Annotated in this window: 80 protein-coding genes and 1 riboswitch (1 of these 81 only partly in view); of the genes, 37 read left to right on the forward strand and 43 right to left on the reverse strand. The window is 44.6% G+C overall.

The features are described from left to right. The 5 genes from BCV39_RS09750 to glnA form a co-directional block, all read right to left on the reverse strand. Positions 1-1,278: the 5' portion of a GGDEF and EAL domain-containing protein gene (locus BCV39_RS09750; RefSeq protein WP_102432206.1), read on the reverse strand. Its footprint begins 1,305 nt before the window's first position; the window shows 1,278 of its 2,583 coding nt (coding positions 1-1,278); its start codon is at positions 1,276-1,278; the stop codon falls past the left edge of the window. A gap of 108 nt (positions 1,279-1,386) precedes the next feature. Next, complete coding sequence (gene glnG / locus BCV39_RS09755; RefSeq protein ID WP_048661285.1) at positions 1,387-2,790, reverse strand: nitrogen regulation protein NR(I); 1,404 nt, start codon at positions 2,788-2,790, stop codon at positions 1,387-1,389. 118 nt (positions 2,791-2,908) lie between these two features. After that, complete coding sequence (gene glnL / locus BCV39_RS09760; protein WP_048663049.1) at positions 2,909-3,985, reverse strand: nitrogen regulation protein NR(II); 1,077 nt, start codon at positions 3,983-3,985, stop codon at positions 2,909-2,911. 168 nt (positions 3,986-4,153) lie between these two features. Beyond that, positions 4,154-4,723, reverse strand: a complete 570-nt coding sequence (locus tag BCV39_RS09765) for a DUF4124 domain-containing protein (protein WP_102432205.1) — start codon at positions 4,721-4,723, stop codon at positions 4,154-4,156. Positions 4,724-4,938: 215 nt separating this feature from the next. Beyond that, entirely contained in the window at positions 4,939-6,348 is a 1,410-nt protein-coding gene (glnA, locus tag BCV39_RS09770; RefSeq protein ID WP_048661288.1) for a glutamate--ammonia ligase, read from the reverse strand. Positions 6,349-6,910: 562 nt separating this feature from the next. Between glnA and typA the strand changes: the two genes are divergently transcribed. After that, positions 6,911-8,746, forward strand: coding sequence for a translational GTPase TypA (gene typA / locus BCV39_RS09780; protein WP_017059220.1), 1,836 nt, complete (start codon positions 6,911-6,913; stop codon positions 8,744-8,746). 344 nt (positions 8,747-9,090) lie between these two features. Here typA and BCV39_RS09785 read toward each other — a convergent pair whose 3' ends face one another. Both BCV39_RS09785 and BCV39_RS09790 read right to left on the reverse strand, forming a co-directional pair. Continuing rightward, the gene (locus BCV39_RS09785) at positions 9,091-9,621 is read right to left on the reverse strand and encodes an AAA family ATPase (RefSeq protein WP_102432204.1); all 531 of its coding nucleotides are present in this window, start codon (positions 9,619-9,621) and stop codon (positions 9,091-9,093) included. Positions 9,622-9,652: 31 nt separating this feature from the next. Further along, on the reverse strand, positions 9,653-10,294 hold the full coding sequence (locus tag BCV39_RS09790) for a DUF2959 domain-containing protein (protein ID WP_048663052.1): 642 nt from the start codon (positions 10,292-10,294) through the stop codon (positions 9,653-9,655). A gap of 221 nt (positions 10,295-10,515) precedes the next feature. Here BCV39_RS09790 and BCV39_RS09795 point away from each other — a divergent pair, with 221 nt between their 5' ends. Genes BCV39_RS09795 through BCV39_RS09805 form a run of 3 tightly spaced genes read left to right on the forward strand, consistent with a single transcriptional unit; the run spans position 10,516 to position 12,815 of the window. Continuing rightward, positions 10,516-11,457 (forward strand): virulence factor BrkB family protein, encoded by a 942-nt coding sequence (locus BCV39_RS09795; protein WP_080967389.1) that lies wholly within the window; start codon positions 10,516-10,518, stop codon positions 11,455-11,457. Beyond that, complete coding sequence (gene dtd, locus BCV39_RS09800; protein WP_004735590.1) at positions 11,429-11,863, forward strand: D-aminoacyl-tRNA deacylase; 435 nt, start codon at positions 11,429-11,431, stop codon at positions 11,861-11,863. The genes BCV39_RS09795 and dtd overlap by 29 nt, the downstream gene beginning before the upstream one ends. Before the next feature lie 16 nt (positions 11,864-11,879). Then, a complete protein-coding gene (locus tag BCV39_RS09805) occupies positions 11,880-12,815 on the forward strand; it encodes a bifunctional GNAT family N-acetyltransferase/hotdog fold thioesterase (protein ID WP_048661291.1) in 936 nt (311 codons plus the stop codon). A gap of 44 nt (positions 12,816-12,859) precedes the next feature. On the opposite strand, the gene BCV39_RS09810 is transcribed toward BCV39_RS09805, so the two are convergent. From BCV39_RS09810 to hslR, 4 genes are all read right to left on the reverse strand, one after another. Next, on the reverse strand, positions 12,860-14,830 hold the full coding sequence (locus BCV39_RS09810; RefSeq protein ID WP_102432203.1) for an AsmA family protein: 1,971 nt from the start codon (positions 14,828-14,830) through the stop codon (positions 12,860-12,862). Positions 14,831-14,984: 154 nt separating this feature from the next. Continuing rightward, positions 14,985-16,610 (reverse strand): phosphoenolpyruvate carboxykinase (ATP), encoded by a 1,626-nt coding sequence (gene pckA / locus BCV39_RS09815; RefSeq protein ID WP_048661293.1) that lies wholly within the window; start codon positions 16,608-16,610, stop codon positions 14,985-14,987. Positions 16,611-16,947: 337 nt separating this feature from the next. After that, positions 16,948-17,841 (reverse strand): Hsp33 family molecular chaperone HslO, encoded by an 894-nt coding sequence (gene hslO, locus BCV39_RS09820; RefSeq protein WP_048669600.1) that lies wholly within the window; start codon positions 17,839-17,841, stop codon positions 16,948-16,950. Between the two features lie 18 nt (positions 17,842-17,859). Continuing rightward, entirely contained in the window at positions 17,860-18,246 is a 387-nt protein-coding gene (hslR, locus tag BCV39_RS09825; protein WP_048663055.1) for a ribosome-associated heat shock protein Hsp15, read from the reverse strand. A gap of 331 nt (positions 18,247-18,577) precedes the next feature. Between hslR and gspC the strand changes: the two genes are divergently transcribed. The 12 genes from gspC (at position 18,578) to BCV39_RS09885 (ending at position 30,109) form a co-directional block, all read left to right on the forward strand. Further along, complete coding sequence (gspC, locus tag BCV39_RS09830) at positions 18,578-19,459, forward strand: type II secretion system protein GspC (protein ID WP_102432202.1); 882 nt, start codon at positions 18,578-18,580, stop codon at positions 19,457-19,459. 41 nt (positions 19,460-19,500) lie between these two features. Beyond that, positions 19,501-21,525: a type II secretion system secretin GspD gene (gene gspD, locus BCV39_RS09835; protein WP_052880256.1), complete on the forward strand. Its 2,025-nt coding sequence runs from the start codon at positions 19,501-19,503 to the stop codon at positions 21,523-21,525. Further along, on the forward strand, positions 21,525-23,027 hold the full coding sequence (gene gspE / locus BCV39_RS09840; protein ID WP_048661298.1) for a type II secretion system ATPase GspE: 1,503 nt from the start codon (positions 21,525-21,527) through the stop codon (positions 23,025-23,027). The genes gspD and gspE overlap by 1 nt, the downstream gene beginning before the upstream one ends. A gap of 1 nt (position 23,028) precedes the next feature. Then, a complete protein-coding gene (gene gspF / locus BCV39_RS09845) occupies positions 23,029-24,249 on the forward strand; it encodes a type II secretion system inner membrane protein GspF (RefSeq protein WP_048661299.1) in 1,221 nt (406 codons plus the stop codon). Between the two features lie 88 nt (positions 24,250-24,337). Beyond that, positions 24,338-24,781 carry a type II secretion system major pseudopilin GspG gene (gene gspG, locus BCV39_RS09850; RefSeq protein WP_017062485.1) on the forward strand — a complete coding sequence of 148 codons (444 nt, stop codon included), beginning with the start codon at positions 24,338-24,340 and terminating at the stop codon, positions 24,779-24,781. 65 nt (positions 24,782-24,846) lie between these two features. Further along, positions 24,847-25,440, forward strand: a complete 594-nt coding sequence (gene gspH, locus BCV39_RS09855; RefSeq protein ID WP_061019412.1) for a type II secretion system minor pseudopilin GspH — start codon at positions 24,847-24,849, stop codon at positions 25,438-25,440. Continuing rightward, positions 25,427-25,816: a type II secretion system minor pseudopilin GspI gene (gene gspI, locus BCV39_RS09860; protein WP_102432201.1), complete on the forward strand. Its 390-nt coding sequence runs from the start codon at positions 25,427-25,429 to the stop codon at positions 25,814-25,816. Before gspH ends, gspI begins: the two co-directional genes overlap by 14 nt. Continuing rightward, entirely contained in the window at positions 25,803-26,570 is a 768-nt protein-coding gene (gspJ, locus tag BCV39_RS09865) for a type II secretion system minor pseudopilin GspJ (RefSeq protein WP_102432200.1), read from the forward strand. Before gspI ends, gspJ begins: the two co-directional genes overlap by 14 nt. Then, complete coding sequence (gspK, locus tag BCV39_RS09870) at positions 26,554-27,603, forward strand: type II secretion system minor pseudopilin GspK (RefSeq protein ID WP_102432199.1); 1,050 nt, start codon at positions 26,554-26,556, stop codon at positions 27,601-27,603. The genes gspJ and gspK overlap by 17 nt, the downstream gene beginning before the upstream one ends. Further along, positions 27,572-28,819 (forward strand): type II secretion system protein GspL, encoded by a 1,248-nt coding sequence (gene gspL, locus BCV39_RS09875; protein WP_102432198.1) that lies wholly within the window; start codon positions 27,572-27,574, stop codon positions 28,817-28,819. Before gspK ends, gspL begins: the two co-directional genes overlap by 32 nt. A gap of 20 nt (positions 28,820-28,839) precedes the next feature. Beyond that, entirely contained in the window at positions 28,840-29,328 is a 489-nt protein-coding gene (locus BCV39_RS09880; protein WP_055320004.1) for a type II secretion system protein M, read from the forward strand. Position 29,329: 1 nt separating this feature from the next. Then, complete coding sequence (locus tag BCV39_RS09885) at positions 29,330-30,109, forward strand: type II secretion system protein N (RefSeq protein ID WP_102432197.1); 780 nt, start codon at positions 29,330-29,332, stop codon at positions 30,107-30,109. Positions 30,110-30,211: 102 nt separating this feature from the next. On the opposite strand, the gene cysQ is transcribed toward BCV39_RS09885, so the two are convergent. From cysQ to BCV39_RS23150, 4 genes are all read right to left on the reverse strand, one after another. Further along, the gene (gene cysQ, locus BCV39_RS09890) at positions 30,212-31,039 is read right to left on the reverse strand and encodes a 3'(2'),5'-bisphosphate nucleotidase CysQ (RefSeq protein WP_048663063.1); all 828 of its coding nucleotides are present in this window, start codon (positions 31,037-31,039) and stop codon (positions 30,212-30,214) included. Between the two features lie 35 nt (positions 31,040-31,074). After that, complete coding sequence (gene nudE / locus BCV39_RS09895) at positions 31,075-31,626, reverse strand: ADP compounds hydrolase NudE (protein ID WP_102432196.1); 552 nt, start codon at positions 31,624-31,626, stop codon at positions 31,075-31,077. 298 nt (positions 31,627-31,924) lie between these two features. Beyond that, a complete protein-coding gene (gene nfuA / locus BCV39_RS09900; protein WP_048661415.1) occupies positions 31,925-32,509 on the reverse strand; it encodes a Fe-S biogenesis protein NfuA in 585 nt (194 codons plus the stop codon). Between the two features lie 109 nt (positions 32,510-32,618). Further along, a complete protein-coding gene (locus BCV39_RS23150) occupies positions 32,619-33,332 on the reverse strand; it encodes a ComF family protein (RefSeq protein WP_170960807.1) in 714 nt (237 codons plus the stop codon). 93 nt (positions 33,333-33,425) lie between these two features. On the opposite strand from BCV39_RS23150, the gene bioH reads away from it, so the two are divergent. Both bioH and BCV39_RS09915 read left to right on the forward strand, forming a co-directional pair. Then, positions 33,426-34,202 carry a pimeloyl-ACP methyl ester esterase BioH gene (gene bioH / locus BCV39_RS09910; RefSeq protein ID WP_048663065.1) on the forward strand — a complete coding sequence of 259 codons (777 nt, stop codon included), beginning with the start codon at positions 33,426-33,428 and terminating at the stop codon, positions 34,200-34,202. 341 nt (positions 34,203-34,543) lie between these two features. Next, entirely contained in the window at positions 34,544-35,017 is a 474-nt protein-coding gene (locus BCV39_RS09915; RefSeq protein WP_048661309.1) for a hypothetical protein, read from the forward strand. Positions 35,018-35,283: 266 nt separating this feature from the next. On the opposite strand, the gene BCV39_RS09920 is transcribed toward BCV39_RS09915, so the two are convergent. Both BCV39_RS09920 and greB read right to left on the reverse strand, forming a co-directional pair. After that, positions 35,284-37,614: a Tex family protein gene (locus BCV39_RS09920; protein WP_102432195.1), complete on the reverse strand. Its 2,331-nt coding sequence runs from the start codon at positions 37,612-37,614 to the stop codon at positions 35,284-35,286. Between the two features lie 664 nt (positions 37,615-38,278). Next, a complete protein-coding gene (gene greB, locus BCV39_RS09925; RefSeq protein ID WP_017062470.1) occupies positions 38,279-38,761 on the reverse strand; it encodes a transcription elongation factor GreB in 483 nt (160 codons plus the stop codon). Positions 38,762-38,938: 177 nt separating this feature from the next. On the opposite strand from greB, the gene ompR reads away from it, so the two are divergent. After that, a complete protein-coding gene (gene ompR, locus BCV39_RS09930; protein WP_008218409.1) occupies positions 38,939-39,658 on the forward strand; it encodes a two-component system response regulator OmpR in 720 nt (239 codons plus the stop codon). Positions 39,659-39,823: 165 nt separating this feature from the next. Then, entirely contained in the window at positions 39,824-41,122 is a 1,299-nt protein-coding gene (gene envZ, locus BCV39_RS09935; RefSeq protein WP_102432194.1) for a two-component system sensor histidine kinase EnvZ, read from the forward strand. 237 nt (positions 41,123-41,359) lie between these two features. Here the strand turns inward: envZ and recG are convergent, their stop codons facing one another. From recG to gmk, 4 genes are all read right to left on the reverse strand, one after another. After that, positions 41,360-43,438, reverse strand: a complete 2,079-nt coding sequence (gene recG / locus BCV39_RS09940) for an ATP-dependent DNA helicase RecG (RefSeq protein WP_102432193.1) — start codon at positions 43,436-43,438, stop codon at positions 41,360-41,362. A 383-nt stretch (positions 43,439-43,821) separates the two neighbouring features. Then, a complete protein-coding gene (spoT, locus tag BCV39_RS09945) occupies positions 43,822-45,948 on the reverse strand; it encodes a bifunctional GTP diphosphokinase/guanosine-3',5'-bis pyrophosphate 3'-pyrophosphohydrolase (RefSeq protein WP_048661313.1) in 2,127 nt (708 codons plus the stop codon). Positions 45,949-45,987: 39 nt separating this feature from the next. Next, positions 45,988-46,260 carry a DNA-directed RNA polymerase subunit omega gene (gene rpoZ, locus BCV39_RS09950; RefSeq protein WP_009848003.1) on the reverse strand — a complete coding sequence of 91 codons (273 nt, stop codon included), beginning with the start codon at positions 46,258-46,260 and terminating at the stop codon, positions 45,988-45,990. Positions 46,261-46,376: 116 nt separating this feature from the next. After that, positions 46,377-47,000 (reverse strand): guanylate kinase, encoded by a 624-nt coding sequence (gene gmk / locus BCV39_RS09955; protein ID WP_048661314.1) that lies wholly within the window; start codon positions 46,998-47,000, stop codon positions 46,377-46,379. Between the two features lie 324 nt (positions 47,001-47,324). Continuing rightward, positions 47,325-47,424, forward strand: a riboswitch (purine riboswitch). 58 nt (positions 47,425-47,482) lie between these two features. On the opposite strand from gmk, the gene BCV39_RS09960 reads away from it, so the two are divergent. The 3 genes from BCV39_RS09960 (at position 47,483) to BCV39_RS09970 (ending at position 49,991) form a co-directional block, all read left to right on the forward strand. Next, on the forward strand, positions 47,483-48,853 hold the full coding sequence (locus BCV39_RS09960) for an NCS2 family permease (protein ID WP_057621827.1): 1,371 nt from the start codon (positions 47,483-47,485) through the stop codon (positions 48,851-48,853). A gap of 189 nt (positions 48,854-49,042) precedes the next feature. Beyond that, a complete protein-coding gene (locus tag BCV39_RS09965) occupies positions 49,043-49,468 on the forward strand; it encodes a phosphate-starvation-inducible PsiE family protein (protein WP_050652097.1) in 426 nt (141 codons plus the stop codon). Between the two features lie 310 nt (positions 49,469-49,778). After that, complete coding sequence (locus BCV39_RS09970) at positions 49,779-49,991, forward strand: cold-shock protein (RefSeq protein ID WP_004735656.1); 213 nt, start codon at positions 49,779-49,781, stop codon at positions 49,989-49,991. Between the two features lie 347 nt (positions 49,992-50,338). Here the strand turns inward: BCV39_RS09970 and BCV39_RS09975 are convergent, their stop codons facing one another. Further along, entirely contained in the window at positions 50,339-51,205 is an 867-nt protein-coding gene (locus BCV39_RS09975; protein ID WP_048661316.1) for a YicC/YloC family endoribonuclease, read from the reverse strand. A gap of 248 nt (positions 51,206-51,453) precedes the next feature. On the opposite strand from BCV39_RS09975, the gene rph reads away from it, so the two are divergent. Both rph and pyrE read left to right on the forward strand, forming a co-directional pair. Further along, positions 51,454-52,170, forward strand: coding sequence for a ribonuclease PH (rph, locus tag BCV39_RS09980; protein WP_019826449.1), 717 nt, complete (start codon positions 51,454-51,456; stop codon positions 52,168-52,170). Between the two features lie 106 nt (positions 52,171-52,276). Beyond that, a complete protein-coding gene (gene pyrE / locus BCV39_RS09985) occupies positions 52,277-52,918 on the forward strand; it encodes an orotate phosphoribosyltransferase (RefSeq protein WP_017059267.1) in 642 nt (213 codons plus the stop codon). 157 nt (positions 52,919-53,075) lie between these two features. Here the strand turns inward: pyrE and lpxL are convergent, their stop codons facing one another. The 3 genes from lpxL to coaBC form a co-directional block, all read right to left on the reverse strand. Then, positions 53,076-54,056, reverse strand: coding sequence for an LpxL/LpxP family Kdo(2)-lipid IV(A) lauroyl/palmitoleoyl acyltransferase (gene lpxL, locus BCV39_RS09990; RefSeq protein WP_102432192.1), 981 nt, complete (start codon positions 54,054-54,056; stop codon positions 53,076-53,078). Between the two features lie 39 nt (positions 54,057-54,095). Then, positions 54,096-54,686 (reverse strand): nucleoid occlusion factor SlmA, encoded by a 591-nt coding sequence (gene slmA, locus BCV39_RS09995; RefSeq protein WP_017063086.1) that lies wholly within the window; start codon positions 54,684-54,686, stop codon positions 54,096-54,098. 139 nt (positions 54,687-54,825) lie between these two features. After that, on the reverse strand, positions 54,826-56,067 hold the full coding sequence (gene coaBC, locus BCV39_RS10000) for a bifunctional phosphopantothenoylcysteine decarboxylase/phosphopantothenate--cysteine ligase CoaBC (RefSeq protein WP_102432191.1): 1,242 nt from the start codon (positions 56,065-56,067) through the stop codon (positions 54,826-54,828). A gap of 224 nt (positions 56,068-56,291) precedes the next feature. On the opposite strand from coaBC, the gene radC reads away from it, so the two are divergent. The 6 genes from radC to BCV39_RS10030 all read left to right on the forward strand — a co-directional run bounded on the left by radC (position 56,292) and on the right by BCV39_RS10030 (position 60,361). Further along, entirely contained in the window at positions 56,292-56,966 is a 675-nt protein-coding gene (gene radC, locus BCV39_RS10005; protein ID WP_048666236.1) for a DNA repair protein RadC, read from the forward strand. Between the two features lie 291 nt (positions 56,967-57,257). Then, entirely contained in the window at positions 57,258-57,494 is a 237-nt protein-coding gene (gene rpmB, locus BCV39_RS10010; RefSeq protein WP_004728407.1) for a 50S ribosomal protein L28, read from the forward strand. A gap of 13 nt (positions 57,495-57,507) precedes the next feature. Then, on the forward strand, positions 57,508-57,675 hold the full coding sequence (gene rpmG / locus BCV39_RS10015; RefSeq protein WP_002535344.1) for a 50S ribosomal protein L33: 168 nt from the start codon (positions 57,508-57,510) through the stop codon (positions 57,673-57,675). 216 nt (positions 57,676-57,891) lie between these two features. Further along, positions 57,892-58,452, forward strand: a complete 561-nt coding sequence (locus BCV39_RS10020) for a hypothetical protein (protein ID WP_102432190.1) — start codon at positions 57,892-57,894, stop codon at positions 58,450-58,452. A gap of 3 nt (positions 58,453-58,455) precedes the next feature. Continuing rightward, entirely contained in the window at positions 58,456-59,265 is an 810-nt protein-coding gene (gene mutM, locus BCV39_RS10025) for a bifunctional DNA-formamidopyrimidine glycosylase/DNA-(apurinic or apyrimidinic site) lyase (protein ID WP_102432189.1), read from the forward strand. Between the two features lie 91 nt (positions 59,266-59,356). After that, the gene (locus BCV39_RS10030; protein WP_050644496.1) at positions 59,357-60,361 is read left to right on the forward strand and encodes an NAD-dependent epimerase; all 1,005 of its coding nucleotides are present in this window, start codon (positions 59,357-59,359) and stop codon (positions 60,359-60,361) included. 79 nt (positions 60,362-60,440) lie between these two features. Here the strand turns inward: BCV39_RS10030 and BCV39_RS10035 are convergent, their stop codons facing one another. The 3 genes from BCV39_RS10035 to BCV39_RS10045 form a co-directional block, all read right to left on the reverse strand. Further along, positions 60,441-61,193, reverse strand: coding sequence for a glycosyltransferase family 25 protein (locus BCV39_RS10035; RefSeq protein ID WP_102432188.1), 753 nt, complete (start codon positions 61,191-61,193; stop codon positions 60,441-60,443). 242 nt (positions 61,194-61,435) lie between these two features. Beyond that, positions 61,436-61,918 carry a pantetheine-phosphate adenylyltransferase gene (gene coaD / locus BCV39_RS10040; RefSeq protein ID WP_048663095.1) on the reverse strand — a complete coding sequence of 161 codons (483 nt, stop codon included), beginning with the start codon at positions 61,916-61,918 and terminating at the stop codon, positions 61,436-61,438. A gap of 1 nt (position 61,919) precedes the next feature. Continuing rightward, complete coding sequence (locus BCV39_RS10045) at positions 61,920-63,002, reverse strand: glycosyltransferase family 9 protein (RefSeq protein WP_050652090.1); 1,083 nt, start codon at positions 63,000-63,002, stop codon at positions 61,920-61,922. 96 nt (positions 63,003-63,098) lie between these two features. Between BCV39_RS10045 and BCV39_RS10050 the strand changes: the two genes are divergently transcribed. Continuing rightward, entirely contained in the window at positions 63,099-63,818 is a 720-nt protein-coding gene (locus BCV39_RS10050) for a 3-deoxy-D-manno-octulosonic acid kinase (protein ID WP_102432187.1), read from the forward strand. Between the two features lie 2 nt (positions 63,819-63,820). Here the strand turns inward: BCV39_RS10050 and BCV39_RS10055 are convergent, their stop codons facing one another. Beyond that, positions 63,821-64,300 (reverse strand): acyltransferase, encoded by a 480-nt coding sequence (locus tag BCV39_RS10055; RefSeq protein ID WP_240698005.1) that lies wholly within the window; start codon positions 64,298-64,300, stop codon positions 63,821-63,823. Between the two features lie 67 nt (positions 64,301-64,367). Further along, positions 64,368-65,642 (reverse strand): lipid IV(A) 3-deoxy-D-manno-octulosonic acid transferase, encoded by a 1,275-nt coding sequence (gene waaA, locus BCV39_RS10060; protein ID WP_102432185.1) that lies wholly within the window; start codon positions 65,640-65,642, stop codon positions 64,368-64,370. A gap of 108 nt (positions 65,643-65,750) precedes the next feature. On the opposite strand from waaA, the gene BCV39_RS10065 reads away from it, so the two are divergent. The 3 genes from BCV39_RS10065 to BCV39_RS10075 are packed head-to-tail and all read left to right on the forward strand — an operon-like array spanning position 65,751 to position 68,688. Then, positions 65,751-66,797, forward strand: a complete 1,047-nt coding sequence (locus BCV39_RS10065; protein WP_102432184.1) for a UDP-N-acetylglucosamine 2-epimerase — start codon at positions 65,751-65,753, stop codon at positions 66,795-66,797. A 9-nt stretch (positions 66,798-66,806) separates the two neighbouring features. After that, a complete protein-coding gene (locus BCV39_RS10070; RefSeq protein ID WP_102432183.1) occupies positions 66,807-67,598 on the forward strand; it encodes a glycosyltransferase family 2 protein in 792 nt (263 codons plus the stop codon). A gap of 10 nt (positions 67,599-67,608) precedes the next feature. Then, positions 67,609-68,688 (forward strand): glycosyltransferase family 4 protein, encoded by a 1,080-nt coding sequence (locus BCV39_RS10075; RefSeq protein WP_102432182.1) that lies wholly within the window; start codon positions 67,609-67,611, stop codon positions 68,686-68,688. 20 nt (positions 68,689-68,708) lie between these two features. On the opposite strand, the gene BCV39_RS10080 is transcribed toward BCV39_RS10075, so the two are convergent. From BCV39_RS10080 to rfaD, 13 genes are all read right to left on the reverse strand, one after another. Continuing rightward, the gene (locus BCV39_RS10080) at positions 68,709-69,401 is read right to left on the reverse strand and encodes an acylneuraminate cytidylyltransferase family protein (protein WP_102432181.1); all 693 of its coding nucleotides are present in this window, start codon (positions 69,399-69,401) and stop codon (positions 68,709-68,711) included. Then, positions 69,401-70,462 carry a nucleotidyltransferase family protein gene (locus BCV39_RS10085; RefSeq protein WP_102432180.1) on the reverse strand — a complete coding sequence of 354 codons (1,062 nt, stop codon included), beginning with the start codon at positions 70,460-70,462 and terminating at the stop codon, positions 69,401-69,403. The genes BCV39_RS10080 and BCV39_RS10085 overlap by 1 nt, the downstream gene beginning before the upstream one ends. Before the next feature lie 67 nt (positions 70,463-70,529). After that, on the reverse strand, positions 70,530-71,516 hold the full coding sequence (locus tag BCV39_RS10090) for a pyridoxal phosphate-dependent transferase (protein WP_102432179.1): 987 nt from the start codon (positions 71,514-71,516) through the stop codon (positions 70,530-70,532). Beyond that, positions 71,500-72,663, reverse strand: coding sequence for a UDP-N-acetylglucosamine 2-epimerase (gene neuC / locus BCV39_RS10095; RefSeq protein ID WP_102432178.1), 1,164 nt, complete (start codon positions 72,661-72,663; stop codon positions 71,500-71,502). Before neuC ends, BCV39_RS10090 begins: the two co-directional genes overlap by 17 nt. After that, complete coding sequence (gene neuB / locus BCV39_RS10100; RefSeq protein ID WP_102432177.1) at positions 72,663-73,664, reverse strand: N-acetylneuraminate synthase; 1,002 nt, start codon at positions 73,662-73,664, stop codon at positions 72,663-72,665. The genes neuC and neuB overlap by 1 nt, the downstream gene beginning before the upstream one ends. An 8-nt stretch (positions 73,665-73,672) precedes the next feature. Next, positions 73,673-74,665, reverse strand: coding sequence for a GNAT family N-acetyltransferase (locus BCV39_RS10105; protein ID WP_102432176.1), 993 nt, complete (start codon positions 74,663-74,665; stop codon positions 73,673-73,675). Further along, positions 74,665-75,816, reverse strand: a complete 1,152-nt coding sequence (locus BCV39_RS10110) for a LegC family aminotransferase (RefSeq protein WP_102432175.1) — start codon at positions 75,814-75,816, stop codon at positions 74,665-74,667. Before BCV39_RS10110 ends, BCV39_RS10105 begins: the two co-directional genes overlap by 1 nt. 12 nt (positions 75,817-75,828) lie before the next feature. After that, on the reverse strand, positions 75,829-77,019 hold the full coding sequence (locus BCV39_RS10115) for a UDP-N-acetylglucosamine 4,6-dehydratase (RefSeq protein WP_102460922.1): 1,191 nt from the start codon (positions 77,017-77,019) through the stop codon (positions 75,829-75,831). Between the two features lie 47 nt (positions 77,020-77,066). Continuing rightward, positions 77,067-78,170, reverse strand: a complete 1,104-nt coding sequence (locus BCV39_RS10120) for a polysialyltransferase family glycosyltransferase (RefSeq protein WP_102460930.1) — start codon at positions 78,168-78,170, stop codon at positions 77,067-77,069. 61 nt (positions 78,171-78,231) lie between these two features. After that, positions 78,232-78,984 carry a glycosyltransferase family 25 protein gene (locus tag BCV39_RS10125; protein WP_102431738.1) on the reverse strand — a complete coding sequence of 251 codons (753 nt, stop codon included), beginning with the start codon at positions 78,982-78,984 and terminating at the stop codon, positions 78,232-78,234. Beyond that, entirely contained in the window at positions 78,977-80,176 is a 1,200-nt protein-coding gene (locus tag BCV39_RS10130; RefSeq protein WP_102460923.1) for an O-antigen ligase family protein, read from the reverse strand. The genes BCV39_RS10125 and BCV39_RS10130 overlap by 8 nt, the downstream gene beginning before the upstream one ends. Before the next feature lies 1 nt (position 80,177). Then, on the reverse strand, positions 80,178-81,131 hold the full coding sequence (lpxM, locus tag BCV39_RS10135; protein WP_102432358.1) for a lauroyl-Kdo(2)-lipid IV(A) myristoyltransferase: 954 nt from the start codon (positions 81,129-81,131) through the stop codon (positions 80,178-80,180). A 140-nt stretch (positions 81,132-81,271) separates the two neighbouring features. Continuing rightward, positions 81,272-82,213, reverse strand: a complete 942-nt coding sequence (rfaD, locus tag BCV39_RS10140) for an ADP-glyceromanno-heptose 6-epimerase (RefSeq protein ID WP_102432359.1) — start codon at positions 82,211-82,213, stop codon at positions 81,272-81,274. A 151-nt stretch (positions 82,214-82,364) separates the two neighbouring features. Here rfaD and BCV39_RS10145 point away from each other — a divergent pair, with 151 nt between their 5' ends. Together BCV39_RS10145 and BCV39_RS10150 are read left to right on the forward strand one after the other, a co-directional pair. Further along, positions 82,365-83,528 (forward strand): nucleotide sugar dehydrogenase, encoded by a 1,164-nt coding sequence (locus tag BCV39_RS10145; protein ID WP_102432360.1) that lies wholly within the window; start codon positions 82,365-82,367, stop codon positions 83,526-83,528. A gap of 108 nt (positions 83,529-83,636) precedes the next feature. Next, positions 83,637-84,275 carry a TetR/AcrR family transcriptional regulator gene (locus BCV39_RS10150; protein ID WP_055320036.1) on the forward strand — a complete coding sequence of 213 codons (639 nt, stop codon included), beginning with the start codon at positions 83,637-83,639 and terminating at the stop codon, positions 84,273-84,275. The last annotated feature ends 489 nt before the right edge of the window (positions 84,276-84,764 follow it).

Genomic DNA, 84,764 nt, shown 5'->3' on the forward strand with positions numbered 1-84,764 from the left:
AACCTGAGACTGTAACGCGTGAAACGAGGCCTTTAAGTTGTTGGTCATTTCATTGAATGACTCCACCAACATGCTAGTTTCATAGATATGACCCATCTTTGGCATGCTCGTGTCCCAATCGCCCTTAGCAAGGCGTTTTGCTGCATCCGCTGTCGAGGTTATCGGTTGGGTTACACGATTAAAGGCAATTAATCCTGCAATGACCCCAAGGCAACTCAGTGCCAGCCCGAGCAACCAACTGTTTCTTTGATTTTCTGGCAATTCACCGAGCAGATTACTTTCAGGGATCGACACCCCAATAAACCACGTGAGGCCGTGCTCATCTTCGTAAGGGGTGATTTGGTTGAAGTAGCGTTCGTTGTCTAGGCGGAAGCTAAAGCGCTGCTCGCCCAAATTATCGATTAGGTGGAATTGGTCTACGTAACTGGCGCTTTCACGTATGACGGGGTTAGCACTCTCTGTTGCGAGGAGACGTTGGCCCTTGTGGGTTTTTCCTGTGCCCCATGAAACGACACTGCCTCCGCCTGAATGCGCGACTAAGCGTTGCTGTTTATCGATGATGTAAACAGAGGCATCCGTTCTATCTTTGAGCTTTCGGAGAAATGCATTGAAGGTATTGATCTTGATGTCGCTGACTACGACGGCTTTGAATTCGTTATCATCATAGATAGGCGCGAGAGCAGATAAGGTGATTTCTTGGCGCTCGTCAGCATTGGCATAAATTGGTGACCATAACGGTTTTTTCTGTGTCGCAACGGGTGTGTACCAAGGACGGATTCTTGGATCGTAACCTGAAATTACCGAGCGAATGTCTTCACTGATCTTACTGCCACGGTAAATGACCAACTGATCATTGGTGCGTTCGTCTTGCACCATCAAGGTGTAGCCTTTATTGGCTTCTTTGCGGAAACCGACGTAGTTACCATCTTCAGAACCAAAGCCGATAACATCGAGTTGAGGTACAGCAGTGTAATGGTCTGAAAACGTATAAAAAATATAGTCTTGGACCTTGCTGAGATTACCCGCTTGATAAAGGTGGTGGTAGCCGATGTTATGGCTGAGCGAGAGGTTCGCATGAAATGGCTTTTCTAAAAAATTAGACAGGCTTTGATGAACATTATCAGTCAGTGATGTTAGTTGGCGTGCACTAACATCACTCACCATCTCTTTGTAGCTTAGCTTTTGAGTGAAAACCATTACGCCCATAGTGAACAGAAAAATCATCACGAATGGCAGAACCACTGCGGTTCTCAAAGTAATTTGTGTTTTCAAAGACATCTTTAGCTACAACTTTGGTGAATAGTGTACTGTAATTGTACCGACACTATTCAAACCAAGCGACACTTTTTTGGTTAAAAAGTAGCTGCATCGAAAATAATATAAGGTCTAGTACAGTTCTTTGAGTTTACGAGTTAGGGTATTTCTTCCCCATCCCAAAACCTTAGCTGCATCCTGTTTATGACCATTAGTATGGTTGAGTGCAGCCTCTAGCAGTATACGTTCAAACTCTGGCAGAGCATAAGTCAGCAGCTCTTTTTCTCCTGAATCAAGCGCACACTTTGCCCAATTGGCGAGCAGTTGTTGCCAGTTATCTCCAGTTCCTGAGGTTGTCACCACTTTTTCTTCCAACAGCTCTGGTGGCAGGTCTGAAGGGAGAATTTCGCTGCCGCTCGCCATCACGGTGAGCCAACGACAAATATTCTCAAGCTGACGCACGTTACCCGGCCAATTGAGTTGGTTGAGTTTCAAAATGGTTTCAGGATGCAGTGTTTTCACTTCAACACCGAGCTCTTCGGCGGCAGATGCTAGGAAGTGGTGAGTCAGCTTTTCAATGTCTTGTTTACGTTCGCGCAGCGCTGGGATATGGATTCGGATAACGTTGAGGCGGTGGAAAAGGTCTTCACGGAAGTCACCTTCATGTACCAAGCGCTCAAGATCTTGGTGGGTTGCCGCAACGATACGCACGTCAACCTTAACCGCAGAGTGTCCACCTACGCGATAGAATTGGCCATCAGAAAGTACACGTAACAAGCGAGTCTGAATATCGAGTGGCATGTCGCCGATCTCATCAAGAAATAGTGTGCCGCCGTTGGCTTGTTCGAAACGTCCTTGGCGAACGCTGTTGGCTCCGGTAAAGGCGCCTTTCTCGTGGCCAAACAGTTCAGACTCGATCAGATCTTTGGGGATCGCTGCCATGTTCAAAGCAATGAAGGGTTTCTTGGCTCTTGGGCTATGACGATGCAGCGCGTGGGCAACCAGCTCTTTACCCGTACCCGATTCACCATTGATCAGCACGGATATCGATGAGCGAGACAAACGGCCAATAGCTCGGAAAACCTCCTGCATCGCAGGTGCTTCGCCGATGATTTCTGGCGCATTGGTGTCTTCAGCGACTTCACTGGCTTGCTCGCGTTTCTGTTCTTGGCTGTGCGCAATCGCTCGTTCTACGAGAGTCAATGTCTCATCAATGTCGAACGGCTTTGGTAGATACTCAAAGGCGCCTTTTTGATAAGCATTCACCGCAGCATCGAGGTCTGAGTGCGCGGTCATGATGATTACGGGCAGGTCGGGAGAGCGTTGATGAACCTGATGCAACAGCTCAATCCCGTCAATGCCGGGCATACGAATATCAGACACCAATACGTCAGGAGTCTCGCGTTCAAGCGCAAGTAATACGCTCTCAGCATCAGCAAATGTTTCACACTTTATATCCGCAGATGAAAGTGTTTTCTCTACTACCCAGCGGATAGAACTGTCGTCATCGACGACCCAAACGTATCCCTTACTCATAATTCAATTCCTTTGCAGCCAAATCTATTGTGATAATCATTGTTGTTTTTATGATGTCTTAATCTTTGTGTACCGAGCTAAGCATTTCATCTTGGTGTCCAGTCGCGAGATTTGCGACCTAAATCGGTAGGTAAATCGTGAATGTGGTGTTACCTGGCCAACTTTCAACATCAATTTTTCCGTTGTGCTGATCGATCAGGTTTTGAGATATCGATAACCCTAAGCCTGTGCCACCCTCTCGTCCGCTAACCATTGGGTAAAAAAGCGTGTCTTTTAAATCATCGGGGATGCCTGGGCCGTTATCGCTGATCTCAATGCGTGCAGCGAGTTTGTGTCGCTGACCATGAATGTTGGCTTGATGCACCGTTCTGGTGCGAATGGTAATTTTGCCCGAATCTTGTGCCTTTAAAATCTGCGCCGCATTGCTCACGATATTGAGCATCGCCTGTTCAACCTGCGCTGAGTCCATCACTATTGGTGGCAGGCTTGGATCGTAGTCTCGCTCAATCGCCAGTGTGGATCCGGATTCGAGCTCGACCAACTGCCTTACTTTTTCAAGTATCTGGTGAAGGTTCTCTTCTGACTTGGTTCCCGGCTTCTGTGGACCAAGCAGACGGTCGACCAAGGCTCTTAAGCGGTCGGCTTGTTCAATAATGATCTGGGTGTATTCATTCAAAGATTGATCAGGGAGCATCTTGCCAAGTAATTGCGCCGCTCCTCTTAAGCCGCCTAGTGGGTTCTTTATCTCATGAGCTAATCCACGCACCAGCAGCTTAGCCGCTTGCTGTTGTGCGTGTTGGTTAAGCTCTTGGCTGAGGCGTCTTTGCTGGTCTATTTTTCGCATCTCAACCAATAACAGCGTCTCTCGCTGCCAAGAGATTGGGCTAACTGTTACCTCAAGCATCAGTGGGCGGTTATCAACCACAAAGGTCACGTCACTGTCGGTAATGCTCTGGCCACTTTGTAGCGGTTGCGTTAGCAGTGCCAAATCCAATGAGGCGTGTTGGATAAGTTGGCTTAGTGGATGATCAACGATGCGTCGTGCGCTCTGCGAAAAGAGCTGTTCAGCTGCCGGATTGGCGTATCGCACATACAATTGCTCATCGAGCATCAATGTCGAAGTCACCATATTGTCGAGAATGGCGCTGGAAAGATGATGTGTATCTATGCTGTCGCTTTTGGCTGATCGATTCACTATTTCGTCCTTGAACTGGTGTTTTTCTCACTGCACCAAAATGGTGCGTAGCTAAGTTCAAGTATGGCGCATATCAACCAGAAGCTAAAGATAATTCATTAGAGTCGCTGAAAGCTGCTTCGATTAGGTGAAAAGTAGAGGTTATTTAGTCTCTTTTAACACATTGGCCTACTTGAGCGTCGCTCGATGTAAATACACGGTGACTGGACTAGTAGATGCAATAAGCTTGCCGCTTCTATGTGCTTGAATTGCAATGGTGTGAGTACCTCGATCGATACCTTTTAATTCCCAGTTAGGTTGGGTTTGAGGAGCGCCATAACGACGGCCATCGAGCATTAATTGCAGCTGCTCTCCAATACCAAGTTTTCGGTTGAGCTCTATCTGAACCGGGATTAACCCACGGTTGCTACGAATCGTTTGGTCATGAACTGGAGTCAACATAGCGAGTACTAATTGAGTGGGAACCTCGCGCTCAGTGGTTTCTGTTTCTGCCTGAGTTTTAGCTGCCGTTGCCGTTTTAGTTGTAGACGAAGCAGCGGCGTTAACCGGAGTCGAGGCCTCAAATTTAGGAGCGGGTGCTGCAGCTTGCACATCTGGCAGGCGAAGGGCCTCGGCATCTTGAGCGCTAGGGTTATCACTAAAGTGGAGCACGCCTTCTTCATCTACCCAGGTATACACTGTTTGAGCTGAGCATGAGAGTGCGACTGTTAACCCGATCAGGAACAGTATATTTTTCATATCTTTAGCCTCTTTTTCACCGTTAGATGATTTCACGTTTGGCGTTGGTTTTATTGTATTTCGCGCGACAGCCTCTGAGGGCTTTTGTCTAAGGTATGTTACGAGGAGGGGAGCGTCGAGAGAATATAAAAAAGGCCCGCCTGCGAGGCGAGCCTAATATTTAGTCAGCGATTCTTACAAGGTTGCAGTAAGAAATAGCTTATCTCTACTGGAGATTAAACTGAGTAGTACAGTTCAAACTCAAGTGGGTGTGTAGCCATGTTCACGCGTTGTACGTCGTCAGATTTCAGAGTGATGTAAGAATCGATGAAGTCGTCAGAGAATACGCCGCCAGCTGTTAGGAACTCACGGTCTTCGCTAAGCGCTGCTAGAGCTTCTTGTAGAGATTCTGCAACTGTTGGGATTTCAGCTGCTTCTTCTGCAGGAAGGTCGTATAGATCTTTATCCATAGCTTCGCCTGGGTGAATCTTGTTCTTGATGCCGTCAAGGCCAGCCATAAGCATTGCTGAGTAGCATAGGTATGGGTTAGCTGCTGGGTCACCAAAACGTAGTTCGATACGACGTGCTTTAGGGCTTGGTACTACTGGGATACGGATAGAAGCAGAACGGTTACGTGCTGAGTAAGCAAGCATTACAGGTGCTTCGAAACCAGGTACAAGACGCTTGTACGAGTTAGTTGATGGGTTAGCAAACGCGTTGATTGCACGAGCGTGCTTGATTACACCACCGATGTAGTAAAGAGCCATTTCAGATAGGCCGCCGTACTTATCACCAGCAAACAGGTTAACACCGTCTTTTGCTAGAGATTGGTGAACGTGCATACCAGAACCGTTATCACCAACTAGTGGCTTAGGCATGAATGTCGCTGTTTTACCAAATGCGTGAGCAACGTTGTGTACAACGTACTTGTAGATTTGAGTTTCATCAGCTTTCGCTGTTAGCGTGTTGAAGCGAGTAGCGATTTCGTTTTGACCCGCAGTTGCTACTTCGTGGTGGTGAGCTTCAACTACTAGGCCCATCTCTTCCATTACTAGACACATTGCTGAACGGATGTCTTGAGATGAATCTACAGGAGCTACTGGGAAGTAACCGCCTTTAACGCCAGGACGGTGACCTTTGTTACCACCTTCGAATTCAGTACCTGTGTTCCAAGCTGCTTCTACGTCGTCGATCTTGAAGAAAGAACCAGACATGTCGTTTGAGAACTTAACGTCATCAAATAGGAAGAACTCTGGCTCTGGACCAACTAGAACTGTGTCTGCGATACCTGTAGAACGTAGGTACTCTTCAGAACGTTTAGCGATAGAGCGTGGGTCACGGTCGTAGCCTTGCATTGTTGCAGGCTCAAGAATGTCACAACGGATGTTTAGTGTTGCGTCTTCTGTGAATGGGTCCAGTACAGCAGATGCTGCGTCTGGCATCATTACCATGTCAGATTCGTTAATGCCTTTCCAACCAGCTACTGAAGAGCCGTCAAACATTTTGCCTTCTTCGAAGAAGTCTGCATCAACTTGGTGAGAAGGAATAGAGATATGCTGCTCTTTACCTTTTGTATCAGTAAAACGTAAGTCGATAAATTTAACTTCGTTCTCTTGGATCAGGGATAGTACATTTTCTACTGACATCTTGGATAACCTCCAGTGTTATTAATTCGGTATTAGCTCGATTCGGTTGAAACTAGCATTGATTAATGTCTCTAAGTGCATTAATCGATGCTGATTTATCTATAGCCAAAAACGTGCCAAAAAAATTATTCCATTAATTTCAATGATTTACTTGTTTTTTGATTTTGCTTAATCTGGTTTTTGCACCAAAATGATCTTTAGTTGCACCTTGTTGGTGCAGTGGTTTATCTGTGCACCAATATGAGACATAAGCGAGCACCATTCAGCAATGAATTGCCTAAGTTGTCAATCCACTTTTTTTATTTTGCGGGAGATTTGGCTCGCCACTCGCAGGTGATGCTTTTTTAGAGTCCTACGAATTTGGCTGCTCAACACTGTACTGAATCAAAGTTAAGCGGATATGAATCGCTAATAAAGAAAAAAGCCCCGGTTCAGATCACATATTTCTGGGTTTTTGTCTAGAATCTGGTATATTATTGACCGTTTTTTAAATCAAGCTAGCGGTTATTATCCAAACTTTTGAGATAAGTGACGGCTACTTTTATGAGTGAATCGAGAATCCATGTCTACTCCACAGATTGATAAGTTAAGAAATATCGCGATCATCGCGCACGTTGACCACGGTAAAACGACTTTGGTTGATAAACTGCTACAACAGTCAGGCACTCTTGAGTCTCGTGGTGAAGCTGAAGAGCGTGTCATGGATTCGAATGACATCGAAAAAGAGCGTGGCATTACCATTCTTGCTAAGAACACAGCAATCAACTGGAATGATTACCGCATCAACATCGTAGATACTCCGGGACACGCGGACTTCGGTGGTGAAGTTGAGCGTATCATGTCTATGGTTGATTCTGTTCTGCTTATCGTTGACGCAGTTGACGGCCCAATGCCTCAAACTCGTTTCGTAACGCAAAAAGCATTCGCACACGGTCTTAAGCCAATCGTTGTAATCAACAAAATTGACCGCCCAGGCGCTCGTCCTGATTGGGTTATGGATCAAGTATTCGACCTTTTCGACAACCTAGGTGCTACTGATGAGCAACTAGACTTCACAGTTGTTTACGCTTCAGCTCTAAACGGTTGGGCAACAATGACTGAAGGCGAAACTGGCGAGAACATGGAACCATTGTTCCAAGCTGTTGTTGATACAGTAGACGCGCCTGCAGTTGACCTTGACGGTCCACTACAAATGCAAATTTCGCAACTTGATTACAGCTCTTACGTAGGTGTTATCGGTGTTGCTCGTGTTACTCGTGGTTCTGTTAAGCCAAACCAACAAGTAACTATCGTAAATGCAGAAGGCAAAAAACGTAACGGTAAAGTAGGTACAGTTCTTGGTTACCTAGGTCTTGACCGTCACGAAGTTGAGCAAGCTAACGCTGGCGACATCATTGCAATCACTGGTCTTGGTGAGCTGAAAATTTCAGACACTATCTGTGACGTAAACAATGTTGAAGCAATGACTCCGCTTTCTGTTGATGAACCAACAGTAACAATGACGTTCCAAGTAAACACTTCTCCGTTCGCGGGTAAAGAAGGTAAGTTCGTTACTTCACGTAACATCCTTGAGCGTCTAGAGAAAGAACTAGTACACAACGTTGCACTACGTGTTGAAGAAACTGATAACCCAGATCGTTTCCGTGTTTCAGGTCGTGGTGAACTTCACCTATCTATCCTGATCGAAAACATGCGTCGTGAAGGTTTCGAGCTAGCTGTATCTCGTCCAGAAGTTATCATCAAGAAAGACGAAGATGGCAACCTAACTGAACCGTTTGAAACTGTGACTATCGACGTGCTTGAAGAGCACCAAGGTGGCATCATGGAAAACATCGGTCTACGTAAAGGTGAGCTAACTGATATGTCTCCAGATGGCAAAGGCCGTGTTCGCATGGACTTCATGATGCCTTCTCGTGGTCTTATCGGTTTCCAAACTGAGTTCCTAACGCTAACGTCTGGTTCTGGTCTTCTTTACCACTCATTTGATCACTACGGTCCTCACAAAGGCGGCGTAATTGGTCAACGTAACAACGGTGTTCTAATCTCGAACGCTACTGGTAAAGCTCTGACTTACGCACTATTCAACCTACAAGAACGTGGTCGTCTATTTGCTGAGCACGCGGATGAAGTATACGAAGGTCAAATCATCGGTATTCATAACCGTTCAAACGACCTAACAGTAAACTGTCTGAAAGGTAAGCAGCTAACGAACGTTCGTGCATCAGGTACTGATGAAGCACAGGTTCTTTCGCCACCTATCCGTCACACTCTAGAGCAAGCTCTTGAGTTCATCGACGAAGACGAACTAGTAGAAGTAACGCCAGTAAGCATTCGTATCCGTAAGAAGCTTCTTACTGAAAACGAACGTAAGCGTGCAGCACGTCCAGCTAAGGCTTAATTGCCAGCTGACCAGCTTCTAGCTAATTAAGAAAGCCCTGAGTAGCCTAGCTGCTCGGGGCTTTTGTTTTATATGGCATTAGGATAGATACGGGTAAACGAGATGCGGGATACGAAGAGCGTGTTCCATACCTATTCATCGAATCGTCATTCCAGAATCGAGGGACGAGATATCTGGAATCTTTTTACGGCATGGAAGAGATTCCCTATCACGCTCGTTCCTCGCTGTAGGGAATGACGGTGGTTTGTTTAGTGCGAGTAGACGAGATGCGTGATACGAAGAGCGTGTTTTATATCTACTCATCGAATCGTCATTCCAGAATTGAGGGACGAGATATCTGGAATCTAGCTTTTGATTCCTAGGTGGCTTTCAACGAATTGAACTCGCTCAGCTACCGACATAAATGGCACTTCAACGATCTCATAACCTAGCTCTTGATAGACGTTGACCAGCGCGTAGTGAATCTCTAATGCTTCTTCAAAGGGGTAAGGGCGCACTTCATCTTGAACATAAATCGAAGCCTCTGGTCGGCAGAACAAGACTTGTGAGTGATAACCCTTGCTTGCTTCTCGGTAAGTCGCATCTATATCTAGTTTAGCCTGAGCCAAATAGCCACCGATATCTGGAATAGCGCGATCGAGAAATGCAGTTGGGTGCTGCCTCGCTTGCTCTTTCTGCTCGCTCATTACACCTAAACATAGCTGAGCAAAGCCCGGAAGGTCTAACCAAGGCAAGATACCGTTTTCAAGCTGACTTTGTTCTTCGATCAGCTGGCGAGAGGACTCTGCGAAGGTTGGGTAACCCATGTCACCCAAGGCATTAATCAGAGTTGTTTTTCCGGCTCCGGGACCGCCAGTAATAATGATTGGGTTCATACGGGCTTATCTTGATTCGTTTCTACTGATGTTATTTTTGGTTCAGCTGAGCTAGGAATTTATCTGATTCTGCGATGGCAGCATTCATCTGCTTAATCGCGTAGGCGATGTCTTTTTCTAAGCTCATGAACTCGCCTTGCAGTGAACCAACCGCACTCGCATTGAGGTTGTGCTTGAGATAAAGCGTGTTGTCGCGAAGAGTGTTCAGTACCGGATCCATTTTCTTCTCAGCTCTTTTCATTGCTGATAGCATGGTTTGGTAAGACGATTTGGTTTCACGCAGCTTTTTCTCACTTGAACGACGCAGTGAATCACTGGTGTAGAGATCTAACTCACCCTGCCACTCTTCAAATAGCGCATCGGACACATCTTCAATCGCAGCAATGCGGTCACTGACATTTTGTGCGGCTTTCTCGCTGTCTTGGTATTTATCATTAATCTTGTTGTACATGTCTTCAAGGTCGCCACCACTGAAGTTAGTCAGGCTACTCAAGGCTTCAAGTGCGCTGGTAAATTCTTCCTGAGCATCCTGCTGAGACTCTTTCGCGTCTTCTACTCTGTCGACCATAATGTCACGTTTGTGGTAACCCACTTGCTCCATTGCGGAGTAATAAGCGGATTGGCATCCAGTAAGAGTAAAAATAGAGAGGACTATAACTATTAAATAAGGCATCCTAGTTTCCTATAGTTAAATAATATCAATCGTAGTAAATAACTGCTCAATCTAGCTTGTTAAAATGCTCGATAACGGCGTTAGAATTTTTGATTGTAGAATGACTACTTATCGAAACTATTCTTTGCCGAGAAGGGCTTCCTTGTTCTCAAGCCTTTTTCCTACGCTATTTTTGAACATTTACTTACTGTGATTAATATAACGGAATAATAATTAGGACTATGAACGAGTTACCAGGGAGTTACAAGTTGAAGATAAAAAAGGTCGCCACACTCAGTATTCAGTTTTCTCGCTATCTTTTGGCGCGCATGACGCATGATAGAGTCAACGTGAATGCGGGGTACTTGGCGTACATTACCTTGCTCTCAATTGTGCCGATGTTGACGGTTTTGCTCTCTATCTTGTCGTCATTCTCAGTCTTTGCTGATGTTGGCGTGGTGATTCAAAATTTCGTCATTACCAACTTTGTTCCAGCATCAGGAGATGCGGTGCACGGTGCTTTGTTAGAGTTCGTTGCCAATACCGGCAAGATGACGGCGGTAGGTAGTGTGTTCTTATTCATTGCAGCGCTGATGCTGATCTCGAATATTGATAAGAACCTAAACTACATCTGGCGAGTAACGGAAAAGCGACGTGCGGTGCTGTCTTTTTCTATGTACTGGATGGTGCTCACGCTTGGACCTATCTTGGTCGGTGCGAGTATTGCTGCAACGTCTTACGTGACATCATTGAGCTTATTGCAAAATGAGGTGGTGTCTGGTGCCTTTAATACCGTGATTCGCAAACTTCCTTTGATTCTCTCTTTCTTTGCGTTCTTCGGTCTGTACCTGCTGGTTCCCAACAAAAAGATACACTTTTCTCATGCAGCAGCGGGCTCTCTGGTTGCGGCTCTGTTGTTCGAACTCAGTAAGAAAGGCTTTGCAGCCTACATTACGCAATTCCCTTCTTACCAGTTGATTTATGGCGCATTAGCGGCAATTCCTATTCTGTTTGTTTGGGTGTATTTGTGCTGGTTGATCGTGCTGGTGGGGGCTGAGGTGACGGCCGCATTGGGTGAGCAGGAACAGTGGAGTGACTCGAAAGAAATGGTACACTCGTCGGATAAAGACAAAATCACAGAGCAAGGAAACAACAGTGATAGCACTGATCCAGAGAGTAAGTGAAGCTGCCGTCCGTGTTGATGGCGAAGTAGTTGGTGAGATTGAGCAAGGCTTATTGGTTTTGTTAGGCGTAGAAAAAGGTGATGACGAAGCCAAAGCCAAGCGTTTGATGGAACGAGTAACTACTTATCGTGTCTTTGGAGATGAAGACGATAAAATGAACCTCAACGTGAAACAGGTAGAAGGTAAGGTATTAGTGGTGTCTCAATTCACTCTGCCAGCCGATACCAAGAAAGGGACACGAGCAGGGTTTTCTCGTGGTGCTCACCCAGAAGATGCAGAGCGTCTTTACAACTATTTCTCTGACCAATGTGAATCAGTGTTGCCAACGGAACGTGGCCGCTTCGCAGCCGACATGAAAGTGTCTTTGGTTAATGATGGCCCAGTAACATTCTGGCTGCAGGTTTAGGCTTAAAGGAATAAGCATGTTTAAACTCATAACACCGACCACCGAAAATCAGCTAAACAAGTATTACCATTTTCGTTGGCAGATGCTCCGTGAACCTTGGCGAATGCCGGTAGGTTCAGAGCGCGATGAATATGACCCAATGAGTCACCATCGTATGATTGTTGATGGCCGTGGTCGCCCGATGGCGATTGGTCGTCTGTATATCACCCCAGATCTAGAAGGTCAGATCCGCTACATGGCGGTGAAGAACTCTCGCCGAAGCAAAGGCATGGGCTCACTGATCTTGGTTGCGCTAGAGTCATTAGCGCGTCAAGAGGGCGCTAAGCGCTTGGTGTGTAATGCACGTGAAGATGCGATCTCATTCTATGAGAAGAATGAATTTGAACGTCGCGGTGAGATTAACGACCAACGTGGCCCAGTGCGTCACCAACAAATGGTTAAGCACCTTGACCCAATGGCGGATGTACTGCGCAAACCTGAATGGTGTAATGAGCTGCAGCAGCGCTGGGAACATCAGATCCCGATCAGTGACAAGATGGGCATCAAGATTAACCAATATACAGGTTACCAATTTGAGTGTAGTGCTCAACTGAATCCTAATTTGAACCCGCATAACACCATGTTTGCAGGCTCCGCCTTTACGCTTGCGACTTTAACGGGTTGGGGTATGACGTGGTTACTGATGAAAGAGCGTGGCCTGACCGGTGATATCGTATTGGCAGACAGTAATATTCGTTATCGTCATCCGGTTGAGCAAAATCCTGTTGCCTCTACTTCGTTAGACGGTATCAGTGGTGATTTAGACCGCCTCGCGTCAGGCAGAAAGGCACGTATCATCATTCACGTGACCATTCACAGCGGCGATGTGGAAGCGGTAGAGTTTACCGGTACCTATATGCTGATCCCTGATTATAAGAAAATACTATCGACGGATAGCAAGGCGAGTGAATAACTTCACGCTCGCTTGATGATAGATAGAATTATTGATTGAAAGCGCTACTCCTGAGGAGTGGCGCTTTTTTGTTGGCAGTCGTTAATCTCCGAATACTCCGCTTGGGTGAGCTTGCCTGAGATTTGATGGCATGTGTCCGATAGGGTAATCGATAGGGTGTGTTGCTCGGCTTTAAGCAAGTCGAGCTCTCCAGAAACCTCACCATTGAGCGTTTGAATCCTTTGTTCGCCTTGCTCTGCTGCCGATGCACCAATAATGTGCATCGGTTCGAGAGTGAAGCGTCCACGGTCAAAATTGGCATTGAGCTCTGGGATCTCGAATACGTTATCGGTTGAAGTTTCAGAAAGCCTGTCGTTAAAGGTCATCACGCCTTGGCGAACGCTACCAGTGAGTTGACCTGTGGTCGAATAGCCCAGCATCAGTGAGTCGCCATATAAACCTGAAGCTTGAAGTTCGAATTCGCCATAACCGGTTGCATCGAGTGGTAATTCGAGTCGCTGCAGCATAGGCGCAATAGGTAACCCATCGGCAGAAATATCTAAGCTCCATGGCTTGCTGATTTGGTTAAAGTCGAGTGTCGCATTGGCTTCAATGTAGCCATTTCTGAGAGGTGCAAACAGACGTGTCAGCGTCCATTTCCCTTGTTCGCTATTCATTTCCATCACTGGCTGAGCGCTTACAATGTTTTGGTAGCTGGCATCATTGGCGCTCGCCATTAGCTTTCCTTGCCACAAACCTAGTTTTCTATCTTGCAGCAATTGAACTTGATGCCCCTCAACATGTAACCCTGAGACCTGCCAGTAAGGTTTTTCTGCGAGTTGGATGAGTTGACTGCGTTCTATGTTAAGTCGGCTAACCTCGATGCTCTGGAGTTGTGTGAGCCAAGGGATTAGGCGAGTAGCAGGGAGGTTTTTATCTTGGCTTTCAGTAATCCATTTTATGCCTTGCAGGTCGAGTTGCGCTAATTCAATGCTGCTAGGTGTTATTTCGCCATTGAGTTGCACAGTGCCCTGCAGGAATTGAGTATAGAAATCCTCAATCAGAATCTGGTTTGCTTCTAGGTTGAGCTTGAGGCTTGGCCCGATGAACATGTCATCATCAATGGTCACTCCTTCAGCTTGCAGAGAGAAAATGGCTTTCTGTTGCTTCCACAGTTCAAAGGGTAGTTGGATATTTTCTAACGAGGCATCAAAGGCTGCGAGATGGCCACCTTTCCACTCTACATCGCTACGCAGAATATCTAGGCTGTTGATGTGGTTAATCTGAATACCTGCCACATCCCACTCTTTGCTTAGTAGGCTTTGGGTTTGCTGCTGATTGAGTCGTAAGCCATCGATGGTCACATTCACTAACGACCAATCTTGCTGATATTGCTCTGCTTGTCCGGAAATCTTAGCGCCACGCCAGTCAAACGAAGTACCATAAAGGGTGCTGTCACTCGGCTTGAGGTCCAGGTCAATCAACAGGTTATCGAATGCTTCACCTTGCCAATATAACTGCGAGGCTGAAAGTTGGGTTTTGCCATAAGGTAGCAGTGAGTTTTGGTTATCCCACACGGGGCCGGCGATCTGAAGGTTGATGCCTCGTGCATTAAAGTCTGGAGTCGAGAAATCTAGATTATTGATCGCTAGCTGACGGAGCTTGAGGTTTGGTTGGGTAAACACTGATGTGAATGTGTCTAGATCGTTGGCTTCTAACTGCAGTCCGCTGATCAATACAGAGTCCAAAACCAGCTTAGTTTCAAGAATAGAGTCTGGGCTGAACCAGATGTCGACCTTGTCGATATACAGGGGTGGTTGTTTTTCCGATTGGCTTTGGGTGATGCCCATCAAGGTGATGTGATAAGGCGCCTGATACTCAACATCTTCAATGAGCACAGGTTGTTCAATCGTATGCTTGATAAAAAAGTTAGCAACATCGGCGCGGTATTGGGTTTGTAGGCTTAACAGCAATGCTGCGATAAACGCAACGGCGATAGCCAACACAATGCCGAACACCATCAATACCTTTTTCATTCCCTGAAAGCCTTAAATCTCAATAGTCTTAAAACAGAGTGGAACAAAAAGGGTCAAGCATCAACAAAAAAGCCCCTCAAAAGAGGGGCTTGCTACAAAAATATCATTTTAAATAGGACGTTCGCTTTTGGCTAAGCCCGAGCAGATGGTTGGATTAGTCCAGTTGAGGACCAGCGGCAACAAGTGACTTACCTTCAGCGTTGTCTGTGTACTTGTCAAAGTTGTTGATGAAGCGTTCGGCTAGATCTTTCGCTTTGCTTTCCCATTGTAGTGGGTCAGTGTACGTGTCGCGTGGGTCAAGAATCGCTGGGTCAACATCGTGTAGCGCTAGTGGCACTTCTAGGTTGAACATAGGGATAACCTTAGTATCAGCCTTGTCGATAGAGCCATCTAGGATTGCGTCGATGATGCCACGAGTATCTTGAATAGAGATACGCTTGCCTGTGCCGTTCCAACCTGTGTTCACTAGGTAAGCTTCAGCGCCAGCTGCTTCCATACGTTTCACGAGCACTTCAGCGTACTGAGTTGGGTGAAGAGTAAGGAACGCCGCACCAAATGCCGCAGAGAATGTTGGTGTTGGCTCAGTAATACCACGCTCAGTACCTGCTAGTTTCGCAGTGAAGCCAGATAGGAAGTGGTACTTCGTTTGCTCTGGAGTCAGTTTAGAAACTGGTGGTAGTACACCGAATGCATCAGCAGTCAGGAAGATAACTTTTTGAGCATGGCCTGCTTTTGATACTGGTTTAACGATGTTATCGATGTGGTGAATCGGGTAAGAAACACGAGTGTTCTCAGTTTTTGAACCGTCATCAAAGTCGATAGAACCATCACCACGAACCGTTACGTTTTCTAGTAGTGCGTCGCGACGGATTGCATTGTAGATTTCTGGTTCTGCTTCTTTAGATAGGCGAATGGTTTTCGCGTAACAACCACCTTCGAAGTTGAAGATGCCATCATCGTCCCAACCGTGCTCATCATCACCGATTAGCTCACGTTTAGGATCGGTTGATAGAGTTGTTTTACCTGTACCAGATAGGCCGAAGAAGATGGCTACATCGCCTTTTTCGCCGACGTTTGCACTACAGTGCATTGAAGCAATGCCTTGCAGAGGAAGCAGGTAGTTCATCATTGCGAACATGCCTTTCTTCATCTCACCGCCGTACCAAGTACCACCGATGATTTGAACGCGCTCTGTTAGGTTGAAAGCAACGAAGTTTTCAGAGTTCAGACCCTGTTTTTCCCAATTAGGGTTGGTTGTTTTAGCACCGTTCATTACCACGAAATCTGGTTCGAACGTTGCTAGCTCTTCGTCTGTTGGACGAATGAACATGTTCTTAACGAAGTGCGCTTGCCACGCTACTTCAGTGATAATACGTACACTTAAGCGCGTATCAGGGTTAGCACCACAATAACCGTCGATGACAAACAGGCGCTTGCCAGATAGCTGAGTTGTCACAAGCTCTTTCAGCTCATTCCATACTTCAGTTGTAATCGGTTTGTTGTCATTTTTGCCTTGATCTGACCACCACATGGTATCGCGGGTCGTGTCATCTTTAACAATGTACTTATCTTTTGGTGAGCGGCCAGTAAAGATACCAGTGTCTACCGCAACAGAGCCTAGTTCCGTTACTACGCCTTTTTCGTAGCCTTCCAAACCTGGCAGTGTTTCTTCAACGAATAACTGCTCGTAGCTAGGATTACGAAGAACTTCAGTAACGCCAGTCAGTCCGTGCTTAGTTAGATCAATTTGTGCAGCCTTTGTATGTTCCATAACGGTCATAGGTGCTCCTTGTAGGATATTTTGTAGGGATTTTGTATTAATTTTTTATTGTTATCTGCTCACCATGCTAGCAACGAGACTCGGGGGAAACAGGGATACAGCTCAAAAAATACCCATATTAACCATAGGGTTTTAAGCGTCTCGTCACATATTGGCCCAACTAGTCTATCCTGTACGCAAACCTTTGCGCTAGGGGTGAGAACATTATTAATTGATTAAAATTAAGCGGTGATTTTATTACGAGATGTTACGGAGTTTGCGCTATTTTGATCACAAAAAAGGCCAGCTTAGTGCTGACCTTTTTGGGGTAAATTACGTGTTTTAGGTACGCCGTAAATTAATGAACCGTATTGCTGCCTTTATCTGCTGCTTCTGCGTACAGTGCGTCAACATCGTTCTTGTCGAACGAGTAGTTTGTGCCACAATAATCGCAGTGCAGACCAACGCTTCCTTCGGTACTTAGGATGTCGTAGATCTCTTCTTGAGCAACGGTAATGATTGCAGCTGCGCTTCGATCGCGTGAACAGCCGCAGAAGAACTCAACCGGTTGTGGTGTGAATAGCTGTACTTTCTCTTGGTTGTACAAACGGTAAAGCAGTTCGTTTGCTTCAAGAGAAAATAGCTCTTCGTTTTTCACTGTGTCTGTCAGTTGCTCTAGGTGCTCGAAGTCGTCTGGTGTGCCAGTGCCGTCAGGCATAACTTGCAGCAACATACCTGCAGCATGTGCTTTGCCTTCGTGCTCGCCAGTGCGTAACCATAGACGGGTCTTAAGCTGTTCAGAGTTTGCGAAGTAACCTTCAAGTACTTCAGCTAGTGTGTCGCCTTCAAGACCAACGATACCTTGGTAGCGCTCACCTTTCTTAGGATCGATAGTGATCACTAGGTGGCCTTTACCCATTAGGTCGTGTAGACCTGCGTCATCTGCGATATCGCCTTCAAAACGAGCAACACCACGGATCTTCTGATCGTGGTCGCCATTGATAACTGCTAGAGATACTGGGCCGTCACCTTGCAATTGCATCGTGATAGAACCTTCAAACTTTAAGGTCGCAGTTAATAGCGTTGTTGATACCAATAGCTCGCCCAGTAGTTTTTGCACTGGTGCTGGGTATTCCTTGCTAGAAATAATCTGTTGGTACGCTTCATCCATTTGTACCAATTCACCACGTACTGATAGGTCTTCAAATAGGTAGCGATTTAAAACATTACTTGTAGACATTGGGTCTGCCATTTGGCTATTCCTTCTAGCTTATTGAGTCTTGAACTTAATGATGTCACGACGTTGCTTCTTATCAGGGCGACGCTCTGGAGCTGGGTTATGAGCATTCAGTTTACGCTGTGTCGCAAACTCTTCTCTTTTTGCCAAGCTCTCGGTGGTTTCTTCATAGAGGGTTTGAGCGATTGGAGCTCCACCACGATGAGCAGAGATTTTCTCGATAGTCACCGTCTTTTCTTCATTACCTTGGCGCAGTGTAATCACAGCCCCAAGTTCGACAATTTTACTTGGCTTGCTGCGCTGACCATTATAGTGGACTTTGCCACCATCGACCATGTTACGAGCAATGGACCGAGTTTTGTAAAAGCGTGCTGCCCACAACCATTTATCGAGTCTGACAGCTTCATTAGCAGTTTTCATATAGGGCAGTGCCTTATTTAGTAAGAAATGAATGCGGTTTAACTGTAATGAACAGTGCGCAACATGTTTTTGATGATGCTTATCACATTAGGTAGAGGTTTTATGTGGAGGCGGTTGGCATTTTTTTCAAGTCATAATACAAAATAGCCATGTTATGCCGATTTATCGATTTGCTATGATATAGTTTAAGATCTTATTGCTTAAATAAGCTTGGTATCGAACGAATGAATAAAAAAGCTGAAAGTTTAATGATTTGCAGCGTTTGTCGTCATGAAAAGGGACAAGGAAAGTGAACTTTTTAGAGCTCAAAAGTCGCGTAGGTAATTCTCCTATGTTGAGCCGCTTATTAGAGAATGGGTTTGTACTTCAGCAGAAACTAAGCCTAGCGATCTGTTGTGTATTGATTGCTGCTTCCGCATGGATTTTAGGGCAGCTTGCATGGTTTATCGAACCTGCCGAGCACACCGTCGTGCCTTGGGCAGCATCGGCTTCATCGTCTTCAACGCCTCAATCGACCCTGGATATATCTTCTTTGCAGCAGAGCAACATGTTTGGAGCTTACAACCCAAGCACGCCCGCTGTAGTTGAACAGCAAGTTATTCAAGATGCGCCTAAGACAAGATTAAACCTCGTTTTAGTGGGTGCAGTCGCTAGTTCTAATCCAAAACTGAGCTTAGCAGTGATCGCGAATCGCGGCACGCAAGCGACCTACGGGATTAATGAAGAGATTGAAGGCACCCGAGCCAAGCTCAAAGCGGTATTAGTCGATCGCGTGATCATTGATAACTCAGGACGAGACGAAACCCTGATGCTTGAAGGTATTGAGTACAAGCGTTTGGCCGTATCAGCGCCTGCGTCACCTCGAGCCTCTTCTTCGGTTCGTGGTAATAACCCGGCTTCTGCAGAAGAGAAGCTTGATGAAATTAAAGCGAAGATAATGAAAGATCCGCAACAAATCTTCCAATATGTTCGACTGTCTCAGGTGAAGCGCGACGATAGTGTTATTGGTTATCGTGTGAGCCCTGGCAAAGATTCAGAACTTTTTAACTCAGTGGGGCTCCAAAACGGAGATATTGCTACTCAGTTAAATGGACAAGACCTGACAGACCCAGCCGCTATGGGCAACATATTCCGTTCTATCTCAGAGCTGACAGAGTTAAATCTCGTCGTCGAGAGAGATGGTCAACAACATGAAGTGTTTATTGAATTTTAAAACTTTGCGTCTAACGAAGGACGAAAGTGTAGGAGAAGTACGTGAAGCATTGGTTTAAGAAAAGTGCATGGTTATTGGCAGGAAGCTTGATCTGCACACCCGCAGCCATCGCGAGTGATTTTAGTGCCAGCTTTAAAGGCACTGATATCCAAGAGTTTATTAATATTGTTGGTCGTAATTTAGAGAAGACGATCATCGTTGATCCATCGGTGCGCGGAAAAATCGATGTACGCAGCTACGACGTATTGAATGAAGAGCAATATTACAGCTTCTTCTTAAACGTATTAGAGGTGTATGGCTACGCGGTCGTTGAAATGGACTCGGGTGTTCTTAAGATCATCAAAGCTAAAGACTCTAAAACGTCGGCAATTCCCGTTGTCGGTGACCGTGATTCGATCACTGGCGACAGCGTAGTCACGCGTGTTGTGACGGTACGTAATGTCTCGGTTCGTGAGCTTTCTCCTTTGCTTCGTCAATTGAACGACAATGCCGGTGCGGGTAACGTAGTGCACTACGATCCTGCCAACATCATTCTTATTACCGGCCGAGCGGCGGTGGTAAACCGTTTAGCGGAAATCATCAAGCGTGTTGACCAAGCAGGTGATAAAGAGATTGAAGTCGTTGAGCTAAAAAATGCCTCAGCAGCAGAGATGGTACGCATTGTTGATGCGCTGAATAAAACCACAGATGCGAAGAATACGCCTGCATTCCTACAGCCTAAGCTGGTTGCTGATGAGCGTACCAATGCGATTCTGATTTCTGGTGACCCTAAGGTTCGTAGCCGTCTAAGAAAGCTTATCGAGCAACTTGATGTCGAAATGGCAACCAAGGGTAACAACCAAGTTATCTACCTAAAGTATGCGAAAGCTGAAGATTTGGTCGATGTGTTGAAAGGTGTGTCGGATAATCTGCAATCAGAGAAGCAGTCATCAACCAAAGGCAGCTCATCGCAGCGTAACCAAGTGATGATCTCTGCACACAGTGATACTAACTCTCTAGTTATTACCGCGCAGCCTGACATAATGAACGCTCTGCAAGACGTGATCGCTCAGCTGGATATTCGTCGTGCTCAAGTATTGATTGAAGCCTTGATCGTTGAAATGGCTGAAGGCGATGGCGTTAACCTTGGTGTGCAATGGGGTAACCTAGAAACAGGTGCAATGATCCAGTACAGCAACACTGGTGCGTCAATTGGTGGCGTAATGGTCGGTCTAGAAGAAGCTAAAGATTCTACTACAACCACCGCTGTTTATGACTCTGATGGAAAATTCCTACGAAATGAAACCACCACTGAAGAAGGTGATTATTCAACATTAGCCTCTGCACTTTCAGGTGTTAATGGCGCGGCAATGAGTGTGGTGATGGGTGACTGGACTGCACTTATTAGTGCGGTAGCGACCGATTCAAACTCAAACATCCTATCTTCTCCAAGTATTACCGTGATGGACAACGGCGAAGCGTCATTCATTGTGGGTGAAGAGGTGCCTGTTTTAACAGGTTCAACAGCAGGTTCAAGCAACGATAATCCATTCCAAACGGTTGAACGTAAAGAAGTGGGCATCAAGCTGAAGGTTGTTCCACAAATCAACGAAGGCGATTCTGTTCAGCTGAATATTGAACAAGAAGTGTCGAACGTATTGGGCGCGAACGGCGCGGTAGATGTACGTTTTGCTAAGCGTCAACTGAACACCTCTGTGATTGTTCAAGATGGCCAAATGCTGGTGCTGGGTGGTTTGATTGATGAACGTGCGTTAGAGAGTGAATCTAAGGTGCCATTCTTGGGTGATATTCCTGTTCTTGGGCACCTGTTCAAGTCAACCAGTACTCAGGTTGAGAAAAAGAATCTAATGGTATTCATCAAACCGACCATCATCCGTGATGGTATGACGGCTGATGGTATCACTCAGCGTAAATACAACTTCATTCGAGCTGAGCAGCTGTACAAGGCAGAGCAAGGTTTGAAACTGATGGCTGACGATAATATTCCAGTACTGCCTAAATTTGGTGCAGACATGAATCACCCGGCTGAAATCCAAGCCTTCATTGATCAAATGGAAACAGAATAATGGCTGAATTGGTAGGGGCGGCACGTACTTATCAGCGCTTGCCGTTTAGCTTTGCGAATCGCTACAAGATGGTGTTGGAATATCAGCATCCAGAGCGTCCGCCGGCACTTTATTATGTAGAGCCTCTAAAATCGGCGGCGATCATTGAAGTAAGCCGTGTGGTGAAAAATGGCTTCACGCCACAAGCGATCAGCGCAGACGAATTTGATAAAAAATTGACCGATGCGTATCAGCGTGACTCGTCGGAAGCTCGTCAGCTAATGGAAGACATTGGTGCTGACAACGACGACTTCTTCTCGCTAGCAGAAGAGTTGCCACAAGATGAAGACTTACTTGAATCGGAAGACGATGCACCAATCATCAAGCTAATTAACGCGATGTTGGGTGAGGCGATCAAAGAGGGTGCTTCAGATATTCATATCGAAACCTTTGAGAAATCACTGTCTATCCGTTTCCGTATTGATGGTGTGTTGCGTGATGTTCTTGCGCCGAGCCGTAAACTGGCTCCGCTGTTGGTGTCACGTGTCAAGGTTATGGCTAAGCTAGATATTGCGGAAAAACGCGTGCCACAAGATGGTCGTATTTCTCTGCGTATCGGTGGTCGAGCGGTCGATGTTCGTGTGTCTACGATGCCTTCATCGCACGGTGAGCGCGTGGTAATGCGTCTGTTGGATAAGAACGCGACTCGTCTAGACCTGCACAGTTTAGGCATGACGGCCGAGAACCACGAAAACTTCCGTAAGCTTATTCAGCGCCCACACGGTATCATCTTGGTTACTGGTCCTACGGGTTCTGGTAAATCAACGACCTTGTACGCTGGCCTGCAAGAGCTCAACAGTAATGAGCGAAATATTCTAACCGTTGAAGACCCAATCGAATTCGATATCGATGGCATTGGCCAAACACAAGTGAACCCTAAGGTTGATATGACCTTTGCGCGTGGTTTACGTGCCATTCTTCGTCAAGACCCGGATGTGGTAATGATTGGTGAGATACGTGACTTAGAGACCGCTGAGATCGCTGTTCAAGCCTCTTTGACCGGTCACTTAGTAATGTCGACCCTTCACACCAATACGGCAATCGGTGCGATTACACGTCTACGTGATATGGGCATCGAACCCTTCTTGATCTCTTCTTCGCTGCTGGGTGTTTTGGCTCAGCGCTTGGTTCGTACCCTATGTAACGACTGTAAAGAACCTTACGAAGCGGATAAAGAGCAGAAGAAGCTGTTTGGGTTGAAGAAGAAAGACAGCCTTACGCTTTACCATGCCAAAGGGTGTGAAAACTGCAGTCACAAAGGCTATCGAGGCCGTACCGGTATTCATGAACTCCTGATGATTGACGACTCGGTGCAAGAGCTTATTCACAGTGAAGCTGGCGAACAGGCGATTGAGAAAGCAATTCGTGGCACAACCCCAAGTATTCGAGATGATGGCTTGAGCAAAGTTCTAAAAGGGGTAACGTCCTTAGAAGAAGTGATGCGTGTGACCAAGGAAGTCTAGTATGGCGGCATTTGAATACAAAGCACTGGATGCCAAAGGTAAGAGCAAAAAAGGCTCTATTGAAGCGGATAACGCTCGTCAGGCTCGCCAACGCTTGAAAGAACAAGGCTTGATGCCGGTTGAGATGACTGAAGCCAAGGCTAAAACTGCGAAAGGTGCTCAGCCCTCGACCAGCTTTAAGCGTGGTATCAGTACACCTGATCTTGCTTTAATTACTCGACAAATATCCACGCTCGTTCAGTCTGGCATGCCGCTAGAAGAGTGTCTGAAGGCCGTGGCGGAACAATCTGAAAAGCCACGCATTCGAACCATGCTACTGGCGGTTCGTTCGAAGGTAACGGAAGGTTATTCGCTAGCGGATAGCTTGGCTGATTACCCACACATCTTCGATGAACTGTTTAGAGCCATGGTTGCGGCTGGTGAGAAATCTGGTCACTTAGATGCGGTATTGGAGCGGTTAGCCGATTATGCAGAAAACCGCCAGAAGATGCGCTCTAAGCTGCTACAAGCGATGATCTACCCTGTGGTGCTGGTGGTGTTTGCGGTGACGATTGTTTCGTTCCTGTTGGCAACCGTGGTACCTAAGATTGTCGAGCCTATTATCCAAATGGGCCAAGAGCTTCCTCAATCGACACAATTTTTATTGGCATCAAGTGAATTTATCCAGAATTGGGGTATCCAATTACTGTTGTTGATCATTGGTGTGATTGTGTTGATTAAGACCGCGCTGAAAAAACCGGGCGTTCGCATGAGTTGGGATCGCAAGCTATTAAGCATTCCACTGATCGGCAAAATAGCAAAAGGGATTAATACCTCTCGTTTTGCTCGAACACTCTCTATCTGTACTTCGAGTGCGATTCCTATTCTTGAAGGGATGAAAGTGGCGGTTGATGTAATGTCGAATCACCATGTGAAGCAACAAGTATTACAGGCATCAGACAGTGTTAGAGAAGGGGCAAGCCTGCGTAAAGCGCTCGATCAAACCAAACTCTTCCCTCCAATGATGCTGCATATGATCGCCAGTGGTGAGCAGAGTGGTCAGTTAGAACAAATGCTGACAAGAGCGGCGGACAACCAAGACCAAAGCTTTGAATCGACCGTGAATATCGCGCTAGGTATTTTCACACCAGCACTTATCGCTTTGATGGCAGGCTTAGTGCTGTTCATTGTGATGGCGACCTTAATGCCGATGCTTGAAATGAATAATTTAATGAGCGGCTAAATGACTGCTCACAAGACGTTAGTTTTTGGATTATCGAGAAGAAGGACATTATTACCTTCAACTCGCTGTCTGTAATTTGGAGAAAATAATGAAAAACAGAATGAAGAAACAATCAGGCTTTACCCTATTAGAAGTGATGGTTGTTGTGGTTATCCTTGGCGTATTGGCGAGCTTTGTTGTACCTAACCTATTGGGTAACAAAGAGAAGGCTGACCAACAAAAAGCCATCACTGATATCGTGGCGCTAGAGAATGCGCTCGATATGTACAAACTGGATAACAGCGTTTACCCAACAACGGATCAAGGTCTTGATGCATTGGTTTCTAAACCAAGTAGCCCAGAGCCTCGTAACTACCGTGACGGTGGCTACATCAAGCGTCTACCTAACGACCCATGGGGCAATGAGTACCAATACCTAAGCCCTGGTGATAACGGCACTATCGATATCTTTACACTTGGCGCTGATGGCCAAGAAGGTGGTGAAGGTATTGCTGCGGATATCGGCAACTGGAACATGCAAGACTTTCAGTAAGCCTAGGCTTATTGTCACTTGATGCCGTTATTTGATGTTAGGACGTAAACAGATGGAGTCTAAAGGTGAAAACTAAGCAAACACAGCCAGGTTTCACCTTAATTGAGATTCTTTTGGTATTGGTATTACTGTCAGTAACGGCGGTCGCGGTGATCGCGACCATTCCTACCAATAGTAAAGATGTTGCTAAAAAATACGCTCAAAGTTTTTATCAACGAGTTCAGCTACTCAATGAAGAAGCTATTTTAAGTGGCTTGGATTTTGGTGTTCGGGTTGATGAAAAAAAATCGACCTATGTACTGATGGCGCTTAAGTCTGAAGGCTGGCAAGAAGTCGACTTTGAAAAAATCCCCTCTTCAACTGAATTGCCGGAAGAACTCGCATTGTCACTGACTCTAGGTGGTGGTGCATGGGAAGACGATGATCGGCTGTTCAATCCAGGAAGCTTGTTTGATGAAGATATGTTTGCGGATCTGGAAGAGGAAAAGAAGCCAAAGCCACCACAGATCTACATCTTGTCGAGTGCTGAAATGACGCCATTTGTATTGTCGTTTTATCCAAATACCGGAGACACCATACAAGATGGTTGGCGTATTCGAGTATTGGATAATGGTGTCATTCGATTACTAGAGCCGGGAGAAGAATATGAAGAGGAATAACCGTTCTCCTTCTCGTGGTATGACCCTTGGTTCTCGAGGAATGACTCTGCTTGAAGTATTGGTTGCGCTCGCTATTTTCGCAACGGCAGCGATCAGTGTGATTCGTGCTGTTACGCAGCACATCAATACTCTCAGTTATCTAGAAGAAAAAACCTTCGCTGCTATGGTCGTTGATAATCAAATGGCCTTGGTGATGCTGCATCCTGAGAAGCTTAAAAAAGCACAGGGTACACAAGAGTTGGCTGGAAGAGAGTGGTTCTGGAAAGTTACGCCAATCGATACTAGCGATGATTTATTAAAGGCGTTTGATGTGAGTGTGGCAACCAATAAAAAAGCTTCTCCAGTGGTCACGGTGCGCAGCTATGTGGTTAACTAAAAACGTGTGGTTAGCTAAGAGCAAGTCGCTAGGTAAGAGCATGTCGGCAAATAAGCGTACGCCACGTAAACAAGGTCTATCTTCAAAAGGGAGAGGCTTTACCTTAATTGAAGTTTTGGTCTCGATCGCTATCTTTGCCACGTTGAGCATGGCGGCTTATCAGGTAGTGAATCAGGTTCAGCGCAGCAATGAACTCTCAATCGAGCGCAGTGCCCGCTTGAATCAACTGCAACGTAGTTTAGTCATTTTAGATAATGACTTTCGCCAGATGGCGGTGCGAAAATTTCGTACCAACGGTGAAGAAGCATCATCTAAGCTGATACTAATGAAAGAGTATTTACTGGATTCCGACAGCGTTGGCATCATGTTTACTCGCCTTGGTTGGCATAACCCACAGCAGCAGTTTCCTCGCGGAGAGGTCACCAAAGTGGGCTACCGTATTAAAGAAGAAACACTTGAGCGTGTGTGGTGGCGTTACCCCGATACCCCTGCAGGCCAAGAAGGTGTGATTACGCCTTTGCTTGATGATGTTGAAAGCTTGGAATTCGAGTTTTATGACGGAAGCCGCTGGGGCAAAGAGTGGCAAACCGACAAATCACTACCGAAAGCGGTAAGGTTAAAGCTAACCTTGAAAGATTATGGTGAGATAGAGCGTGTTTATCTCACTCCCGGTGGCACGCTATATCAGGCCGATGATGCTTCAAACAGTGACTCTTCAGGCAGTAATGAGGGGAATAATGACTCATCGAACTAACAAGCTTGCACGGACAAGGTCAGCTATGGGTCGTAAGCAGCGTGGTGTCGCGCTGATCATTATCCTGATGCTATTGGCGATCATGGCAACTATCGCTGGCAGTATGTCGGAACGTCTGTTTACGCAATTCAAGCGCGTTGGTAATCAACTGAATTACCAACAGGCTTATTGGTACAGCATTGGCGTAGAAGCGCTGGTGCAAGACGGCATTAGGCAAAGCTACAAAGACAGTGATACCGTAAACTTAAGTCAACCATGGGCGCTAGAAGAGCAGGTATACCCATTGGATTACGGTCAAGTTAAGGGACGCATCGTTGATGCTCAGGCTTGCTTTAATCTCAATGCATTGGCGGGAGTGACGACCACTTCAAGTAACCAGACACCTTATTTGATCACGGTTTGGCAAACCTTATTAGAAAACCAAGACGTTGAGCCTTATCAGGCCGAGGTTATTGCAAACTCAACGTGGGAATTTGTTGACGCAGATACCCGAACCACCTCTTCAGCGGGGGTAGAAGACAGCACCTATGAAGCGATGAAGCCATCTTATTTGGCGGCGAATGGCTTAATGGCGGATGAATCTGAGCTAAGAGCGGTTTATCAGGTCACGGGTGAAGTGATGAATAAGGTTCGCCCGTTTGTTTGCGCTCTACCGAGCGACGATTTTCGCTTGAACGTGAATACACTCACGGAAAAGCAGGCGTCTTTATTGGAGGCGATGTTTGCACCTGGTTTAAGTGAGTCAGATGCTAAACAGCTAATAGACAAACGCCCATTTGATGGCTGGGATACGGTGGATGCTTTTATGGCTGAACCTGCCATTGTTGGCGTGAGTGCCGAAGTTAGCAAAAAAGCGAAAGCATATTTAACTGTAGATAGCGCCTATTTTGAGCTAGATGCAGAGGTATTAGTTGAGCAGTCACGTGTACGTATACGGACGCTTTTCTATAGTAGTAATCGAGAAACAGTGACGGTAGTACGCCGTCGTTTTGGAGGAATCAGTGAGCGAGTTTCTGACCGTTCGACTGAGTAGCGAACCACAAAGCCCTGTGCAGTGGTTAGTTTGGTCGACAAGCCAACAAGAAGTGATAGCAAGTGGCGAGTTGTCTAGCTGGGAGCAGTTGGATGAGTTAACGCCTTACGCTGAAAAGCGCAGCTGTATCGCTTTATTGCCGGGAAATGAATGCTTAATTAAGCGTGTTGAGATCCCGAAAGGTGCTGCTCGCCAGTTCGATTCTATGCTGCCGTTTTTATTAGAAGACGAAGTCGCACAAGATATCGAAGATTTACACCTGACGATTTTAGATAAAGACGCAACGCACGCTACCGTGTGTGGTGTCGACCGCGAATGGTTAAAGCAAGCTTTAGACCTGTTTCGTGAAGCCAATATTATCTTCCGTAAGGTGTTACCAGATACACTGGCCGTGCCTCTGGAAGAATCTGGCATCAGTGCATTGCAGATCGACCAGCATTGGTTATTGCGCCAAGGTAACTCTCAACGTCAAGGTAACTATCAAGCCGTGTCGATCAGCGAAGCATGGTTACCTATGTTTCTGCAAAGTGATTGGGTTGTTGCTGATGACGAAGAGCAAGCGACGACTATCTTTAGCTATACCGCGATGCCGAGCGAAGACGTTCAACAGCAGAGCGGTGCGAATTGGCAAGCAAAGCCTGCGGAATTGGTGATGTCTTTGCTGAGCCAACAAGCGATCACAAGCGGCGTAAATTTACTGACTGGCACCTTTAAAACCAAATCTTCATTCAGTAAATATTGGCGCGTATGGCAGAAAGTAGCGATTGCTGCTTGTTTGCTGGTGGCTGTGATTGTGACTCAACAAGTGTTGAAGGTTCAACAATACGAAGCTCAAGCACAAGCTTACCGCATGGAGAGTGAACGTATTTTCAGAGCAGTGCTCCCAGGTAAACAACGTATCCCAACAGTGAGCTATCTTAAGCGTCAGATGAACGATGAAGCCAAGAAATATGGCGGTTCAGGCGAGGGTGACTCCTTACTAGGCTGGCTAGCGTTATTGCCAGAAACGCTAGGGCAGGTGAAGTCAATCGAAGTCGAAAGTATTCGCTACGATGGCAACCGCTCTGAGGTTCGACTTCAGGCTAAAAGCTCTGATTTCCAACACTTTGAGACTGCGAGAGTTAAGCTCGAAGAGAAATTTACCGTTGAACAAGGTCCATTAAACCGTAATGGCGATGCTGTATTTGGCAGCTTTACTCTTAAACCCCATCAATAACCTGCGTAAGGAGATCAGTGATGAGAAATATGATTGAGCCACTCCAAGCGTGGTGGACTTCAATAAGTCAGAGAGAGCAACGATTAATGATTGGTTGCTCAATTCTATTGGTGGTCGGTGTTGTTTATTGGGGGCTAATCCAGCCACTCAGTCAGCGAGCTGAACTTGCGCAGAGCCGTATTCAAAGTGAGAAGCAACTTCTGGCTTGGGTAACCAATAAAGCCAATGAAGTGGTTGAGTTGCGAGGCAGTGGTGGCATAAGTGCCAGCCAGCCTTTAAACCAATCTGTGCCTGCTTCTATGCGCCGTTTTAACATCGAGCTGATACGCGTACAACCACGTGGTGAGATGCTGCAAGTGTGGATTAAGCCTGTGCCATTTAATAAGTTCGTTGACTGGCTAACATACCTGAAAGAAAAACAGGGTGTTGAGGTTGAGTTTATGGATATTGATCGCTCTGATAGCCCTGGGGTTATTGAGATCAACCGACTACAGTTTAAACGAGGTTAATGTGAAACGCGGTCTATCTTTCAAATATGGCCTGTTATTCAGCGTCATTTTTATCGTTTTTTTCTCAGTAAGCTTGTTGCTGCATTTGCCTGCCGCTTTTGCTCTCAAGCATGCGCCCGCTGTGCGTGGTTTAAGCATCGAAGGCGTTGAAGGCACCGTTTGGCAAGGTCGCGCTAACAATATTGCGTGGCAGCGTGTCAATTACGGCTCAGTGCAGTGGGACTTCCAGTTCTCTAAACTATTCCAAGCCAAAGCCGAGCTTGCGGTTCGCTTTGGTCGTAACAGCGACATGAATTTATCCGGTAAAGGTCGTGTTGGATATAGCATGAGCGGTGCTTATGCAGAAAACCTCGTGGCTTCAATGCCTGCTATGAACGTGATGAAATATGCGCCGGCTATCCCAGTCCCCGTTTCTATTGCAGGACAAGTTGAACTGACGATCAAACACGCAGTTCATGCTCAGCCTTGGTGTCAATCGGGCGAAGGTACGCTTGCTTGGTCTGGTGCAGCTGTCGACTCGCCAGTGGGTTCATTAGACCTCGGGCCCGTGATTGCGGATATTACCTGTGAAGACAACACCATTGCAGCTAAAGGCATCCAGAAGAGTGATCAAGTGGACAGTGAGTTCTCAGCGAGCGTAACGCCTAATCAAAGCTACACCTCGGCAGCATGGTTTAAACCGGGTGCTGAATTCCCATCAGCGATGCAGAGCCAGCTTAAGTGGTTGGGTAACCCTGACAGCCAAGGTAAATATCAGTTTACTTACCAAGGTCGTTTTTAGCTAAACAGCTAAGGGTCACTAAATTACGAGATATAAAAAACGGGCACCTCATTGAGGTGCCCGTTTTGTTTGAATATCCTATGGCTATAAAGACTGTTGGCTTTAGTCTTTGCCTTGTAAGATCTCTGCCCACGGTAAATCTGCATCACCGAGTACAATGAAGTTCGGGTTTTCTAGCGTTTCTCTTTCATTGTACGAAAGCGGCTCTAGTTGAGTACTTAAGATACGTCCGCCAGCTTCTTCAACAATGCACTGCGTTGCGGCGGTATCCCACTCTCCGGTTGGTCCAAGGCGTAGATAACAATCCACAGCACCTTCTGCTACTAAACATGCCTTAAGCGCTGCTGAGCCTAGAGGAACCAAATCATAATTCCATGCTGAGCTCATACGGCTGGTGATGCGATTGATGTCTTGGCGACGGCTGATCGCCATTGCAATAGACTGGTTTGGTAGTTCATGACGATGCGTTTTGATTTTAACACTGTCATTAAGGTCTGGAATTTTCCAAGCCCCTTTACCGCTGTATGCGTAATAGCTCACACCAGAAACCGGAGCATACACCACACCCATTACTGGCTTGTTATGTTCAATTAGGGCGATAATTGTCGCGAAATCACCACTTCTTGCGATGAACTCCTGCGTTCCATCTAATGGGTCAACCAACCAGTAGCGGTCCCACTGAGCGCGTTTTTCTAGGCTAATATCAGCGGCTTCTTCAGATAACACTGGAATATCAGGCGTGAGTTCACTGAGTTTTTTTGAGATTAGCTTGTGTGCTGCCAGATCGGCACTGGTGACAGGCGTGTCATCACTCTTGGTGAACTCTTCGTAATCTTTTTTCTCGTAGATCTCTAAGATGAGCTGCCCTGCAGAGCGAGCAACCTCAATGACAGAGGGTAGGAGGTGAGACAAATCTTTTGTTGTTGGCATAAATATTCTCTTACTCTTCGAGTGCGCTTATGGCTTTAGTTGTTATTTAGCGAGCGAAGGGTCAATAGTAGGGCGGTAATACTGCGAGCCTCACAGAAGTCGAGATGCGTTAATAGCTCTTCGGCTTGAGCAAGCGGCCAGCGCACAATGTCCAGTGGTTCAGGTTCATCACCTTCTAGCTTCTCTGGGTAGAGGTCTTCTGCGATAAACAGCGTCATTTTGCTAGAAAAATAAGAGGGAGCGAGGATCACTTCCTTGAGTGGAGTGAGTTTGTTAGCCCCAAAGCCAATCTCTTCTTTGAGTTCACGAACCGCGGCTTCGTTTGGCTGCTCACCAGGATCGATAAGTCCTTTCGGAAAGCCCAATTCATAGCGTTCTGTGCCCGCTGCGTACTCCCGTACCAACAGAATATCGCCTTGCTCAGTAATCGGAACCATCATTACTGCGTTGCGGCCGCTAGGCTTCATGCGTTCGTAAGTGCGCTCTTCACCGTTTGAAAAGCGTAAATCGAGAGACTCGATAGAGAATAGTTTTGATTGAGCGACAGTTTGCTGAGCCAAAATTTCTGGCTTGGTCCTTTTTGTCATTGCGCTCGCTCCTTAGCTCATTGGAATTCTTTCTTATAAAGTCATTCTAATATAGGGGAAATAGAGTTGAGTTCCTAGATCCGAGTTTTCATATCCGAAAATTATTGAAGCAGGAGTCGATTACGATCACTTGAATACCTTACTCAAGATGGTAACGAGGTGAGGTTTTTGATAATTAAGCTCATTAATACAAGAGCATAGGAAGCTAATATAGGGGCGTGTTTTCTTAGACCTAAAACAAAAAAGGTTGATGCTCACGCATCAACCTTTCAAATAACGACTAACACTAAATCAGTGATTAGTAGTAAGAGTGCTCACCACGATCGTGCTCAGTTGCATCACGAACAGCAGTCAGTTCACCTTCGAATTGTTGAAGAAGTTCTTTCTCGATGCCTTCTTTTAGAGTCACATCAACCATAGAACAACCGTTACAACCACCGCCGAATGCTACGATAGCAGCACCGTCTTCAGTGATTTCTACCAAGCTAACGTGACCACCGTGACCAGCAAGTTGTGGGTTAACTTGTGTTTGAATTGCGTATTCAACGCGTTCTAGAAGCGGTGCATCATCAGATACCTTACGCATTTTAGCATTTGGTGCTTTAAGCGTTAGTTGAGAGCCCATTTTGTCAGTCACGAAGTCAATCTCAGCTTCGTCTAGGAATGGTAGGCTTAACTCATCTACGTATGCAGAGAATGCTTCGAAAGAAAGTTTTGTATCAGACGCTTCGATAGCATCTGTTGGGCAGTAAGAAACACCACACTCAGCGTTTTGTGTGCCTGGATTTACCACGAACACACGAATGTTTGTACCTTCAGGCTGCTGTGACAGCAGATTGGCAAAGTGAGTTTGAGCTGTTTCTGTAATAGTAATATTTGACACGACGAATACCTGAGTAGATTTGTAGGTTATTAGCGCCATTCTACTCCTGTCAGATTTGTAATTCAGCCCTTTTTTGTTGGATTGCTGTACAAGTAGTGATTCACAGCTTTTATCCAGAGGGCTCAGGAGTGCGGCAGATGCAGTAAATATCAATCCTTTTAACGCCCACTTCAAGTAGTAATTGGCATAATTGATACACAGTACTGCCGGTGGTTACAACATCATCAATTATCGCGACGTGAGAGGGGATAGTTCCTTGAAAGTCTTGTTTTTGAAGCGCAAAAGCGCTCTTTAGATTGTGTAATCGTGCGGATTTAGTCAGCCCCTGCTGGGAAGCTGTTGAGCGAATTCGACGAAACAACACCTCATCTTTAACGCCAAGCTCTTGAGCCGTGTAATTGGCCAGTAGCTGACTTTGATTAAAGCCGCGATGGGTGTATCGGCGCCAATGCAGCGGTACGCTGGTGAGCAACGGAGCAGGTTGATCGATACGTGATGCCAATAGCTTAGACAGATCACGTGCAAACCAAAACTTATCAGCGTATTTCATTTGTTGGATATAGCCTGCTGTTGGGAAGGTGTAATCACCGACGCAATAGAGCCGATGCCAAAGCGGAGGATTAGCTAAGCACTCACCACATTGATCGACAGTGGTCAGTGTTTTTAAGCCACATCTTTGACAGCGTGGTACAGGTTCAAAGAGCTTGAGACAAGAATTGCACCATCGAGGATGTGCGTCTTCGGGAAGCTTATCGAGCTTACACAGGTGGCATTGAGGTGTGACCAGACGTGGTGTGTGTTTTTGTAGCCAATCGGATAACATAGCTTGCGATGCTTTTGGGTTATGGTGTTCCTTTTGCTAACCATACTGAAAAGCACGGATTATCGCTGACGGAAAAAGTAGGGAATATTGAGAATGAGTGACGCGTTATATTGGCATGTTTCTGGGCAAGGGCCTGATTTAGTACTGGTTCATGGCTGGGGAATGAACGGTGCGGTGTGGCAACAAACCGTTAATGCATTACAAGCTGATTTCCGAGTGCATGTTGTCGATTTACCAGGGTATGGACACAGCGCACACTGCCACGCTCAAGATCTTGAAGAGATTGCTCAGCAACTGTTGGCCGAAGCGCCTAAACAAGCGATCTGGGTGGGTTGGTCGCTCGGTGGTTTGGTCGCAACGCACATGGCTCTTCATCACTCAGATTACGTGAGCAAGCTTGTGACTGTCGCCAGTTCTCCTAAATTCGCTGCTGCTAAAGAGCCCGTATTATGGCGAGGTATTCAGCCAAACGTATTAAGCGCATTCACCGAACAGCTGGTGGAAGACTTCCAAACCACCATCGAACGCTTTATGGCATTGCAAGCCATGGGTAGCCCTTCAGCAAGACAAGATGTAAAACAGCTCAAGCAAGCGGTGCTGTCTCGCCCGTTGCCGAACCCTGAATCATTATTAGCAGGATTAAAGATGCTGTCGGACGTCGACCTGCGTGAACAATTGCCTGAGATTTCAGTGCCTATGTTGCGCTTGTATGGTCGATTAGATGGATTGGTGCCAATCAAGGTGGCCAAAGATTTGGGCAATGCTCTGCCTCATACTGAGCAATACATCTTCACGCAGTCTTCACATGCGCCGTTTATGACCGAAGCCGATGCCTTTTGCAGTGAACTGGTCAGCTTCGCCCAAAAATAATCGCTAAATTTATTGCCGGCTTGGTCGATATATAACCTAATACCAATCACAGTAAGTAAGTGTTCAAAAATAGTGTAGGAAAAAGGCTAGAGAACAAGGCAGAGCTTTTTGATAAGTAGTTATTCTACAATCAAAAGTTCTAACGCCGTTATCGAGCGTTTTAACAAGCTAGGTTGAGCAGTTATTTACCACGATTGGTATAACACCAATGTACAGCATGATACTCAGACCTAACTCTCTCCTGAGCTGATTGCGGTAAGTTGGGCTATGCCTGTTGTGCTGACTCACAGTACAACAGCGTTATAGCAATAACGATGGGCGATTCTTGAGGAGAGTTCGCGATGATTGTGTCACCTGCAACTGCAGTGAGTGTGCCACTAATCGCCCCGTCCGTTAATGTGCAAACAGAGCAAGTTGCGCGTGATAATAGAGTTCGAGAACCTGTCGCTCCCGCCGTAGCATTGGCGAAAACCAATGCAGAGCGAAAGGTAAAGTCGGACGATAAGCGAAGGCAGCAGTCGGCTTGGGATCCTTCAGACCATCCGGGTTATGAAATGGAGAACGAGTCAGAGGCCAATTCGATTAGCCAAGAAGAGCCACAAGATCCTTTTGATAGGCTGTTCAGCTTGTTGGCACTGAGAACTTACAGTGCTGACCAAGGAAAAGGCTATACCATGCGTTTTCGCCTGCCAAAGCATGTTTTAGATGCGGCGATTCAGGAGGGACAGATGGAGAAACGACGTAAGGTCATAAAATATCATTATGGTCATGCTGTTGCGCCTCATGCTCCATCAGAAATGCTGATTGTGTTGTAATTATACTCTTCATACTTGAAGCCGCAGCGTTGTTAACTGCGTAAGTTCACCCTAATTACATAGAACCCCTATGCTCATAGGGATGAACTTCATTCCTTTGTAAGGAAAAGGTTACCTAGCTGCAACCCCAATTATTTCGAGTATAAAATACGTAGAATACAGCTCAGCTTCGATGTCTTTTTTGAACACATAATAAAAACCTGCATACCCTAAGGGATGCAGGTTTTTTGTTTTAAGCACATCAGCTTTTTAGATGAGCTAATGGATTATTTTTTCGCTTTAGCAAAGGCTGCGGCAAAAGCACCGCCCATCGCCGCGTTTTGTTGCGGCTCCTCACGACGGCGTTGTCCACCTTGTGAATTCTGGTTCGGGCGGTTTTGCGTGCGAGGTGCACTTGAACGTTGAGCACGGTTATCTTGTCCCGGCTCGTCCTTCATACGCATGCTTAGCGCAATACGCTTACGCTGAACATCGACTTCCATTACCTTCACCTTGACGATGTCACCGGCTTTAACCACTTCACGGGGGTCAGAGACAAAGCGATCGGTGAGCGCTGAAATATGCACTAAGCCATCTTGGTGAACACCAATATCAACGAAGGCGCCAAAGTTAGCCACGTTCGATACCACGCCTTCTAGAATCATGCCCGGTTCTAAGTCTGAAACGCTGTTTACGCCATCAGCGAAGGTTGCTGTCTTAAATTCAGGGCGAGGGTCACGTCCCGGTTTATCCAGCTCCTTGATGATGTCGCTTACCGTTGGTACACCAAAGTTTTCATTGGTGTAATCAATGGCATGCAAGCCACGCAGGAAGTCTGTGTTACCCACCAGAGATTTGATGTCTTTGTGGTTTTTCTCAGCGATGCTTTTCACCACAGGGTAAGCTTCTGGGTGAACCGATGATGCATCGAGAGGGTTCTTGCCGTCCATAATTCGTAGGAAACCAGCACACTGTTCAAAGGCTTTTGGCCCCAAGCGAGCGACTTTCTTCAGCGTAGTACGCGCTTCAAAACGACCATTTTCATCACGGAAATCCACGATGTTCTGAGCGATGGTGCTAGAAAGGCCCGCTACGCGAGTAAGTAGTGCGGCAGACGCGGTATTCACATCAACACCTACGGCGTTTACACAGTCTTCGACAATCGCATCGAGGCGTTTAGCGAGCATAGTTTGGCTCACATCGTGTTGGTATTGGCCCACACCGATCGATTTAGGGTCAATCTTCACCAGCTCTGCCAATGGATCTTGCAGACGACGCGCGATAGACACTGCACCACGGATCGATACGTCCATGTTCGGGAACTCTTTTGCTGCTAACTCAGACGCAGAATAAACCGATGCGCCCGCTTCGCTAACAATGATCTTTTGTGCTTTTAGGTTGCCACGCTTAATCACATCAGCCACGAAGCTGTCGGTTTCGCGGGAAGCTGTGCCGTTACCAATCGCAATCAGGTCAACGTTGAACTGATGAACCATCTGCTCAACCACGTGTGCTGACTTGTCGTATTGCTTTTGCGGTGGGTGAGGGTAAATAGTCTCTGTCGCTAGAACTTTACCTGTTGAGTCCACAACAGCGATTTTCGAACCGGTACGTAAACCTGGATCCAAGCCCAATGTTGCTCGAGGGCCAGCAGGCGCAGCCATTAGCAGGTCTTTAAGGTTGGTGGCGAATACTTCAATTGCTTCGATCTCTGCTCGTTCTTTCATCGCGCCCATCAATTCGGTTTCCATGTGCATAGAAACCTTGATGCGCCATGCCCAGCTAATCACTTGCTTACGCCAAGCATCTGCAGGAGCGCTGCTTAGGGTAATGCCGTAGTGATCAGAGATGATGTTCTCGCAGTATGAACCACGTACACCTTCTTCTTGCTCTGGGTCTGCGTTCATTGCCAGTGTTAGGAAGCCTTCATTTCGGCCACGCAGCATTGCAAGGGCACGGTGAGACGGTATTTTGCTAAGCGCTTCGTTGTGCTCGAAGTAGTCTTTGAACTTCTCACCTTCGTTCTCTTTGCCAGCCACAACACGAGCACCAAGCTCTGCATTGCGGTTCAGGTGTTGGCGAATCTTTTCAAGCAGGTTTGCGTCTTCCGCAATGCGCTCCATGATGATCGCGCGTGCGCCATCCAGTGCAGCCTTGGTATCGGCAATGCCTTTATCGCTGCTGATGAAGTTAGCTGCTTCCGTTTCCGGATCGTGCTGTGGTTCATTCCATAACGTATCGGCAAGTGGCTCTAAGCCTGCTTCAATCGCGATCTGACCTTTGGTACGGCGCTTTGGTTTGTATGGAAGGTATAAATCTTCTAGACGAGTCTTGCTGTCTGCTTGAGTGATATCACGCTCGAGTTCTGGCGTGAGTTTTCCTTGGTCTTGAATCGACTTAAGAATCGTTTGGCGACGATCGTCTAGCTCGCGAAGATAAGAAAGGCGGCTATCAAGGTTACGTAGTTGGGTATCGTCTAAGCCACCCGTAACTTCTTTACGGTAGCGGGCAATAAAGGGAACGGTGTTACCGTCGTCAATTAGGTTTACTGCGGCAGTGACTTGCTCAGAACGGACATTCAGTTCTTCAGCGATCAGTCGACAGATAGCTTGGCTCATCCGATGAATCTCTTATTTAATATCATGACAAATACATGGGGGTGAGCGTACGCTTTTTCTAGCTTTGGCTGTGTAATTATCCTGTCAGAAGTCGAATTTCCGTTTCTGATACCTGCTTTGTGCGAGATCTCTTACAAGTGATGTGAGACTAAGTCGCTTTAAACCAATGAAATCGTCTTGTTTTTTATCTAAGCAATTGATTTTATTGGATTGTGTGTTTGTGGGCGTATTTCCCACCTGAAATGTTTTTTGCAACTATCTAGGAAACTCGCTCAATTACCGTAATATTTAACTTGTCGACAGGGAGTTGGCAGGAACAGGAAAAAGCCTAATGGACTAGGTATCTTCAGGATGAAGATTTGATTACTTAGGATGAGTGGTCAGCAAGGAAGTAATAATCTCTGGATGAGATTCGCCAGTCAGGATGACAGGCTAGTATGGACACCGCTAGGATGGCGATGAACAAAAAGGAAATTGGTTAAAGGATTTAGCCACTATCAAGGAAAGATGCAGGGAGCACCTTATCTCGAAGAGATAAACAGTAGCCGGATTGCTGCGATAGAGACTTAACCCCGTCAGGCGAAAGCCTAGCGGGGTTTTCTTTTATCTGGAGTTTGAGTTTGCTTGAATACTCAGCTCATCGCTAAGTATTTATTAAGTTTGGTTATTCGTTGTCTGCGTAGCGAATCGAGTTAATGAACCACTCTTTGTCGCCTTCCGGTGTTTTTACCGTAAACTCATCATCCACTTCTTTCTTGAGCAGAGCGCGTGCCATTGGTGAGTCGATAGAGATATAGCCTTTAGCATCGCCGTAGATCTCTTCAGGGCCGACAATTCGAAACTTCTTAATTTCCCCATCATCATTCTCAATTTCGACCCAAGCCCCGAAAAAGACCTTACCTTCTTGTTGTGGCGAGTAATCAACGATCGTGACATCAGGTAGGAACTTTCTTAAGAAACGCACTCGGCGATCAATCTGACGTAGCAAACGCTTATTGAAGGTGTAATCTGCGTTTTCTGAACGATCTCCAAGGCTTGCAGCCCAAGTGACTATCTTAGTGATCTCTGGACGCTTCTCGTGCCATAAGTGGTCATGTTCTGCTTTAAGCTTGTTATAACCTTCTCGAGTTATAAGTTTGGTTTTCATAAATCTGACTTAATGAAATGATGATCTAAGATAGAATATATAGAAAGGCAACATACGTTAACAATTATTTAGGCGACTTTTTCTCCAATAATGTTACATTTTTAATGTCTTATACCAATACACATTTACCAAGAATGCTTAACCTTAGGTTTAAGCTTTAATAGGTGGAACCATTACATGCAAGAAAACTACAAAATTTTAGTGGTCGATGACGATGCTCGTTTACGTGCACTGTTAGAGCGCTATCTGTCAGAGCAGGGCTTTCAAGTGCGTAGCGTGGCAAACAGTGAGCAGATGGACCGCCTGTTAACCCGTGAAAACTTTCACTTGATGGTATTGGACTTAATGTTGCCGGGCGAAGATGGTCTTTCGATCTGTCGTCGTCTAAGAAACGCAAACAACTCGCTACCTATCCTGATGCTGACTGCAAAGGGTGACGAAGTGGATCGTATTGTGGGTTTGGAAGTGGGTGCCGATGATTACCTGCCAAAACCATTTAACCCGCGTGAACTGCTTGCTCGCATTAAAGCGGTACTGCGCCGCCAAGTGATTGAAGCACCGGGCGCACCAAGCACAGAAGAGTCTGTGGTTGAGTTTGGTGAGTTCCGTTTGAACTTAGGTACGCGTGAAATGTTCCGCGGTGAAGAGCCTATGCCGCTTACTTCGGGTGAATTTGCGGTACTTAAGTCGCTAGTCACTAACGCGCGTGAGCCAATGTCTCGCGATAAGCTGATGAACATGGCGCGTGGTCGTGAGTATTCAGCAATGGAACGTTCTATCGATGTTCAGATTTCACGTCTGCGTCGTCTTGTTGAAGAAGATCCAAGCAAACCCCGTTATATCCAAACGGTGTGGGGCTTGGGTTATGTATTCGTTCCAGATGGCAAAGCTGTGTAATCTAGCTTTATAAGCTCAAAAGCCGCTTTATCGATTCTGTGAATCAGAATTCTTTATTTACGGGTCATCTCATTAATATGTGATGACCCGTTTTGTATTCAGCACAATGGTTTACAGCTATAGTTCCCACTATATCCCTTTATCATCCCTCACTTTAGGTCTCCTATGCGCATACGTAGCTCCTTTACTCAGTCGATAGTGCTCTTCTTAACCCTGTTGGTTGCTAGCCAAATCTTTTCATATTACGCCGTGTTTAACTACGCATTGATGCCGAGCTTGCAGCAGTTTAATAAGATTTTGGCTCACGAGTTAAACCTGGTATTGGATCAAGGCAGTAGTGATATCGAGATTGACGCACCATTGCGTCAGCGTGTGCTTGAGCAACTCGGAGTGACGGTTCACGCCAAGGATAGCGAGGCTGCGGGTGAGTATTATCATGCTGTCGCAATTGACCTGATGAGTGAGGAGATGACCAAAGAGCTGGGCTCTGAAACCGAAGTGCGATTGATTCTAGGTAAAGAGAGCTATGTGCTGTGGATGGACATTGCTCAGCTGCCTAACTCTTTGATTCGTATACCACTCTCTGAGTTGCAAGAAGAAGATTTTGCACCACTATTTCGTAACAGCTTGATCATGGCGATGTTGATCGTCGCAGGTGGTTGGCTGTTTATCCGATTGCAAAACCGCCCGCTCATTGCGCTAGAGAAAGCCGCACAAGGTGTTGGGCGCGGTGACATTCCACCGCCATTACCAGTGCAAGGTGCGCAAGAAATTCGTTCGGTAACTCGTGCATTCAATCAGATGTCGAAAGGCATACAAGAACTGGAAGAAGATAGGGCTCTCTTGATGGCCGGTATCAGTCATGATTTGCGTACTCCGTTAACGCGTATTCGCTTAGCGACTGAGATGATGTCCCCAGAGGATGCCTACTTAGCCGAAGGGATCATCAGTGATACTGAAGAGTGTAACGAGATCATCAGTCAGTTCATGGATTACTTAAAGCCAGTCGATCGTGATTCATTCCAAGCGGTGTTTGTCGATGATATTGCACGCGAAGTATCGAGCTCTGAGGGTGGCTACGAGGTTCAGATTGAAACCGATATTCCAGAAACCATGAAACCTGCGTTGGGCAACCCGATCGCGATGAAGCGTGCAGTGAGTAACTTGGTGGTGAACGCGCTGCGCTATGGTAATGGTTGGGTCAAGGTATCGACCGGTATGACTGCAGATAATAAGTTGGCTTGGGTGACGGTAGAAGATAATGGTCCGGGCATCCCACAAGACCAAGTCGGTAAGTTGTTTGAACCGTTCACTCGCGGTGATACGGCTCGAGGCAGTGAGGGTACGGGCTTAGGCTTGGCAATTGTGAAGCGCATTGTCAGCCAACATCAAGGTGCGGTAGTGGTGAATAACCGTAGTGAAGGTGGCTTGAAGGCTCAGATCAGTTTCCCAGTGAAGCCTTAGGTTTTATTGAGTGGTTGGGGGCTGAACATAGATCCCCGACTCGGCCATTCTTCCCTCTCGAGGATGACGCATTGCTAACCATGGACTTTGACGATGACAGTTTACTTTGATCGTCATTCTCTATCGTGAGGAACGAGCGAATAGGGAATCTCGTTCTTGATTGATGGAAGTAACACACACGAAAAAGGCTTCCTTGAGGGAAGCCTTTTGCGTTTTGGATTACGTTAGTTTTGCTAGTTACGCCTTAGAATAAACATCACGCTCACCCAACCAGCGATTGATGATCGCCTTAGCATTGTCTGGGTAGCTATCGTGAATATGACGTGCGATACGCTGTACTTCAGGGATTAAACGTTGGTCTCGTACCAAGTCAGCAATCTTAAAATCGGCTAGGCCAGTTTGCTTAGTACCAAGTAGCTCGCCGGGGCCACGGATCTCTAAGTCTCGTTGAGCAATCACAAAGCCATCGTTACTTTCACGCAGTACACCTAAACGTTTCTGAGCGGTTTTAGATAGCGGCGAGTGATACAGCAGTACACAATGACTTGCGACCGAACCACGACCAACACGGCCACGTAATTGGTGCAGTTGTGCTAGACCAAGACGTTCTGGGTTCTCGATGATCATTAAGCTCGAGTTAGGTACATCCACACCCACTTCAATCACCGTAGTCGCAACCAATAGGTGCAGTTTGTTCTCTTTGAATTCTTGCATCACCGCTTGTTTCTCGGCGGGTTTCATTCGGCCGTGTACCAGACCAATTTTCACATCTGGCAATTTACGTTGCAGCTCTTCTGCGGTATCAGCAGCGGCTTGCGCTTCCAATACTTCGGATTCATCAATCAGCGTACATACCCAGTAGGCCTGTTTTCCTTCATTAAGACACGCATTACGCACCCGCTCAACGATATCATCCCGTTTGGTATCAGGAATCGCCACGGTTTGAATCGGTGTACGACCCGGTGGCAGTTCATCGATAATCGAGGTTTCGAGATCGGCATAGGCCGTCATGGCGAGCGTTCGTGGAATTGGGGTTGCTGTCATCACTAGCTGGTGCGGGTAATAGCCTTGTTTTGCCCCTTTTTCACGTAGCTCTAAACGCTGATGGACACCAAATCGGTGCTGCTCATCAATGATCACTAAGCCAAGGTTTTTGAATTCGACATGTTCTTGGAACAAGGCATGAGTTCCGACAACCATTTGCGCTTCGCCGCTAGCAATGCGTGCCAGTTCGGTTTCACGGGCTTTGCCTTTGAGTTTACCTGCCAGCCAACCGACTTGAATGCCCATTGCTTCAAACCAGTTAGCAAAATTAATCGCGTGTTGTTCGGCCAATAGTTCGGTTGGTGCCATCAGTGCCACTTGCTGACCGTGTTCCAGTGCGCGAACTGCAGCCAGTGCAGCGACTAAGGTTTTACCTGAACCCACATCACCTTGCACTAAACGCATCATAGGGTGCGGCTTTTCAAGGTCAGCTTCGATCTCTTTGGTTACTCGTGCTTGTGCGTTGGTTGGCGAGAATGGCAGCTGAGCTAACAGTTTATCTTTGAGGGTGTTCACCGGAGGAAAAGGCATTGCCTTGTCTTGCTGCCCTTTGCTACGAACAGACAACATAGACAGGTTTTGAGCCAGTAACTCTTCCATAATTAGGCGCAGTTGCGCAGGGTGCTTGCCTTCATCAAACAGCTCTAGGTCAATCTCTGGAGGTGGCCTGTGAATGGTATGCAGTGCTTGTGCGAGGGTAATTTGGTGATCGTATAAACCTGATGGTAGCAGCTCATTCACCGCGGCCTTGTCGATTAACTCTAAGGCTTGATCGGTAAGGTTACGTAGCGTGACTTGTCTTAGTCCTTCAGTGGTTGGATACACCGGAGTTAGGTTGGCTTCAACATCTGGCTGTTGCCTTGGTGCAAAGAATTTGTAATCCGGATGGACGATCTCAAGCCCCATATTACCGCGCTTGATCTCACCATAGGCATGGACTTGTTTACCTTCGGCAAAGTTATTCTTCATACCTGCGGTGAAGTTGAAAAAGCGTAGGGTAATGGTGCCGTTCCCATCACTGATTTTTACCGCCAACATCTTACGTTTACCAAAAATGGTATCGACGTGCATTACCTTGCCTTGCACTGCAGCCCAAAGGCCTGCGTGCAGCTTTACGATTGGATAGATTCGAGTTCGATCTTCATAGCGCAAAGGCAGGTGAAACAGCAGGTCTTGTACATTGTTAAGCCCAACCTTTTCCAGTTTCTCTGCGACTTTTGCGCCGACTCCAGATAAAGAGTTGAGAGGGATAGCAGATAAAAGCTGTGACATAACAAGGCTCATAAACGTAAGAGGGATAATCTATTCAAGCATTTTACTGGATTTTTGTACAGGATAAAGCTTAGAAGCAGATGCGGGATACGAGTAAACGAGATGCGAAGGGATGAAGAGCAGATGCGGGATGCGAGTAAACGAGATGCGAAGGGATGAAGAGCAGATACGGGATGCGGGTAAACGAGATTCGAAAAGATTAAGAGCAGATATTGGGTGTGAGTGAACGGGATATGGAAAGATTAAAGCAATACATAAAATTAAAGCAGACTCAAAATACGAAAGGTTGAGAGATTAAAAGCAGATGTGGAGCCAAGATGGTGAGTCACGAAGTCTTTTGCTCTTCGCATCCCGCCATCTCGAATCCCTCATCTTTATTTTGATCAGTTCTTACGACGTCTTACTTTCAGCGCGTGTGGCATCACACGTAGCTTCTTCATAATGCTCGCAAGGTGAACACGATCTTTGGTGGTCAGCAAGATTGTCACTGTGTACAAGCGTCCATCACGTTCTTCGGTTGAAATACCGTGAATGTTAGAGCCTGTTTTCGAGATAACATTGGTTAGCTCAGCCAGTGCACCTTGATGGTTCTGCAGATCAACCTGAAGCTCAGCAGTGAACTCTTGGTTGTAATCGTCAGACCATTCAACCGCCATGTATTTATCTGGTTCTTTCTGGTAACCACGAACGTTTGGACACGTTTCGCGGTGAACCACAAGGCCACGACCTGGAGATACATGAGCAATGATGTGATCGTCTGGAATCGGGTGACAACAGTTAGCGAACGTCAGTAGCAGGCCTTCAGCACCACGAATAGGCAGTTTCTTCCTAGGCGCATCGCTGTTGTTTTTCACTTCCGTCAGTTCGTCAGCATCACCCAGTAGACGACGAGCAATAACGATACTCATCAGCTCACCAAGACCAATCGATGCGAGCAAGTCTTCAACGCTTTCTAGGCGCAAGTCAGACAATACATGTTCGAGATTCTCTTGGCCGATATCGGTAATAGAGTGCTCGCCAAGTGCGTGGTTCAGTAGACGACGACCAAGGGTAATCGACTCTTCACGACGCATGGTTTTCAGAACCTGACGGATCTTAGTACGTGCACGTGATGTCACCACGTAGTTGAGCCATGCTGCATTTGGACGTGCGCCCGGAGCACTGATGATCTCAATGGTTTGGCCATTCTTCAGCGATTTGCTGAGTGGGTAAGGGTTCATGTCTACACGAGCACCTACACACATGTTGCCGACGTCGGTATGCACCGCGTAAGCAAAATCGACCGCTGTTGCACCTGCCGGAAGTTCGACAATGCGACCTTTCGGCGTGAATACGAAGATCTCATCTGGGAACAGATCAGATTTAACGTTTTCAATGAATTCGAATGAGTTACCTGCGCTTTGTTGTAGCTCAAGTAAGCTCTGCATCCAACGTTGTGCTTTAACCTGTGCGGTTGTCCCGTTACTGCTGCGCGAGCCATTACCTTTGTAAGACCAGTGCGCCGCGACACCTTTATCTGCCATTTGCTCCATATCTTCAGTACGGATCTGGACCTCAACTGGCACCCCGTGAGGGCCGATCATTGACGTGTGCAGAGATTGGTAGCCGTTGGCTTTTGGTACCGCAATATAGTCTTTCATGCGGCCAGGACGAGGCTTGTACAGGCTGTGAGCCTGACCAAGTACGCGATAACAAGTATCTGGGGTATCAACCACTACGCGGAAAGCGTAGATGTCCATAATGGTGTGGAAGCGCTGCTCTTTGGTTTTCATCTTGTTATAGATGGAGAACAGATTCTTCTCACGACCAAGTACGCGAGCAGGCAAACCGACTTCTTCAAGGCGGCCTTCGATTTCGCTATGGATACGTTGGATCATCTCCTTACGGTTACCACGCGCAGCTTTCACTACGTTTTTAAGTACGCGATAACGGTTCGGATAAAGGGCTTCGAAGCCTAACTCTTCTAGTTCGGTCTTGATGTTATGAATACCAAGACGGTGAGCTAGCGGAGAATAAATCTCGAGGGTTTCACGAGCAATACGACGCTTTTTGTCAGGACGAAGTGCCCCAAGCGTGCGCATGTTGTGAGTACGGTCAGCTAATTTGATCAAGATAACGCGGATGTCTTGCACCATCGCGAGAACCATCTTGCGGAAGTTCTCTGCTTGCGCTTCTTTGCGATCACGAAATTTAAGCTTATCCAGCTTAGATACACCATCAACCAGTTCAGCAACAGTATTGCCAAATTGAGCTTCTAACTCCTCTTTTGTAACTTCAGTATCTTCAATTACATCATGGAGTAGGGCTGCTTGCAGAGTTTCGATATCCAGACGCATTTCTGCCAGGATTCTTGAAACAGCAACAGGGTGGATTATGTATGGTTCACCCGTTGAACGGGTTTGCCCTTCATGGGCGTTTCTCGCTACCACATAAGATTGACGCAGAGCCTCAATTTGAGGCTCTGTTAGGTATTCTTGGGCAACGTCTTTGAGGCTATCGAATAGATACAAATTAAAGGCCCGGAAGGTTAATTAGTTCGAATGACGTTCTTATCGAGTGTGAGCGATGCTGCTTACTGCTGCAAGTTCAGCCGCTTCTTGCTCTTGTTGCTCTTGACGCTCACGAGCATCTAGTACGTCTTTAGTGATAAGACCTTCTTCGATTTCGCGAAGAGCGATAACCGTTGGCTTATCGTTTTCTTCAGGCACTAGTGAATCTTTACCGCCAGTTTGCATTTGACGTGCGCGGCGAGCCGCAATAAGAACTAGGTCGAAACGGTTGCCAACTTTTTCAACAGCGTCTTGAACAGTTACGCGTGCCATGAGGACTCCAAATAGTAATTAACTAATAAATTTTTGATGACGAGAAAGTATACAAGTTTAACTAGAGACTTTCTAGATCACCGTATACTTATCTCAATGGAAAATCCAGTTCTAGATTATTCCGCCAGTAGTGCTGTAAGCATGCCGCTGTATTTAGCTGCTTGCTTATCTTCTTTCAAACGCTCCGCACGAATGATTGCTCTGAAGTCCATTAGGGCTGCATCAAAGTCATCATTCACGATCACATAATCGTATTCTGCATAGTGAGAAATCTCTGATTTTGCTTCGCTCATGCGTTTCGCAATAACTTCGTCGCTATCTTGACCGCGAACATTCAAACGACGCTCTAGCTCACCATTTGATGGTGGAAGAATGAATACACTCTTCGCTTGAGGCATTTGTTCACGGATCTGACGAGCACCTTGCCAGTCGATATCTAGGAACACATCGATACCGCGGTCTAGGTTTTCTTCAATCCAAACGCGTGAAGTACCGTAGTAGTTGCCGAACACTTCAGCGTACTCTAGGAACTCACCTTTACCAATAAGGTCTTCGAAGTGATGCTTTTCTACAAAGTGGTAGTGAACACCATTCTCTTCACCAGGGCGCATACCGCGAGTGGTGTGTGAAACAGATACCTTCATTGCGTAGGTTGGATTGGTTTCTAGCATTGCTGAGATCAAGCTCGACTTACCTGCGCCACTAGGTGCAGATACGATGTAAAGAGTACCTTTGCCCATCTGTATATTTCCACTGTTGGTTGGATTGAGTGAAGGCAATAAACCTACACTATAAAAGATAGCACTGACTCTAATTGTTGTTCCGTTGGTTACGTCTATAAAGAGATAACGAGTAAAACTAATAGAAGCAACTGGTGAAAATTAGGTCAGAAAAATGGAGGCGAAGAGTAGCACATTTAGATGATTGAGAACAACTGGCTTGATCGTTATTTATTAGCGAATGATCTTCTCAAGGATCTTTGTAGAAATGTAATCACTCATCATCTGCACTTTTTTATGTGATCTGGACAAAATCTGTTGAAGTTTTAATCTCAATCCTTACAATCCGCGCAAACGATTAAATGCTGTATATATCTAGTAAAAAGGTCTAGATGTTTCTACTACCGAGCCTACCTTGGTGACTACAGTTTTTAGTGTAGAGACCTCTCTATTCTCACAGCATTTGAATCACCACATTCTTAATTTATTGCAAAGGTTTTGTTGTGAGTACCGATTCCACCCTGAAAGCCCAGAACACCTCTGGCTCGCTTGATTCGATGTTTAAAATCACTGAAAGAAAGACCACGATCGGCACTGAGCTGTATGCAGGTTTCATTACTTTCTTGGCAATGAGCTACATCCTAGCGGTTAACCCAGCGATTTTGGGTGGTATTCCTGGCATGGATAAAGGTGCCGTGTTTACTGCAACGGCTCTGTCTGCGGCTATCGCAACCCTAATCATGGGCATTTGGGGCAACTACCCAGTGATGCTTGCGCCGGGCATGAGCATGAACGGCTTCTTCAAAGGTTTGCTATTAAGTGGTTCAGTCGCAGTACTTTGGAATGAGGCACTGTTCGGCATTTTCCTATCAGGTATCTTGTACCTCGCGTTCTCGTTGACCAATATCCGTAAATCGATGATTGAGTCGATTCCTGAAGATTTGAAGTTGGCGATTACCGTTTCTCTCGGACTGTTCATTGCTTTCTTAGGTCTTAAGAATGCGGGCATCATCGTTTCTAACCCATTCGTATTGGTTGGCTTAGGTGACATTTCCGATCCAAAAGTGATCATCGCTTACGTGAGTATTTTCATCGCACTGGGTTGTATGGTTCGTGATATCAAACTAGCGACGTTTATCTCGTTCGTTTCGGCTATCGTGTTGACCATTCTTGCTGACGTCTTCATGGGCACTTCAAACGCGCCAATCCCTGAACAGTTAGTTGCGATGCCACCGAGCATGGCAGGTAGCTTCGGCGCTATCTTTGATTTCTCTGCTTTCACGCCAGAGAAAATGTTCGACCTATTGTTCATCGTACTGATCTTCCTGATTGTTGATTTCTTTGATGGCTTGAGCACGATTGTTGGCGTTGGTCGCGATGCGGGTATTATCGATAAAGACGGCAAGGTGCCAAACGCGAAATCGGCTCTAGTGGCAGATGCGGGTGGTACGGTGATTGGTTCGATTCTAGGTACTACATCTATTACCGCGTTCTCCGAGTCTGGCATTGCTTCTTCTCAAGGTGCGAAAACGGGCTTGGCAGCAGTGATGGTGGCTGGTCTGTTCTTAATCTCGCTGTTCCTATACCCAATCTTCTCTATCTTCTCAGCTGCAATGGTTGCACCGGCGATGGTAGTAGTGGGCATCTACATGGTAGGTCGTCTTGGTCAGATCAACTGGGAGAAGAAAGAGTCACGTATTGCGGCCTTCTTCACCATCATGTTCACAGTGCTAAGCTTCTCTCCAGCGAACGGTATGGCGATGGGCTTTATCAGCTACGCATTCACAATGGTTGTGGCAGGTAAGCGTAAAGAAGTGCACCCGCTTATCTACGGACTGTGTGTGGTGTTCTTAACTTACCTGATTCTGCTTTAAGGCTAATCGGCTGAGTTAAGCTGAGACGAAGAATGAATAGATGGCTCTGCAGTGAATGTGGGGCCATTTTTGTATCTGCGGCTTCTACAAAAGGTGTGCAATTGATGGTGTTCTCCGACAGAGAGTGAGCGACTTATATTGATGCATGCTATTGTAGAGACTGGATTAATTATTTTTTGAAGAGTGACTATGCCTTCTAATTTACCTAGATCTTTTAGTAAGCCGTTTTTAAAAGTATTCCACATTATGGAAGCGGTATTGCTGGTGGCGATCACGCTCGCGACCTTGTTTGCGATGGTCGAAGAGTTCATGCATGTTTTCGCTGAACGCCGTGTACAGCTGACCGACATTCTACTGATGTTTATCTATTTAGAAGTGTTGGCCATGGTTCAGCAGTTTGTGATGAACGGTAAGATCCCAGTGCGATACCCAATCTATATCGCGATGATGGCGATTGCTCGTTACATCACTTTGGGCATGAAAGAACTCGATGCGGTATTGATCGTTTGGTTATCTTTAGCGGCATTTATCTTGGCCGCTGCAACACTCTTGATTCGTGTTGGGCATCATTATTGGCCGTATGTAGACCTTCGAACCAAGCAGCCAGATGAGTAACACTTTGAAGGTTAAGGTTTTATAAATGAAGCCCAGCGATATCGTTGGGTTTTTAATTGGGCTAATTGAACAAAAAAGCATCGATTTATCCAAATAACGCTTTACAAGCAGGCTAAGATCACCAAGAATGGCGTCGCTCTGTTTTCAGGGTTATTAAATGAAACATCCAGTTGTAAAGTAAAACCCTTAGTATTGCTTCATTGTTATTCTCAGTGTTTCCCTTAGCTTCATAGATACATTAAATAATTCAAGCTTTCAGCGCATCGCACTTTTGGCGATTAATTTTTTATTTTTATATAAGGGACACATCATGTCTAACAAAACAAACGGCGTAGTAAAATGGTTTAACGAAGAGAAAGGCTTCGGTTTCCTAACTCAAGACAACGGCGGCGCTGACGTATTCGTACACTTCCGTGCAATCGCTTCTGAAGGTTTCAAGACTCTTAAAGAAGGCCAACAAGTGTCTTTCGAAGTAGAGCAAGGCCAAAAAGGTCTTCAAGCTGCAAACGTTGTAGCTCTATAAGATTTTAAGTCGGCGCAGGTTGCAACAGCAACTTGCGTCACTTTCTCTCTCAAATCTGTTTCCTCCTCAGTTTTACCGTAACACTCTTCTCCACTTGCAATACCTCCTCAAAATATCAAAAATCCTGTTTTACATCCGTCATCTCGTTCTATCTATCGCTGTATCTATTTCTTGCTCTAAGTAAATCTCCAGCGTAACTATCCGCTTACTGACTAGCCTTGATTTTCATTACTGTATCCATAAAAAAAGCCCCTAAAACTAGGAGCTTATCTTGATCTAATCAACACTGTTAGTTAATCAACACTGATTCAGCTAATGGCTATTCACAGTGTGTTACTGACAAACTGTTATTCAATATTCTGGATCTGCTCACGCATCTGTTCGATAAGAACTTTAAGCTCTACGCCCGATGCTGTGATGTCTGTGCTGATAGACTTAGATGCTAGCGTGTTTGACTCACGGTTGAACTCTTGCATCATGAAGTCAAGCTTACGGCCACAAGCGCCGCCTTTCTTCAGTACTACATTCGCTTCTTTCACGTGAGAGTCTAGACGGTCTAGCTCTTCTGCTACGTCTGACTTCTGCGCAAGTAGGATAAGCTCTTGCTCAACACGAGAACCTTCAAGCTCGATTTTCGCATCTTCAAATTTGGTAAGAAGACGCTCACGTTGCCACTCTAGGATTTCTGGCATGCGTGCACGAACTTTTACGACTTCTTCAGTGATTGCATCTAAGCGCTGTACGATTAGCGCCTTCATGTTTTCACCTTCACGAGCACGAGCGTCAATGAACTCCGCAATAGCATCGTTGAATGCTTCTAGTAGGTCTTTGTTGATAGCATCCATGTCTTGCTCTGGAGTTTCCATCACGCCAGGCCAGTTCATGATTTGGAATGGGTTCAAACGGCTCTCTTCGCCTGTCATCGTCATTACTTGGTTGGCTGCATTAATGACTTGCTGAGCTAAGCCTTCGTTAATGCTTAGTTCACCCTTTGCTGCAGGGTTTGCTTCAAAGCGTAGGTTACATTCAACCTTACCGCGCGCTAGACGCTTACGGAAACGCTCACGTAGGATTGGCTCTAAACCACGGAACTGTTCAGGCATACGGAAGTAAGTTTCTAGGTAGCGTTGGTTTACACTACGGATTTCCCATACTGCGCTGCCCCAATCGCCTTTTACTTCTTTGCGTGCGTACGCGGTCATACTATAAATCATCGAATTTTCCTGTCTTTTATCATTCTGAAAATAACGCGCACGCATAGTATCACGATATGGTGTGCTCCCGAAGCTTGTCTCTTGTGACTATAAATAGCCGGTTACGGTAAATAGCTTTGAACGGTAAATAGATTTGAAAGATAAACTGCTATATAATCTCGCCCCAATCAAAACTGTCTCACCCCTTTCTTAGGTGATGCACTCTTTCGATAGTAAATCACTTCAGACTGTTAATAAGGTAGATACCAATGCGTCCAAATGACCGCGCTGTAGATCAAATTCGTCCAATTAAAATTACTCGTAACTACACAGCTTATGCTGAGGGTTCTGTATTAGTTGAGTTCGGCAACACTAAAGTTCTATGTAATGCGACGGTAGAAGAAAACGTACCGCGTTGGTTAAAAGGCCAAGGTAAGGGTTGGGTAACCGCTGAATACGGCATGCTGCCACGTGCAACGCACACTCGTAACCGTCGTGAAGCGGCGAGCGGTAAGCAAGGTGGTCGTACGATGGAAATCCAACGTCTGATCGCGCGTAGCCTACGTGCTGTTGTTGACCTGAAAGTAATGGGTGAAATCATGATCACTGTCGATTGTGATGTTATCCAAGCAGACGGCGGTACACGTACTGCTTCTATCTCAGGTGCAAGCGTAGCAATGGCTGACGCTATCAACAGCCTACTAGCAAGCGGCAAACTGAAAAAGAACCCAATGAAAGGCCACGTAGCGGCAGTTTCAGTGGGCATCGTTGGTGCACAAGCACTGTGTGACCTTGAGTACGTTGAAGACTCAGCAGCAGATACCGACATGAACGTTGTAATGACAGAAGACGGTAAGATGATTGAGATTCAAGGCACCGCAGAAGGCGAACCGTTCAGCCATGAAGAGCTGATGCAGCTTTTAGCCCTGGCGAATAAGGGCATTGCTGACATTGTTGAAGCGCAGAAGTCGGCGTTAGCAGAATAGTTTTTAGATAGCTCCTTTCATACGGAGCTATTTTTTTGTCTGTAAAACTCGAAAGAGTAGTGCAGAGCGTAAGTTAAGTTTTATTGAATAAACGTAGAGGAAAAACATGAAAGCATATCAACGTGAATTTATTGAATTTGCACTAGAGAAAGAAGTACTTAAGTTTGGTGAGTTTACTTTAAAGTCTGGCCGTAAGAGCCCTTACTTCTTCAATGCTGGATTGTTTAATACAGGTCGTGACCTAGCACGCTTAGGTCGCTTCTACGCAGCGGCATTGGCTGATTCTGGTATTGAGTTCGATGTACTGTTTGGCCCTGCATACAAAGGTATCCCAATCGCGACCACGACAGCAGTTGCACTGGCAGATCATCACGATGTAGACACGCCTTACTGCTTTAACCGTAAAGAAGCGAAAAACCACGGTGAAGGCGGCAACCTTGTCGGTAGCGCACTGGAAGGTCGCATCATGCTAGTGGATGACGTGATCACTGCAGGTACAGCGATTCGTGAGTCGATGGAAATCATCCAAGCAAATGGCGCTGATTTAGCGGGCGTGCTTGTTGCTATCGACCGTCAAGAGAAGGGCAAAGGCGAGCTGTCTGCAATTCAAGAAGTTGAGCGTGACTTTGGTTGTGCAATCATCTCAATCGTTAGCCTGACTGACTTGGTGACTTTCCTTGAAGAAAAAGGCACAGACGCAGCACACCTAGAGTCAGTAAAAGCGTACCGCGCTCAATACGGAATCTAATTCTTGAAGCGTCGAACCTAACGGTTTAGCGTTCTAAGTTTAGAATCGAAAAATCAAAAAGGCCCGAGAGATAAATATCTTTCGGGCCTTTTACTTTTCTATTGAAGTGAGCTGTTTTCTTATCTAAGAAATAGTCGCTCTATTTGTAGCGGCTACTCTATTTATAACGAATGCCGCGTTCAGCTTCTGGATCTTCCATGGTCTTGAAGCGTTTGTGTAGCCACATCCACTGTTCTGGTGCTCTTAAGATAATCTTCTCAAGATAGCTGTTCATGTAGGCAGCGGCGGCTTTCTCATCTTTTTGTGGATAGTTATCTTCAATTGACTCGTCGGCCATGATTTCATACTTGCCGTCGGCATTTCTAAAACCTGACCCCGGAACAAGTGCGCATCGGCTGGTGTACGCAAGAATGCTGGTACCTGTGGTAGTACACGCATCTTCTACCGCGAAGAAAGGCACAAACACTGCTTTGTTACGGCCGTAATCATGATCCGGAAGGTAGAAAAGGATCTCACCCTGACGCAGGATTCGAATCATACGCTTCACGTCTTTACGGTGAATCAGGCGGTTGCCGTTTTGAGTACGACCACGGTATTGAATGAATTCATAAGCCGGATTGTTGTGCGGGCGATAAACACCTAAACCTGAAATACCGAGAACAGCCATTGCTCGCGCAGTGATCTCTAGGTTCAAGGCATGCACACAACACAGCAGAACACCTTTGCCGTTGGCTTTATGTGTACGCAGCATTTGAGTGTCTTTATCTACTAGGATTCGCTTGAAACGCCACGTCGGCCAAAACCAGGTAATGCCCGTTTCGATCAGTGCCATACCGGTGTTCTTGAAGTTCTCACTGACCATTGCCGCGACTTCATCTGCTGGCTTGTCTGGGAAGGCGAGCTCCAAGTTACGTGTTGCGACTGCTACGCGCTTTTTGCCATAGCGAGCGCCCAAAGAGCCTAATGATCGGCCTAACAGCAGTAAGAGGCGGTAAGGGAGAACGTTAACGATAAGCGCCAATAACCCAAAACCGAACCATACTCCCCAGTATTTAGGGTGGAGTAACGCCAGAGTAAAAGGTGGCTTAGTAATAACGTGTTGTGCAGTGCTGCTTGTCGGAGAAGTTTTCGTCGTCATAACCATCACTTAAGATTTGATTGCTACTTAATTTGATTGCTACTTAATCTGAGCGCTTAATAGAGCCCAATAAGCATCAAAATTTTCTGTCGGTTGATATTTGAAGTCTGAACGAACAAAGCGATTCAAGCTGCCTTCAACTTGACCGAGCAGCTGAGCCGCTAAAATTTTCTCATCAACCGGGAATGATTTCCCTTCACGAAGTTTTCTTTCACGCAGGATTTGGCGAAGTTGCGTCTCAATGCGTTCGAAAAGTTGGTTGATGCGATCACGCAGGCGTTCATTTTCAAACATTAGAGCATGACCAGACAAGATTCGAGTCAGGCCAGGGTTACGTTCTGAGAAAACTAAGATAAGTTGTAGCACTAGGCGTATGCGCTCTAGCGTGTCTTTCTCTTCATCCAGAATACGGTTGATTCGAGACATCAACGCTTCTTCAATGAACTCGATTAGGCCTTCAAACATACGAGCTTTGCTAGGGAAGTGGCGGTATAACGCAGCCTCAGAAACACCCACTTGCTTGGCCAACTTTACCGTTGTGATACGAGAAGCACCTTCGGTCGATTCCAACATTTGTGCGAGAGCTTGTAGGATTTCTTCACGACGGTTTGATTTTCGAGCACCAGCCATCTATTTACTTCCTTTCCTAAAGATGAGGATTGAGTGAAGAAGGATTATAAACACCAATCAATTCTGTTTCCTAGTTTTGTGAGCCCTAGGTCAACAGAATCGAGAGGTGTCAGCAGATTGTCAGAGCAAATTTGTGCGTTTATGCATCAATAAGCTGTTGGATCTGATCGAGGATCTGGAAACCAAGTGTGTCTTTGCTTTCCAGTGGCAGAGACTTATCGCCGCCTTTCCAATAAAGATGCAGCTCATTGCTAGTGCTATTGAAGCCTTGACCTTCGACAGAAACGTCGTTGGCGCAAATCATGTCGAGGTTCTTTCTTTCCAGTTTGCCGCGCGCGTACTTCTCAACATCTTGAGTTTCAGCTGCGAAGCCGACAGTAAATGGGCGACCTTCAGTCATTGCAGCGACAGAAGCGACGATGTCAGGGTTCTTAACCATTTGAATGGTCATGTCGTCTTTACCGTCGACCTTCTTAAGCTTTTGGTCTGCGATGGTCTCAGGGCGATAATCGGCAACCGCGGCGCAGCTGATGAAAATATCGTGTTGAGCGGCGTGAGCAGTAACAGCATCAAACATCTGTTGAGCGCTGTCGACATCGATACGATTAACCTTATTTGGTGTCGCGAGTGATACAGGGCCGCTGACTAGAGTCACCGTTGCACCTTGTTTCGCGGCTGCTTCAGCCAGTGCATAGCCCATCTTGCCTGAGCTGTGGTTGGTAATGTAACGCACAGGGTCAATCGCTTCACGAGTCGGGCCTGCAGTAATAAGCACAGAACGGCCAGCGAGTGGCTTAGGTTGGAAAAATTCTTCACAGCGATGTACGAGCTGCATTGGTTCTAGCATACGCCCCATACCGACATCACCACACGCTTGTTCGCCTGCTGCTGGGCCCCAGATCTCACAGCCACGACGTTTTAGTGTCGCGATGTTCTCTTGAGTCGCAGGGTGGCTGTACATCTGTTGGTTCATTGCTGGAGATACCGCAACTGGCGCATCGGTTGCTAAAACCAAAGTGGTTAGCAAGTCGTTACCCATGCCAGCTGTCATACGAGCAATAAGGTCTGCGGTTGCTGGCGCTAGTAATACCAAGTCAGCCCACTTTGCGAGCTCAATGTGCCCCATGGAAGCCTCAGCAGCAGGATCAAGCAAACTATCAGACACTGGCCTACCAGAGACGGCTTGCATGGTGAGAGGAGTAATGAACTCCTTGGCTGCATTGGTCATGACGACCTGCACTTGTGCTCCACGCTCAACCAAACGTCGAGTCAGCTCGGCACATTTGTAAGCAGCGATACCACCACTAATACCAAGAAGAATTTTTTTCCCTGCTAGGCCTTGTAGGTCCGCGTTACTCAGTGGATTAACCTGTGTTTGCATGATTCTGTTCCTTAATTTTTCTGCGACTTACGATATCAGAACAAAGGATGAGTGCCTAGAAGCAGAGTTGGAACAGATTTGACGCTCATCAAGTTGGTGTTATCAAACTTATCAATTACACGGTTTTGCTAGTGAGTCGTTTCCTTTTATCTCTATCGAAGGATCTCTGATTACGATCTCATTACGGTGGTGGGTCGTGTTCATGACTAGTGATCAGTTTTTATATGCCAATAGATAAAATACCTGCCGAATCGATGCCGAGAGAAAAGCTATTAAATAGAGGGCCTGATTCTTTGAGTGATGCGGAACTGCTCGCGATATTTCTGCGAACAGGGACACAAGGAATGAACGTGTTGGAGCTCGCTGACAAGTTGATCAAAGACTTTGGTTCGCTCCGCCATCTCTTTTCAGCAACGCAGGAAGAATTTTGTGCTCATAAAGGGATGGGACAGGCTAAGTATGTTCAGCTACAAGCTGTATTAGAGATGACGCAGCGTTATCTAGCGGAGACTTTGTCTCGTGGAGATGCGCTCACTAGTCCAAGTCATACTAAGCTTTATCTTTCGAGCATGTTGCGTGATCGCCAGCGAGAAGCCTTCTATATATTGTTCCTCGATAACCAAAATAGGGTAATAAAGGACGAGGTGATGTTTGAAGGAACCATTGATGCCGCATCGGTTTACCCGCGGGAAGTGGTTAAACGGTCACTTCATCACAATGCGGCGGCATTAATCTTGGCTCATAACCACCCTTCAGGTGTTGCTGAGCCCAGCCAAGCGGATAGGAGGATTACACGCCGATTAACCGATGCATTAGCGCTGGTGGACATCCGAGTTCTCGACCATTTTGTCGTTGGAGATGGCGAAGTTGTCTCTTTTGCAGAGCGTGGATGGATTTGAATCACATTTTAGGTTGTTAGTTGCGTTAAATCTGCTATTATTCCGCCCACATTTTTAGACCTAAAATCAGCTCTGATTACTCAAGCAAGCTGCGCTGCACAAAAAAAGATCACGAAATCCGTAAAAAGGATCTGTTCGGGTCTTGAGCAATGCGTGTCAAGTTAGTATAATGCGCGACCTTTGATAGCCTTGTATGGATTTTCCATAACGGTTTTTACCTTCTATTTTAATTGATAGAGAGGTTCGGCCACCAAGGTTGATATCGAGCTGAAACGATTGGAGAAGACATTCATGTCCCGAGTATGCCAAGTAACTGGTAAGCGTCCAGTAACGGGTAACAACCGTTCACACGCACGCAATGCTACTAAGCGCCGTTTTCTGCCGAACCTACAAACTCATCGTTTCTGGGTAGAGAGCGAAAAACGTTTTGTTAAACTACGTCTAACTGCTAAAGGCATGCGTATCATTGATAAGAAAGGCATCGATGCTGTTCTTGTTGATATCCGTGCACGTGGCGAAAACGTTTAAGAGGAATTAAGCAATGGCTAAAGGCATTCGTGAGAAAATTCGTCTAGTATCTTCTGCAGGTACTGGTCACTTCTACACAACTGATAAGAACAAGCGTAACATGCCAGGCAAATTTGAGATCAAAAAGTTTGATCCAGTAGTTCGCCAACACGTTATGTACAAAGAAGCTAAAATCAAGTAATTGATGCTTTTTTTGCTCTTCTTCAGTAGAAGAAAGAATTGAAAAACCCAGTTTAATCGCTGGGTTTTTTTATATCTAAAATTTGAGTAACTCAATTGCTCTTGTTTGATGTAGCGCTTGATATAGCGTCTGATAGATAGAAAACTGCGCAACATAGCAAGTATTGCTACTTTCACGATATACTGATAGCTCAATAGGTTAGATGAGTGGAATCAGATGAGATATCGTGGACGCCGGTGGAACAACATACTCATGTTCAGTGTGATCGCTTTTATTGGCGTGTTAAACCTTCCAACATTGATCAAAGCGTACCTTATCGAGCCTGAGCCTCAGGTAGATAGCCCTTATCCTTATCTCCTGAATCCAAAAGCAGAGCTTCAAGCGTTGCACTTTGCTAAGTGGTCTGTCATTCAACAAGACAATAAATGGTTTTACCAGTTCCAAGGTACGGACTTCCCTCAAACCACCAATGCACAAGAGCTGTCACAACGTTGGAAAGAGCTTGTGGGCACGGAAGTCGACTTACAGACCTACACAGACCTTACGCCTCGGTTAAAGACACCACACACTATTGAAGTTTGGTATCAAGACCAAGAAGAGCCGCAACGCATTACTTATTATCAGCTACCTGAGTTTTGGTTGTTAAAAAACTGGAATGATCAGTGGTTGGCGGTGTCTATTGAAGAGAGCTACCTGTTTCCAAGCTTTAGCTCGAAACCTTCATTTAAATCAGACAAGCTATCTATATCAGACAAACCACCTAAATCGGACGACTAGATTATGCCTGAATTACCCGAAGTCGAAGTAAGCCGCATGGGGATCTCGCCTCACTTAGTTGGCGAGACCATTAAAACCCTTACTTTTCGCACTCCAAAGCTGCGTTGGGATATCCCACAAGAGCTTAAAAAGCTAGAAGGGCAGGTGATTCGCTCTATCTCGCGTCGCGCAAAGTACCTATTGATTGAAACAGATACTGGCACTGCCATTGTTCACCTTGGTATGTCTGGCTCACTGCGTGTGTTAGACGCTGACTTCCCTGCAGCCAAACACGATCACGTGGATCTTAAGCTCACCAACGGCAAAGTACTGCGCTATAACGATCCGCGCCGCTTTGGAGCATGGTTATGGTCGGCGCCTGATGAGATTCATCCTGTGTTACTGGGATCTGGTCCTGAGCCGCTCACTGACGACTTCAACGCCGATTACATAGCCGAGAAGGCAGAGAAACGTAAAGTCGCCGTCAAGCAGTTCATCATGGACAACAAAGTGGTGGTCGGGGTAGGGAACATCTATGCCAATGAAGCACTATTTTCTTCACGTATTAGCCCTTTGCGCCCAGCAAGTAAAGTGACAAAAGAAGAGTGGGTCTTGTTGACCCAAGAGATCAAACAAGTACTCGCTACCGCCATCAAACAAGGCGGTACTACGCTTAAAGATTTCGCTCAAGCAGATGGCAAGCCGGGATATTTCGCTCAAGAGCTACAAGTGTATGGCAAAGCAGGCGAAAAGTGCCCTACTTGTGAAGCTCTTATTCAAGAGTTAAAAATAGGGCAGAGGAACACGTTTTATTGCGAAGAGTGCCAAGTATAAAAAAACTGAACTCGTGTTCACTTTTTTACGCTAGTAGATAGGCAGGCTAATAGCTACAATTACACTAATGATATGAATTGAGAATAGTAGAATGAAATATTTAGTAACTGGCGTTGCCGGGTTTATTGGCTCTGCAGTTTCAGAGCGACTATGTGCGGCTGGACATAAGGTTGTCGGCATTGATAACTTGAATGACTACTATGAAGTCTCTTTGAAACATGATCGCCTAAAGCGCATTGAGCATGAAAACCTGACCTTCATCGAGCTAGATCTTGCTGATAGAGAAGGCATGGCAACACTGTTTGCTGAACAAAAGTTTGACCGTGTTATTCATTTAGCGGCACAAGCGGGCGTTCGTTACTCAATTGATAACCCGATGGCGTATGCCGATAGCAATCTGGTTGGTCACCTAGCTATTTTGGAAGGCTGCCGTCATAACAAGGTTGAACACCTAGTTTACGCTTCATCAAGCTCAGTTTATGGCTTGAACCAGAAAATGCCATTCCACACGGCAGACAGTGTTGATCACCCTATCTCGTTGTATGCTGCGACCAAGAAGTCGAATGAGCTAATGGCGCATACCTATTCTCATTTATACGATGTACCGACAACAGGTCTACGTTTCTTTACGGTTTACGGCCCTTGGAGTCGCCCAGACATGGCGATGTTCAAGTTTGCGAATTTAATCGTAGCGGGTAAAGAGATCGATATTTATAACAACGGCGACATGATGCGTGACTTCACTTATATCGATGATATCGTTGAAGGTATTATTCGTGTTCAAGACCGTATTCCAGCTAAGCAGCCAGATTGGACTGTGGAGCAAGGCTCACCAGCAACCAGTTCAGCACCATATCGCGTATTTAACATCGGTCATGGTAGCCCGGTTAAATTAATGGACTACATCGAAGCATTAGAAGGTGCTTTAGGTGTTGAAGCGAAAAAGAACTTCATGCCAATGCAACCAGGTGATGTGTACGCGACTTATGCTGATACGGAAGATCTGTTTGAAGCGGTTGGCTACAAGCCTCAAGTTAAGATCCAAGAAGGAGCGAAAGCTTTCGCGGATTGGTACAAAGCCTATTACTCGCTGTAATAATTGATGGTTTTGAATAAAAATAGCGCTCACTGAGCGCTATTTTTTTGAAGAGGGTTAGTGTTTTACTTTCCTATCTTTAGAGCTTTGGTCTGAACTCTTTATCTAGAACTACAAGGTGGTAAAGGTTTGTTGATAAGTTGAACGTCATACTTTTTATTTTGTTCACAATCTTCATAAAGGCGACAGAATAGTCTTTTCTGCCTTTATGTTTACGACTACCAATAATTGACGGCTGTTTACTACGTTGTAATCCCGCAGAAGAAACACCAAACATGGGGTGCTTGTGAACCCAAGTATTCCGTAGGAAGACATCGACAGGATAATTGAACGTTGAACTTTGTTCGATGAAAGCTTGTGCAGCTTTGGGAGATATAGCGTAACAGGCGGTTCCTTGAGGAACTTTCAAATACTTTACAAGATGTTGGGTATCGTGCCTATCAACGGAGTAATGTAGTTTGTTCTTACTGTCTTGTAAGCGAATAAAACCACACTGATTAATATGCTGCTCGGCGATAGTCAGAGTATTACGAAAAGTGTCGGTATCAATCTCGGCATGATCTTCGAAGACTAAAATTGGCTCATTGAGCTCTATACATTTTTGCCAAATAAGGTAATGGCTTGCATAACATCCAACTTCTCCAATTGCATGCGGCCTACCCATATTATGTAAAAAAGCTCTATCGTGAATTCTTGCTAGTAGAGGGTGTTCATCGGTTCGTGCATCCACTCCAATAAAAAACTCAAAATCAACCTGAACATCCTTGAGGGCGTCGGCTGTTGATTTTTGTCTACAATGATTCGCTTTTAAGGTAATACAGTATGATTTCATAGAGCTATATTGATGTGTTTATTTATAGTGAACTATGTTATCACTCGCCTCGCTTTTTGTAATGACGGTTCACTTATTTAGCGATTATGGTTGTGACGGGCTTCAAGAATGTTGAGGCAGTACGGCTGATTGACTGTTATAGGCTCTGTAGTGTCAGAGCGACTGTGCTAGGAGGGACTAAGTTATAGGTATTAACAAAAAAATAGCGCTCACTGAGCGCTATTTTTGTTTTGAAGAGAATATTACTTAGCTGTTTTTATTTTGATTTCAGCTGCAACTTTTTGTGGCACAAACTGACTAATATCCCCGCCGTGTATAGCGACTTCACGAACAATAGTTGAAGAGAGGAAGGCATACTCTTCTGAAGGGGTTAGAAACACACTTTCAAGGCCGGGCAGGAGTTTTCGGTACATACTCGTGAGACCGAATTCGTATTCAAAATCCATGGTCGTTCTGAGGCCGCGTACCAGCACATTAGCTTTCTGTTGTTTGACAAAGTCGACCAGTAACCCAGAGAACCCCTCAACAGACACGTTAGGTAAGTGAGACACAGCATCACGCAACAGCTCTACTCGTTCATCTAACTTAAACATGGTTTTTTTGCTTGGGCTCGCGGCTACTCCTACAGTGATATGATCAAACATGCTCGCTGCACGGACGATGATATCGAGGTGACCATTGGTTACCGGATCAAAAGTACCAGGGTAGATAACGTGTGTGGTCATATTAGCTGTCCTTGCTTAATGTAGTGTTCGGGTTCGGTGTTTTAATAGAGTTTAAGGCTTTGTCGAGTTTTTGCTTTACCATATCGACGGTGATGTCCTTCATTAAATCATCGCCTTTTGCTCGAGTTCCCCACGGAAGGTCTTGAACCGGTTTCCCTTGTTGCGCCTCTACGTGCTGTTGATACACGCTGACCACGATATCCAGATCGTTGTAAGGGCCAGTTCTACGAGGATCGCTATGTGCGTACAAGCCAATTACCGGGGTTGATTGTGTCGTTGCCAAGTGGGCTGGACCAGTATCAGGTGCCAATACCACCGTTGCATGCTTGAGTACGGCGGTGAGCTGCTTTAAGTTGGTTTTGCCTATTAAATTGATGACAGGAGATTGGCATAGCGCTTCGATGTCCTTACCAAGGTTTACTTCTCGTGGAGCAGGAGAGCCACAAAGTACCACTTGCATGCCTTTTTCTGTAGCGTAATCGGCAATAGCTGCATATCGATTAGTCAACCAGTTACGCGAATCCTTGCTTGCGGCAGGGGAGATAACCAAGGTTGGTTTCTCTGTCATGGTGTCGATGGCCAGCTGTTCGTCTTCCGGTGTTAAAGGAATATCCCATTGAGGCTTATCGAAGGGGACACCAATGTAGCGAGCAAATTCGGCAAAGTTATCCAAAACATGAAACTTATCTGAAATAGGTAGATGGCGATTAGTAAAGAGTGACTGCATTTCACGAGTGCGATCTTTGCCAAATCCTACTTTGCACTTTGCCTTTATCCCCCAAGATAGCACACTAGCTCTGAGTGCGGCTTGCATATGCAGAAGTGCATCAAATTTACGGTCAGATAGCTGAAGCCATAATTCACGCATCCCTTTGAAGCCTTGTTTCTTATCGAAAACAATCACCTCAATACCAGGCAGGTCGCCGATCAGCATGGCTTCTATTTTCCCGGTTATCCAAGTGATTTTCGTTTCAGGCCACTGCTTCTGTATGGCTTGAACCACAGAAATAGCATGACAAACATCACCAATCGCGGAGAGGCGAAGTATGCAAAGAGATTGAGGTGCAGTTGAGAACAGTGACATAAAGTGCCCGAAAAAAGTGAATAACATCAGAATTATGCAGATACTCGCATTAGTTGTAAAATAGCAATGACGAAAAGCGACCCAAAGGCCTCATAGATGGAAACGATTAGCACCAAGAACCAAACAATTTGGTATGACCCTGAACTTCTGGCGCAAGTGCCGGAGGATGAGATGGTTCAGATCTTTGAGGCACAATACTGGCAGCAACGTGAGGCTATTTCAGGGAGTGCGCAGGGGCGTGGTACCACCTGGTTTATTCAACTTGATGGAATGCAAGCCGCGTTGCGTCACTATCGTCGTGGTGGGTTATTTGGCAAACTCGTTGAAGACCAATATCGTTTCTCGGATTGGGAAAGTACGCGCTGTGCGATGGAGCTTAATGTTCTCAAAGCATTGGCAAACGCAGGTGTGAATGTCCCTAGGCCTATTGCTGCTAGAGCAATTAAAAGCGGACTACTTTATCGAGCCGACTTAATGTCTGAACGAATTCCCAAAGCCAAGGACCTGGTTGATGTATTGGTCAATGGCCCGATAGATGCGGATGTTTATCGTCGAATTGGCCAAGAGATCCGCAAAATGCACGATGCTGGCGTTAATCACACTGATCTCAACATCCATAATATCCTGCTTGATGACTCGCAAAGGGTGTGGATCATTGACTTTGATAAGTGTGGCCAGCAGGCGGGTGATGGCTGGAAGGAAGGTAACTTGAATCGCTTAAAGCGCTCGTTTTTAAAGGAAGTGCACAAGCGCCAGATTCAGTGGCAGGTGTCAGATTGGGAGTATTTAGTTCAGGGCTACAAGGCAAATGAATAAAACTATTTGTTTTTTATAAATTTAGCAGGTACACCGCCGTAAACAGTATTTGAAGGTATATCTTTTGTGACTACACTATTGGCTCCAATGGCAACATTGCTACCGATTGTTACTCCTGGGAGGATTACAGTATTAGCTCCAATCCAGACCCCTTCGCCAATATCAATATTACCAAAATAGTTTTTTAGAGGACGTTGCGTGAAATCTTGTTGAGTTTCTGTTGATGAAGTGTACATTCTGACGTTGTGGCTAATACGAGTCCTTTTACCTATTTTTACTGTATAACCAGGCATCGCTTGTATTGCTGTGTTGTGGCCAACATAAGACTCAGCACCACCAATAATGTCGCCTTTTCCATAAAACCTAACGTGGCTTCGTTTCAAATCAAATGTACTATCAATAGAGTAGCGCCTTTTATATTTCGCTTCCTTCTCTTTGATATGTGCTTTCTCTAGTGCTCGAAATAGAGCAGAACCAATCATATAGAACATATAACCTCAAAAATTTAAAACCTGACCAAACTATAATCATTATTTCCTTTGCGTGCTACTAAGTAGGTTGGTTAAAAATTATAATATCTAAGGTTTTGCCTAGAGCCCCTCGGTTCTGCTCGACCACTTGATAAGCCGCTAAGCCTTTCTCTTTACGTAAGTTAGGTTGGGTGAACAGCTCTTTGAGTTGGTGTGCAATTTCATTGCTGTTTTGGCAAATAGTGACGGCTTGAGCTTCAAGCAGTTTGTCTGTGATCTCGCTGAAGTTAAAGTAACTAGGACCATTGAGTAAAGGTAACTGCAGGGCCGCAGGCTCTAGAAGATTGTGGCCACCGACCTTATCGCCCACAAGGCTTCCTCCCATAAAACAGACATCAGATCCGCCAAGTAATACCAACATTTCTCCCATCGTATCCGCAATATACACTTCAATATCAGAGGTGATTGGCTGCTGACTCATTCGAGTGATGGTGTTGAATTGGTGTTGTTTAGCCAGTTCCGTCACTTGGTTAAATCGCTCTGGGTGGCGAGGCACGATCATCAGTAGCGCACTAGGGTTGTCTTTAAGAAGTTGCCTATGAGCGTCTAAGATAATTTCATCTTCGCCTTGATGAGTGCTGGCAGCTATCCATACACAGCGTTCAAAGCCAATTTGTTCACGTAACGCTTTGCTTTTTGATACTTGTTCAGCTGAGATTTCAATATCAAACTTGATCGACCCAGTCACATGCACAGATGCTTTATCTAACCCTAATCGTATAAAACGCTCAGCATCACCTGGGTATTGGCAAAGTACTTGAGAGAGGTTTTTGGCTAAGAGGTCAAAAACGGATTGGAATTTAGCATAGCGCTGGCACGAGCGTTCTGATAGACGAGCGTTGAGTACTGAAATAGGAATCCCAGCTTTCGCGACGCAATGCAACGTGTTTGGCCAAAGCTCTGTTTCCATAATCAACATTTGCTTTGGTTTTACTGATTTAAGGAAGCCTCGTACACACCAAGAAAAATCAATCGGCATGTAGCGATGTTCGACCAAATCACCAAGCTTGTCTATTTGCTCAGCACCTGTGCTGGTTGTCGTGGTAACAATGATGGCTTGATTTGGATCTCGCAGCTTCAATTGTTTAATGACAGGCATCGCAGCAATAGATTCACCCACCGACACGGCATGAATCCAGATAGGGCTTTTACCTTGAGTTTGCGGTGTGATACCGAAATGTTCTTTCCAGCGCTTACCAAAATTTGGCTTTCCGGGTTTGCTCTTATAAAGCCCATAGAGAAGCAGTGGAGAGGCCAATGACAATATAAGAGTGTATATAAGTCGTATAAGCATAAGAACAGTGACACCAGAGGGTAAATTCAGTAATCAGAAGAGTATTTTCTTCAATCTCGAAAGTAAAGAGCGTTATAATTAAATGCTTAGTGACACTTTTAAACGGAAATGGTGAACTCTATCTCATCGCTTATTCAATCCTATCGTTTTTTGCTCTATGTCGAGCAAAACTACTCATTTGCTATCCTTCGTCCATTTTATAACTACGCGAAGCAACTTGGCCATGACGTAAAGTGGTTGCTCGTAGGTGAGGATGCTTCTGAACATCTTTTATTAGAGCAAGAGCAGCGTGTGTCTTTGGCGGAAGCTGTTGCCTATAATCCTTCTGCTGTATTAGTACCCGGAGATCGCGTTCCTGCTTTTATTCCAGGGTTGAAGGTGCAAGTGTTTCACGGTTTGAATGAGAGTAAACGAGGGAACTTATATCCTGAGCGTGGTCTATTTGATTTGTATTGCACAGAAGGCCATGAAAGAACGAGTTCATTGGAACCACTAGCTAAACAGCGCGGCTATTTTCAAGTAAAAGAGACCGGATGGTTGAAGCTAGACAGCTTGTTTAATTACCAAGCTAGCGAGAGCCGTTTTGAAAGACCTCAAATTCTATTCGCTTCCACTTTTTCGCCAAGCTTATCGTGTGCTGAATTGGTTTATGAAGAGCTTAAGTGCCTAAGCCAACTGAGCCAGTGGCAATGGTTGGTGACTCTTCATCCGAAAATGAATCAAGAGACGAGAACGAAATATCAAGCACTGGAAGGGGATAACCTTCTCTTTTTCGATAATGACCAAGTGATTGAAATGCAGCATCGTGCTGATGTGATGGTATGTGACAACTCATCGATATTTCAGGAATTTTTGTTGCTCAATAAGCCGGTTGTTACGGTCAATAATCGAAACCCACAAGCGAGCTTCATCAATATTACCCAAGCAGAGCAGTTAGAATCAGCAATTCAACAAGCGATGCTACCGGATGACGCAAGAGACAAAGCCATCGCTAATTATGGTCCGTCAATAACGCCATATCTTGATGGGCAATCCTCAGCTAGGGTTCTGAGTGCTATTACGGATGTGCTAGAAAGTGGTTGGCAGGATAAAAAGCCAAAAAACTGGATTCGTAACTTTAAAATCCGTAAATCATTAAACTATTGGAAATTCTAGGGCTGAATAATGAGAAAACATACCCTGTCTGTCATTGTTATTACCAAGAATGAAGAAGACCGAATTGAAACTTGCCTTAAATCTGTTGTTGATATCGCCGATGAACTGATTGTTTTAGACAGTGGCTCAACAGATGCAACAGTTGAAATATGCCAAAAATATACAGATAACGTGACAATCACTGATTGGCCTGGCTTTGGTAAGCAAAAGCAGCGAGCTCTAGATAAAGCGACATGTGATTGGGTGCTATCAATTGATGCTGACGAAGCTCTAGATAAAGAGATGAGTGATGCTCTTGTGGCACTATTAAAGCAAGATCAAATCAAACATACAGCGTATAAACTGCCTTGGGGAGTGACCCTTTATGGCACAACGCTCAAATATGGCCGTAGCGCTCGCGCAGTCTTAAGATTGTTCAAGAGAGAAGGTTCTCGTTATACGCTTGATGAAGTTCACGAGACTGTCGTTCCTGAGCAAGGCTCTACAGGAGTATTGAAGGGTTTTCTTCTTCATTACACCCATCGTGATTATGGTCACGGCTTAGATAAAGCAGCGCAATATGCTTGGCTTGGATCTCAAAAATACCACCGTAAAGGCAAGAAGTCACACGGCTTATTCCTCGCTCTACTACGAGCTATATGGACGTTCTTCTTAGTGTATATTATCCGTCGTGGTTTTATGGATGGCAGTGTCGGTTTCATTATGGCTATGACTTACGCTCAAGTGAATTTCAATAAATACGTCGGTTTGTGGATTCTTGAAAATCGCTCAGAAGACCGTTCAACAGACCAAGCTAAATAGGAACCGATAGATGAAGATTTTAGTTTGTGCATCTTACTTACATGCATGGAACAGTTTGCGTCCAGAAGCTGCGATTTTTATCGAGCTAGCTAGTCAAGGGCATCAAGTGACGATCATGACTCAGGGAGAATCTGAGCACGTATCTAAGCTAGAAGAGCACGGTATCCGAGTAGTCGATGGTTACCCGAAGCGTAAAATTTGTTTTGATACCATTAAAAAGATCCGTCATGAGTTAAGAACGCATAATTACGACATCTGCTATGCTTTTAACTCTAAGACAATCCCCAATGCAGCTTTTGCGTGTATTGGTTTTGACGTTAAGTTGGTTGTTTATCGAGGTACTACAGGAGGGCTGTATCGACATGACCCAAGTGCTTACCTAACTCAGCTGCATCCTCGTGTAGATGGCATAGTTTGTGTTTCAGAAGCGGTTCGACAAGATGTGGTGAAGCGCGTTTGGAAGAACAAAGATAACGTTGTTACCATATACAAAGGGCATGAATTGGATTGGTATAAAGTACCACCAACTGAGCGCTCCGAGTTTGGTTTGAATGAAGATGATGTCGTCGCGATTACTGCAGCGCATGTAAGGCCAAGTAAAGGTATATCTGTTTTACTTGAGGCGACCAAATACATTACTGCACCGAACTTCCATTTGATCTTAGCGGGCAGCGGCTATGAGCCTCACTTTGATGAGATGAAAGCGAGCCCTATGAGTGAGCGAATTCACTACATTGGTCATCGTACTGACATCCCTTCGATCATGTGTATGGCAGATTTTCAAGTTCAGCCATCGACCAGCGGAGAAGGACTACCGCGTACGATTGTTGAAGCAATGGCAAATGGCACAACTTCTGTAGTTACGACCACTGGCGGTGCCCCTGAACTCGTTGTAGATGGTGAAACGGGTTATATCGTCCCTACGGGAGACGCAAAAGCTTTGGGTGAGGCAATGGACAAGCTCGCACAAGATAAGGCAAAGTGCACAACAATGAGCGAAGCGGCTAAGAATCGGCTAGATGAAAGCTTCAGTTCACGAGTGACGGTTAAGAAGCATCTAGAATTTTTTGAGAAGTTACTTAAGCAATAATATAAAGTGAGGAGGGCTATTTAGCCCTCTTTGTTTATAAAAAATTCGGCAAGCTCAAAATCTAATTGTTGGTCAATATCAAAAGAAACTCTATTTTCCATCACGTAGGCAAAGGATTCCTCTGTGTATCTAATTTCGCCGTATTCCTTAAACTTTCGAACATCAAAGATGTAAATAGCTCCATTGAATCGGAAGAAATCCCCGCAATCTTGAGATCGCTTTAATGCTTCTGGGCGAATAAAGTCTCCCATTGTGCCATCTTCTGGAAGCGTGTTAGCCCAAAGCGGTGGGTGTTCACATGGTGTAACGGAAATTACAGAGAAAGCCTGTTTTTCAATGAATAGATCCAATGCTTCATCGATATGTTGAGCTGTCCGCAACGGAGATGTTGGTTGAAGCAGTACAATTATATCTATGTCATTTCCAAACTGTTCTAACGTATAAGTTAGAACACTCTCTGTCGTCGCGGTATCTGATGCTAAGTGGTCAGGTCTTAGTTCTGGAACATCGATACCAAATCGGGAAGAGACATCCGCGATCTCCTTATCATCAGTGCTAACGAATATTTGATCGATATATTTACTGTTTTTCGCTGCATCAATTGACCACCCAATTAATGGTTTTCCAGCTAAAGGCAGCACGTTTTTTCTTGGTAGTCGTTTGCTGCCACCGCGGGCTGGGATAATCGCCAATACTTTTTTAGTGTGAATCATTAGAACATCTCTAAGCTATGGATATCAGCCTGCGCTCGATTGAAATCGTCCATGCGGCCAATATCTAACCAATACTCGTGGATTGGAAACATCAATACATTGTTGCGTGTATTCATATGTTGCTCTAACAACGTAGGCATATCTACACGATGGTTCTTTGGCACAGAATCAATGACTTGAGGCGAGACTACATAAATCCCAGCATTCACAAAAAAACGTTGTATTGGTTTTTCGACCATACTCGTTATTTTGTTCCCTTCCCCATTTATCACACCGTAAGGGATTTGATAGTCGTATTCACGGACACACATTGTTGCATCAGCGTTATTGTCTATATGAAACTCTAACAAGCGTTGAAAATCTACCTTTGTTAGAACATCTCCATTAATCATAATGAGAGGCAGGTCTTTAGGTAGGTTATCAGGTAATAAGCCTAATGCGCCACCGGTTCCTAGCGGTTCATTCTCATGGACATAGGTGATGTTAATGCTTAAATCACTACCATCGCCAAAGTGGTTTTGAATTTGCTCGGGCATATAATGCGTAGAGATATAAAAGTTAACGAAACCCGCTTTAGTAAAGCTTCGTATCACCGTTTCAAGAATTGGTTTATCACCGATCTTTAGCATTGGCTTAGGGCAATTGTCTGTAAGAGGTTTTAGGCGGGTACCAAAGCCGCCAGCCATAATAAAGACAGGGTTTTTCACCAAAGGTTGACTTAATATATCCTGAAGCGTCTCTAAACCAACGACAACCCCACTCTCACTCACTAACGGAATTGACAAAATACCTTTTAGTTCCATCAATTCAATAAGCTGTTCTCTTGAGGTTCCAAGAGTTGCCGTGATTGGAGATGTATTCATAACTGTCGATATTTCATCGTTTAATGAGAGTTTATTCAATAAACCTCTACGAATATCTCCATCAGTCACAACGCCGATGAGGCAACCTTTGTCATTGATGACCAGAACAACACGTAATGCTTCTTTATCAAGAATATCCAGCGCATCTAGAATTGTTGATGACGGTACTAGCTGCACATTTTTCCAATCATGACTCATAGGCAATCACCAGTCCACTTTACATATTTATTTATTTTTATCGGTTCGATTTCTAATTTTTCTTGATTCATTTCTCAAATTTCTTTATCAAATCACATATACGCTTGATGTCTTCCGTCGTGTAGCGACTATCTAGCGGTAATGACAGAATAGTGTCACACAGTGAACTCGGCGCTTGCCTGCTTTTTGGCCAATGAACAGCTAAAAAGATAGAATGCCCCATCAATGCCTTTCGAACTTTATCGCGATTCACTAATGATAATGGCAAGAAAGATGGGAAGTTTGCATTAATGTCTATGAACTGCTCTGAATCGAGCGCCGCTTTAGCAACTCTCAAGTTCTCAACTCGGGCTTTCTGTTCATTTCGGTAATGAAGGGAAAACTGACAAGCTAAGAATACACTTCTGTCTTCTGGCTCATACACTCCAGAACATTCATCAAGTAAGCTCTCCGCACTGGAAAAGAGTGATAGGTAATCACTCTCTTTTCCCACTGAAGCATTAAGGTATTGATATTTAGCAGATTTAGCTTTGTACTTAAGAGTAGAAAAATCAGGTAATCGCTCTTTGCGTAGTTCTGTTAGTGGTGTACTCGACACTAACTGGCTAAAGTCAGCTACAGCTGTAATTTTTCTTAAACTATTGAAGTAGCACCATGGCACTTCAGCAGGAATTTTAGGCGCTTCAATACCAAACACGTCATCGATAATGAGTGGTGTATCCGTGCTTTTAATTAGCTTGTCGAAGGAGTGACTCTCGTGGCCAAAATACTTCACGAGATATATGGCACTGATGCTTCCCAGTTCGTTGGGCAGTTCAAATTCAAAATCTTCTCGAACCTGATAAAATTGTACATCAATATTAAATTCAAGTAAGACATCAACAACTATCTGACACACGAAATCCGGAACAAGAACCTTCTTTCGTTGAAGAGACATAGAGCGAATAGCCCACCTTAATGATGAGCGTCCACTATTGGTTACACCATAGAAAAGACCTTCACTCTCAAGTTCTTGCTCTCCGCCGACCATTTTAGGTTCAGTACTTAACATCATAAAATTGCTTTGTTTTTAAACTGCTTAGTTCAACGGTTTTAAGAGTTTGCACCACTTTTTCAGAGCTATTTCCACGCCCGTAAGGATTCACGATATGCTTTAAAGATGCCATAAACTCCGGAGTATAAACCTCAGCTAATGCCGAAGTGAGATCAGCCTTGTTTACACTAACATCAATTGTGCTATTGGCTTTCACACGCCCTTTTTGACGGTTACCAATGTTAATAGTTGCGAGTTTGAACGACGGAGCTTCCACGATACCACTCGAAGAGTTTCCTACTACAGCATCCATATACTGCAACGCTGACAAATAACGAAGTTGTCCTAGAGAGGTAAATGCAATCGCTTTCTCAGTGTTTTCAGCGACATACTTATCTATCATCTTATTTATCAATCGACCACCTACGTCAGCATTCGCCTTAGTGAAGATGACTAACGTATGCTCCAAAGTGTCTAATGCACTAAGGATCTCTCGAAAATCTCTTTCGACTTCTGCGATATCTTGTGTAGTTTCAGGGTGATAAGTGAAAAGTAAATTCCGCTCTTTTAATTTACAAGATATGGAGTTTTCAAACTCATCTTTCGACATCAACTGCATACGAAGTAAGTTATCAAGGCCGACTTCTCCGACGGTGAATACACGTTCTGGCAGCTCACCCATCTGAATAACTCGAGTGGAATACTCATCCATCGCAGTAAAGTGTAGTTGGGATAACTTAGTAATGGCATGACGAATTAATTCATCGATTGCACCTTCGGTAAGCTCTCCACCACTCAAGTGCGCAACGGGAATACGGGCAATATTTGCCGCAGAAACGATAGGGACCAGTTCATAACGATCCCCTAATACGACAACAATATCGGGCTTTAACTCATCAAACGCCTCTGAAAAGCTGATTTGCGCAAGGCCCATGCTCTTACTAACTCCAACCGGAGTATCCGAGGAAAGAAGGATTTCTACTGTCTTATTCACGACAAATCCATCATCAAGAATTTGCTGATTCGTTAAACCAAACTCTGGAGATAGATGACTACCTGTTGAGATTAGTTGAAGCTCAAGTACTGAATCATTTTGAATATCTTCAAGTAAACACTTTAACAATCCGTATTCAGCTCTTGTCGCCGTGACTACACATATCTTACGCATCAGATCAGTTCCCCAACTTGGTAATCTTTCTTCGCTATTGAATCAACGACTTCATCCCATCGAGTTGGAGAAATACCGTTACCTGGGCGCTTGATTTCAAGCATCTCTGCTGAGATAACTTGTCCGGCAGAAATCGCCTTACCTGCAATAATGCTCTTTCTTACAATATCGCGGTTCGCTTTTTCCGTTTTGGTTGGTACTTTCCAACCAGATCCCATCGCTTTTTCTATGTTGCGAATAGCGGTTACCATATCCGACAGCTCATGAGGTTCTAGACTTGCTTTGTGGTCTGGACCTTCCATTTTGTTGTCTAGAGTAAAATGCTTCTCGATAACTTTTGCCCCAATAGCCACTGCGGCAATTGGGATTTCAATACCTAAGGTATGATCTGAGTACCCAACGGTAACGCCAGGGAATGCTTTCTGAATCGTTAACATTGCTGTTAAGTTTACGTCTTCTGGTGATGTCGGATAGTCTGTAGTGGCGTGAAGTACTGTAATATCTGCAAGTGATAAACCGGCTTCAACAAGCGTGTTGATCGCATGCTCCACTTCATATAAGTAACCCATCCCAGTAGAGAGAATTACGGGCTTTTTAAAACCAGCAATATGACGTAGGAACGGCGTATTAGTTAACTCCCCGGAGCCAATTTTGAAGACGTCTTGTAGTTCATTAAGGAACGTTGCGCTCTGTTCTTCATCAGGTGTCGACATAAAGGTGATCGCTCTCGCGTCACAGTATGCTTTTAAGTCAGCAAAATCATCGTAGCTCAATTCAAGACGTTTGAGCATTTCAAACTGAGTTTCTTCTCGTTGAGTATTCTCCACTTGATACTCAGCCATTTGAGCATCTTCAGTGACGAGCAACTCCGTTTTCCAAGTTTGGAACTTTACAGCATCAACCCCAGCCTCTACCGCTGCATCAATCAACTTCTTAGCTAGACCAATGTCACCATTATGATTGACACCCGCTTCTGCGATAATAAAAATATTGTTTGTCATAGTTACCTCTAAGCTCGGTATAACTGGAATAATTTCGGAGTAGTAGAATCTTTACTTTGATCAATCCACATTTGATTCAACATCTGGCGCTTTTCGGGTAAGAAATCTAACCCCGCAATATAAAATGGCATCGTTAAAGGAGAGAATTTCGACTTAAACTTGAACAAACTGTCGTCAGGAGAAGATGTTCGACCTCCACCTAGCATCATGTAACGACAACCTTGGCTTTTAGCATGCTCAAAAGCGGCATCAAGTAGCAAATAATTGCCATTTTCCTTAGCGATGTCCTGATTATTGGCAGACAAGTGGTAATGCGCGAGTTCTTTACCACACATGAAAAAGCCCACTGAAGCATATGTACTTTCTTTCTTTGTGGCGAGTAAAGACACACCATCTAAAGCATTCAAATCATTGAAGTAGTTTTCTTGGAAGTAAAAAAAGTCACTGGCTGAGTTTTTATTCATTGTTTCGTAGTACATCTCCATAAAATCAGAGAGTTGTACTGATGTTGTATCGACAGATAAGTTTTTCTCAGCTCTCTTAACGATGTTTCTTGTTGTTTTTGAGTATGATTTTCGGCGCTCTTCTGTGTTCTTTTCTAGGTCAACAATAACGACTTGGCGCTCAGGGAAATGCATGTCAAATAACGACGGCATTTCACCGACAGTATTAAAAGGGTGAAAACGGATGAACTCGCACACAATGTTCTGAGCTTTGCAATGCTCTCTGTAAGCACTAAATGCACGCTGTAAAAATAACGTATCTGAAGAGTTAGAAATTGGACCTCCGTAACCGTAAGGTGTTTCTAAGTCATACAACTCTTCGCTGATGGTCTGCCCTGCAACACTTCGGATTGGACGTTTTAAAGCACTAAACCAAACATAAGAGCTATCCTCACCATACTGAAATTCAAAATGTTCACCATCGCCTTCATATAGCGCAGAGTATTCTCGCTGGTAGTATATGTCTGACGGCAAATCTGTAATGGTAATATTCGTCATCATTCAGCTCTAAGAATTGGAGTACTAGGTAAATTAACCAAATGCGCTTCAATAAACTCAGACTGAGTTAGATCGCCACACATGGCATTTTCAAACATTGGTAAACGATGCATTAACTTCCAGATTGGGCGAGTCATGACACCAGCAGCATTCGTTTCCTGCAATATATGTTCACGAAATTCAACATCAGGACAAATAATGGCATTCAACCAATAGTTGGATTTAGCGTACTTGGGCTCGACAACAAACTTAATGTCAGTGCCTTCAAACAGGCTTATGTATTGATTAGCAAGACTGCGTTTTTGAATAAGGTATTGCTCAATCACTTCCATCTGCGCACAACCAAGCGCTGCATTCAGATTTGGCATGCGGTAGTTAAAACCTGGCTCATCATGGAAAAATTCATAAGGATGAGGCACTTTCGCTGTCGTAGTGACATGCTTGGTTCGTGCTCCTAGTTCTTGAGTTTTACATAGAACCATACCGCCACCACCAGTGGTAATGATTTTGTTGCCATTGAAGCTGACTGCACTCACATCACCAATAGTACCGGTGTGCTTACCTTTATAGAAAGAACCTAGGCTTTCTGCTGCATCTTCTACTAAAACAAGATTCCAGTTCAGGCAAACTGCAACCAGCTCATCAAGCTCTACAGGGTGGCCAAAGGTATGCATAGGGACAACCGCTTTAATTCGTTTGCCTGTATTCTTGTGAATACACCCCGTATTGGTTACTTCAGCATGCTCACTTAAGAATGCATCTACAGCTTTAGGGCATAGGCCTAAGCTCACAGGAGAAACATCCACAAAAATAGGCTCGGCACCCATATGATAAAGAGCGTTACAAGTTGCAACGAAAGTCAGAGCTTGTGTAATAACAAGGTCTCCTCGTTGAACATCAGCCATGTACAAGGCCGCATGTAATGCTGCAGTACCATTGACTGTCGCTACCGCTTTAGCCGCACCTGTATACGCTTCAATCTTTCGCTCAAAATCATCAACAAATTTACCAACGCTAGAAACAAAAGTACTTTCAATCGTTTCCATAACATAGGCTTTTTCGTTGCCATTAAACGTTGGTGCGTGCAACGGAATGAATTCATTAGTTTTATAAGTATCTCTAACAAATTCAACAATAGATGTCGCTTTCATTACTTACTCCGCTTACATCTTACTATCGAGGTATTTACCCGTTTCTTTGTGTCCAAAATCAGGGATCATGGTAAAGAAGAGTTTTACGATTTGATCCTTAGTCCAAGCTTTCTCGCCTTTCATACCCAAAATGCTGTCTTCAAATAAGGTGAGTAATTCTTGATCATAAAGTGGATCGTTTTTAATGATTCCAAGATTTGCAAAGCGAGACATGTCCAACTCTTCTTTATCCGTAAAAAACTCTTCAAAGTCTTTCTCACCCGTTGTATCGCTTGCTGTGAACAGGCAGGGCCACTTTCCTTGTTCAGGAAGTGTATGAGCCAATTGTCGAGCTTCTTCTTCTGTTTCACACAAGTGAGGCTCATAGCCAAGTTGCTCTAAATATTTCACGGCAATATCAGCAAACGAAATAAGATGAAGTGCTTCACTCAACTTAGGAAAAAAAATGTCACGATTTTCACCAAAGATACAAGACATTAGACATAGCTCACCTGACTCTTGAGGGGTCACGAAGTAACGCTTGATATCGTTTGGAGCCACGATAGGTTGGCGTTTTTGAATACGCTGATTGAAACCATGCAGTAGTGAACCATCTGAGAACGCAACATTGGCAAAGCGCGCTGTTGAGATAGTCATTTGTTCACTTTTACGCATTAGGAACATCTCCATAATACGCTTTGATGCGCCCATCATATTGACTGGGTTCGCTGCTTTGTCTGTTGATACACAGAAATACTTTTTAGCGCCAGCATCAATAGACTGTTGAATGGTTTTATCTGTATTAAACACGTTTACATCGATCATTCGCATCAATGTATAGGGATCTTTCTCGCTTCGAACATGCTTAAGTGCTGATAGGTTCAACACATAATCAAACTTACCATCTGCTTTGATGAACGCGTCATACTCGAGAGAGCCAATATCTAAGGCAAATGTTTGGAAATCACCATCGATGTACCCAAATGAGCTGCGAATATCACGAACCAGTTCAACCATGTTGTTTTCGCTAATATCAACAACATGCAGCTTCTTCGGGCTACGTTTAAAAATTTCTTTAGTTACAGATTGGCCAATTGAGCCTGCTCCACCTAAAACAAGAAAGCTAGATTTTGATATTATGTCTGCTAGTTCATTGTGATGCTGTTTTATATCAGAATTGAACAGCATCTCCGTACGACCGATTAGTGATAAGGCATTAGTCATCGAGTTACTCTTTATGTTGAACTTAATTGGATAATTAATTTAGGTAATTATAATTCAAATTTTTGTAAAACTTGCTTAATCCTGAGGTCTAATTCTGCAGGGTTTTTCTCAAAGCTTACAATTGTATCGATTGTTTCGGCTATTTCTTCTTGTTTCAATATCTGAAAAACGTCACAGTATTCTTCCAGCCCCATACCAACGGATGAGAATAACGACACAATCCCAATCTTCTTATCGGACAACATCAGGAATAGCTCAACCGGAAGCTTAGGTGGTAATTGCTCAACACCTTCAAAGAATTTGTTGTAATCGTCTTTTGGCTCTGATGGGTGGAGTTTTAAAACAACATTATAACCTGCATTGACTGCCTGTTTATAAATGTTTTGATAAACTTTTTTGACAAAGTTTATATCTTTGAATCGTAAATTGTTTTCTTTAGATGTTGGTTGAGTGGCGAGAATTATAGTTCTTTTTTCGTGTGTGTAACTATCGACTTGGAATATTTTTGATAATAGGTCTGTCGCATATGTTGATTGTGAAATATTAAGCTTTTGTACTTTTCTATGTATTTGTGATGGTGATTTATCGGGTGAAAGAAGGTGAATTTCTAGACACTCATTTTTCTCTCCCATGATCATTGTCTTTGAATGGTAGCCCTTTAATTTTCTAAATATTTTTTTTATTGGACTATGAATAGGTATTTCAATATAGTTTCTCATTCCATCTTCAATCATCTTATAGTTGGGAACCAGTAATCTAAACAATCTAGACATTTTATTGTCATCATTGAAAACAAAAAGTTCATAACTAACTAAATCTAGAAATATTTTTTCTTCATAGGCATTAATATATGAAATTAATGTTCTCTTTAGAAAGTCAGGGATACGAAAGCCTAGTATAGATGACTTGAGTATAAACTTGCCAATTAGACCTTTTTGTTTTATTACGGATGTTAATTCATCTCTACTAGCCAATACAATTTTAATATTGCTTGGCAAGTTAGATGTATTTATAAGTGTAGAGGGAATACTTTGGTAGTCATTAAACAATACAATAGTTGAATTTTTATTTGACTCAACAGCATGAAAAACACTTAGCATGACATGCCTTACCGTAGAGCACATATATAGATTTGAAATGTCATCTGCCATAGTTACCTCGATCGACTGCGTGTCAATTTGTATGCATAAGAGCATTCTAACTTCATAAAGTTCATTGTTTTTTTATACTGATTTTGAATTTTATATTATGTAGATGACGCTGAATGGTTTCGTTTAAATTGAACCACTCACGCTTAAATTTCTTGAAGAAGCTTCTTGTTCTGGTGCGCTTTTCATATCCGATATCAGAATCAAACTTTGGGTCATTCGTTAAGCAGGGTACCGCAGTGCCATAGCACTCAACATCGTTTTGCCAGAATCGATCCATGTAAATATCTACTGCCATATACCATTCTTTTGAGTGTTTAAGGAATTTTTTCGCCCCTGAAGGTCTTAAGAAATAGGCTGTTGCACTCATGTGTCCTTTAGTGAACTTATGAATGCTGGTAGATTTAGCTCCGAACACTTCGTAAGAATCATATTTACGACGCTTATTTCTAAATAATCGAATGCACTCTACAGATTCTGGTATAGCTCGGGTATCTTGAATGAAATTAATAAATGCCTCTTTAAATAAAAGAGCGTCATCTTCAATTACGATTATTGGCTGATTGAGTTCAACACACTTTTCCCATAATAAAAAATGGCTTGCATAGCACCCTAGTTGTCCTGCATTAAGTGTCTTTGCTCGGTATGTTTGACTTAAGTCATCATTGTAACGATTGAGTAACGGGTGAGGAGGTGATGTTCTGCCATCCACGGCAGAAAATAGCTCGAAAGGAAGGGATAGCTCGTCTAATTGACGACTAATGTTCTCTTTTCTCTCTGTGGAAGATTCTAAATTTATGACAAAGATTTTAGTCATTGGAAACTCTCTTACATCTTGAGCAAATAGGAAACAATAGTAACAAGAATAGTATTAAAGGTTGCGGGTGATTGAGCGGTACATCAGACAGTGATGCTATGAATATCACTGATACAATACTAAGAACTAGCATTTCTTTACGTGTTGATAGTTTATGACTAATTATCACTGGATATATCATCAGTGCAATTAACATAATTAACCCAACAATCCCAGACTTTATAAATTTGTCTAAAAATTGGTTGTGATAGTGTGTTGGGTTAAATTCATATAACGAGGAAGATATTTTTCCGTCATCATAGAGTTGTTTTATTTCTAATTGATGCTTATCGCCACTGCCTAGTATGATATTGTCTTTTATTAAACTTGGAGCTGCTAACCACATTTGAAATCTTAATCCTATGGAATTATTTAACTCACCAGACTCTATTTGATGTATCTCTGATTGAGTTTTTTTAATTGTTAACTCTATATTGTCTTTTAGTAATGTTAAAGATCCAATAGATACTATTAATATAGGAATAATCAGATTGGTTATTGTTTTTTTTGTGAGATTTTTATGTGATATATGGCGTAAAGATACTAAAGTTATAGAAAAAACAAGAGCTAACCACACTCCTCGCGATTCGCTTGTTATTAAAGGGTAAATAACAAGTAGTAAAGATAGTGTGCATATCAATCTTTCTTTAATATCAGAACTTGATAATATTAATGAGTATGCTATAGAACCAATTATTGCACATATAGTTGCGTATGGAATTGGGTTTATATATCCAGAAAATCTACTGTAACCTAAAATTTGATGGTAATAAAAACTATTTAAAAATAGAACTAAGCTGCCTGTGAATAATAATGAAATTAGCAGGTTGTTTTTTATTTCTTTCAGAGGGTAAAAAGCTAGAAATATAGATGTAACGATTAACGCCCTCATTTCTCTAGAGCTTGCACCGTGAGTGTAATAACTGAATATACTATATGATGTTACTAATATAACAATAATTAGATATGGATTATACAAGCGATCTTTTAGGTTGATATTGTTGATTTTAGAAAAAAACAAGCTAGCCAAAGAGCCAATGATTAGAAATATAGCCATTTTCTTATCACCATTCGGAATGATTAGCATGCCCGAAAAAGCAAAAAAGTAAGGAGCAAGTATAAGGGTTTTAAGAATGTTTTTATATAAATTCATATTATGAGTACGGGTTTACATTACTGTCCGGACGAGTCTTAAGAAGTCTCAAGATCCACATATATTGTTCTGGGTTCTTACTCACGTAATCTTCAATGCATTGATTCATCATGCGAGCGTCTTGCTCTTCGCTTCCTGTTGGGAAGGGTAGTGCAGGGTGAAAATCCAACGTGTATTGGCCGGTCTTGCTATCGTATTGAGCAAACAAAGGAACGATTTTGGCCTTACTAAGTTTTGAGAGGCGGCCGAGGCCTGAAATTGTTGCTTTTTGAGTCGCGAAGAAATCGATGAAGACACTATGTTCACGACCAAGATCTTCATCAGGGAGATAGTAACCCAGGTACCCATCACGTACTGACTTGATGAAAGGCTTGATGCCTCCGCTACGGTCGTAAACACGACCACCATATTGCACGCGCTGTCGGTGCATTAGCCAGTCACTGAGTTTGTTTTTTTGTGCTTTCGCCATCGCAGACACAGGTAAATTGCGTGATGCTAATAATACCGCGGGGATATCGATAGCCCATGTGTGTGGCACCAGCAAGATCACATTCTCGCCACTGTCCGTAATATCGGTTAGGTTGCTCAAGCCGTTAATCGAGGTATTGCTCTCTAACCAATCTTTGCTCTTTAGTGTCAGTGAAGCAAAGCCCATCAAAAACGATATAGATGTAACGTATGACTGATAAAGAGTTTCTTCGCGCTGATCCACAGATTGCTCAGGAAAGCACATCTCAAGGTTTACGCGAGCTCGGCGGTTAGCCTTATTCTTGATTTTTACAGCTTGCTTAGCCATAAATTTAGCGAGTGCTAAACGAATGCTATTAGGTAAGAAGCAGACTAAAGACGATAACAGAACAGCAATCCAAGTGCCCCAGTATTTAGGTGCTAGAAATCCCCATTCAAACTCAGGATTGTAAGCTTTTGGATCAAAATCATTGCGTTGTGTGGTCATTCGTTCACTACATTATTTAAATCAGAGAGTTAACTTTATATCGGTCACTCGGGGAATGATTATGTTTACTAGATTATCTAATAATGCACCACAAAAATAGGATGTACTAATAGTCTTAATCTGAAATATAAAGCTTACAGCTATGCGTTTACGAGCTTCATGTACTCAGCAACGCCATCTGCCACTGTTTTAAACTCGATATCGCAACCTGTATTGCGAAGCTTGGTTAAGTCAGCTTGAGTAAACTCTTGATAAGCGCCTTTCAAATGCTCAGGGAAAGGAATCGTTTCAATTTCGCCTTTACCATGGTGCTTGATGACTGCTTTTGCGACTTCTTCAAAAGACTCTGCGTTACCTGTACCTAGGTTGAAAATACCTGAAACACCGTTTTCTAGAAACCATAGGTTTACTGCTGCTACATCACCAACATATACAAAATCACGCTTGAAGGTTTCACTACCGGCGAACAACTTGGGGTTTTCACCGGCGTTCATTTGGTTGTTTAGGTGAAATGCTACCGATGCCATACTGCCTTTGTGTTGCTCGCGTGGACCATAAACATTGAAGTAACGGAAGCCAACGATTTGTGGAAGCGTTTCGTTATGCGCTGCAGCATCCGCGGTTAATCGGCGAACGTAGTTATCAAATTGTTGTTTTGAATAGCCGTAGACATTCAATGCTCCTTCGTACTCTCGCTCTTCAATGAAAGTATCGGTTTCACCGTAAGTCGCAGCTGAAGATGCATACAAGAAAGGGATTTCACGCTCAACACAGTAATGAAGTAGCTCTTTTGAGTACTCATAGTTGTTAAGCATCATGTATTTGCCGTCCCACTCAGTGGTAGCAGAGCATGCACCTTCATGGAAAATAGCTTCAATATGACCGAAATCATCACCAGCCATAACTTGAGTTAGAAAATCATCACGATCCATGTAATCAGTGATGTCTAGGTCTACAAGGTTCTTAAATTTCTTACCATCTTTTAAGTTGTCGACGACCAGAATATCGTTGTGGCCCGCTTCATTTAGCGCCTTAACAATATTGCTGCCAATCATGCCAGCACCACCAGTTACGATAATCATAATTTCTAACTCTTCTGAATAAAAAACTGTCACGAGTATAGCAAGGAATGGATAAAGCGGGCTAGTGGAATAATTCCCCAACCAGAGTATGATACGGCAAGCTAAGTTATAAATTATGTTGAGTTAATTACTCAAAACTATAGGTATTATCATGAAGATTGCAGTAGCCGGTACTGGGTATGTAGGTCTATCAAACGCAATGCTGTTAGCACAACATCATGAAGTAGTCGCGGTAGATATCATCGATGAAAAAGTGACAATGCTGAATAATAAGCAGTCGCCGATTGTAGATAATGAGATTGAGCACTTTCTATTAACTAAGACGCTGAATTTCAGGGCGACAACAGATAAAGCGGCTTACAAAGATGCTGAGTTTGTCATCATTGCTACTCCAACCGATTATGATCCAAAAAATAATTATTTTGATACCAGTTCTGTAGAATCGGTCATTAAAGACGTCATGGATATCAATCCAAATGCTGTCATGGTGATCAAATCAACGGTGCCTGTTGGTTATACTGAGCGCGTTAAGCAAGAACTGAACTGTGAAAACGTTATGTTCTCACCTGAGTTTTTACGCGAAGGCAAAGCCCTGTACGATAACCTACACCCATCACGTATTATCGTTGGTGAGTGCTCTGAACGCGCTAAAGTGTTTGCTAATCTTCTTGTTGAAGGTGCAGAAAAAGAGAATATCGACGTGCTATTTACTAATTCCATAGAAGCGGAAGCGGTAAAACTATTCTCAAATACCTACCTAGCGATGCGTGTTTCTTATTTCAATGAGCTCGATTCTTACGCCGAAGCGCACGGCTTGGATTCTCGTCAGATCATCGAAGGCGTTGGTTTAGATCCTCGAATTGGCAATCACTATAATAACCCTTCATTTGGCTATGGTGGTTACTGCTTACCGAAAGATACCAAACAGCTGTTAGCTAACTATCAAGATGTACCAAACAACATTGTCGGTGCCATTGTCGATGCTAACCGCACTCGCAAAGATTTTATCGCGGACTCAATTATCAAACGCTCACCTAAAATTGTCGGTATTTATCGTTTGATCATGAAGGCTGGTTCGGACAACTTCCGTGCTTCTTCGATTCAAGGCATCATGAAGCGTTTGAAAGCTAAAGGTATTGAAGTGGTCGTATTCGAACCTGTGTTAGAGGAAGAGCATTTCTTTAACTCGAAGGTTTATTCTGACCTAGAAGAGTTCAAAGCCGTATCAGATGTGATTGTATCTAACAGAATGGTAGAAGAGATCGCTGACGTTGCAGATAAGGTTTACACGCGAGACCTCTTTGGCAGTGATTAATCTGGTTCTAGTTTAGCTAATGCTAATTAGACCAGATGTTAACAGCTCGATCTATCCGTTTAGTGGCGATATACTGAACCTCTAAACGGATAGGGATACTAATAACTAATGAAAACACGTGACAAGATTGTTTACGCTGCTCTAGAGCTTTTTAATGAGCACGGCGAGCGTAGTATTACGACCAATCATATTGCTGAACATATTGAGATTAGCCCTGGCAACCTCTACTACCACTTCCGCAACAAACAAGAAATTGTCCGTGATATCTTTACTCTCTATTCAACAGAGTTGCTCGAACGGTTTACACCAATCCAAGGACAACAAGAAAGTCTCACGCTACTAAAGCGCTACTTAGATTCTATTTTCACACTGATGTGGAAGTACCGATTCTTCTATGCGAATCTGCCTGAAATATTGTCACGTGATGAAAAACTCCACCTTGATTACATGGCCGTACAAGAAAAGTTGCAAACCAACCTTGTCGATATTATGAGAGCCTTTGTTGAGTTGAACTTGCTTAAAGCAACGGATTCGGAAATGAAATCGATGGTCACTTCTCTTCACTTGATCGCATCGGGTTGGTTAGCTTATCAGTCTGCGATGTCTCCTAAAGCTCAAATTACTGAGCAAGTTGTTCATCAAGGAATGCTGCAGATGATCGCGACTGTGAAGCCCATTGCGACTGCCCAAGGTTTTGAGCAGCTGACACTGTTGGAAGATGGTGTAAGGGCGTTGAACTCTAAGTAGAAAGAGACGAGTAAGCGAGATACGGGTAACGAAAATCGGGAAAGAGCAGATTCGAGTAACGGGATACGAGTAAACGAAAAGTTTAAAAGCAGATGCGAGTAACCGAGATTCGAGATACGAAGAGCGGTGGTTACTCATTAATACGATTACTGCACTCGCTTTCTAAAGCTCTTGGTTAGCGTTATTCGTATCGATGTCTTCATCACGCATTGTAAATAGCGACGTCACTCCCTACAGCGAGGTACGAGCGCGATAGGGAATCTTTGTGGTGTGGTGAATTAAACATGACAAATAATATATGAGACTGAGATTCCAGATATTTCGTTCCTCAATTCTGGAATGACGAGGTTTTGTAAGTGACTAGTTCAAGGCCTCTTAACTCTTTTGGGTTGCTCAAGATTAATTAGCACCTTTTCCTCGAACCTACTCTTAACCTTTCTGTCTCTGGAACATTCGCCCCCGATTCTGCTTTAAGCTCTTCGCATCTCG

Source organism: Vibrio sp. 10N.286.55.E10, from assembly GCF_002872555.1.
Classification (GTDB): domain Bacteria; phylum Pseudomonadota; class Gammaproteobacteria; order Enterobacterales; family Vibrionaceae; genus Vibrio; species Vibrio crassostreae.

Coding starts and splice junctions, on each gene's coding strand:
- BCV39_RS10090 (WP_102432179.1), bottom strand. CDS start 71,516: ATGATGTTAAGTACTGAACCTAAAATGGTCGGCGGAGAGCAAGAACTT.
- gspK (WP_102432199.1), top strand. CDS start 26,554: ATGACTCATCGAACTAACAAGCTTGCACGGACAAGGTCAGCTATGGGT.
- BCV39_RS09810 (WP_102432203.1), bottom strand. CDS start 14,830: ATGAAAAAGGTATTGATGGTGTTCGGCATTGTGTTGGCTATCGCCGTT.
- BCV39_RS09965 (WP_050652097.1), top strand. CDS start 49,043: ATGCCTTCTAATTTACCTAGATCTTTTAGTAAGCCGTTTTTAAAAGTA.
- BCV39_RS10080 (WP_102432181.1), bottom strand. CDS start 69,401: ATGATTCACACTAAAAAAGTATTGGCGATTATCCCAGCCCGCGGTGGC.
- waaA (WP_102432185.1), bottom strand. CDS start 65,642: ATGCTTATACGACTTATATACACTCTTATATTGTCATTGGCCTCTCCA.
- BCV39_RS10030 (WP_050644496.1), top strand. CDS start 59,357: ATGAAATATTTAGTAACTGGCGTTGCCGGGTTTATTGGCTCTGCAGTT.
- gspI (WP_102432201.1), top strand. CDS start 25,427: ATGAAGAGGAATAACCGTTCTCCTTCTCGTGGTATGACCCTTGGTTCT.
- rpmB (WP_004728407.1), top strand. CDS start 57,258: ATGTCCCGAGTATGCCAAGTAACTGGTAAGCGTCCAGTAACGGGTAAC.
- coaBC (WP_102432191.1), bottom strand. CDS start 56,067: ATGCAAACACAGGTTAATCCACTGAGTAACGCGGACCTACAAGGCCTA.
- BCV39_RS10085 (WP_102432180.1), bottom strand. CDS start 70,462: ATGAGTCATGATTGGAAAAATGTGCAGCTAGTACCGTCATCAACAATT.
- rpoZ (WP_009848003.1), bottom strand. CDS start 46,260: ATGGCACGCGTAACTGTTCAAGACGCTGTTGAAAAAGTTGGCAACCGT.
- lpxL (WP_102432192.1), bottom strand. CDS start 54,056: ATGACGACGAAAACTTCTCCGACAAGCAGCACTGCACAACACGTTATT.
- radC (WP_048666236.1), top strand. CDS start 56,292: ATGCCAATAGATAAAATACCTGCCGAATCGATGCCGAGAGAAAAGCTA.
- BCV39_RS09785 (WP_102432204.1), bottom strand. CDS start 9,621: ATGAACCCAATCATTATTACTGGCGGTCCCGGAGCCGGAAAAACAACT.
- BCV39_RS10130 (WP_102460923.1), bottom strand. CDS start 80,176: ATGAATTTATATAAAAACATTCTTAAAACCCTTATACTTGCTCCTTAC.
- pyrE (WP_017059267.1), top strand. CDS start 52,277: ATGAAAGCATATCAACGTGAATTTATTGAATTTGCACTAGAGAAAGAA.
- typA (WP_017059220.1), top strand. CDS start 6,911: ATGTCTACTCCACAGATTGATAAGTTAAGAAATATCGCGATCATCGCG.
- gspG (WP_017062485.1), top strand. CDS start 24,338: ATGAAAAACAGAATGAAGAAACAATCAGGCTTTACCCTATTAGAAGTG.
- gspE (WP_048661298.1), top strand. CDS start 21,525: ATGGCTGAATTGGTAGGGGCGGCACGTACTTATCAGCGCTTGCCGTTT.
- glnG (WP_048661285.1), bottom strand. CDS start 2,790: ATGAGTAAGGGATACGTTTGGGTCGTCGATGACGACAGTTCTATCCGC.
- BCV39_RS09795 (WP_080967389.1), top strand. CDS start 10,516: ATGAACGAGTTACCAGGGAGTTACAAGTTGAAGATAAAAAAGGTCGCC.
- BCV39_RS10120 (WP_102460930.1), bottom strand. CDS start 78,170: ATGGCAGATGACATTTCAAATCTATATATGTGCTCTACGGTAAGGCAT.
- BCV39_RS10065 (WP_102432184.1), top strand. CDS start 65,751: ATGGTGAACTCTATCTCATCGCTTATTCAATCCTATCGTTTTTTGCTC.
- BCV39_RS10020 (WP_102432190.1), top strand. CDS start 57,892: ATGAGATATCGTGGACGCCGGTGGAACAACATACTCATGTTCAGTGTG.
- mutM (WP_102432189.1), top strand. CDS start 58,456: ATGCCTGAATTACCCGAAGTCGAAGTAAGCCGCATGGGGATCTCGCCT.
- BCV39_RS10050 (WP_102432187.1), top strand. CDS start 63,099: ATGGAAACGATTAGCACCAAGAACCAAACAATTTGGTATGACCCTGAA.
- coaD (WP_048663095.1), bottom strand. CDS start 61,918: ATGACCACACACGTTATCTACCCTGGTACTTTTGATCCGGTAACCAAT.
- slmA (WP_017063086.1), bottom strand. CDS start 54,686: ATGGCTGGTGCTCGAAAATCAAACCGTCGTGAAGAAATCCTACAAGCT.
- rph (WP_019826449.1), top strand. CDS start 51,454: ATGCGTCCAAATGACCGCGCTGTAGATCAAATTCGTCCAATTAAAATT.
- BCV39_RS09975 (WP_048661316.1), bottom strand. CDS start 51,205: ATGATTTATAGTATGACCGCGTACGCACGCAAAGAAGTAAAAGGCGAT.
- neuB (WP_102432177.1), bottom strand. CDS start 73,664: ATGACAAACAATATTTTTATTATCGCAGAAGCGGGTGTCAATCATAAT.
- rpmG (WP_002535344.1), top strand. CDS start 57,508: ATGGCTAAAGGCATTCGTGAGAAAATTCGTCTAGTATCTTCTGCAGGT.
- rfaD (WP_102432359.1), bottom strand. CDS start 82,213: ATGATTATCGTAACTGGTGGTGCTGGCATGATTGGCAGCAATATTGTT.
- gspJ (WP_102432200.1), top strand. CDS start 25,803: ATGTGGTTAACTAAAAACGTGTGGTTAGCTAAGAGCAAGTCGCTAGGT.
- BCV39_RS10125 (WP_102431738.1), bottom strand. CDS start 78,984: ATGACTAAAATCTTTGTCATAAATTTAGAATCTTCCACAGAGAGAAAA.
- cysQ (WP_048663063.1), bottom strand. CDS start 31,039: ATGCCAACAACAAAAGATTTGTCTCACCTCCTACCCTCTGTCATTGAG.
- BCV39_RS23150 (WP_170960807.1), bottom strand. CDS start 33,332: ATGTTATCCGATTGGCTACAAAAACACACACCACGTCTGGTCACACCT.
- BCV39_RS09790 (WP_048663052.1), bottom strand. CDS start 10,294: ATGCCTTATTTAATAGTTATAGTCCTCTCTATTTTTACTCTTACTGGA.
- gmk (WP_048661314.1), bottom strand. CDS start 47,000: ATGGGCAAAGGTACTCTTTACATCGTATCTGCACCTAGTGGCGCAGGT.
- BCV39_RS10150 (WP_055320036.1), top strand. CDS start 83,637: ATGAAAACACGTGACAAGATTGTTTACGCTGCTCTAGAGCTTTTTAAT.
- hslR (WP_048663055.1), bottom strand. CDS start 18,246: ATGAAAACTGCTAATGAAGCTGTCAGACTCGATAAATGGTTGTGGGCA.
- BCV39_RS10055 (WP_240698005.1), bottom strand. CDS start 64,300: ATGATTGGTTCTGCTCTATTTCGAGCACTAGAGAAAGCACATATCAAA.
- BCV39_RS09880 (WP_055320004.1), top strand. CDS start 28,840: ATGAGAAATATGATTGAGCCACTCCAAGCGTGGTGGACTTCAATAAGT.
- BCV39_RS10035 (WP_102432188.1), bottom strand. CDS start 61,193: ATGAAATCATACTGTATTACCTTAAAAGCGAATCATTGTAGACAAAAA.
- bioH (WP_048663065.1), top strand. CDS start 33,426: ATGAGTGACGCGTTATATTGGCATGTTTCTGGGCAAGGGCCTGATTTA.
- gspC (WP_102432202.1), top strand. CDS start 18,578: ATGTTGAGCCGCTTATTAGAGAATGGGTTTGTACTTCAGCAGAAACTA.
- BCV39_RS09920 (WP_102432195.1), bottom strand. CDS start 37,614: ATGAGCCAAGCTATCTGTCGACTGATCGCTGAAGAACTGAATGTCCGT.
- greB (WP_017062470.1), bottom strand. CDS start 38,761: ATGAAAACCAAACTTATAACTCGAGAAGGTTATAACAAGCTTAAAGCA.
- BCV39_RS09765 (WP_102432205.1), bottom strand. CDS start 4,723: ATGAAAAATATACTGTTCCTGATCGGGTTAACAGTCGCACTCTCATGC.
- BCV39_RS10105 (WP_102432176.1), bottom strand. CDS start 74,665: ATGACGAATATTACCATTACAGATTTGCCGTCAGACATATACTACCAG.
- BCV39_RS10045 (WP_050652090.1), bottom strand. CDS start 63,002: ATGTCACTGTTCTCAACTGCACCTCAATCTCTTTGCATACTTCGCCTC.
- BCV39_RS10145 (WP_102432360.1), top strand. CDS start 82,365: ATGAAGATTGCAGTAGCCGGTACTGGGTATGTAGGTCTATCAAACGCA.
- nudE (WP_102432196.1), bottom strand. CDS start 31,626: ATGACAAAAAGGACCAAGCCAGAAATTTTGGCTCAGCAAACTGTCGCT.
- BCV39_RS10075 (WP_102432182.1), top strand. CDS start 67,609: ATGAAGATTTTAGTTTGTGCATCTTACTTACATGCATGGAACAGTTTG.
- lpxM (WP_102432358.1), bottom strand. CDS start 81,131: ATGACCACACAACGCAATGATTTTGATCCAAAAGCTTACAATCCTGAG.
- BCV39_RS10115 (WP_102460922.1), bottom strand. CDS start 77,019: ATGACTAATGCCTTATCACTAATCGGTCGTACGGAGATGCTGTTCAAT.
- BCV39_RS09915 (WP_048661309.1), top strand. CDS start 34,544: ATGATTGTGTCACCTGCAACTGCAGTGAGTGTGCCACTAATCGCCCCG.
- neuC (WP_102432178.1), bottom strand. CDS start 72,663: ATGCGTAAGATATGTGTAGTCACGGCGACAAGAGCTGAATACGGATTG.
- pckA (WP_048661293.1), bottom strand. CDS start 16,610: ATGACCGTTATGGAACATACAAAGGCTGCACAAATTGATCTAACTAAG.
- envZ (WP_102432194.1), top strand. CDS start 39,824: ATGCGCATACGTAGCTCCTTTACTCAGTCGATAGTGCTCTTCTTAACC.
- BCV39_RS09805 (WP_048661291.1), top strand. CDS start 11,880: ATGTTTAAACTCATAACACCGACCACCGAAAATCAGCTAAACAAGTAT.
- glnA (WP_048661288.1), bottom strand. CDS start 6,348: ATGTCAGTAGAAAATGTACTATCCCTGATCCAAGAGAACGAAGTTAAA.
- hslO (WP_048669600.1), bottom strand. CDS start 17,841: ATGGCAGACCCAATGTCTACAAGTAATGTTTTAAATCGCTACCTATTT.
- gspF (WP_048661299.1), top strand. CDS start 23,029: ATGGCGGCATTTGAATACAAAGCACTGGATGCCAAAGGTAAGAGCAAA.
- ompR (WP_008218409.1), top strand. CDS start 38,939: ATGCAAGAAAACTACAAAATTTTAGTGGTCGATGACGATGCTCGTTTA.
- BCV39_RS10110 (WP_102432175.1), bottom strand. CDS start 75,816: ATGAAAGCGACATCTATTGTTGAATTTGTTAGAGATACTTATAAAACT.
- recG (WP_102432193.1), bottom strand. CDS start 43,438: ATGTCACAGCTTTTATCTGCTATCCCTCTCAACTCTTTATCTGGAGTC.
- BCV39_RS09970 (WP_004735656.1), top strand. CDS start 49,779: ATGTCTAACAAAACAAACGGCGTAGTAAAATGGTTTAACGAAGAGAAA.
- BCV39_RS10070 (WP_102432183.1), top strand. CDS start 66,807: ATGAGAAAACATACCCTGTCTGTCATTGTTATTACCAAGAATGAAGAA.